At 29.9% G+C, this 115,343-nt stretch carries 100 protein-coding genes and 1 riboswitch (1 of these 101 running past the window's edge); of the genes, 71 read left to right on the top strand and 29 right to left on the bottom strand.

Annotated features, from left to right (window positions below; all coding sequences use genetic code 11):
• The 4 genes from hemW to ACWOBP_RS04895 all read left to right on the top strand — a co-directional run.
• A protein-coding gene (hemW, locus tag ACWOBP_RS04910; RefSeq protein ID WP_455337724.1) for a radical SAM family heme chaperone HemW crosses the window boundary here: on the top strand, window positions 1–713 show its 3' portion. It extends 421 nt beyond the left edge of the window; only the last 713 of its 1,134 coding nucleotides appear in the window; its start codon lies beyond the left edge, outside the window; it ends in the stop codon at window positions 711–713.
• A 97-nt stretch (window positions 714–810) separates the two neighbouring features.
• Entirely contained in the window at window positions 811–1,524 is a 714-nt protein-coding gene (gene rnc, locus ACWOBP_RS04905; RefSeq protein ID WP_455337723.1) for a ribonuclease III, read from the top strand.
• Between the two features lie 21 nt (window positions 1,525–1,545).
• The gene (gene smc, locus ACWOBP_RS04900) at window positions 1,546–5,100 is read left to right on the top strand and encodes a chromosome segregation protein SMC (protein WP_455337722.1); all 3,555 of its coding nucleotides are present in this window, start codon (window positions 1,546–1,548) and stop codon (window positions 5,098–5,100) included.
• A gap of 42 nt (window positions 5,101–5,142) precedes the next feature.
• Entirely contained in the window at window positions 5,143–5,634 is a 492-nt protein-coding gene (locus ACWOBP_RS04895; protein WP_455337721.1) for a hypothetical protein, read from the top strand.
• Window positions 5,635–5,689: 55 nt separating this feature from the next.
• Here the strand turns inward: ACWOBP_RS04895 and ACWOBP_RS04890 are convergent, their stop codons facing one another.
• The 12 genes from ACWOBP_RS04890 to mbhE all read right to left on the bottom strand — a co-directional run bounded on the left by ACWOBP_RS04890 (window position 5,690) and on the right by mbhE (window position 17,743).
• Entirely contained in the window at window positions 5,690–6,601 is a 912-nt protein-coding gene (locus ACWOBP_RS04890) for a TDT family transporter (RefSeq protein WP_455337720.1), read from the bottom strand.
• Window positions 6,602–6,708: 107 nt separating this feature from the next.
• Window positions 6,709–7,659: a metal ABC transporter substrate-binding lipoprotein gene (locus tag ACWOBP_RS04885; RefSeq protein ID WP_455337719.1), complete on the bottom strand. Its 951-nt coding sequence runs from the start codon at window positions 7,657–7,659 to the stop codon at window positions 6,709–6,711.
• Window positions 7,660–7,871: 212 nt separating this feature from the next.
• On the bottom strand, window positions 7,872–8,702 hold the full coding sequence (locus tag ACWOBP_RS04880; RefSeq protein ID WP_455337718.1) for a metal ABC transporter permease subunit: 831 nt from the start codon (window positions 8,700–8,702) through the stop codon (window positions 7,872–7,874).
• A complete protein-coding gene (locus ACWOBP_RS04875) occupies window positions 8,695–9,423 on the bottom strand; it encodes a metal ABC transporter ATP-binding protein (RefSeq protein ID WP_455337717.1) in 729 nt (242 codons plus the stop codon). The genes ACWOBP_RS04880 and ACWOBP_RS04875 overlap by 8 nt, the downstream gene beginning before the upstream one ends.
• A 1,015-nt stretch (window positions 9,424–10,438) precedes the next feature.
• Window positions 10,439–11,782 (bottom strand): phosphoglucosamine mutase, encoded by a 1,344-nt coding sequence (gene glmM, locus ACWOBP_RS04870; RefSeq protein WP_455337716.1) that lies wholly within the window; start codon window positions 11,780–11,782, stop codon window positions 10,439–10,441.
• Between the two features lie 208 nt (window positions 11,783–11,990).
• Entirely contained in the window at window positions 11,991–12,359 is a 369-nt protein-coding gene (locus tag ACWOBP_RS04865) for a cation:proton antiporter (RefSeq protein WP_455337715.1), read from the bottom strand.
• Complete coding sequence (locus ACWOBP_RS04860; RefSeq protein ID WP_448913008.1) at window positions 12,346–12,636, bottom strand: monovalent cation/H+ antiporter complex subunit F; 291 nt, start codon at window positions 12,634–12,636, stop codon at window positions 12,346–12,348. The genes ACWOBP_RS04865 and ACWOBP_RS04860 overlap by 14 nt, the downstream gene beginning before the upstream one ends.
• A complete protein-coding gene (locus ACWOBP_RS04855; RefSeq protein ID WP_455337714.1) occupies window positions 12,629–13,126 on the bottom strand; it encodes a Na+/H+ antiporter subunit E in 498 nt (165 codons plus the stop codon). Before ACWOBP_RS04855 ends, ACWOBP_RS04860 begins: the two co-directional genes overlap by 8 nt.
• 2 nt (window positions 13,127–13,128) lie before the next feature.
• Window positions 13,129–14,610, bottom strand: coding sequence for a proton-conducting transporter transmembrane domain-containing protein (locus ACWOBP_RS04850; protein WP_455337713.1), 1,482 nt, complete (start codon window positions 14,608–14,610; stop codon window positions 13,129–13,131).
• Window positions 14,603–14,962, bottom strand: coding sequence for a sodium:proton antiporter (locus tag ACWOBP_RS04845; protein WP_455337712.1), 360 nt, complete (start codon window positions 14,960–14,962; stop codon window positions 14,603–14,605). The genes ACWOBP_RS04850 and ACWOBP_RS04845 overlap by 8 nt, the downstream gene beginning before the upstream one ends.
• A complete protein-coding gene (locus tag ACWOBP_RS04840; RefSeq protein ID WP_304096307.1) occupies window positions 14,962–15,387 on the bottom strand; it encodes an MnhB domain-containing protein in 426 nt (141 codons plus the stop codon). Before ACWOBP_RS04840 ends, ACWOBP_RS04845 begins: the two co-directional genes overlap by 1 nt.
• Window positions 15,377–17,743 carry a hydrogen gas-evolving membrane-bound hydrogenase subunit E gene (gene mbhE, locus ACWOBP_RS04835; RefSeq protein ID WP_455337711.1) on the bottom strand — a complete coding sequence of 789 codons (2,367 nt, stop codon included), beginning with the start codon at window positions 17,741–17,743 and terminating at the stop codon, window positions 15,377–15,379. The genes ACWOBP_RS04840 and mbhE overlap by 11 nt, the downstream gene beginning before the upstream one ends.
• A 391-nt stretch (window positions 17,744–18,134) precedes the next feature.
• Between mbhE and deoD the strand changes: the two genes are divergently transcribed.
• Window positions 18,135–18,845 (top strand): purine-nucleoside phosphorylase, encoded by a 711-nt coding sequence (deoD, locus tag ACWOBP_RS04830; protein ID WP_314549170.1) that lies wholly within the window; start codon window positions 18,135–18,137, stop codon window positions 18,843–18,845.
• 26 nt (window positions 18,846–18,871) lie between these two features.
• Complete coding sequence (locus tag ACWOBP_RS04825) at window positions 18,872–20,593, top strand: phospho-sugar mutase (protein WP_455337710.1); 1,722 nt, start codon at window positions 18,872–18,874, stop codon at window positions 20,591–20,593.
• Window positions 20,594–20,634: 41 nt separating this feature from the next.
• Here ACWOBP_RS04825 and ACWOBP_RS04820 read toward each other — a convergent pair whose 3' ends face one another.
• Complete coding sequence (locus tag ACWOBP_RS04820; RefSeq protein ID WP_455337709.1) at window positions 20,635–21,135, bottom strand: acyl-CoA thioesterase; 501 nt, start codon at window positions 21,133–21,135, stop codon at window positions 20,635–20,637.
• A 216-nt stretch (window positions 21,136–21,351) separates the two neighbouring features.
• Between ACWOBP_RS04820 and pepT the strand changes: the two genes are divergently transcribed.
• Window positions 21,352–22,578, top strand: coding sequence for a peptidase T (gene pepT, locus ACWOBP_RS04815; protein ID WP_455337708.1), 1,227 nt, complete (start codon window positions 21,352–21,354; stop codon window positions 22,576–22,578).
• A 298-nt stretch (window positions 22,579–22,876) separates the two neighbouring features.
• The gene (gene metG / locus ACWOBP_RS04810; RefSeq protein WP_455337707.1) at window positions 22,877–24,877 is read left to right on the top strand and encodes a methionine--tRNA ligase; all 2,001 of its coding nucleotides are present in this window, start codon (window positions 22,877–22,879) and stop codon (window positions 24,875–24,877) included.
• A gap of 113 nt (window positions 24,878–24,990) precedes the next feature.
• On the opposite strand, the gene ACWOBP_RS04805 is transcribed toward metG, so the two are convergent.
• A complete protein-coding gene (locus tag ACWOBP_RS04805; protein WP_455337706.1) occupies window positions 24,991–26,850 on the bottom strand; it encodes a DUF5776 domain-containing protein in 1,860 nt (619 codons plus the stop codon).
• 177 nt (window positions 26,851–27,027) lie between these two features.
• Here ACWOBP_RS04805 and tpx point away from each other — a divergent pair, with 177 nt between their 5' ends.
• From tpx to ACWOBP_RS04760, 9 genes are all read left to right on the top strand, one after another.
• Window positions 27,028–27,525: a thiol peroxidase gene (gene tpx / locus ACWOBP_RS04800; protein ID WP_455337705.1), complete on the top strand. Its 498-nt coding sequence runs from the start codon at window positions 27,028–27,030 to the stop codon at window positions 27,523–27,525.
• 11 nt (window positions 27,526–27,536) lie between these two features.
• Window positions 27,537–28,157: an MptD family putative ECF transporter S component gene (locus ACWOBP_RS04795; RefSeq protein WP_455337704.1), complete on the top strand. Its 621-nt coding sequence runs from the start codon at window positions 27,537–27,539 to the stop codon at window positions 28,155–28,157.
• A 2-nt stretch (window positions 28,158–28,159) separates the two neighbouring features.
• Window positions 28,160–28,849 (top strand): energy-coupling factor transporter transmembrane component T, encoded by a 690-nt coding sequence (locus ACWOBP_RS04790; protein WP_455337703.1) that lies wholly within the window; start codon window positions 28,160–28,162, stop codon window positions 28,847–28,849.
• A 4-nt stretch (window positions 28,850–28,853) separates the two neighbouring features.
• Window positions 28,854–30,284 (top strand): ATP-binding cassette domain-containing protein, encoded by a 1,431-nt coding sequence (locus ACWOBP_RS04785; RefSeq protein ID WP_455337702.1) that lies wholly within the window; start codon window positions 28,854–28,856, stop codon window positions 30,282–30,284.
• A gap of 108 nt (window positions 30,285–30,392) precedes the next feature.
• Window positions 30,393–31,343: a DNA-binding protein WhiA gene (gene whiA, locus ACWOBP_RS04780; protein ID WP_455337701.1), complete on the top strand. Its 951-nt coding sequence runs from the start codon at window positions 30,393–30,395 to the stop codon at window positions 31,341–31,343.
• 18 nt (window positions 31,344–31,361) lie between these two features.
• The gene (locus ACWOBP_RS04775) at window positions 31,362–31,973 is read left to right on the top strand and encodes an NUDIX domain-containing protein (RefSeq protein ID WP_455337700.1); all 612 of its coding nucleotides are present in this window, start codon (window positions 31,362–31,364) and stop codon (window positions 31,971–31,973) included.
• A gap of 213 nt (window positions 31,974–32,186) precedes the next feature.
• A complete protein-coding gene (gene gltS / locus ACWOBP_RS04770; protein WP_455337699.1) occupies window positions 32,187–33,395 on the top strand; it encodes a sodium/glutamate symporter in 1,209 nt (402 codons plus the stop codon).
• A 130-nt stretch (window positions 33,396–33,525) separates the two neighbouring features.
• The gene (locus ACWOBP_RS04765; RefSeq protein ID WP_455337698.1) at window positions 33,526–34,581 is read left to right on the top strand and encodes a YSIRK-type signal peptide-containing protein; all 1,056 of its coding nucleotides are present in this window, start codon (window positions 33,526–33,528) and stop codon (window positions 34,579–34,581) included.
• A gap of 260 nt (window positions 34,582–34,841) precedes the next feature.
• Window positions 34,842–38,903, top strand: coding sequence for a pneumococcal-type histidine triad protein (locus ACWOBP_RS04760; protein ID WP_455337697.1), 4,062 nt, complete (start codon window positions 34,842–34,844; stop codon window positions 38,901–38,903).
• 175 nt (window positions 38,904–39,078) lie between these two features.
• On the opposite strand, the gene serS is transcribed toward ACWOBP_RS04760, so the two are convergent.
• The gene (gene serS / locus ACWOBP_RS04755) at window positions 39,079–40,359 is read right to left on the bottom strand and encodes a serine--tRNA ligase (RefSeq protein ID WP_455337696.1); all 1,281 of its coding nucleotides are present in this window, start codon (window positions 40,357–40,359) and stop codon (window positions 39,079–39,081) included.
• Between the two features lie 310 nt (window positions 40,360–40,669).
• Complete coding sequence (locus ACWOBP_RS04750; RefSeq protein ID WP_455337695.1) at window positions 40,670–44,113, bottom strand: pneumococcal-type histidine triad protein; 3,444 nt, start codon at window positions 44,111–44,113, stop codon at window positions 40,670–40,672.
• 236 nt (window positions 44,114–44,349) lie between these two features.
• Between ACWOBP_RS04750 and ACWOBP_RS04745 the strand changes: the two genes are divergently transcribed.
• The 5 genes from ACWOBP_RS04745 to pepF all read left to right on the top strand — a co-directional run bounded on the left by ACWOBP_RS04745 (window position 44,350) and on the right by pepF (window position 50,038).
• Complete coding sequence (locus tag ACWOBP_RS04745) at window positions 44,350–45,195, top strand: sulfurtransferase (protein WP_455337694.1); 846 nt, start codon at window positions 44,350–44,352, stop codon at window positions 45,193–45,195.
• 26 nt (window positions 45,196–45,221) lie between these two features.
• Window positions 45,222–46,592, top strand: coding sequence for a sodium:solute symporter family transporter (locus ACWOBP_RS04740; RefSeq protein ID WP_455337693.1), 1,371 nt, complete (start codon window positions 45,222–45,224; stop codon window positions 46,590–46,592).
• Window positions 46,593–46,656: 64 nt separating this feature from the next.
• Complete coding sequence (locus tag ACWOBP_RS04735) at window positions 46,657–47,562, top strand: metallophosphoesterase family protein (protein WP_455337692.1); 906 nt, start codon at window positions 46,657–46,659, stop codon at window positions 47,560–47,562.
• An 8-nt stretch (window positions 47,563–47,570) separates the two neighbouring features.
• Window positions 47,571–48,122 (top strand): GNAT family N-acetyltransferase, encoded by a 552-nt coding sequence (locus ACWOBP_RS04730; protein ID WP_455337691.1) that lies wholly within the window; start codon window positions 47,571–47,573, stop codon window positions 48,120–48,122.
• Between the two features lie 113 nt (window positions 48,123–48,235).
• Window positions 48,236–50,038, top strand: a complete 1,803-nt coding sequence (pepF, locus tag ACWOBP_RS04725) for an oligoendopeptidase F (RefSeq protein ID WP_455337690.1) — start codon at window positions 48,236–48,238, stop codon at window positions 50,036–50,038.
• A gap of 232 nt (window positions 50,039–50,270) precedes the next feature.
• On the opposite strand, the gene ACWOBP_RS04720 is transcribed toward pepF, so the two are convergent.
• Window positions 50,271–51,101, bottom strand: coding sequence for a metallophosphoesterase (locus ACWOBP_RS04720; RefSeq protein ID WP_455337689.1), 831 nt, complete (start codon window positions 51,099–51,101; stop codon window positions 50,271–50,273).
• A 122-nt stretch (window positions 51,102–51,223) separates the two neighbouring features.
• On the opposite strand from ACWOBP_RS04720, the gene ACWOBP_RS04715 reads away from it, so the two are divergent.
• The 14 genes from ACWOBP_RS04715 to ACWOBP_RS04650 all read left to right on the top strand — a co-directional run bounded on the left by ACWOBP_RS04715 (window position 51,224) and on the right by ACWOBP_RS04650 (window position 65,702).
• Complete coding sequence (locus tag ACWOBP_RS04715; RefSeq protein ID WP_455337688.1) at window positions 51,224–54,877, top strand: UvrD-helicase domain-containing protein; 3,654 nt, start codon at window positions 51,224–51,226, stop codon at window positions 54,875–54,877.
• Between the two features lie 99 nt (window positions 54,878–54,976).
• Window positions 54,977–55,792 (top strand): 6-phosphogluconolactonase, encoded by an 816-nt coding sequence (locus tag ACWOBP_RS04710; protein WP_455337687.1) that lies wholly within the window; start codon window positions 54,977–54,979, stop codon window positions 55,790–55,792.
• Window positions 55,793–55,797: 5 nt separating this feature from the next.
• Window positions 55,798–57,126: a hypothetical protein gene (locus tag ACWOBP_RS04705; RefSeq protein ID WP_455337686.1), complete on the top strand. Its 1,329-nt coding sequence runs from the start codon at window positions 55,798–55,800 to the stop codon at window positions 57,124–57,126.
• Window positions 57,127–57,136: 10 nt separating this feature from the next.
• Complete coding sequence (locus ACWOBP_RS04700) at window positions 57,137–58,024, top strand: DMT family transporter (RefSeq protein WP_455337685.1); 888 nt, start codon at window positions 57,137–57,139, stop codon at window positions 58,022–58,024.
• A 214-nt stretch (window positions 58,025–58,238) separates the two neighbouring features.
• A complete protein-coding gene (rho, locus tag ACWOBP_RS04695; protein WP_455337684.1) occupies window positions 58,239–59,507 on the top strand; it encodes a transcription termination factor Rho in 1,269 nt (422 codons plus the stop codon).
• A gap of 82 nt (window positions 59,508–59,589) precedes the next feature.
• On the top strand, window positions 59,590–60,234 hold the full coding sequence (locus tag ACWOBP_RS04690) for a VTT domain-containing protein (protein ID WP_455337683.1): 645 nt from the start codon (window positions 59,590–59,592) through the stop codon (window positions 60,232–60,234).
• A gap of 454 nt (window positions 60,235–60,688) precedes the next feature.
• Window positions 60,689–60,793 (top strand): 3'-5' exonuclease, encoded by a 105-nt coding sequence (locus tag ACWOBP_RS04685; protein WP_172497884.1) that lies wholly within the window; start codon window positions 60,689–60,691, stop codon window positions 60,791–60,793.
• Between the two features lie 253 nt (window positions 60,794–61,046).
• Window positions 61,047–61,169, top strand: coding sequence for a hypothetical protein (locus tag ACWOBP_RS04680; protein ID WP_314091376.1), 123 nt, complete (start codon window positions 61,047–61,049; stop codon window positions 61,167–61,169).
• 16 nt (window positions 61,170–61,185) lie between these two features.
• Window positions 61,186–61,476 (top strand): bacteriocin immunity protein, encoded by a 291-nt coding sequence (locus ACWOBP_RS04675; protein ID WP_455337682.1) that lies wholly within the window; start codon window positions 61,186–61,188, stop codon window positions 61,474–61,476.
• 239 nt (window positions 61,477–61,715) lie between these two features.
• Window positions 61,716–62,675 (top strand): Gfo/Idh/MocA family protein, encoded by a 960-nt coding sequence (locus tag ACWOBP_RS04670; RefSeq protein ID WP_455337681.1) that lies wholly within the window; start codon window positions 61,716–61,718, stop codon window positions 62,673–62,675.
• Window positions 62,676–62,690: 15 nt separating this feature from the next.
• Entirely contained in the window at window positions 62,691–63,560 is an 870-nt protein-coding gene (locus ACWOBP_RS04665; RefSeq protein ID WP_455337680.1) for a glutathione S-transferase C-terminal domain-containing protein, read from the top strand.
• Between the two features lie 5 nt (window positions 63,561–63,565).
• A complete protein-coding gene (locus tag ACWOBP_RS04660) occupies window positions 63,566–64,213 on the top strand; it encodes an MmcQ/YjbR family DNA-binding protein (RefSeq protein ID WP_455337679.1) in 648 nt (215 codons plus the stop codon).
• A gap of 80 nt (window positions 64,214–64,293) precedes the next feature.
• Complete coding sequence (locus tag ACWOBP_RS04655) at window positions 64,294–64,878, top strand: transposase (RefSeq protein ID WP_455337678.1); 585 nt, start codon at window positions 64,294–64,296, stop codon at window positions 64,876–64,878.
• Window positions 64,809–65,702, top strand: a complete 894-nt coding sequence (locus ACWOBP_RS04650; RefSeq protein WP_455337677.1) for an IS3 family transposase — start codon at window positions 64,809–64,811, stop codon at window positions 65,700–65,702. Before ACWOBP_RS04655 ends, ACWOBP_RS04650 begins: the two co-directional genes overlap by 70 nt.
• Window positions 65,703–65,892: 190 nt before the next feature.
• On the opposite strand, the gene ACWOBP_RS04645 is transcribed toward ACWOBP_RS04650, so the two are convergent.
• The 6 genes from ACWOBP_RS04645 to ACWOBP_RS04620 form a co-directional block, all read right to left on the bottom strand.
• A complete protein-coding gene (locus ACWOBP_RS04645) occupies window positions 65,893–66,246 on the bottom strand; it encodes a hypothetical protein (protein ID WP_455337676.1) in 354 nt (117 codons plus the stop codon).
• Entirely contained in the window at window positions 66,247–66,846 is a 600-nt protein-coding gene (locus ACWOBP_RS04640; RefSeq protein ID WP_455337675.1) for a response regulator, read from the bottom strand. It abuts the gene before it with no gap.
• A 15-nt stretch (window positions 66,847–66,861) separates the two neighbouring features.
• Complete coding sequence (locus tag ACWOBP_RS04635; protein WP_455337674.1) at window positions 66,862–67,950, bottom strand: sensor histidine kinase; 1,089 nt, start codon at window positions 67,948–67,950, stop codon at window positions 66,862–66,864.
• A gap of 73 nt (window positions 67,951–68,023) precedes the next feature.
• Window positions 68,024–68,764, bottom strand: coding sequence for an ABC transporter permease (locus ACWOBP_RS04630; protein ID WP_455337673.1), 741 nt, complete (start codon window positions 68,762–68,764; stop codon window positions 68,024–68,026).
• The gene (locus ACWOBP_RS04625; protein ID WP_455337672.1) at window positions 68,764–69,663 is read right to left on the bottom strand and encodes an ABC transporter ATP-binding protein; all 900 of its coding nucleotides are present in this window, start codon (window positions 69,661–69,663) and stop codon (window positions 68,764–68,766) included. Before ACWOBP_RS04625 ends, ACWOBP_RS04630 begins: the two co-directional genes overlap by 1 nt.
• Window positions 69,664–69,817: 154 nt before the next feature.
• Entirely contained in the window at window positions 69,818–70,417 is a 600-nt protein-coding gene (locus ACWOBP_RS04620; RefSeq protein ID WP_455337671.1) for an NAD(P)H-binding protein, read from the bottom strand.
• Between the two features lie 126 nt (window positions 70,418–70,543).
• Here ACWOBP_RS04620 and ACWOBP_RS04615 point away from each other — a divergent pair, with 126 nt between their 5' ends.
• The 4 genes from ACWOBP_RS04615 (at window position 70,544) to pflA (ending at window position 75,467) form a co-directional block, all read left to right on the top strand.
• A complete protein-coding gene (locus tag ACWOBP_RS04615; protein WP_455337670.1) occupies window positions 70,544–71,398 on the top strand; it encodes a patatin-like phospholipase family protein in 855 nt (284 codons plus the stop codon).
• 1 nt (window position 71,399) lies between these two features.
• Complete coding sequence (gene msrB / locus ACWOBP_RS04610; RefSeq protein ID WP_455337669.1) at window positions 71,400–71,873, top strand: peptide-methionine (R)-S-oxide reductase MsrB; 474 nt, start codon at window positions 71,400–71,402, stop codon at window positions 71,871–71,873.
• Window positions 71,874–72,291: 418 nt separating this feature from the next.
• Entirely contained in the window at window positions 72,292–74,532 is a 2,241-nt protein-coding gene (pflB, locus tag ACWOBP_RS04605) for a formate C-acetyltransferase (protein WP_455337668.1), read from the top strand.
• Between the two features lie 137 nt (window positions 74,533–74,669).
• Entirely contained in the window at window positions 74,670–75,467 is a 798-nt protein-coding gene (gene pflA, locus ACWOBP_RS04600) for a pyruvate formate-lyase-activating protein (protein WP_455337667.1), read from the top strand.
• Between the two features lie 110 nt (window positions 75,468–75,577).
• Here pflA and ACWOBP_RS04595 read toward each other — a convergent pair whose 3' ends face one another.
• Together ACWOBP_RS04595 and cls are read right to left on the bottom strand one after the other, a co-directional pair.
• Window positions 75,578–76,519, bottom strand: coding sequence for a foldase protein PrsA (locus ACWOBP_RS04595; RefSeq protein WP_455337666.1), 942 nt, complete (start codon window positions 76,517–76,519; stop codon window positions 75,578–75,580).
• Window positions 76,520–76,581: 62 nt separating this feature from the next.
• Window positions 76,582–78,099 (bottom strand): cardiolipin synthase, encoded by a 1,518-nt coding sequence (gene cls / locus ACWOBP_RS04590; RefSeq protein ID WP_455337665.1) that lies wholly within the window; start codon window positions 78,097–78,099, stop codon window positions 76,582–76,584.
• A 243-nt stretch (window positions 78,100–78,342) separates the two neighbouring features.
• Here cls and ACWOBP_RS04585 point away from each other — a divergent pair, with 243 nt between their 5' ends.
• The 3 genes from ACWOBP_RS04585 (at window position 78,343) to ACWOBP_RS04575 (ending at window position 80,526) form a co-directional block, all read left to right on the top strand.
• Window positions 78,343–78,498, top strand: coding sequence for an SE1561 family protein (locus ACWOBP_RS04585; RefSeq protein ID WP_003144715.1), 156 nt, complete (start codon window positions 78,343–78,345; stop codon window positions 78,496–78,498).
• Between the two features lie 71 nt (window positions 78,499–78,569).
• Complete coding sequence (rlmD, locus tag ACWOBP_RS04580; protein ID WP_455337664.1) at window positions 78,570–79,925, top strand: 23S rRNA (uracil(1939)-C(5))-methyltransferase RlmD; 1,356 nt, start codon at window positions 78,570–78,572, stop codon at window positions 79,923–79,925.
• Between the two features lie 16 nt (window positions 79,926–79,941).
• Window positions 79,942–80,526: a uracil-DNA glycosylase family protein gene (locus tag ACWOBP_RS04575; RefSeq protein ID WP_455337663.1), complete on the top strand. Its 585-nt coding sequence runs from the start codon at window positions 79,942–79,944 to the stop codon at window positions 80,524–80,526.
• A gap of 71 nt (window positions 80,527–80,597) precedes the next feature.
• Here ACWOBP_RS04575 and ACWOBP_RS04570 read toward each other — a convergent pair whose 3' ends face one another.
• Both ACWOBP_RS04570 and ACWOBP_RS04565 read right to left on the bottom strand, forming a co-directional pair.
• Window positions 80,598–80,879 (bottom strand): peptidase dimerization domain-containing protein, encoded by a 282-nt coding sequence (locus ACWOBP_RS04570; protein WP_455337662.1) that lies wholly within the window; start codon window positions 80,877–80,879, stop codon window positions 80,598–80,600.
• A 2-nt stretch (window positions 80,880–80,881) separates the two neighbouring features.
• Window positions 80,882–82,039, bottom strand: a complete 1,158-nt coding sequence (locus tag ACWOBP_RS04565) for a M20 metallopeptidase family protein (RefSeq protein WP_455337661.1) — start codon at window positions 82,037–82,039, stop codon at window positions 80,882–80,884.
• 207 nt (window positions 82,040–82,246) lie between these two features.
• Here ACWOBP_RS04565 and ACWOBP_RS04560 point away from each other — a divergent pair, with 207 nt between their 5' ends.
• The 12 genes from ACWOBP_RS04560 to ACWOBP_RS04505 all read left to right on the top strand — a co-directional run bounded on the left by ACWOBP_RS04560 (window position 82,247) and on the right by ACWOBP_RS04505 (window position 96,148).
• Window positions 82,247–83,602, top strand: coding sequence for an ATP-binding cassette domain-containing protein (locus ACWOBP_RS04560; RefSeq protein WP_455337660.1), 1,356 nt, complete (start codon window positions 82,247–82,249; stop codon window positions 83,600–83,602).
• 340 nt (window positions 83,603–83,942) lie between these two features.
• On the top strand, window positions 83,943–84,467 hold the full coding sequence (gene pyrR, locus ACWOBP_RS04555; protein WP_455337659.1) for a bifunctional pyr operon transcriptional regulator/uracil phosphoribosyltransferase PyrR: 525 nt from the start codon (window positions 83,943–83,945) through the stop codon (window positions 84,465–84,467).
• A gap of 194 nt (window positions 84,468–84,661) precedes the next feature.
• A complete protein-coding gene (locus ACWOBP_RS04550) occupies window positions 84,662–85,543 on the top strand; it encodes an aspartate carbamoyltransferase catalytic subunit (RefSeq protein ID WP_455337658.1) in 882 nt (293 codons plus the stop codon).
• A gap of 13 nt (window positions 85,544–85,556) precedes the next feature.
• Complete coding sequence (locus tag ACWOBP_RS04545; protein WP_455337657.1) at window positions 85,557–86,837, top strand: dihydroorotase; 1,281 nt, start codon at window positions 85,557–85,559, stop codon at window positions 86,835–86,837.
• Window positions 86,838–86,868: 31 nt separating this feature from the next.
• On the top strand, window positions 86,869–87,957 hold the full coding sequence (gene carA, locus ACWOBP_RS04540; protein ID WP_455337656.1) for a glutamine-hydrolyzing carbamoyl-phosphate synthase small subunit: 1,089 nt from the start codon (window positions 86,869–86,871) through the stop codon (window positions 87,955–87,957).
• A gap of 52 nt (window positions 87,958–88,009) precedes the next feature.
• Window positions 88,010–91,186 (top strand): carbamoyl-phosphate synthase large subunit, encoded by a 3,177-nt coding sequence (carB, locus tag ACWOBP_RS04535; RefSeq protein ID WP_455337655.1) that lies wholly within the window; start codon window positions 88,010–88,012, stop codon window positions 91,184–91,186.
• Between the two features lie 220 nt (window positions 91,187–91,406).
• The gene (locus ACWOBP_RS04530; protein WP_455337654.1) at window positions 91,407–92,171 is read left to right on the top strand and encodes a dihydroorotate dehydrogenase electron transfer subunit; all 765 of its coding nucleotides are present in this window, start codon (window positions 91,407–91,409) and stop codon (window positions 92,169–92,171) included.
• Window positions 92,172–92,180: 9 nt separating this feature from the next.
• The gene (locus ACWOBP_RS04525; RefSeq protein WP_455337653.1) at window positions 92,181–93,095 is read left to right on the top strand and encodes a dihydroorotate dehydrogenase; all 915 of its coding nucleotides are present in this window, start codon (window positions 92,181–92,183) and stop codon (window positions 93,093–93,095) included.
• A gap of 14 nt (window positions 93,096–93,109) precedes the next feature.
• Window positions 93,110–93,808 carry an orotidine-5'-phosphate decarboxylase gene (pyrF, locus tag ACWOBP_RS04520; protein WP_455337652.1) on the top strand — a complete coding sequence of 233 codons (699 nt, stop codon included), beginning with the start codon at window positions 93,110–93,112 and terminating at the stop codon, window positions 93,806–93,808.
• A gap of 30 nt (window positions 93,809–93,838) precedes the next feature.
• Window positions 93,839–94,453: an orotate phosphoribosyltransferase gene (gene pyrE, locus ACWOBP_RS04515; protein ID WP_455337651.1), complete on the top strand. Its 615-nt coding sequence runs from the start codon at window positions 93,839–93,841 to the stop codon at window positions 94,451–94,453.
• Between the two features lie 142 nt (window positions 94,454–94,595).
• A complete protein-coding gene (locus ACWOBP_RS04510; RefSeq protein ID WP_455337650.1) occupies window positions 94,596–94,829 on the top strand; it encodes a DUF1858 domain-containing protein in 234 nt (77 codons plus the stop codon).
• Complete coding sequence (locus ACWOBP_RS04505) at window positions 94,829–96,148, top strand: DUF438 domain-containing protein (protein WP_455337649.1); 1,320 nt, start codon at window positions 94,829–94,831, stop codon at window positions 96,146–96,148. Before ACWOBP_RS04510 ends, ACWOBP_RS04505 begins: the two co-directional genes overlap by 1 nt.
• 51 nt (window positions 96,149–96,199) lie before the next feature.
• On the opposite strand, the gene ACWOBP_RS04500 is transcribed toward ACWOBP_RS04505, so the two are convergent.
• On the bottom strand, window positions 96,200–97,498 hold the full coding sequence (locus ACWOBP_RS04500) for a hypothetical protein (RefSeq protein ID WP_455337648.1): 1,299 nt from the start codon (window positions 97,496–97,498) through the stop codon (window positions 96,200–96,202).
• Window positions 97,499–97,803: 305 nt separating this feature from the next.
• Window positions 97,804–98,547 carry an ABC transporter ATP-binding protein gene (locus ACWOBP_RS04495; RefSeq protein WP_455337647.1) on the bottom strand — a complete coding sequence of 248 codons (744 nt, stop codon included), beginning with the start codon at window positions 98,545–98,547 and terminating at the stop codon, window positions 97,804–97,806.
• A gap of 406 nt (window positions 98,548–98,953) precedes the next feature.
• Here ACWOBP_RS04495 and rpsL point away from each other — a divergent pair, with 406 nt between their 5' ends.
• From rpsL to ACWOBP_RS04415, 16 genes are all read left to right on the top strand, one after another.
• Complete coding sequence (rpsL, locus tag ACWOBP_RS04490) at window positions 98,954–99,373, top strand: 30S ribosomal protein S12 (protein ID WP_003146927.1); 420 nt, start codon at window positions 98,954–98,956, stop codon at window positions 99,371–99,373.
• A 47-nt stretch (window positions 99,374–99,420) separates the two neighbouring features.
• Window positions 99,421–99,891, top strand: coding sequence for a 30S ribosomal protein S7 (gene rpsG / locus ACWOBP_RS04485; RefSeq protein ID WP_455337646.1), 471 nt, complete (start codon window positions 99,421–99,423; stop codon window positions 99,889–99,891).
• A 101-nt stretch (window positions 99,892–99,992) separates the two neighbouring features.
• Window positions 99,993–102,068, top strand: coding sequence for an elongation factor G (fusA, locus tag ACWOBP_RS04480; protein ID WP_455337645.1), 2,076 nt, complete (start codon window positions 99,993–99,995; stop codon window positions 102,066–102,068).
• Window positions 102,069–102,192: 124 nt separating this feature from the next.
• Window positions 102,193–103,380 carry an elongation factor Tu gene (gene tuf, locus ACWOBP_RS04475; protein ID WP_003144664.1) on the top strand — a complete coding sequence of 396 codons (1,188 nt, stop codon included), beginning with the start codon at window positions 102,193–102,195 and terminating at the stop codon, window positions 103,378–103,380.
• Window positions 103,381–103,970: 590 nt separating this feature from the next.
• Entirely contained in the window at window positions 103,971–105,047 is a 1,077-nt protein-coding gene (locus ACWOBP_RS04470) for an ABC transporter permease (protein ID WP_455337644.1), read from the top strand.
• Between the two features lie 7 nt (window positions 105,048–105,054).
• Entirely contained in the window at window positions 105,055–105,729 is a 675-nt protein-coding gene (locus tag ACWOBP_RS04465; RefSeq protein WP_455337643.1) for an ABC transporter ATP-binding protein, read from the top strand.
• Between the two features lie 222 nt (window positions 105,730–105,951).
• The gene (locus tag ACWOBP_RS04460; RefSeq protein WP_455337642.1) at window positions 105,952–106,692 is read left to right on the top strand and encodes a TraX family protein; all 741 of its coding nucleotides are present in this window, start codon (window positions 105,952–105,954) and stop codon (window positions 106,690–106,692) included.
• Window positions 106,693–106,886: 194 nt separating this feature from the next.
• Window positions 106,887–107,291: a YbgA family protein gene (locus ACWOBP_RS04455; RefSeq protein WP_455337641.1), complete on the top strand. Its 405-nt coding sequence runs from the start codon at window positions 106,887–106,889 to the stop codon at window positions 107,289–107,291.
• Window positions 107,275–107,637: a TIGR02328 family protein gene (locus ACWOBP_RS04450; protein ID WP_455337640.1), complete on the top strand. Its 363-nt coding sequence runs from the start codon at window positions 107,275–107,277 to the stop codon at window positions 107,635–107,637. The genes ACWOBP_RS04455 and ACWOBP_RS04450 overlap by 17 nt, the downstream gene beginning before the upstream one ends.
• 50 nt (window positions 107,638–107,687) lie before the next feature.
• Window positions 107,688–108,737 carry an LLM class flavin-dependent oxidoreductase gene (locus tag ACWOBP_RS04445; protein ID WP_455337639.1) on the top strand — a complete coding sequence of 350 codons (1,050 nt, stop codon included), beginning with the start codon at window positions 107,688–107,690 and terminating at the stop codon, window positions 108,735–108,737.
• A 10-nt stretch (window positions 108,738–108,747) separates the two neighbouring features.
• Window positions 108,748–109,302, top strand: a complete 555-nt coding sequence (locus ACWOBP_RS04440; protein ID WP_455337638.1) for a GNAT family N-acetyltransferase — start codon at window positions 108,748–108,750, stop codon at window positions 109,300–109,302.
• 164 nt (window positions 109,303–109,466) lie between these two features.
• Window positions 109,467–111,215 carry an ABC transporter ATP-binding protein gene (locus ACWOBP_RS04435; RefSeq protein WP_455337637.1) on the top strand — a complete coding sequence of 583 codons (1,749 nt, stop codon included), beginning with the start codon at window positions 109,467–109,469 and terminating at the stop codon, window positions 111,213–111,215.
• The gene (locus ACWOBP_RS04430; RefSeq protein ID WP_455337636.1) at window positions 111,205–112,923 is read left to right on the top strand and encodes an ABC transporter ATP-binding protein; all 1,719 of its coding nucleotides are present in this window, start codon (window positions 111,205–111,207) and stop codon (window positions 112,921–112,923) included. The genes ACWOBP_RS04435 and ACWOBP_RS04430 overlap by 11 nt, the downstream gene beginning before the upstream one ends.
• A gap of 133 nt (window positions 112,924–113,056) precedes the next feature.
• Complete coding sequence (locus tag ACWOBP_RS04425; RefSeq protein WP_455337635.1) at window positions 113,057–113,245, top strand: LPXTG cell wall anchor domain-containing protein; 189 nt, start codon at window positions 113,057–113,059, stop codon at window positions 113,243–113,245.
• A 198-nt stretch (window positions 113,246–113,443) separates the two neighbouring features.
• Window positions 113,444–113,821: a DUF302 domain-containing protein gene (locus ACWOBP_RS04420; RefSeq protein WP_455337634.1), complete on the top strand. Its 378-nt coding sequence runs from the start codon at window positions 113,444–113,446 to the stop codon at window positions 113,819–113,821.
• Window positions 113,822–113,999: 178 nt separating this feature from the next.
• Complete coding sequence (locus ACWOBP_RS04415) at window positions 114,000–114,932, top strand: dihydroorotate oxidase (RefSeq protein ID WP_455337633.1); 933 nt, start codon at window positions 114,000–114,002, stop codon at window positions 114,930–114,932.
• Between the two features lie 100 nt (window positions 114,933–115,032).
• A riboswitch (purine riboswitch) is annotated at window positions 115,033–115,134 on the top strand.
• Window positions 115,135–115,343: the final 209 nt, after the last annotated feature.

Genomic DNA, 115,343 nt, shown 5'->3' with positions numbered 1-115,343 from the left:
TGGCGATTGCTAATTGTAAAAAACATGGGATTGAGGATATTAATGTAGATTTAATGTTTTCACTACCGAAGCAAACTATGGATGACCTATATGACAGTATGAAGAAGGTTGCAGAGTATAATATTAGTCATATTTCATGCTATTCATTGATTTTGGAACAAAAGACTAAGCTTTATAATCAGGTGAGAGATAAGAAAGTTACATTGCCTTCGAATGAAACAGAAGAGAAAATGTACAATGAGGTCATTAATTTCTTAACAGAAAATGGTTATGAACAGTATGAAATCAGTAATTTTGCTAGACCTGGTCATGAGAGTGTTCATAATAGCAGCTACTGGAAGAACATAGAGTATTATGGTCTTGGAGCAGGAGCGCATGGTTATATTGATGGAGTACGTTATGCTAATCAAGGAGCATTAAAATTCTATATAGACAGTATGTTAGAGAAGGGACATGCTAGACGTGAAGAAAATATAATAACACCTAAGGAGAGAATCGAAGAGGAAATGTTCTTAGGACTACGCCTTTTAAAAGGTGTGGATTTAGATATTTTTGAAGAAAAATATGGAAAAAGAGCTGAAGAAATCTTCAAAGGTGTGATTGATAAAAACATAAGAGAAGGGTACTTAGAGATTGAAGGTAATAAACTGCGTTTGACTAGAAAAGGACTATTCTATGGAAATGATGTATTCTCTGAGTTTTTATTGGATTAATAACGTATTTTAATAATGAGAATAATTTTATGGGGGAGACTTGAATAATTTAAGTAAAATTATTGAGTTTCTCCTAATAAAAGAAAGGAGAACTATTATGGAGCGAACATATATAGAAAGATTACTTAATAATTTGAATGAAGAGTATGGTTTTAATTTGAAATTCAGCGAAAATTTTAAAAATGCATTTTCTCATTCGTCTTATACAAATGAGAAAAGAATCGCGAAGCATTTGAATTATGAGCGTCTAGAATTTTTAGGAGATGCTGTTGTTGAACTTACAACAAGTGAATTTTTATTTAAGAAATTTTCTGAGCTTCCTGAAGGTGAGCTAACTAAATTACGTGCATCTATTGTTTGTGAAAAAACATTGGTTAAATATGCTTTGCAACTTGGTTTAGATAAATGTATCTATCTAGGAAAAGGGGAAGAAAAGATGGGTGGAAGAAGTCGATCAGCTTTACTTGCTGATATTTTTGAATCTTTCACAGGAGCGATGTACCTAGAGTCAAATCTTGAAGTTGTAAAAACTTTCTTAAATAATACATTATTTACAGAAGTTCAAGATCTTGAATATCATAGTTTTGTAGATTATAAAACTATATTACAAGAGTATATTTCGAAAATTAAATTTGGTGAAATCGAGTATATAATACTTGATTCTAGTGGACCATCACATTCAAAAACTTTTACAAGTGCTGTTATAATTGATGAAAAACAATATGGGAGTGGAACTGCGACGACGAAAAAGGAGTCAGAGCAGCTTTCAGCTAAACAGGCACTAGAAAAACTAGGTTATAATGATATTTAATAATAATGAAAGGATAAAAATATGAAATTAGCAAAGGTTGAAGTTACTGGTTTTAAGTCTTTTCAGAAAAAAACAACTTTTGAATTTAGAAACAATTTAATTGGGATTGTTGGGCCTAATGGTTCGGGAAAAAGTAATATAATTGATGCTATTCGTTGGGTTTTAGGGGAGCAGTCTGCTAAAAATTTACGTGGTAGTAGCATGAAAGATGTTATCTTTTCGGGGACTGAAGATGCGAAAAGAAAAAACTTTGCTGAAGTAGCGGTAATATTTTCTAACGGAGAAGATAGTTGTGAAATTAAAAGACGTTTGTATAGAAATGGAGATAGTGAGTATTACATTGATAACAAACGTGCTAAATTAAAAGATATTACAGATATGTATCTGGATCTTGGTATTAACAAAGAGAGCTATAGTATTATTACTCAAGGTAAGGTAGAAGATATTATTTCATCTAAGCCTGTTGATCGTAGAGCTATTATAGAAGAGGCATCAGGTGTATTAAAGTATAAAAACAAGAAAAAAGAAACTAATCTAAAATTAGAAAAAACAAATGACAATTTAATGAGATTAAACGATATTTTCTCAGAAATCTCAGGGCGTTATGAAATCTTAGAAGATCAAAAGAATAAAACACAAAAGTATCTAGATTATTCTAAAGAACTTGAAGAAAAAGATATATTATTAAATGTTTATAATATTGCTGAATATCAAAAAAAACTTGCAGATTTGCTACAAGTTAAACATGAGAAAGAATCTGAAAAACTTGGACTTGAAAGTAGACAAGAAGAACTTATTAAGGATTTAGAGACTATTAAGAATAGTTTAGTTTCTCTAGATAGAACTTACATGAAATATCATGATGAAGAGTTAGAATTAGTTCAGAAGAAAGAATCTCTTCAATCACAATTAAGTGTAATTCAGGAAAGAAAGAATAATAGAACACTTAGAAGTGAAAAAATTAATGATGATATTAAATATCTTGAGGAAAGAAAACAAAATCTTGAGAGTAAGTTAGCGGAAAGAGAAAATCTGAATGCAGAAACTAAAAGTAAAATTCAAAAGATTAATAAAGAAATCTCTTCGTTAGAATCAGGAGAAGAGAGTAAATTAGAATTAATTGAAAGAAATATAGAAGAGCTAAAAGATAACTACTATAGCTTAATTAACGAAGAAACCAAACTGGAAAATAGTATTGAATTCGCTAAGAAAAATCTAGAGAGTGCTGATGAGAGCAGTAAAGAAATTCTAGATAATATAGAAAGACAAAAACAAGTTTTAGCTATAAAAACAGAAGAGCTAACAGGTGCTACTGAAGAACAAAAAGTTCTAAATGAACAGCTAGCTAATCTTCAAAAAGAACTTGATATATTAGTTGAAAAAAATATTTTAATTAATTCAAACGGGAAAAATATCGAGGAACAAATTCGTACAGGATACAACTTCAAGAGTAATCTGGAAAATCGTAAGAAGTTCTTAGAAGATCAGATCAATAATTTAAGCTTTTATAATATTGGAGTAAAAGAAATTCTTGCTAATAAAGATTCTCTAGCGGGTGTACACAATAGTGTAGCGAATATTGTAAAATTTGAAAACGAGTATGCTGTTGCTATTGATATTGCTTTAGGGCAAGCACAACAAAATATTATTGTAGAAAATGAGAATGTTGCTAAACAATGTATTAATCATCTAAAGAAAACTAATAAAGGTAGAGTTACATTTTTACCATTAAATAATATTAAAGCAAAAGCTATAGCGAATGACGTTTATAGAACGGTTGTAAATGAAGAAGGATTCATCAATATAGCTGAGAATCTTATAACTGTTGATAGTGAGTATAAAAACATAATATCTCACTTATTGGGGCTTGTTATTATTGTAGATAATATGGATAATGCCAATAGAATAGCTCGTAAAATTAATTTTAGAAATAGAATTATTACACTAGATGGACAAATCATTAATAGTGGTGGATCTATCACTGGTGGTGCTATTAATAAAAATAATAACTCATCTATTAAACATAAGGCAGAACTTGCTGAACTTTCAAAAAATCTTGTTAAAGTAAATGAAAAAATCGAGAAGTTAGACAATGAGAAAAATTTATTAGAAAATCAACAACAAGAAGTAATAAATGAAGTTGAAAGTCTAAAATCAACTAAAGAAGAGGTAATTTTAAAACTTAAGCAATTAGAATTAAGCATAAATCATAAAAACTCTGAAATTATAGATATTAAAGAAAATATAGAATTAAATGAGAAAAAATTACTAGAATTCAAAGATACTGAAGATAATTCGAGTAATATTGTTGAATTAACTCAAAGTCTTGAGAAAATTAAAGCAGAGTTACTTAAACTTGATGAGAAAATTAAAGATGAAAGCAGCAAGAAACAAAATGCTCAAAGCGCTGAAGAATTGTTCTTAGAAAAAATTGCTGAACTTAAGATTGAAAAATCAAAATTAGAGGAAACAACCAAGCATGGTTTAGAGTTAATAGAATCATTATTAGTTGATATAGCAGATGTAAATGAGCAACTAGCAAGATTAGAAATGTCTAAAGATGCTGAGTCTTTAAGTGAGGAAGATGAACTTCAAATTTTAGAAAATAACTCTAAAGTAATTGCTGAGTGTAGTGAAAGATTAACGGCGCTTAAGACCCTATTATCAGATCTTGATATGGAAAAAACAGGATTATTCAAACGAGAAAAAGAAATCACTGTAGCTCAGCAAAGAAATAATGAAAGTCTACGTCAAAAAACTTCAGAATTTGAAAAATTAACTGTAGAACAGACGAAGATAGAAGTTAAAATTGATGAATATCTAGAAAACCTTGTTACTAATTATAATGTAACGTATGAAAGTGTATCTGATAGATTGACTGCTGAAAATATTGAAGAAGTACCTTCATATAAAGATGATGTAGTAAGACTTCGTAAAGAGATAGTGGATTTAGGTAATATTAACTTGAATGCTATTGCTGAATTTGAAGAGGTTAAAGAACGTTATGATTTCTATAATGAGCAAATTACCGATCTTGTAGAGGCGAAAGAAAAACTTGAAGAGACTATTGCAGAGATTGATAAAGAAGTAAAAGAACGCTTCTTAACGACATTTGTTCAAGTAGCAGAGAACTTTAATAAAATATTTAAAGAATTATTCAAAGGTGGTTATGCTGATATGACATTAGAATCACCGAATGATATATTAAATACTGGGATAGTAATCGAAGCTTCACCTCCTGGTAAAAAACTTCAAAACCTTTCATTATTATCAGGTGGAGAGAAATCTTTAACTGCAATAAGTTTATTATTTGCGATATTACAAGTTAAAAATCCTCCATTTGTAGTGCTTGATGAGGTTGAAGCGGCACTGGATGAGGAGAATGTTAATAGATTTGCTAAATTCTTAAAAGTTTATGCTGAACATAATCAATTCTTAGTTATTACGCACAGACGTGGAACGATGGAAGCTATGGATACTTTATATGGAGTAACAATGCAAGAAAAAGGTATTAGTTATATATTAGAATTAGAGTTGAAAGATGTTATTGAGAACTTTGAAGAGGTAATAGAGTAGATGGATTAAAGAATTTTAGAAATTTATAAATCACATGAAAACATGCCGTATGTCTCTCCAGAAAGAAATATTGATGAGTGGCTATTGGATGCAAAACCAGTGCCAAAAAGAAATATGTTAACTTTAAAGGATAATCTTCTTGCTGGTGATATTATATTACTTTGGAGAATAGGCTTTGGAACATTTACTACTGAAACATGGTTTCCTAAATACTTCGAATATACGTATGGTATAAATGCTCCTGAGAACTTGAAAAAATTAGAAGATGAAGGATATGTAGAAGTTGAAAGTGCATTTTCTTCGTTAGATCATATTAATTCAACTATTAAGAAAAATATTCTTAAAGATAAAGGAGTTAAAGGACTATCTAAATTAAAAGCAGCTGATTTAGATAAAGCACTTGAAGAAAATTTTAATGAAGAAGAGTTAGCTAAACTTTTCTCTATAAGAGGTTATAAACCAACTCCAAAAGGAGAAAAAGCTCTACTTGATAATCAAGATGTTATCGATAGGCATCCAAAGAAAAATATATAAAAATAAGGGCACAGTACAATTTTGAACTGTGTCCTTTGAATGTATACTAGATTATTTAATTTTTATAAGCTAAGTTTCTTATAAACCCATACCATACATAAATTACAATAATTATTGCTAGTAACTCAGTTAGATGAATTAAAATATTCAAAATAGAAAATTCAGCTATTTGATAATATATTCCAGTTTTTTGAAATGCTATAGCGCAAATCACTAATGGGAATGTGAAAGCAGAAAAGCTTGGATAGAATTTTCTTTTTAATAGATAAGGTAATTGAATTAAAACAAATATGAACAATAATATTGTAAGTGGTATTAATATTGCTAATATTATATTGCTTTTTTGTGTAATTCCAATCATATAACTAGCCAGTAATAGTCCGCCAGGTGCAGAAAATACAGTAATAGTAGGATAATCTCCATCATTATAATGTTTATACCTATAGACTCTATAAAGAACAAATGGTAATAATACTAAATAGTTAATATATGAAAAATAGAAATAAATTAAACCTAGTGTTTCTAAGTTATAATTTATTGCTGTTACAGTTACAACTGCCGGTCCAACGAAGGTGATAAACCAGGTTGGATAGATATTACTTATATGTCTTTCTTTTAGTATAAATTTATAAATAGCATAACATACAACAAAAAAATCTAGAAGAATTCCAACTATCCAAAAAGGTATACTGTAAGCACCTATAAATTTTTTTGAAAATGAACTTAAAAGCATAATACTCATTGGATATGTTGCTAGTACAGTTGCTATAACTGGATTTGCCAATTCTTTTTTTAATTTGTCAAATTCTAACACAAATTTGATAGTTAAAAGTACGATTATTATCAAAGATAATGTATTAAATAATAACTGTAGTGAAAGGGAATATGGTTGTAATAAATTTCCTAGTGCGACTGAACCTAATGCTAAACCTGCAATAGGGGTAGGTAAATTTTTAATTATATTCATAAGTAACTCCTAATGATTTTCTCACTTTTAATTGTAAATGATTTCATATGAAAAATCAATATAAAATCTCATATACATAAAAATGTACATGAGATTTTATAATATAGTTATTTAGCTAATCCTTCAGAAATTTTATCTAAGTTCCATTTCATCATGCTGTAGTAGCTATCTCCGTTTTGTCCTGGTTCAGCAATTGAATCAGTGAAGATTTTTTCGTAAATTGGAATGTTAGTATCTTTTGATACAGTTTGCATTGGACGTTCGTCAACGCTACTTTCTACGAATAGAGAAGGTACTTTAGTTTTACGTAATTTTTCAACTAAAGTTTTGATTTGATCTGGAGTTCCTTCTTCTTCAGTATTGATTTCCCAAATGTAAGCTGAAGGCACATTGTATGCTTTAGAGAAGTATTTAAAAGCTCCTTCACTAGTTACTATCACTTTTTTCTCTGCTGGAATATTGTTAAATTTATCTTTTGATTCTTTATCTAATTTAGATAGTTTTTCTAAATACGTTTTAAGATTTGCTTCATAGAAATCTTTATTTTTAGGATCTTTAGCTTCTAATTGTTTAGCAATATTTTTAGCGTAAATCATACCATTTTCAAGATTTAACCAAGCATGTGGATCTTCTTTACCTTTTTCATTTTGTCCTTCAAGATAAATTACATCAACACCTTCACTTACAGCGTAGTAATCTTTGTTTTCCTCTTTTTTAGCGTTTTGAACTAATTTTGTAAACCAAGCATTACCACCAGTTTCCAGGTTTATACCGTTGTATAAGATAAGGTTTGCCTCAGATGTTTTCTTAACATCATCAGGAAGCGGTTCGTATTCGTGTGGATCTTGACCAACTGGAACGATACTGTGTAAATCAATTTTATCACCGGCGATATTTTTTGTAATATCTGCGATAATAGAGTTAGTTGCTACTACTTTTAATTTAGTAGCTTCGTTAGAACTAGAACCTTGCTTAGCGCTAGAACAAGCAAATAGTCCAACAGCTAGTGTGAAAATAAGCGCTAGAAAACTTAATTTTTTAAAACCTAATTTTTTCATAGTATAGGCCTCCTTTATTTATTTTATAATTTTATTCAAAAATAAAATAGATTTACATAATTAATAATAATCATTATCAATTAAAACTTTCATAATAACACCTCTAAATAAACTTGTTCTGGAAGTATTTTATATATTAATAAGTTTATTTAAAGGGGTTATTATATTTAATATATGATATTCTACTTTATTCTTGAGTATTATTATCTAAGTTATTTATGTTTAACAAAGCGTTGTTTTGGAGCAATAAAGAAACTTATTGCGAAAACTACGGCAAGTGTTAAAACTATACTAGATCCTGCAGCGATATTGAATGAATAACCTATAAACAATCCTAATACAGAACAACTTGCTCCGATTGTAGATGATAAAAATATCATAGTTTTTAGGCTATTTGCATATAAATATGCAGTTGCTGCTGGCGTAATCAGCATTGCTACAATTAAAATTGTACCAACACTTTGCATTGCAGTAACAGACACTAAAGTTAATAATATCATTAGTAGATAGTGATAGAAATTAACTTTCATCCCCATTGCTTTTGCTAATAGTTCATCAAATGAAGTCAAGAGTAATTCTTTGAAAAATAGTTTAATAACTAAAAGAACAAAAACTCCAACTCCTATAGTAATATACATATCTAAATCTTGTACTGCTAGAATATTACCAAACAAGATGTGGAAAAGATCAGTGGAACTTTTCGCTACACTAATTAAGATAACTCCTAGAGCTAAGAATGAACTAAATGTTATTCCTATAGCTGTATCACTTTTAATTATAGAATTACCTTTGATGAATGTTATGATTATTGATGCTAATAGACCAAATACGATTGCACCAATAAAGAAATCTATACCTAATATAAAAGATAGAGCCACACCTGGAAGAACTGCATGAGAAATTGCGTCTCCCATTAATGACATTCCTCTTAGAACAATAAAACATCCAACTGCTCCAGCTACGATTCCAATAACAATAGCAGTGATTAAAGCATTTTGTAAAAAATGAAAACTATATAATCCGTCGATAAAATCTTTAATCATTAGTACCACCTCCCATAAAGAATAAGTCAGTACCATATGCTTTTGTTAAATTTTCTCTAGTGAAAGTTTGTTCAGTTTCACCATATGAGATAACTTCTTTATTTAGTAATAAGACATTATCAAAATAAGAATGAACTTTTCTTAAGTCGTGATGGACAATTAATATTGTATGACCTTTTTCTCGAAGATTTCTTAATGTATTCATTATTATTTCTTCACTAACTGAATCGATACCAACAAATGGTTCGTCTAGAAAGATATATTTTGCTTCTTGAACAAGACAACGAGCAATTAGTACACGTTGAAATTGTCCACCAGAGAGTTCACTAATTTGGCGATTAGAGAATTGTTCTAAACCGACAATTTTTAAAGCCTCGTCAACTTTTTGCCAATCAGATTTTTTTAATTTTCTTAGAATACCAAGTTTTGAATATAATCCTAATGAAACACATTCTCGCACTTTAATTGGAAAATTATAGTCAATATTTATTTTTTGTTCAACATATGCAATATGATCTAGATTATATTTTGAAATCTTATCATCTATTTGAGTACTACCTGTTGAGGGTATAATATTTAATATTGCTTTTATTAAAGTAGATTTACCTGCCCCATTAGGGCCTATTATCCCTATAATTCCAGGTCCATTTATTTCTAAATTAATATCAAAAAGGGCTGGTGTCTGGTTATAGGTGACATTTAATTTTTCTATTTTTATCATATTTTTCCCTTCTTTAATTATTCTCTATATACATTAAAGTTTACCTTAGGAAAGAAAATAAGTCAAGTGAATTTTGTTGTATTCAGAAAAAAATATGAATTCATCTAAAAAGAAAAAAAAAAAAACGAATTTTAACGAAAAAAAACCTACCTTACAAAAAATATTGTAAGGTAGAAATAAGGGAGTAAATATGAAAAGTCTTTATTATAAGCTAGGGAGACTTATAATAAAAGAACATATGAAGTAATATATTAATTACTTCACTTATAAGTATAACAGAAGTATATACAAAAAACAAGAGAAAAATAAAATTTTCTTTAAAAAATAGATGTTTTTTTTTTGTAAAATATTAATAAAAATCTAGTTATATAAAAAGATTAAATTTTAAACAATAGTATACTATGCTTCTTGTATTTAAACTATAAAAATACTATTATTTCAGTAAAAAATAGTGAGATTTTATTTACTGGAAAGGTGTAAATATACAGTATATATTTACGCGTTAAAGATCTATTAATATTTAATAAAGAAAAAATTAATGTAATATTAAGTATGTAATTATATATATATATAATATGAATATGAAAAAATGTTTAAGAATAGATGGTATATTTAAATTAAGATTATAATTTCAAAAATATATTTTGTTGATTTAATTGTTTATATTATAGAGAATTAAAAGGAGATAAAAAGAGATCGTATAATAAATGAAGGGAATAGAGGAAAATATTATGTGACTTCAAAATTTAGAACACATATAATATAATAAGTTTAGAAAATGGGACGTAATTTTATATTATGTAGAGGGTTTTATTTTTGAGTAATATAATAATATTAATCTACAGTATTATATATATTTCGAATGATAAGTAATTCTTTTAATCAGTGCGAATTGCATTGTCTAGTGGAACTGAAGAGTATGAATAATCTTCTGTAAATTTAAAACTATATAGTATATTGATACCCCTTTTACTGAACAAATCAGTAAAAGGGGTACATAAAATTCTATAGAAATTTATTTCACTTCAAATTTTTCTCGGACGATTTTAGCAACTTGTTCACAGTATTTATCTGTAAGTTCATCACTGCTTGCTTCTACCATAACACGAATAAGATTTTCTGTACCAGAAGCACGTAGTAAAATACGACCGTTACCTTCAAGTTCTTTTTCAACTTTTTCACATTCTGCCAAAATTTCAGAATCTTCCATAGCAGCTTTTTTATCTACTACTTTGATATTTACTAATTTTTGTGGATAGATACTAACTTCTGATGCTAATTCCTCAAGAGATTTTCCTGTAGATTTTATAATATTAGCAAGTTTAACAGCTGTTAGAATACCATCTCCAGTAGTGGCATAGTTCATTAATACTATATGTCCTGACTGTTCACCACCCAGTGAATAATCATTTTTTCTCATTTCTTCTACAACATACCTATCTCCAACAGCTGTTTTAACTGATTGAAGACCATTTTCCTCAATAGCTTTATAGAAACCAATATTACTCATAACTGTAGAAACTACCATGTTATCTTTTAATTCATCTTGTTCTTTAAGATGTTTAGCAAGAATGAACATGATTTTATCACCATCTACAATATTTCCTCTAGCATCCACGGCTAAAACTCTATCACCATCTCCATCAAAGGCAAATCCTACATCAACGTTATTTTCTTTTACAAATGCAGATATTGTATCAATTTTTGTAGATCCAACATTGTCGTTGATATTGATACCGTTTGGTTGACAACCGATAGTTTCAATATCAGCTTCTAAGTCACCGAAGATGTAAGGTGCAACACCAGTAGTAGCTCCATTTGCACAATCTAAAGCAATCTTTATACCAGATAAATCTCCAGAAATTGATTGTTTAATATGTTGAACATATTTTTGACTTAATTCGCTACCACTATATAATTTTCCAATTTTTTCAAAACTTGCTTTTTTAATTTGATCTGGGTTATCAATTAGCGATTCAATTTCTAATTCTTGTTCATCTGTAAGTTTGAAACCATCGGGACCAAAAATTTTAATTCCATTATCTTGATAAGGATTGTGCGAAGCAGAAATCATAATTCCGCTATCAGTTTCGATTGTTTTTGTTAGATAAGCAATTGCAGGAGTAGGTATAGTACCAACTGTCATTACGTTAACACCAGTACTAGTAAGACCTGCTGTTAGTGCGTGTTCAATCATGTCGCATGAAATTCTAGTATCTCTACCAATTACTACTTTTGGATGCTCTTTTTTTTCAGTTAGTAACTTACCAAGAGCTTTACCTACTTTAAAACTCAAATCGGCTGTTAGTGATTCTCCTGCAATACCACGAATACCGTCAGTTCCAAAATATTTTCTCATAAAAAAATGACTCCTTGTTTTATAATCTATATGAATATTACTATATAAAACAAAATAAGTCAAGGTCTAGGGGTATTAGTCAATTATGAAAGTGTTTTGTGGAAGTTAGCATCTTTATTTTAAATCTTCAAAAATTAAATGAGTGAGTATATTTAACTCTATAAAAACTAAAAGAGGAATGGTTTATAAAAAACATTCCTCTTTTAGTTTATTTATTTAGTTTTTTAATATCGTCTAGTACTTTTTTAGCTTCATCCTTATTATTTTTAGAATATACTTTTTTATTATATATAATAGCGCTTATAGAAATCATATGAGCAGAAACAGGAGCTGCTAGAAATAAGAATACTATTGCTAATAAGAATTTAAATTCAAAAACATTTAAGTATCTATAAAAATAGATAAGTCCAGCTATAAGAATTAACTCAACAGCGAAAGATCCTGTAACTCCAGCGGCATGTATTTTTGTCATTTCATCAGGTAATCTAATGAAGCCAATTACCGTTGATAGCATTGCTATTACTGCGATTAAAATTAGAAGTATAATAATAATGTCTAAAATACTATTTAGTATCATCACTAAAGACCTCCTTTTTAGCTAAGAATCTAGCGGTAACGACTGTACCCACTAAACATATAATAGCTATAATAAGTATAAGTGATATATAAGAGAAAGTTTTGTAGTACATACTAACTAAAACTATTAAGCACATTAGCGGCATAGCAAGAAGGTCACTTGCGATTAATTTATCGAATATGCTTGGTTTCTTAACGATATAAATTAATAAGAATAATATCATGGCAATACTAGCGAATATACCTAGTAAAATTGAATAGTCTAATACTTTATCCATTTAAATCAACCTCCAGTATTGCTTTTTCAAAACTATTTTTTATACCTTCAATCTCACCAGGAATATCATTAGTATCAAGGCAATGAATATGAAGTGTTTTATTATCATGACCAACATTGACTGTAAGTGTACCTGGTGTTAAAGTTATCATATTGGCAAGTAGTGTAATTTGCCAATTTTTTGTTACTTCTAAAGGATATTCAAAAATAACAGGGTTAACATCAAGATCTTTTTTGAACATTAATTTTAAAACATTTATATCTGCTTTTAATAATTCAAACAAGAACATTAAGATTAATTTTATCCATTTGTAAACATAAATGTAGTATAGTTGTTCTCCTAAAATATTTTTAATGAATGTTTTTCTGAAGATGAATAGAAGAACCATTCCCCAGAAAAAACCTACTGCAAAATATTCAGAATTATAACTTCCTGAAAAGAACATCCATATTACACCAACTAATATATTAATTAAAAATTGTAGTGCCATAATTATGCTCCTTTCTTAAGTACTAAGTCAATATAGTGTTGTGGATTAAGTACCATTTGTATCCCTTTATCGAAAAAACCATCTAATAGATTAGTGCTTACTCCGATAATAAGTGCTATTGCTATGATAGCGATAAGAGGGATTTGAACACCTTTTGGAAGAGGTTTTAAAATTAAACTCTTATTGATATTATCGTAGAATACATTTAAGAATATTCTAATTAAAGAGTAAAATACAACCAATCCAGATAATGCTACTAATATAGCAATAAATGTATTATTATTTGTAACTAAACCTTTAATTATTAGTGCTTTACCATAGAATCCACTGAATGGTGGAACCCCTGCTAATGAAAGAACTATAATGAAATATATCCAACCAAGAAGAGGGTATTTATTGATTAAACCACATTTTTGGATATATTTAACTCCACTAACGTAAATTATTAATCCAACAACTATGAATAATGCAGCTTTTAATAATATGTCGTTTACTGCATATAATAAAGCACCTTTAACACCGAAAGTATTCAGTGTTGCAGTTCCACATACCATAACTCCAAGAGAAATTACGATATTAAAAATTACTATTTGTTTTAAATCTTTTTGATTTATAGCTCCGATACAACCGGCTATAATTGAGACTGCTCCAAGTATTAATATATAAGACTTGATGAAGTTTGATTCGTAATAGAATAATCCATACGTTCTAATTATTGAGTAAAGACCAACTTTTGTTAGCAATGCTCCGAAGATAATAGAAATTGCAATTGGTGGTGCTGCGTATGATCTATTCATCCATGTGAATAATGGGAATAGAGCACCCTTCATACAGAATACAAATATCATTACAGCTCCAACAAGGTATAATCCACGACGATCAGCCATCGATGAGATTGTTTGAGATATGTATGCCATATTTAAGCTACCAACAATTGTGTAAAGATATCCAATACTAATAACAAATAAGCTACCAGCAAATACATTCATTAGTACATAACTAATAGAAGATTTAAGTTGTTCTTTATTAATACCTACTAATAGCAGTAAGTAAGATGACATAAGTAAGATTTCATAGAAAACGAAAAGGTTAAATATATCACCTGTAGTGAAAGCACCGTTTATTCCAACCATAATTAATAAAAATCCTGGATAGAAGAAACTAAGTTCTCTAACTTTATCAATAGTTTTAAATGAATATATTAATGTTGCAAGAAATACAACTGAAGATGTTGTAACTAGAACACTATTAAGTCCGTCTAATGTTAAAGTAATACCAAATGGACTAGCCCAGTTCCCCATTTCTAATATTAGTATTTGGTGTTTATTTACCATATAGATATTTAATATAGAAAATGCTAAGACTAGTAATGTAGCGAATGTTGTTAATAAACGTTGTAATGCTATTCTTTTTCTAAATAATACCGTTATTGCTGCGAATAGAAGGGGGATAAATATTGGTATAACAGGTAAATTACTATGCATTATTTCTTTCCTCCTTCATGTTTTTTACATCTTCAAGATCAATTACATTATCGCTTCCTTTTAATTTGTAGTTAGCAATGTAGATTGAAATTAAAAGACAAGTTACTGCGAACCCGATAACGATGGCAGTAAGAATAAGTGCTGCTGGAATAGGGTCTATATAATTCTTTCCTAATTCTGAAATAATAGGAATATCTCCATCATATAAACCACCTGCGATAAGAATAATTAGGTTAGCAGCGTGTCCAAAAAGACCAACTCCAATTATTATTCGCATCATACTCTTAGAAAGCATTAGGTAAACACCAAAACCAACAAGAATACCACATAAGATAATCATATAAAATTCCATTATTTACCATCCTTTCCGAAAGCTAAAATTACTGACATAAGAACTCCAACAACTACAAAATATACACCTAAGTCGAATATTGCAGCTGTGTGTAATTCCATTTCTCCCATTATTGGAACGTGAATGTGAGTGAAATGATGTTTGAAGAAATTCTTTCCGACTACAACACCACTAAATGCCGTACCAATGGAAAAAAGTAATCCAATAGCAGTTACATATACATAATTAATAGGAAGTAGTTTATTGACTCTATCTATTCCATATGTAAACATTGCCAGAGCTAATGCCATTGTACAAAGAAGTCCTCCAACGAAACCACCACCAGGAAGGAAGTGACCACCAAAGTACAAACTAAGAGAAAGTAAAAATATACATCCTGAAATAATAGCAGATAATGATTTTAAAATTACATCATTAGTTTTCATCTTTTGGTCCTCCTCGTTTAATTATTTTAAACATAGCATAGATGATTAATGCTACCATTGTCATAACGGTGATTTCAAATAGGGTATCAAATCCCCTAAAATCTACGATAATAACATTTACTATGTTTCCACCACCAGATGCGACAACATTATCAAAATAGAATTGACTAATTTCTGATGGATTTTTATATGCATATGCTACTAATCCTACGATTGTAAAACTAATACCAGTTAGTGTTGCAATTATTGCATTAGTAAATTTAAAACTTTGTTTTTCTACTTGTTTTGTTTTATCAGTTAATAGAATGAATGCTATTAAGAAAATAATAGTAGAAATTGATTCAATTACAAATTGTGTCATTGCTAAGTCTGGTGCTCTAAATGTAACATATAGAGCAGTCATCATAAATCCAATTCCAGAAGAAAGGATAATAAGCACTAGTCTATTATAGACTGTAGTTAGAGCGACACAGCACACGACTATACATAGTCCTATGAAAATATTCATGTAGTGAATTGTTGAGAAGTTATTAATCAACATAGGTCTACCAATTGCAAAGTAACCACCAATAATAGTTGCTGATAACACTACAAAGATATAACTCATATTTCTTCTAAGTTGGTTTGTAACAAATGTATCATGGAGTGTACCACTTACTTTGTGTAATAAGTTACCTAAGTTATTATATGCTCCGTGAATAGAAATAATAGCAGGGTTTATACTATAAATTCCATTTCCATTAGCATACAATTTGTAGATTGCAAAACTTGTAATAATAACAACAATAGAAGTAAGAAGTTCACTTGAGAAGAAACTATTATGATGAACATGAGATATTACTTCGTTATTAGTTATTTTTGTAGCAAGGGCAGCTTGTTGAGCTGGAATAACTATGTAATCTTTTATAAAAGTGTTAATAATCACAAAGACTACAAGTATTATTGGGGATATAAAGATACCATTACTTGGAAGATGTAATTTCTTAGTCCCCATTATAGAATTGTCGAATTTACCTAAGAATGGTTTGAATGCTAATATTAATGAATAAATAGCAGTTCCTAAAGCTCCAATAACTACAGCTATTACGATAACTATATATAGCATGCTTGATTGCGTTAATCCATAAACTACCGTTAAGAAATATTCTTTTGAGTAGAATCCACTTAAAGGCGGGATTCCTGCCATAGAGAACCCAGCGATAATACTTAATATAAAGCTAAGTGGCATATATCTTTTAATACCACGAAGTTTTTCAATATCACGTGAATGGAATGAATGATCGATAATACCAGTAATCATAAATAAACTTGCTTTAAATGCTGCATGGTTAATAATATGGAAACATACTGCATAGAATGCGAATGTATAAACGTAGTGATTATCGTTGTATAGGCCAAGGTTAGCTATACCTATCATAAGAGTCATCATACCAAGTTGACTAATAGTTGAATATGCAAGAATTCCTTTTAAATCTTTTAGAAATATTGCAGAAATAGAACCTATTAACATAGTAATAGTCCCAAAAATGATAAGAATATTACCAAATGAAGAAGTAAATGAGAATACAATTCCAATTCTTAGTAATAGATAGATTCCGGCTTTAACCATTGTAGCTGAGTGAAGGTAACTACTGATTGGTGTAGGTGCAGCCATCGCATCAGGTAACCAAATATGGAATGGAAACTGTGCTGATTTTGTAAAAGCACCGAATATTATAAGAATCATCGCTATTACATACTTATTGTTATATCCATGATTTTTAGTAAATTCTATAATTTCACTAACATTAAAACTTCCAGTAATATTATTTAAAACGAAAATTCCTGCTAGCATTAGGACTCCACCAAAGACAGTAATAATCAATGATTTTAGAGCACCTTTTCTAGATGCATCATTTTCGTGCCAATAACTAATTAATAGGAAAGAAGAAACAGATGTCATCTCCCAGAACATGTACATACTAAGCATGTTGTCAGATAAAACCACGCCTAACATGGCAGACATGAATATTAGTAAAAATATGTAAAATTTATGTAATTTTTCATCTGTAATACTCATATAGTAACATGAATATAGTATTACTAGAGTACCAATTCCTGTAATTAGTAATGAGAATAGAAGTGATAAACCATCAAGATTTAGGTTGATATCAAGTCCTACGTTAGGAACAAATGCTAGTTTCTTATAGATTGTTCCACCTGAATAGATATACTTAAGATTTGAAATAAAATACCCAAACAGTATTAATGGTACAACTATAATAAATTTTCCAGTATGGATGGTTTTGAAGTTTTTCCTTAAAAAAGGTACGAAAAACATCGCAATTACTGGTAAAAAGACAGCTAATTGTAACATAAAAAAACCTCTTTCTAATTTATTTTTTTTATAACACTAATTATATAACAAAATAGCTTAAAATACTATTAATATTCAATTTTTATATAATTATTTTTCAATAAAATATGGTTAATAAGATAAAGAAATATTATAAAAAGTTATGAAAACGATAAAATAAAGTATTAATTATTTTCTAAAAATAATTAATATAATTCTATTATTTTGGAGGTCAAAATATAGTGGAGATGAGTAATGTTGCTTAAAATGTGACTTGTAACGATAAAATAAACTTATTATTTTCAGAATATTTAATAGAAAATATAGATAATTATTTTTTTAATATCTCTTGTTTAAGGTGAGAAAAAAAGGTATAATAAAGTTATTAATATATTTACAGGGGGACTAACTGATGTCACATAAACAAACACCACATATTAAACCAAATGGAGTAGAAATCGCTGAAACGATTCTTTTACCAGGAGATCCTTTAAGAGCGAAATTTATTGCAGAAACATTTTTAGAAGATGCAGTTTGTTTTAATGAAGTGCGTGGTATGCTAGGATATACTGGAACATATAAAGGTAAAAAGATTTCTGTAATGGGAACAGGTATGGGACCAGCTAGTATCGGTATTTATTCTTACGAATTAATCCACACTTTTGGGGTTAAGAATTTAATTAGAATTGGAACATGTGGAGCGCTACAACCAGAAGTAAAATTATATGATGTAATTTTAGGGATGGGATCTTCTACAAACTCAAACTACATGCACCAATATAATATTCCAGGAAATTACAGCTTAACAGCTTCATTTGATTTATTATTAAAAGCTTACAACAGAGCTCAAGAAATGGGTCAAGCAGTACACGTTGGAAATATTTTATGTAGTGAAATTTTCTATAATGCTGATGAAAAAGCTATGGAAAACTGGATTAAAATGGGAGTATTAGCTGTTGAAATGGAAAGTACAGCACTTTATGCAAATGCAACTGCTGCAGGTGTTAATGCTTTAACAATTTTAACAGTAAGTGATTCATTAGTAACTGGAGAAGAAACTACTCCAGAAGAAAGACAAACAGCATTTACGAAAATGATGGAAATTGCTTTAGGTTTAGCATAAAATTAGGAATTTAGAGGTAATATAATATGAGTAACTATCAAGAATTATATGAAAAATGGTTAAATAGCTCAGCTTTAACAGAAGAAGAAAAACTTCAATTAAAAAATGTAGCTAATGATGAAGTTGAAAAAGAAGATAGATTTTATAAAGAATTAGAATTTGGAACTGCAGGATTACGTGGTAAAGTAGGAATGGGTTCTAATAGAATGAATAGATTCATTATTGCTCGTGCTACAAAAGCACTAGCACAAACTATTATCGACAATGGATTACAAGAAAAAGGTATTGCTATTGCTCACGACCCACGTCTTTTCTCAAAAGAATTTGCAAAATTAGCAGCATTAGTAATGGCTAGTAATGGAGTTAAGGCATATTTATTTGAGGACTTACGTCCAACTCCAGAATTATCATTTGCAGTTCGTTATTTAGGAACAGCTAGTGGTATTAACATTACAGCAAGTCACAATCCTAAAGAATACAATGGATATAAAGTTTATTGGCAAGAAGGATCTCAAATTAAATCTGATATAAGTGATAAAGTTTTAGAGTATATTAACTCAATGGATATCTTCGATAACTATGTTACTTTAACAGAAGAAGAAGCTAAAGAAAAAGGGTTATTAGTATATATTGGAGAAGAAATTGATGAAGAATTCTATAAAGAATCTTTAAATTGTGCTATTAACGATGAAAACATTGATAAAGATATTTCTGTAGTATATACACCACTTAACGGTGCGGGATATAAAGCTGTAACAACAGTTCTTGCACGTCGTGGATTCAAAAATGTTCATGTTGTTGAAGAACAAAAAGATCCTGATGGAACATTCCCAACAATTGAATATCCAAACCCAGAGGATACTGCAGCATTCGAATACGGTGAAAAATTAGCTAAAGAAGTTAATGCTGATGTAATCATTGCAACTGACCCTGACTGTGACCGTCTTGCTGTAGAAGTAATTCATAATGGAGAAGTAGTTTCTCTTAATGGTAACCAAGCTGGTGCAGTATTAGTTCAATATGTTATTGAAAATCTTGCTAAACAAAATAAACTACCAGAAAACCCAGTATTAGTTAAATCTATCGTAACATCTAAAATGGTAGAACCACTTTGTAAAGAATACGGAGTAGAAGTGATTGATGTTCTTACTGGATTCAAAAACATCTGTGCATTACCAAATGAATGGGATATTACAGGTGAGAAAAACTATGTAATGGGATATGAAGAAAGTATTGGATACAACGTTGGTACATTCCTACGTGATAAAGATGGTGTAACTATCGCTATGTTATTAGTAGAAGCTGCAGCATTCTACAAAACACAAGGTAAGACATTAGTAGATGTACTTGATGGGTTCTATGAAAAATATGGCTACTATCTAGATAAAACTATCTCTATCGTACTAGAAGGAGCAGCAGGTGCTCAAAGAATTAAACGTATGATGGAAAAATATCGTGAAATCTTTGCTCGTGAAATTGCAGGAAGTGAAGTAGTGGCAATTACTGACTACTTAGTTCAAAAAGAGAAAACAGTAGCTACAGGTGAAGAAAAAGCTATTGAAATTGAAAAAACTGATGCTGTAAAATTCAGTTATTCAGATGAATCTTGGTATACTTTACGTCCAAGTGGAACAGAACCAAAAGTAAAACTTTATATCTATGTTAAAGATGCAGATAAGAAAGTTGCAGAAGAAAAATTAGTTAAGTTTGAAGAAAAAGTATTAGAATTACTTTATTCAATCGACTAACAAAATAAAAAAAAGGAAGTGAGAAAGATCGCACTTCCTTTTTATTTTTTATAATATTTTAGATACTCTTTACAGAATTCACGAGCTGATAGTTTACCGCTTTGTCTGTCTGCATAAGAAGAGCTTACAAATTTTGAAATTTCATCTGTGTATTCAACTTTTGGTAAAGGCTTTTCAAGAACTGTATCTCTGTTTATTGCGAATGTTGAGAAACAAATCCCAACTAAACGAGTGTGTCTAGTTTCATGATTGAAGGCACTTAACTCAGCAAAAATTTCAACACTTCTAGTACCAACTCTTGAAATATAACTATCGATTATTAGTGCTTCATGTCTATGTACTACATCTAAAAATTGGTAAGTATCAATACTTGCAGTAAAGAATGGAAGGTGTGTATATCTACGAATTACTAAACCTTGAACATCGTCAAGCCAATATAGGGTTTGTCCACCGAATAATGTATCATGTCTGTTCATGTGGTTTGGATAAATAGTGTGGAAATTTTCAATTCTAGTATCTTTATAATTCATAACTTCTTGCATGAAAAAGTTCTCCTTAAAATTTATTTTACTAATATCTAATATGAAATTAGAATACATATGTAATTGTATCACAAATAGATGAATATATTAAGTATCATTTATTATTTTAAACAAAGTTATTTAAGAATGTTGTTTTTTAAATATGATTTTTATAACCTTTACATTTTGATGAAAATTATATTATAATAAAAGAAAATACAAATGAGGTGAAGAATAATGAAATATGAAACTATGTTAGAACGTTTCTTAGGATATGTAAACTTTAAAACTAGATCTGATGCTGCTAGTACGACGATTCCATCTACTGCAGAGCAAAAAGATTTTTTACGCATGCTAAAAGGGCAATTAGAGGAATTGAATCTTAGTGACATTGAATTAAATGAAGATAATTGGTTTTTAACAGCAACCTTGCCTGCAAATACGGATAAAGCGTATGATAAGATAGGGTTTATTTCTCATGTTGATACTGCAGATTTTAATGTTGAGGGTATTAATCCACAGGTAATTGAAAATTATGATGGTGAGGACATCGTTTTAAATAAAGAATTAGATATTGTAATGAGTAAAGCGGAGTTTCCTAATTTAAGCAACTATAAAGGTTTAACATTAATTACTACAGATGGTACAACTTTACTAGGTGCAGACGATAAAGCTGGAATTACTGAAATAGTGGAAGCTATTAAGTATTTAAGTGAACATCCAGAAATTGAACATGGTGATATTCGCATTGCATTTGGTCCTGATGAAGAAATAGGTCGTGGAGCTGATCATTTTGATGCTAAAGGATTTGCAGCAGATTATGCGTTCACTATGGATGGTGGAGTTCTTGGTGAACTAGAATATGAAAGCTTTAATGCTGCACAAATTATTTATAAAATTACAGGTATAAGTGTTCATCCTGGTACTGCAAAAGGTAAAATGAAAAATGCAAATACGATTGCAGCAGAATTAGCTTCGTTATTCCCAGAAAAAGAAGTTCCTGAGCATACAGAAGGATATGAAGGATTTTATTTATTACATAATATGCAAGCTAGAATTGAAGAAGCAGAGATGGTTTATATAATTCGAGATCATGATAAAGAAAAATTTGAAGCTCGTAAGAAATTTGCTGAAGAAGTAGCTGCTAAGATTAACGAAAAATATGGTAATGTTGTTGAGTATGATTTATTTGATCAATATTATAATATGGGAGATGTAATCAAAAAAGATAAGCGTTGTGTTGATGTAGCAGAGCAAGCTATTAAAAATGTGGGGGTAACACCTATTATTATTCCAATTCGAGGTGGGACAGATGGTTCTAAAATTTCATATATGGGAATTCCAACACCAAATATTTTTGTTGGTGGGGAGAATTTCCATGGACAATATGAGTTTAGCTGTTTAGAACACATGGAAAAAGCTGCTGATACTATAGTGGAAATTGCAAAACTAGCAAAAAAGTAGAGAAAATCACACCATGGTGTGAAAGATAGTACTCTATAAGAGGATAACTTAAAAAATCTAACTTTAATATTAAGCTATAATTTAAACTTAATATTGTTAGGAAAAAGATTAAATAAAAGATACGGCTATTGTTTTTCAAATATAGATTTTGAACTATAAAAGAGTTGTATCTTTTTTTATGAAAAAATTTTGAAATTAAAAAAAAATGATAAAAAATCATGCAAGAGCCTTAAATATATGATACAATAGTAATGTATATTAACTAAAAAATTGAAATGAAAGTGAGGATGGTTGTAAGATGACAAAAAAAACATTTTATGTTACAACTCCTATTTATTACCCAAGTGGTAACTTACACATAGGGCATGCGTATACAACAGTAGCGTGTGACGCTTTAACAAGATATAAAAAATTAAGTGGATATGATACATACTTTTTAACAGGTACAGATGAACATGGTCAAAAAATTCAACAAAAGGCTCAAGAAAGAGGTATTTCAGAACAAGCTTATGTTGATGAAATGATTAAGGACATTAAGAAATTATGGGAAGCTATGGATATTAACTATAGCAAATTTATTCGTACAACAGATGATTATCATGAAAAAGCAGTTGCTGAAATTTTTGATAAATTAGTTGAAAAAGGAGATATTTACCTTGGAGAATATAAGGGTTGGTATTCTATTAGTGATGAAGAATATTTTACAGAAACTCAACTTCAAGAAGTTTTCAGAGATGAAGAAGGAAATATGATTGGGGGAATTGCTCCAAGTGGAAATGAAGTTAAATTAGTTAGTGAAGAATGTTACTTCTTCAAAATGAGTAAATATGCTGACAGATTAGTTAAGTACTATGATGAACACCCAGAATTCATTTTACCTGAAAGCAGAAAAAATGAAATGCTTAATAACTTCATTAAGCCAGGATTAGAGGACTTAGCTGTTACTCGTACAACTTTCGATTGGGGAGTAAAAGTAAAATCTAATCCAAAACACGTTGTATATGTTTGGATTGATGCTTTAGTTAACTACATTACTGCGCTAGGGTATGCAACTGGTGAGAGTGAAGAGTTATTCAATAAATATTGGCCAGCTGATGTGCAAGTGGTAGGGAAAGAAATCGTACGTTTCCACGTTATTTATTGGCCAATACTTCTTATGGCATTAGATTTACCACTACCTAAGAAAATTTTCGCTCACGGTTGGTTATTAATGAAAGATGGTAAAATGAGTAAATCTAAAGGTAACGTAGTAGATCCTTATATGTTAATAGAGCGTTACGGATTAGATTCTGCACGTTATTACCTATTACGCGAAGTACCATTTGGACAAGACGGAATTTTCACACCAGAAAGTTTTATCGATAGAATCAATTCAGATTTATCAAATGACTTAGGAAACTTATTAAATAGAACTATTTCTATGATTAATAAGTACTGTGGTGGAGTAATTCCAAAATTTGTTGAACCAACTACAGAATTTGATAAAGAATTAATAGCTTTATCAAAAGAAGTTATTGCAGAATATGAAGAGTATATGGAAAATATGCAGTTTTCTAAAGCTTTAGAATCAGTGTGGAAATTTATTTCTAGAACTAACAAATATATTGATCAAACTACACCTTGGATTTTAGCAAAAGATGAAGCAAATCAACCTGAATTAGATAAGGTTATGAACTACTTAGCGGAAAGTCTTCGTATAGCTACAATTTTAATAGCACCAGCTTTAACAAAAGCACCAGTAGAAATTGCTAAACAATTAGGAATTAGAGAAGACTTGCTAGTGTTCGAATCTGCTAAAATATTTGGTGTATTTGACGGAACTGTAAAAGTTGTAGAAAAACCAACTCCAATTTTCCCAAGATTTGATAAAGAAGTAGAAGTAGAGTACATTAAAGAACAAATGTCACCTAAGGCACTTGAGAACTTAGAAACAGAATCAAAAGAAGAAAAAGAAGATACTTATGTAGAACTTGCAGAAGAAATCACGATAGATAAATTCTTTGAAACTTCGTTAAGAGTAGCAGAAGTATTAGAATGTGAAAAAGTTAAGAAAAGTTCAAAATTATTAAAATTTAAACTTGATTTAGGAAATCACCAAAGACAAATAGTTTCTGGTATTGCTAAATATTATGATCCAGCAGAATTAGTTGGTAAAAAAGTAGCTGTAGTAGCTAACTTAAAACCAGTTAAATTATGTGGTGAATTAAGTGAAGGGATGATTTTATCAGCAGAAAAAGATGGTATTTTACGAGTAGTAGAAATCAATGCTGAAATTCCTAATGGAGCAGAAATTAGATAATAAAAAAAGAGAATGTAGTGAAAACTGCATTCTTTTTTTGCGAAATTTGACAAAGAGCCATTTAAGTGTGTGAAATAATCCACCTGGGAATTTCCTCAGGTGGATTAAATTAATTATCTTGTTGTTTTTTGGTTGTTTTGAGAATTAGAGGCGTTTTTATTATCATTACTGTCTATGTTTTTAGTCTTAGGCGTTTCTCTATTGACTTCAATTACACGAACAGGATTAACAGGTACAAATGATCCATCAGATACATAATAAATTAATCTGTTGTTATTAATTCCGATACCATTAATATTAAGTTGTGCACCATTACCAAAGGTAACTCTAACTTTGCTAGTAGCTTCATCTGAATATACATTTTGTGTAGCTAAAAATTTAATTGCTACTGGACGAGAAATAAAGTTTTCGAGTTGATCATTTTTAGAATCAACTGATACAAATTTTTCATTAGCTGTAATAAATTGACCTTGTAGATTTCCTGATGAGATTTGGTACATTAAATATCCAGCGGGAGATACAATTTTATTTACAGTAAGTTTAGTTCCTGCTTCAATAACTTCACCTTGATCCGCCCAACTAGCAGATTTGAAAGCGTGAATTTTTTTATTTACTGTAACTTGACGATCTACATCAAATGAATATGATGTGAAAGTACCGGCAAGTTTCGCAGTGATTTCTTCATCTTGTGCATCAGAATCGATGCGAGCAGCTTCAGCTTTTTCTTGTGCTTCTAAAATTTTGGCTTTTTCTTCAGCTTCTTTTTGTTTCTTCATTTCTTCAGTAGTATCGACAGCAGTAGTATTGGTTTCTCCGAAACTTACATAATGCTCTTTAGCAGAAGAAATGAACTTAAGAGTAACTAGGAAACAAAGAGATAGTATTATTGCTAATATAACTGATGTAGCAATCCTTACTTTAATATTTTTAGATACTTTTTTAATTTGATCGTAATTTTCAATTTTACTTCTAAAAATTTTTTTAGAAATAAAGGTTTTAATATATATTAGAGATACTATGAAGATATTTTTTACATTATTATCGATGTATTTAACTTTAAATACAGTTTCATCTTCATTTATTACTTCTTTTTTTATACTGTGTATTTCTTTTTTTAGACCATCTAGTTTATATTCAATTTCAAGATTTTTTTGAATTTTTTCAATGATTTTTTTCTCAGAGGTTATATCTTTTTGTATAATTTGCTTTTGAGATACTAAACTATCTAGTCTTTTCTCTTCTAAAGTTATTTTTTCTTTATCTGCTTTTCTATTTTTAAGAGTTGTAATAGTTAATTTTTTTTCTTCGATTTTATCTTCTAAAGAAATTAATGTTGTTTGTAATGAAAGTAGAATATTTTCGTGTTCTCTCATTTCATTTTCTTTTTGTAATAACTCTATTTTCTTTTTATCTTCTAATATTTGGAATTCTTTTTCTTTTCTTCTATATTCTCTTTTTCTTCTTTCAGCTTGTTCTTTTTCGATTCGTTGACGTTCAAGTTCTTTCTCGCGAGCAATACGCTCTTTTTCTATGCGTTCTTTTTCACGTTGTTCGGCTTTTTCTCTTTCAATACGTTGGCGTTCTAACTCTTTTTCACGAGCAATACGTTCTTTTTCAATACGTTCTCTTTCAGCGCGTGCAAGCTCATTTTTTTTTCGTTCTTCTTCTATTTTACGTTGTTGTTCTTCAAATTTCTTTTTGGCATTTTCTAATTCAAGAGCTCGTTGTTTTAATTCTTTTTCTTTTAATTTTACTTCTTTTTCTTTTTCTCGAAGTTCTTTTTCTAAAGCGGATTCATCAAGATTATTATTATTATTATTATTATTATTAGAAGTTGTAGATTCATTATTTTTAAAATTAAAAGTTTTTACTTGTTTTTTTAGTCGACCCAAAAAAGATGATGTACTATCCTTTTTTTTAGTCGAATCTGTAGTATTATTTTCAACTACTTTTTCTTTTAGTTCTTTTGACATAAAAAAAATCCTTTCACACACTATTAATTCCTATTATATCATAAAATTATAATATGTTTATATAAAAAACACTTAAAATCCTCGTAATTTATATAAAAAACTTTTATCTCTAATTGAAATATGTTATCATTAATTGTAGATAGTTTTATCAATAAATTTAATAAAGAGGTTATAATTATGAAAAAAACAATTAGCTTTAAAGGAACTCCAGTTACAATTGAGGATAAGTTAAATGTTGGAGAGGTGTTTCCTAATTTTAGAGCAGTAACAAAAACATTATCAGAATTTGAATTAGAAGATTATAAAGGAAAAAAAATTATTGTTAATACTTTTCCTTCTGTAGATACAGGTGTTTGTGCTTTACAAACAATTAATTTTAATAGAGAAGTTCATGATTTGCCAGATACTGTAGTAATAACAGTTTCAAAAGATTTACCGTTTGCTTTAGGCAGATTCTGTGCTGATAAAGAAATAAACAATGCAATTACTGTATCGGACTATAAATATCGTGATTTTGAGAACAACAATGGTCTTTTAGTTGAAGAATTAGGATTATTAACACGTTCTGTGTTTGTTCTTGATGGAAACGGAGTTATCCGCTATAAAGAAGTATTAGAAGAAATCGGAGAAGAACCGAATTATACGGCTGCTCTAGATGCTCTTAAAAAACTATAGAGGGGTAATAGATGACAGAATTAAAATATATTAATAAAGAAGAAAATAAAAATTTACAGATTAAAGATTTAATTACATTAGGTTTATATACAATTTTATTAATTCTTGTAATGGCAGTTGGAATTGGAATTTCAACACTTTTGACATCTGTTATATTTGGAGGTAAAGTTTATTTTGCAACATACACTTCAATAACAGCTGCATTAGTGTGCGGTAGTGTATATAGTTTAATTTTTAACAAAATTAATAAAAATATGGCTATATTTATTATGATTGCGATAATTGGTATTTTTATGACTGTTTCTGGTCACTCGGTAGTGGGTGGAATAGTATTAATCTTTGCAGCAGTTTTAGCAGAAATTGCTTTTAGATATGGAAATGAATATTTATCATATTTATTCTTTAATCTAGGAAATATTGGTCTTATTTTACCAATGTTCTTTATGAAAGATTCATATGTTAAACATCTTCAAAATAGAAATTATTCAGAAGAAAAAATTAATCTAGTGATGAGTTCAACTGATATGAAGACTTTTGTCTTTATTGTTGTGTTCACTGTAATATTTTCAATAGTTGGTACATACTTAGGAAGAAAACTTTATTTCAAAAACTTTAATAAAGCAGGGCTGTAGTAATGTATAAATTAGATATCAGAACGAAAATCTTTATTTTAGTAATTGCCAACATATTAATGTTTAAAATGATGTCTGTAAGCATGCATCTGATAGTTGCACTTTGCTTTTCTATATACTTAGGAGTAAGTTCTAATTATATTAGAATGTCGAGATTTTTTGGGATATATCTTTTCTTTACTGCTTATGAGGTATTCTTTGCGCATACTGTTACTCTGCAAGTAATAGATAGTTTCTTATTGCTTACTGCTTTAATGTTCAAAACATTATATTTTCCTTTATGTGCCGGGATGGCCTTAGTGAGTAGTTCTAAGGTTTCCGAATTAATATGTTTTTTAAGGAACATAAAATTACCAAAGAAAATGATAATAGTGTTGGCAGTATTATACAGATTTTTCCCAGTATTACTGACAGACTATAAATTAATAAAAAATTCATTAAGAATGAAGGGGATTGGAGTAAGTAGAGGGTACTACTTACTTCATCCATTTAAATTTTTTGAGTATATTTTTGTTCCTTATGTAATAATTAGTACCAATATAGCAAATGAGCTTTCAGTCTCATGCTTATGTCGAGGTATTGATAATGAAGAAATACCGAGTAGTTATATTGAATTGAAATTTAGAAAGATTGATTATTTAGTAATGATAATTGTAGCAGTTGCTTTTTGTTATATTATGTATATGAGGTGATAAATTGATAACATTTAAAAATTTTAATTATAAATATATTGAATCACAAAAATTAAATATTGAAGATTTATCACTTAATATAAAAAAAGGTGAATGTGTTCTTTTTACTGGGGCAAGCGGTTGTGGAAAGACTACAATATTAAGGGTTTTAAATGGATTAGCTCCAGAATTTTTTGATGGTGGATACAGTGGTGAATTAAAAGTAGCTCACCTTAATATTGGAGACAAATTAAAAGATTTTTCAAAAGTAGTAGGAAGTGTTTTTCAAAACCCTAAAAATCAGTTTTTCAATCTTGATTCTACGAGTGAACTTGCCTTTAGTATGGAAAATTATGGTTATTCTAAATCAGAGATACAAAGTAGAATTGATGAAGTGATATCAGAATTTTCTGCAGAATATCTGTTGGAAAGAAATGTCTTAGAACTAAGTGGTGGAGAAAAACAAAAATTAGCTTTTATGGCTAGTATGATGTTAGATGCTGATGTATATGTTCTAGATGAGATAACTAGTAACCTAGATTTGAAGTCGATACAGCTTATTTCATCAATAATCGAAACATTGAAGAAAAAAGGTAAAACTATAGTTGTTGCTGAACATAGAATATATTATCTAAAAGATTTAATTGACAGAATGTATATTATTAAAGACGGCAAATTAATTCATGAAGTTACTAAAGAACAGCTATCAGATTTTGACAGTAGAGCTTGCCACACAAGACAAATTGATTTATCTAAAGTGGAGCTAGGTAATAAAGAGAATAGAAATTTTAAAGAAAACTTTTTAAATATCGAAAGACTTGAATATAAAGTTCACGATAGGAAAGTTGAACTCCAAAGTGAAAGTTTCTCAACTTCAAAAATCTATACTATTATTGGTGATAATGGTTGTGGGAAAACAACTTTTGCTAATGCTCTATGCGGTCTACATAAATCAAAACATAAAATTAAATTAGATGAAAAATATCTAAATAATAAAGGTTTAATAAAAAATGCATTTCAAGTAATGCAAGATGTTAACTATCAATTGTTTACTAATCAGGTAGAAAAAGAAATAAAACTTGGTAGTGATAATATATTGTTATTTGATGAAGTTGTCGATAGATTAAACATTAGAAAATTTCTAGATAGACATCCGAATACTCTTTCTGGTGGTGAAAAGCAGAGGGTAGCTATTGCATCAGCACTACTATCTAATAAAAAGATATTAATTTTTGATGAACCTACAAGTGGTTTAGATTATGTTAATATGATAGAGTTAAGTCGTTTAATAGAACAAATAGCTAAGAATGATGTTGTGATATTTATAATTACTCATGATTATGAATTTTTATGTCAGATTTCAGATGAAGTTCTTTATTTTGATAAAGAAGGTATAAAAGAGCGTATCGAAGTTAATGAAGAAAATAAAAATAGAATATTAGAATTAATGAGTTAATGTACATTGTATATTAACTCATTTCTTAACTCAAAAAAGTTGTTAAATTGTAGGTATCATGATAAAATATATAAGTTATAAAAAATAATTAGGATAAGGAGGGAACTTATGTCATACGCTTCAGATATGAAGAAAGAATTAACTTTAATAGAAATAACAAAAGATAGAGAATTTTTATCAGAGTTATCAGCTTTAATAAAGATGAATGGTGTATTAAATATATCAAACGGTAGGTTAAGTTTAAGTTTTCAAACAGAAAATGCCTCTATAGCGCGAAGAATGTTTTCATTAATAAAATTTTTCTATGATGTTCATGTAAATATTTCTGTTAGAAAAAAATTAAAGTTAAAGAAGAATAATGTATATATTTGTCGTTTAGATCAAAATGTCAAAGAAATTTTGACTGATTTGTATATATTAAATGATAACTATACTATGAGAATAGATATAGCAGATGAGTTAATAGATACAGATGAGAAAAAAAGAGCTTATCTTCGTGGTGCATTTTTAGCTGGAGGATCTATTAATAACCCTCGTACTTCTAGTTATCATATGGAAATATTCTCTTCTTACGAAGAACATAATAAGGAATTAAATGAGCTTTTAAATAGTTATAAATTGAATGCTAGAAGCCTTGAAAGAAAAAAAGGTTTCATAGTTTATATTAAGGAGTCTGAGAAAATAGCTGAGTTTATTAATCTTGTTGGAGCGTTTCAAGCGTTATTCCAATTTGAAGATGAAAGAATTGTTAGGGATATTAATAATTCTGTAAACAGAATGCAAAACTGTGATATGGCCAATATGAATAAAACTGTCAATGCTTCAGCAAAACAGGTTGAGGATATTAACATAATAGAGGAAAGAATCGGACTTGATAATATTGATGAGAAACTTAGAGTTGTTGCAGAAGCAAGACTTAAGTATCCAGAATATCCGTTAAAAGAAATAGCGGAAATGATTGAGGATGGGAAATTATCAAAATCTGGTTTAAATCACAGATTCAGAAAGATTGCTAAGATAGCTAAGGAATTAAAAGAAGGTACTTATCAAGTAAAATAAAAGAAGTGAGGAAGAACAATGAGTAAGTGGGATGAACAAATACTAGTAGTTAATAGAAAAGAATTATTTAATAATGAAGAAAATCATTTCTATGGATTTATAGAAAAAAATGATGAGAAAACTAAGAAAATTATTGATACATTTGAATCATATGAAGTAAAACGTCGTGGTGATATGGAAGAAGACCCTAATTATAAGCAATTGATTGGTTATGTTCTACTTAAAGATGAAGCCACAGGCGAGGTACTAGTTTACAAACGTTTAGTTGGTGGAGGAGAAGCGAGACTGCACGGGAAAGCATCTGTTGGTATTGGTGGACATATGAATGAAGTTGAAGGAAAAACAATTTTTGAAATGTTAAAAATTAATGCCGCACGTGAATTAAATGAGGAAGTTGGAGTTTCAGAAGAAGAAGCTTTAAATAACCTACATTTTATTGGTCTAATAAATGATGATAAGACAGAAGTTGGGCAAGTCCATGTAGGCGTTGTTTATGAGTGTAAAGTAGATAAACAACGTGTAGAAGTTAAGGAAGATGATACTCTTGTTATAAAATGGATGACAGGAGAAGAGGCCAAAGCAGAAGAAAATTATGAGACTTGGTCAGAATTTTTAAAACCAATTTTTTAATAAATAAAGATGAACTTTTATAGGTTCATCTTTATTCGTTAAATTAGTAATATTAATTATATGACGTTATAAAATCTTACATAATATTGAAAAAAATATTACTTAAATGTAATATTAAATTATGAAATTTAAAACATAGTAGTAATTAATAGTTAATACTAAACAGTATTATTCTGTTTAAAAAATTAATATAAAATAAGAAAGGATGATAATATGTTTAATATTAAAATGGATATGATTCAAACGGTCGGATTGGCTGTTATTATATTAATTCTAGGAAGATTATTAAGGAAAAAGATTAAGTTTTTTGAGACTTATTGTATTCCTTCTCCCGTTGTTGGAGGTTTCTTATTTGCTATAATTAATTTAATTTTAAGAAAAACTAATTTAGTTATCTTCGAATTTGATAATACGTTACAAAGTTTCTTTATGACATTATTCTTTACAAGTATTGGTTTCAATGCGAGTTGGAGATTATTAAAAGTTGGTGGGAAAAAGGTAGTTATGTTCCTTATTATGGCTGTAATGTTAGTGATACTACAGAATGTTGTAGCTGTAGGAGTTGGGTATTTAACAGGTGTAGATCCGCTAATCGCATTACTAACTGGTTCAACTGCTATGACAGGTGGACATGGTACTGCAGCAGCGATGGCACCTATAGTAGAAGAATTAGGGCACACAGGGGCTAAGAGTGTTGCCATTGCAGCAGCTACTTTTGGGCTTATTGCAGGCTCTAGTCTAGGTGGTCCATTAGCAAATAGACTAATTAAAGGAAAGAAACTAGAGGTTGTAGCAGAGAAAGTAGATAATGAAAAAGTAAAAAATGATGAGTTTCTTTTTAATAACGATGTAAGAAAACTTGATGGGGAGAATTTTGCTAAAGCATTCTTTTTAATTTTATTATCGATGTTTATTGGTAGTTATGTTTCTACATTTTTAAATCAGTTTCTAAATTTTCCAAATTACATAGGACCAATGATTGTTGCGGCTGTTTTAAGAAATATATCTGATAATACAACTAAGTTTGATTTGCACTATGAAGAAGTACATATTTTAGAAGATGTTTCGTTAAACCTGTTCTTAGGAATGGCAATGATTAGTTTAAGATTATGGGAATTAAGTAGTGTAGCAGGCCAATTGGCAGTATTATTACTTGTACAAGCGCTTTTAGCATGGGTATTTATCTACTTTGTAACATTTAGATTTATGGGTAGAAATTATGATGCGGCAGTATTATCTGCAGGGCATGTAGGTTTTGGGCTTGGAGCAACTCCGAATGGTATTGCAAACATGCAAAGTGTTTGTGATAAATATAAACACTCACATATAGCATTCTTTGTGATGCCTATAGTCGGTGCATTGTTTATAGATTTCTTTAATGTAGCGATAATAAGTGGATTCTTCTCGTTCTTGTCGAGATAGAAGATTTTTGCTTGATTAAGTATCTTAATCAAGCTTTTTTTGAAACTGCTTGATGAATATTTTAATGTATAATATAATAGTAAAGATAGTTTTAACCATGTAATAGATTATTTGAGATAAGGAGAAAAAAGTGAAGAATAGGAAGTATTCTATAAGAAAAGTTTCTGCTGGTATTGCTAGTATTATTATTAGTTTAAATGTTTGGAAAATTGGCACGGTAAACGCTGCAACAAATTCTAATATATCAACTAGTAGTAAAGTTATTATTGGTAAAAATGGAGTTATACCGGATGTTAAGCCAAATCTATCAGGAAATGTAATAGAAGAACCTATAGGAGAACAACCTGTAAAATCAGAAGATAAATCATCCTATAAATCAATAGAAAAAACATCAGAGAAGTTGTCAGAAAAGACAATAGAAAAAACAGAGACTAAATCAGCAGAAAAACCTTCTGATAGATTATTTGATAGACTAGCAGAAAAAACAACAGAAAAACCAACAGAACAGTCACTTGACAAATCAATAGAAAAGCCAATAAAAGAATCGGCTATTAATTCTTTAGAAACAGATTCTAAAGAGGAAATTAAAAATGATATATTAGTCGGAAATTTATCTGGTCGTGAAATCAAGGTTTCTTTTAAAAGAGGGAGTATCTCTGTTGAGAAGTTGTATATAGAACCAATAAATGATAATCATTTAAACGAGACAATTAAGCATAAACTAGGTAGTGATTATAATATAATTGAGATATTTGAGATTCATTTCGAGAAAGATTACAAAAAAGTTGATATTAATATAGAAAGAACTGTGGCAGTCGCAGTTGTAAAAAAAGATAATTCTGAACTAGAAGTTTATCATATAGCTGATGGAAATAATCTTGAAAAGGTAAATAGCAGATACAATGTAGGCGAGTTAAAATTTAATATAAATCATTTCAGTAAGTTTACTATAGTAGAACGAATAAAAATAGGAGCGAAAGATTTAGAAGAAAGAGCTCAAATAGTAATCCCAGAAAAAAAAGAAAATAAAGAAAAAGAAGATGATGAATTACCTAAGACTAATAGTATTAAACAGATAAAAATACTACCTAAGACTGGTATAGCCGTAAACTCATTTATCTTTATAGGATTCTTTTTATTAATCGAAGCCATTATTATACGAAAAAAGAAAAATTACTATAACTAATTGAATATAAATAACATATGGATATCATACTGGAGTATACAGATGGTATCCATTTTTATGTTTTAAGTTAAATTGATATGTTTATTATTAGTAAATATTATCAATGAAATTTCAGTGTATGAATAATAAAAATAGATGCGAATAGTGAAGTTTAATTAAATTCAACTACTTTAAATCGTAAAGATACCTATTTACAACCATCAATTAATGTGGTAGAATAAATCGTAACTATTACGAATAAGTGTTAAGGAGAAAATAGTATGAACAAGAAAAAAAAGATTATTACTGGTGCATGTGGTTCATTAGTAATTGGTTTATCTGCATTCGTAGGATATGAATATGGAAAACACCAAACATATGAGACAACTCCACTAGTACAAAATACAGCACAAGCAAAAAAAATTAATTATTCCGATAAAGTTAGCTCGATAGTGGTAAGCGAAATTACTGAAGATGGTTATGTTACACTCCACGGAGATCACAGCCATTACGAAAAAGGATTAGTACCATATAACGCTAAAATTCTTGATTCATTAGTTTATAAAAATAAATACTACAAACTAAAAAATGAAGATATTCAATATGAACTTGCAGAAGGATACGTTATAAAGGTTAATGGTAAATATTACTACTATCCAAAAGAAGGAATTTCTCAAAATAATGTTGTAGATGAAAATACTGCAAAAGAAATTTCAGCACACGCACATCATCATCACCATCATGGTGACTCTAGCGAAACTAAAGAAAATGAAGATAGCTACACATTTAATCCAAAAGATATTGTAAGTGAAACTCAAGATGGCTATGTAGTTCGCCATGGAGATCACTTCCACTATATTAGGAAAAATGAATTATCATCTTCACAATTATCACAAGCAAAGCAATCTGGAGTTAATTCTTCTTTAGCATCAACAACTGCAGGAGTGACAATTCCAACGAGTGATGGCTATATTTTTAAAGGCGAAAGTGATATTATAGGAAGAAACAGTTTTGGCTTTATAGTTCAACACGGAAGTCACCAACATATTATCCCATATTCACAGTTAAGAGGAACACAATGGGAGTATTTATTAAATAATCAAGGAACTACAACTAGTAGCACTAATACGACAGTAATAAACACTCAAAAAACTAATATAGAAAATGACAATCATCATGATCATCAGGAATATTCATCAGAACATGTAGACGATAATAAATTTGATCCAGAAGATATAGTAAGTGAGGATGAAAATGGATATACAGTACGTCACGGGGACCACTTCCACTATATTCAAAAGAGTAAAGTAAACAAACCTAAAGAAAGCGTCAAACCAGCACCAACTATTCCTACTTTACCTGAGGTGAAAAATGAAGAGAAACCAAAAGTAGAAGAAGTAGTTGTAAGACCTAGCATTTTATTATTTGCTGGAATTCAATTTGAGACTAGTGATGGATTTAAACTATCTGAAGATAGTATAAGAACACCAACTTCAACAGGATTTTTTGTAGTTCATGGTGAACACCAACACTTTGTATTTTACAAACAATTAGTTAATTCTAAGTGGGAAAAACTTATTCCATATCAACATCTGAATCAAGCTAAAGAAGAGTACGACAAGTTAGAAAAAGAAGTTAATAAGAAGATTGATTATCTTTCTAAGAAACATAATTTAGGTAAAGAAAAATTTAGTTATGTAAGTACTTCTAATGGAGATGCAATATCTTATGATGGAAAAATAGAATTGTTAAAAGATATTAGTGTTAATGAAAAAATAGAAAATAATAATAATTCAGAAAGTAATACTACTTCTAATGTTGAGGGAAATAATCAAGAAAACATTAGAGAAGAAAAAGAAATTGAAGAAAAAATCGATTATGTTGCTAAACAATTAAATATAGATAAAAGTTCTATAAAAGTAATTGAAACAGCAGAAGGTAAGGCACTGGTATATCCACATGGAGATCATAGCCATACTATATTGGTTAAAGATGTAAATACATCTAAACCTTTGGCAGATCCACATAGTAATTTGGGAGCTGAGACGCTGAAAAAATTAGGGTTTGATGATGACATTATCCATGATATTCAACATGCATCAGCTGATACTGACTTTCCTACACAAGAAACAAGTGTAGAGAAAATGAAAGAGTGGTTAAAAACTGTTAAGTATCTAAACATAGGTCAAAATAAAGATCCACTTAAAAGAAATGGATTGGATCTTATGCCAAATATTGAGGTTCTAGGTATTGGATATACTTCTATCAATGACATTACACCTGTTTATAAATTCAAGAAATTGAAACAATTATACGTATCAAGAACAGGTATTAAAGATTATTCATTTATAAAAAATATTCCTACATTAGAAGGAATAGATTTCTCTGAAAATGATATACAAGATATTTCATTCTTAAAAGATTATCCAAATTTAAAATTGGTATCTGCTGCAGGAAATAATATAGAAAATATTGAAGTACTAAAAAATCTTACTAACTTAGAGTCGTTGAATTTAGACAATAACAAGATTAAGGATATCTCACCTCTAAAAGATTTAAATCACTTAAAAGCAGTTAGTCTTGAAAATAATAATATTACAAAATTAGATGCATTGAGTAACAAAAATGAATTAGAACGTTTATTCTTATCTAACAACAGTGGGTTAGAATTGTCGACCTTGAAAAATGATAATTTAGAACAGCTGACGGTGAATAATACTAATATAAGGGACTTGAGTGTTGTTTCTAACTTACCTAAGTTGAAAAAAATAGTGGCAAATGATAATAAAATAACAACATTATCTCATTTGAAAAATGCTAAAGTTTTAGAAAGTGTAGAAGTTAATAATAATAAAATTGATAGTTTAGATTTTGAAAACAGTACAATTACAAGTATAGAAATTAAAAACAATAAATTAGAAGATATTAATAACATTAATAAACTACCTGCACTTGAAAATTTAGATGCCAGTGCCAATAAAATTAGTGAGTTCCCATCTAATAAACAAGATAAATTGATTAATCTAACAGTAAATAACAATGTTATTAAATTAATGGAAAATGTAAATAATCTTACAGCCCTAAAATACTTAACAATGTCAAATAACTATGTATCTACATTAGCATTAAAAGAAAAAAATAAAACTTTAGAATACCTAGATATAAGTCATAATACTCTTCCAAAAGAAGAGTTAGAAATTCCAAGTGATGGAAATATTCCAAAAGGAATAATGAGTAATTTTGAAAAAGTTGAAGGAGGAGATATAAAAGATAACTATACATTGTCTGCTGATTTTATTACAGAGCAAGCAGAAAAATTACAAGAAGAAATATTAAAACTTAAAGAAGAGAAAAAATTATCTTCAGAAGTCGCTGATGAATTAAAACAAAAAGCTCGTATTATTTATCTTGATATGTCTTACAGTGTAGATCAAAGTAGAAATAAACAAATTGATTTAGAAAAACAATTGAGTGAAATAAGAAAACAAGTTAAAGAAAATTTAGTTGAACCAACTAACGAGATAGCTAATAAAGAAAATTCAGCTACCGAGTCGCCTAATACAGAAGCTGAGCATGCTTCAGAAGTAGCAAATCATAATGAAGTAGAAGAACATGATTTTGTATTCGATGTGAATAATATTGTTAGTGAAGAAGCAGATGGCTATATTGTAAAACATGGTGATCATAATCACTTCGTTAAAAAATCTGATTTATCAGCTAAACAATTAGAAGAAGCAAAAGAATTTTTGGCTAAGAAAGGTGAAGCAACAACTGAAGATAAAGCAACATTAGACAGCAAGAAAAATTATATTTCTCTATTCTATGGAATAAATGTTAGTGATATTTCAGTTGAGAGTAACATGTTAGTATTTAACTATAACGGAGTAGTTAAACGTATTGCACTTAGAGATATAACTGTTCCAGCGATGAGTTCAGATTTAGAAGGAGATTTTGAAAAAGAAATAACAGCATTGGCAAGCAGTATGAATACAACAGTTGAACATATTCAGGTACAAGATGGACAAATGATAGTAAATCATGGTGATCACAACCATTATTATCCAATTAAGAGTCCTGGATGGAGATTATATAATCAAAACAAAATACCCTATATAGAGATTCCAAAAGTAAATGGGAATATTGATGAAGCTGTAGTTAATAGTAGATTAACAGAATTAGAAAATAAAGCTCAGACTATACTTGCTAATAATCCAGCGAAATTAAGAAAAGTACTAAATTGGTTGAATAACTTTAGAGACGTTAGTTTAGCCTGGCATGTTACAGCAACAGATGGTTATTTACAAGCATTAGATAAGTTTGAAAAAACTCAAATTAGTGCATAACTTTATATTATAAAAAATAAAAGATAGTGGAGTGGGAAGAGATAACCTAAAGCTATTATCTTTTTATAAAGGTTTTTTAGTTGATACGGACTGGGAAAAAGACTCAAGGAGTTTATGTAAACTCTTTGAGTCTTTCTTTATAGGTTCTTTATTTATTGTTTTAGAGAATAATTAACTAGTCTCTTTCAATTTTAGTGATTCCTCTCATGTATGGACGAAGAACCTCGGGTACCGTGATAGAACCATCTTCATTTTGATAGTTTTCGATAATAGCTGCTAGACAACGTCCTACCGCTAATCCAGAACCGTTTAATGTGTGAAGGAATTCAACTTTTCCAGTATCTTCACGTTTGAAACGCATGTTTGCACGACGCGCTTGGAAATCTGTACAGTTTGAACAAGAACTGATTTCTTTATATGCATTATAACTTGGTAACCAAACTTCGATATCGTAAGTTTTAGCACTAGAGAATCCTGTATCTCCAGAACATAGAGTAATTACACGATATGGTAAGTTTAATTTTTTAAGGATATTTTCAGCATGTCCTGTCATTATTTCTAATTGTTCGTATGAATTTTCAGGTTTAGCAAAGCGAACCATTTCTACTTTATTGAATTGGTGAAGACGGATTAATCCACGAGTATCACGACCTGCGCTTCCTGCTTCAGATCTGAAACAGATACTGAATGCTGTAACTCCTTTTGGTAACATATCTTCAGTTAAGATCTCTCCATTGTAGTAGTTTGTTAATGGAACTTCGGCCGTTGGGATAAGAGTTAAACCTTCTGATTCAACTGTATATACATCTTCAACGAATTTAGGAAATTGACCTGTACCAAATAGTGCAGTTCTATTAACTAATTGAGGTACCATGAATTCTTCATATCCATGTTCAACAACGTGAGTATCAATCATAAAGTTGATTAATGCACGTTCAAGAAGAGCTCCAGCTTTTTTGTAGTATACGAATCTACTTCCAGAGATTTTGGCTGCACGTTCGAAATCTGCAATGTCTAATTCTTCAACTAAATCCCAGTGGGCTTTTGGTTCAAAGTCAAATTCTCTTACTTGTCCAATACGACGAACTTCGATGTTTTCATCTTCATCTTCACCGATAGGAGTCTCATCAGAGATAAGGTTAGGGATTCTAATAATTTTTTCATTAATTTCTTCTGCGATTTGTTTAACTTCAATATCACGAGTTGTAATTTCATCAGAAACTTTTTTCATATCAGCTATTACATCTGAAGCATCTTCACGTTTTCTTTTTAAGATTGCAATCTCTTCACTTTTTTTGTTACGAAGTGCTTTTAGATCTTCCACTTGAACAAGTAGCTCACGACGTTTTTTATCTAAGTCGATAAGTAGATCAACTACATCTGTTTCTAAGTTTCTTGCTGCTAATTTTTCTTTTACCATTTCAGGATTTGCTCTGAATAATTTAATATCTAACATAATTATATGCTCCTTCTAAATAATTTATTTTGATTGAATTTTACAAGTAAAATAAAAAATCCCTTACGTCAAAGACGCAAGGGACGATTAATTTCTATACCGTGGTTCCACCCAAATTCAATCTAAAAGATTCTTGTAAATTAATTTGATATTATTTATAGTAGAATTTTAAAATAAACAATAAGCACTTTCAGCATCTGTGCCCTCTCTGGGAATGTTTTTAGATTAAAACATGTCTATAATCAAATTTTATATATCTATTTAACCTAATTTTACTCTATTTTTATCTTTTTTGTCAAGTCTTTTTAGATTATTTCTCTTCTGTTTGGTTGTTGGTTGTTTCTTCTTTTGATGTAGTACTGTTAGAAGTATCTTCTTTTTCTGTGTTGTTTTTTGGCTCTACTGTAGTTGTATTGTTGCTACTAGAAACTTTGTTTTCTGAGTTAAGAGTCGTACTATTTTCATTTTCTGTTGAAGGTTCTTTTGGTTTAGCACTTGCTAATAATGCAGCAAGTAATCTGTCGATATCATTAATTAGTATCGTTTCAGCTTTTCCACCAAGTGTGAAGTTTACCGCTTTTCCATATGGTGTTTCAATAATATTCAGCGAATCTGGAGAAAGTTTAAAGATTCCCGCAAGTAAGTTTACTTTTGCAGTTTCTGCTGGAGTAAGTTCTACTTTTTTATTATCTGTCGTATTATTTTCTTCTTTAGGAGTACTTACTTCATTGTTTGGTTGATTTCCAGTGTTACTTTCATTATTTGTGTTATTATCTTTTTCTTCTTCTGGTTTTACTTCAGTGGCTGGAGTAGTTAATTCAGTTTTCTCTGTTGTTTTATTTGCATATTTTTCAAAATCTGCTTTGTCATACTTGGCATTAGAGAATTCGATTGGGAATGAAGGATCGTTTGCTTCTTTAGCGAATTGTTCAGCTGAAGAGCGAAGTGTTGCACCATCACTGTCAGTCTCATTTAATTTATTATATTTTTCACCAAATTCTACTTTTGAACTTTCATTGTGTTCTAGTGCGTAGTGAAGAGCATTTTTCGCATTAATAAGTCTTGTAACAAGTGTTCTCATAGGGGTTCTAGTGATGAATGCTTGAGATTCATATGAATCTTTTACAAGAGAAGCAAGTTCTTCACGTAGTTGGTTATCAATCTTATCACTATCTATATTCTCCAAGAAGTATTTGATGTAACTTACAGTTGTAATACTTTCACGATCTTCAAATTTTTGAAGTTCATCTAGCATATGACTAACTTTATTTAGTGTATTAGCATCTTTATTTGAGCTAGCTTCATTTAACTCATTAGTTAAGTCAGTTTTTGAAAGACCATATTTTTCAATATCAGTATCTTTGATTCTATTTAGTAGAGTATTATATTTTTTAACTAATTCATCATTTTTAGAAGTATTCGCATTAGCTTCTTCTTGAATGTATTTTTTGTCAAAATTATTCAACATTTCAAGGTATCCGTCAGTAGAGTTGGTTGGTAATTCTTCTATTGTTGCGCGTAATTGATCTAGTGCACGATTTACACGGTTTGCTTGCTTTTTATCATTGCTGTGTTTAGCAAGGTTATTAGCTTTAAGTTCCTCGATACGTTTGAATACAGCTTCTTTATCAAAGTCTCCCGCAACATAGTTTCCTGTGATATTAGGAATTCTATTTTTGTAGTAGATGTCAGCTCCTTTAGATAAAATTTTAACAAAATGATCATGATCTCCATGAGGAATTACAAATTTATCCCCGTCACGTTTGATTTTATCTGCAGGAATACCTGTACGTTTTGATAAAGCAAGTAATTCATTTTCAAAATCCACTTCATCATCACCTGTAACTTCTGGAATATGGAATTTCTCGCGAGGAATTAGATATGGGTGAATGTGTGTTGGATCGTAAGCATGAGCTGGTTCATTAAATACGAAGAAATCTTTTGTTACTTTAACAGCTTCTTTTGGTACTCCGTAAACTTCAGCGATGTAATTAATTTGTTTTTGGATCTCTTCAGTTATTGTAACATCAGTTTCATCAATATGAATTGCATTTAATAATACAATGTGACTATGATCACCATGAGGGTAAGCTAATGCTTGACCATTTTCAGTTTCTACTAATTTAATAAGTTTAGGGTCAATTCCTAGTATTTTAGCTAGGTGATTAATTTTTTTAGTCACTTCTTCAGAATAATTTTCTTTAATTTCTTTTTCTGTATTATTTTCTTCTTTGTTGTTTTCTACTGGCTTTTCAGTAGGTGCTTCAGTTACATCGTTAACATTAATATCATCTAATAATGTTGTTTTACCGTCATATGAAAGGGCATCTCCTTTTTCCGTAGATACATATTTAATTGTATTTTTATTAATGTTATTTTTACTTGATAAATAGTTTATTTTTTCAGTTACTTTATCTTCTAATTCCTTATATTCTTTTTTAGCTTGTTCTAAATATTTTTCAGGAATTAATTTTTCAAATTTAGAATTTACTAATTGTTTGTAGTATACAAAGTGTTGGTGTCCATTATGATCAACCACTAATCCTAATGAATTCGGAGTGCCAACAGTATTTTCGTTTAAAACAAAACCATCGCTAGTCTCAAATTGAACTCCAGCAAATGATAAAATGCTAGGTCTTACAACTGTTTCTTCTACTTTTGGTTTCTCTTCATTTTTTACCTCAGGTAAAGTAGGAGTTGGAATAACTGGAGCTGGCTTAACAGTTTCAGCAGGTTTTTCTACCTTATTCTTTGGAATATAGTGGAAATGATCTCCATGACGTACTGTATATCCATTTTCATCTTCACTTACGATATCTTTTGGATCAAATTTATAATCATCTTCATGTTCTGATGAATGTTCATGATGATTGTCATTTACTATATTAGTTTTTGGAGTGTTTACTACTGTTGTATTAGTGTTGTTAGTTGTAGCTCCTTGATTATTTAATAAATACTCCCATTGTGTTCCTCTTAACTGTGAATATGGGATAATATGTTGGTGACTTCCGTGTTGAACTATAAAGCCAAAACTGTTTCTTCCTATAATATCACTTTCGCCTTTAAAGATATAGCCATCACTCGTTGGAGTTGTTACTCCTGCAGCTGATGATGCTAAAGAAGGATTAACTCCAGATTCTTTTGCTTGTGATAATTGAGAAGCTGATAACTCACTTTTCTTAATATAGTGGAAGTGATCGCCGTGACGAACAACGTAACCATCTTGAGTTTCACTTACTATGTCTTTTGGATTAAATGTGTAGTTATCTCCACTTCCTTTAGATTCACTATGGTGGTGATGGTGATGATGTGCGTGTGCTGAGATTTCTTTTCCAGTATTTTCGTCAACAACATTATTTTGAGTAATACCTTCTTTAGGATAGTAGTAATATTTACCGTTGACTTTTATAACATAACCTTCTGCAAGTTCATACTGAATATCTTCATTTTTTAGTTTATAATCTTTGTTTTTATAAACTAATGAATCAAGAATTTTAGCGTTATATGGTACTAATCCTTTTTCGTAATGGCTGTGATTTCCGTGGAGTGTAACATAACCATCTTCAGTAATTTCACTTACCACTACCGAGCTAACTTTGTCAGAGTAATTAATTTTTTTTGCTTGTGCTGTATTTTGTACTAGCGGTGCTGTTTCATATGCTTGATGTTTCCCGTATTCGTATCCTGCAAATGCAGATAGTCCGATTACTAACGAACCGCATGCACCAGTAATAATTATTTTTTTCTTGTTCATTCTCTTTTCTCCTTAATCATTCAATTCAAAACAATTCCGATTTATTATAACATGATTATTTACGATTGTAAATAGTTGTGTTTACGATTTGTGAAAAAATATTGCTGATATATTTGTATATACTTAATTATTTTAAAAATATAATAATTTTATGATATTTAGAAAGCGAAATTATATTTTTTAATTAAAAGCTATGTTATAATAAATAATAGTATAATCAGAAAGGAGGAACAGTTATGACACAATTTGATTTTAAAAAGTTGGTTGATGCTGAGTATTTATTAAATAATAGAACAAATAACAATGTAGTTGTCATAGATGCACGTGGAGGAATGCTTGAAGAAGGTTCTTTAATGTATGACAAAGCAATTGTTGTTGATTGGACTGATATAAGTTTGCTTGGAGAATTTGGTGGAGAAGAACTGGGAAAATTATTATCTAAAGAGAATTATCAACAAATTTTTTCTAAACTAGGAATTACCGATGAATCTGAAGTACTAGTATATGGTTTTACCATGCCTGAACAAGGATTTGGAGATGAAGCAAGAGTTCTGTATACATTTAGTTATGCAGGATTTGATAATGTTAAATTTATCGATGGTGGATATAAACAAGTTGAAAAATTAGGATTTAATAAAAATTATGAACCATCAATTGACAGAATTGATGTTAACGATGTAGTTCGTAGCGAAGCAACTCAAAATGATAAAGCTATTTATACAGACGAATTATTATTAAAAATAGGTAATACAGATGTTCAAATTATTGATACTAGATTAGAAGTTGAATATAATGGTCGTGTAATTTATGGAGAGAATAAAGCAGGTCATATTCCTGGTGCAATTTCACTTCCATTTAATACGTTAGTTGATAATAATGGATTCTTAAAATCTAGAGAAGAATTAGAAAAATATGTAACTGACAGAGGCTTAGATAAAAATAAACTACAGGTTACTTATTGTACTACTGGAGTTCGTGCTTCGTACGTTGCGGTAATATTAGAAGAGTTAGGTTTTAAAGTACGAAATTATGAACCTTCATTTGCAAGATATGCTAATGTTGGAGAAGTAGTATTAGATTAAAATAATAAGGAGAAATATTATAGAAAATGAATGATATGACAGGATATCTATTTTGGGGATTTTTAATTGTTTATGGAGTGGTAATGTTTTTATTATCACCTAAGAAAGTAACAGAAGCAGGATTCTTTAGAGGTGATGGTAACAGAGGTGAAAAACCTACTGAGATGATGCTTATGTTAAGTATTTTTATAAGTTGGATTTTTGCTAAATCTGTAACAAATGCTGCAAACTTAGGTGCTCAATATGGATTTGTAGGTGGATTAGCCTATGCAACATATTGGCTTTGTATTCCTATTTGTGGTTTAGCAATTTATAGATTAAGAACAAAGTACCAAGCAAAAGGATTAGTAAGTTTCTTAACTTCTAATTATGGAAAGGCAGCTTCTGTTGTATTTTCAGCAGCGATACTTATTCGTTTATTTAATGAAGTATGGAGTAATACTTCTGTTGTAGGTGGATATTATGGGAAAGCAGGTAGTAAAGAGTTTATTATCTCTGCAATTCTATTTACTGCTATTACTTTGGGGTATACTGTACTTGGTGGATTAAGAAGCTCAATCGTAACTGATGTTATTCAAGCCGTTATTTTTATATTCTTTGTTGGTTGGGTAGTTACTTTAATTTTACCGCAACACAACATTAGTGATTTTGTAACATCAGGTAATTGGGCGATGAACGCAGGTGTAGATATGTTACTAGTAACAATTCTACAATTATTTAGTTATCCATTCCATGATCCAGTACTTACAGATAGAGGATTCATAGCTAGTGAGAAGACTATGCTTCGTGCATTTTTCGTATCTGGTATACTAGGATTCTTCTCTATTCTAATCTTTAGTTTTATTGGAATTCATGCGAAATTAATTGGAATGGAAGTAAGTAGCAACGTTCCAGCAGCTTTAGGTAAAACTTTAGGTGTCGTAGGGTATTTTGCTATGATAGTAGTAATGATATCGGCAGCAGGTTCTACGCTTGACTCTACATTTGCAAGTTTAGGGAAGTTAACTGCTAAGGACTTACCAGAAATGTCTAATAGAGGATTAAAAAATCCTAAGAAAGTAGCTGTTTTATTTATGATTGCATTTGCGATTATAGGTAATCTTCCAATGATTATGGGAACAGATATTCTTAAAGCTACAACGATTAGTGGAACAATGGTAATTGGACTAGCACCGATTTTCTTACTATACGGTTTTGTTAAACCAACAAAACTAGGATTCCACTTAAGTTTTTGGATTGGAATTATTTTAGGAATACTATTAACTATTAATTTAATTCCTACAAGTTGGGCTATTGGTACAGGTAAGAATGCATTACTACTAGGAGTTAATTTATACGGATTAATTTTGTGTACTATTGGTTATGTAGTGCCAGGAATGTTCGCAAAAAATAAATAAATATAATATAATAAAAGTAAAGATGGTAAGTCTTTACTTTTATTTTTAATTTGGAGAGAGTTGTATGGAAAAAGGTAGAAATTGTTCATTAGAGTATATTCTTCAAAAGGATTGGACAAAGAAAAGTAAAAAATTAGAAGAGGAAGTAATCTATATAGTTGGAGGATTATATGGAAATAGATATGCTTTAGAAATTATCAATAAGATGGCACATGATGAAAATGCGAAGGTAGTTTTTAATGGTGATATGCATTGGTTTGATATCGAAAAGGAAGATTTTTTAAAGATTGAAGAATTATCTAAAGATAGTATAAAACTTTTAGGAAATGTTGAATTTGAACTATTAAATAATACATCATCTTTAGGATGTGGATGTAATTATCCTGAGGACGTTAGTGATGGAGTAGTAGAACGATCAAACATTATTCATAATATGATGAAAGAAAATATTAAAGGTAATCAAATTCTTAATGACATAAAAGAACGTTCTAAAACCTTAGTTTTAGATTTTTTTGGTAAAAGGGTTGCAATTACTCATGGTGACGAAAAAAGTATGTCAGGTTGGGAATGTTCAAATGGGAATTTAAAATTAGTATCTAGAAAGAAAGAATTAGACAATTGGTTTAAAGAGAATGATATAGACATATTAGCGACTACACACACATGTCTACCAGTTGTATATAATAATGGAAGAAATATTGTTATTAATAATGGTGCGGCTGGAATGGCGAATATACAGGGGCGAACATTTGGTCTATTTACTAGAATAGCTAGAAGTAAGCATGAAAAAGCAATTATTTCACAAGAAATAGGTGAATTATTTGTTGAGTTAGTTAAAGTTGATTTTGATATAGAAAAATTCAAGTTATGGTTTGGAAAAATTTGGAGTGAGGGCTCACCAGCGAGTATTTCTTATAAGAATCGTATAATTAATGGAACATCATTAGCAATAGAAGATATTATTGTTTAGGAGGTCGTATGATTAGAAAAGCAACGAAAGAGGACTTTAGAGTAGTAGAAGGACTATTTAAGTTTATTAAGTCATTAGAGATAGATATATTTAAAGATTATTCAGAAGAGAAAGTTTTAAAGATTTTAGAATATGTATTTTCATCTGAATATGATAGATTTAGTTATAAAAATTGTACGGTATATGAAACTGAAGGTGTGATTAAAGGATTCTCTTTTACATATCATTATGATGAAGTCAATAAAATGAAAGAGTTTTGGTATGGTGAAATCATTAGTTACTTTGGTTTGAAAGAAGATACAATAATTTTCGATTATGATGAAGTGTTACAAGGAGAATTCTATTTAGATACATTATTTGTTTTTTCTAATGCTAGAGGAGAAGGTATTGGTAATAAACTATTAACAGAATTTGTTAATAGTGGAGAATCTAAGTTAAGTTTAAATGTTGCACAATCAAATAATAGAGTGAGAAAGTTATACGAAAGTTATGGATTTAAAAAAGAATGTGAAATATTTATAGGTCATGAGGAATATGATCATTTAATAAAAAGAAAATAAGTTGCTCAAATCGTATTTTCAGAAAATTTATTTTAATTTTAAAAATATAAATTACCAAATTATTAAAATATATGATATAATTGAGAATATGTATAAACATAAGGAGAAAAAATATGGTTGAATTACTAAGAAAAGATCAAAAAGTTGAAAATACTTGGGACTTAGAATCAATGTTTAAAACAAATGAAGATTTTTGGAACCAATTTAAAGAAGTAGAAAAACTTATTCCAGAAATAAAAAACTATAGAGGAAAAGTTAAAGAAGGCGCAAAAGGACTATTAGAGGTTTTTAAAGCCGAAGAAGATATGTCTTTAAAAATGGAGCAATTAACTATTTATGCTTTTCTAAGAAAAGATCAGGATAGTACTGATGCTGAATACGGTGAATTATATGCTAAAACAATGAATTTAAGTTCTAAGTTTTATGCGGAATGGTCATTTTTAAAACCGGAACTACTTTCTATTGAAGAAGATGTATTATTGGGATATGTAGAAGAACTAGATGAACTGAAAGTTTATAAGTTTAAGTTAGAAAAACTAAATAAAAAACGTCCTCACACTTTAGATCCAGAACAAGAAAAAATCATTGCAATGGCCGGAGAAGCTTTAAATGCAAGTGATGAAACTTTTTCAGCGTTAAATAATGCTGATGTTGAATTTGAACAAGTAGAAGATAAAGATGGAAATAAATATACTTTAACTCATGGGACTTATGGAACTTATATGGAAAGTACGGATAGAGTACTTAGAAAAAATACATTCCATGCCTTGTATAATTATTTTAAAAAACATAATAATACATTAGCTTCTACATTAGGTGGAAACTTAAAAAGAAAAAAATATTATGCAGATGTTTATAAATATTCATCAACAAGAAATAATGCATTATCTAACAACTTAATTCCTGAGGAAGTTTATGATAATTTAGTATCGGTAGTAAATCAAAAAATCCCTGCTTTACAAAGATACTACAATTTACATAAACGAGCAAAAGGTTTTGAAGATTTTAGACTATATGATAGATCAGTATCGATGGTAAAAGGAGAGCCGTTAAAATTCACATTTGAAGAGGCTCGTGATATTGTACTTGAAGCGGTTAAACCAATGGGTGAAGAATATGTTAACGACATGAGAAAAGCATTCACAGAACGTTGGATTGATGTTTATCCAAATAAAGGTAAACGTTCTGGAGCTTATTCATGGGGAGGTTATACTACAAAACCATTTGTACTATTAAATTTTGATGGAACATTAAATGACGTATATACTTTAATTCACGAATTAGGTCACTCTATGCACTCATTCTATACTAGAAAAAATCAGCCATATGTATATGGAGATTATTCAATCTTTGTTGCAGAGGTTGCATCAACTTGTAATGAAGCATTATTAACGGAATACCTTTATAATAAATTTGAAAAAGAAGGCAACAAAAATGGTATGCTACGTGTACTTAACCAGGCATTAAGCGGCTTTACATCTACAGTATATAGACAAACTCAATTTGCTGAATTTGAGCATAAAATTAATCAACATCTTCAAAATGGGGGAGCTCTAACAGCTGAATATTTAAATACTGAATACTTCAATCTAATCAAGAAATACTATGGTGATGTATTTACTTATGATGAAGATATAAAATATGAATGGTCTAGAGTACCCCACTTCTATTACAATTACTATGTATACCAATATGCGACTGGATATTCTGCAGCACAAGCATTATCAAAATTAATCTTGGAAGATAGTAAAAACGCTAAAGTTTATATCGATGAGTTTCTTTCTAAAGGATGCTCTAATTATCCAATTGAGGTCCTAAAAAATGCAGGTGTAGATATGTCTAAACCTGAGCCAATAGAATTAGCCCTTCAAGACTTCGAAGAAAAAATAGAAAAATTTGAAAAATTATATTTTTAAAATATACAGAATCACTTGTATAGGTAGACAGGCTATACAAGTGATTTTTAAATTTATATATTTTGTTAGTAACTAAATTTCTTAGATAGATTCTATTGATACTCTAGATTTTTGATGGAAAATATACTAAAGATATATTGAAAAATGTTTTATTTAAAATGATTAAATTAAATGAAAACCTTAAAAGAAAGAATAGATTTCTAACTTTTTGAATCGATATATTATACTTATTTTATTTTTTTAATGTTGCTAAGATTAGCTCTATTCTATTATTAATTCTAATAGGGAATGAACTGTTTCCAAGACCTTGAGAAACTATCATAGTTGAATCTTCTAGAACATAGTTACCATTAGTATATTTTGGGAAGAAACCTTGACTAGGAGAGAAAATACCACCTACAAATGGGATTCTCCATTGACCGCCATGCGCATGACCTGAAAAGATAAGTTCATATTTTATATCTGCGTAAATTGGAAATTTCTCAGGTCTATGTGATAAAAGTATATTAAAGTGATTTGATGAGTAAAGTTCTTTTAGAGTTTTTATGAAGTTTGCTCTATGATTTAAATTATCTTCATTTTTAAAGAAATTATAATCCTCAACCCCAACTAAATTAATACTTTCATTATTTTTTGTGATAAATAGCTTACTGTTGTGTAAATGTGTAATATTAAGTTTTTTCATTCTATTTATAAGTTGCTCGTATTCTTCAGGAAGTCTTAGTTCATGATTTCCAGAGACGAAATAACATGGGGCTACTATTGCTAATTGACTTAAAATATTATAAGCAATATCCATATTGTTATTATAGCTATCTAAAATATCTCCGGTAATAACAATCATATCTGGATTAAAGTTTTTAATTTTATTTATAAAGGATAAATCGCTATGTCCGACTTTATCACAGTGAATATCGCTGACTTGAGCGATTTTAAAATTGTCAAAAGCTTGAGGCAGTTTATCAAACTTAAGAGTTGTTTTTCTTACTTTTAATTTTTTATTTTGTCTTATTATTGAACTAGCTACAATAATCGGAGCCAGTGCTAAAAGTTTTCGATTCATTACATTTCACCTTTAAAATAATTTAGTAATAAACATAATAGTATTTTAAAATATTATACCATAAAGCTTAAAGTATGTTAAAATATATAGTGATAATTAATGTAAAATTAGAGGATAATTATATGATAAAAATTGAGAAGATTGATAAAATAGCCGCTTCTAGAAAACACTCTTATTCAGCTCCGCAATGGCAAGCAATAGCTATTACTGGTGCTGATATTCTTGTTGCTGCAGCTGCAGGGAGTGGTAAAACTGAAGTGCTTTCTGAGAGAATTGCAAGAAAGGTAGCTTCTAATAGATGGGATATAGATCGACTGCTAGTACTGACGTTCACGACTGCTGCAGCGAAAAATATGATTGTAAGAATTGAGAATAAAATCAGTGAACGATTACTATCTACCAATAAGGAAGAAGATTTAATATATTTAAGAAAACAAAGAATGTTAATGAATGATGCTTATATAAGTACTATTGATAGTTTTTGTTTAAATGTATTAAAGAAATTTTATTACCTAGTTGAAGAAAAGATTGATGATGAAATTAAATATTTATCACCTAATTTTAGTATACTTGCGAATAGTAAAGGATTATTGAATGAAACAGTAGGAAATGTTCTTGAACAATTAGTACAGGAAGATTCTAATACGACTGACCTATTATTTACAGTATTTGGTTCTAAACAAAATATTAGCTCTTATATTATTGATTTATACTATAAATTATTAAATATTCCAAATTTTCAAAATTATCTAGATGAAGATTTTACAAAACTAAATGATTTAGTGACTAAAGATTTTGAAATTGAAGAAAATAGTGTAATAGATAAATTTTATAAAGTTAGTGAGCTAACTCAAAAGGAAAGTATAGCTATTGCGATAGATTTCAGTAAGTATGTACAACAGTATTTAATAAATAGTAAGAAGGAAAGTTCATTAGATATATTGTCTCTTGTAAATTTGGATGAAACAAAAAAAGTGAAGCTTGCAAAGTATATAGAAGAAGATGAAGTTTCTTTCAAGAGCAATCAAGAACAACTTGAAGAGATAGGAGAGCTTATTAGTAAACTTAATACACAGTTTGAGGTTGAAGATAATATTTATGATACGGGACTATTAAGTGAAGTTCACGAAATTCTTATTGATTATCTAAATTATTTTAAAGTTTTAGAAAAAATGAATTTATTGGCTAAGTCGATTACAAGTATATTGAAGAAATTGCACAATGATTTCGTAAAGAGAAAACGTGAGAATAATTTTTTAGATTTTTCTGATTTAAATCATCTTGCTATAAAGGCTTTAACTAGAGAAGAAAATGGAGAAATTGTTCCTAGTGAAGCGGCCCAGTTCTATAAAAATTATTTCTTGGAAATATATGTTGATGAGTATCAAGATAATAATAACCTTCAAGAGTATATTTTAAATCTAATTAGAGGAGAGGGAGTTTGCTTCTTTAGGGTAGGAGATGTAAAACAAGCAATCTATGGCTTTAGAGGATCAAATCCTGATTTATTCGAACAGAAATATAATAGTTATAAAAAACTAGAAATCGATGATTATTCTGAGAAACAAGAATATTCTTTTGAAGATGATTCTGAAGGAATCTGTATAGTTCTAAAAGAAAACTTTAGAAGTGATGTTAATATATTAAAATCTAGTAATTATATTTTTAATAGACTTATGGGGAATAAGAATGCTGGGGTAAGTTATGGAGAAGATAGCGCACTATATTATCCAAAAGAAAAAGAAAAGAATAACTCTGAAATTATTCCAACTAGGTTAATTAATGGTAAGACTAACTATTTTACAGGTGAGGATTTAGAAGATAAAAAATCTTTTAGAGAACAATCTATAGAAAATATTGCTTATGAAATATTATTAGGTATCAAAAATGGTAAAAAGTATAGTGATTATGTTATTTTAGTTAGAAATAGTACAAAAATGTCTAGTTTTAAAGAAGTTTTTTCTAAATACAATATACCGTTATTCTTTAAGGAAAAGGTAGGGTTTACTGAATCTAATTCATTTAACATTTTGTATAATATTCTTAGATTTTTAGATAATACGAATAGAGATGCTAGTTTACTTGCAGTTTTACATACTGAGATATTTGATTATAGTAATGATGAATTATTAAAGTTATCGATAACAAAAGGGAAAAATCTTTTTGAAAAATTACAATATAGTGAAAAGAAAAAAGATTATAATACTGTAAATTTATTAAAAAAATGGTTGAATTTTAGTTTAAACAATTCACTTCCAAGCCTATTGGAGTGTATAGCTACTGATATAGATTTCAAAAATTATTTAGTAACAATTGATGTAAATGATGAAGAATTAGATTATTATGAAAACTTTATAGATATTGTTAATGATTATCAAAATATAGATAATAAGTTGAGCGGCTTGGTGAATCAATTAAAAACTATTAAAAATGATGAGGTATTTGAAACGAAAAAACGTACTCCGAATGATAGTGTAACATTATCTACTATCCACATTTCTAAAGGTTTAGAATACAAGACAGTTTTCGTAGCTGATTTAGATACTTCATTTAGCAAAAGAGGATATACGGGTGAATTATTATTTACAGAAATCTTTGGTTTAAGTATCAATGTAGAAGAGTTAGGGCAAAATCTTGGATTAACTTCTGGTACTATAGAGAAATTAAATCAGTTGTATAAATATAATAGTATTTTAATAAAATTGCGTGAAAGAGAAGAAGAAGTGCGTAATTTATACGTTGCACTGACTCGTGCTGAAAATTCGCTACATCTCGTGAGTCCTAATGGAATAGAATTAAATAATGAGAAAGCAAAAGATAAACCATTATATCAAGCACTAATAGAGGATGATAATTTTGAGAAAATCTTAAATAATTTATTAAGTGATTATGGTGAAGAATTTATTTTTGAAAATGAAAGAGATGCATTATTTGAAATGTATGAGAGTAATCCTTCCTTAGAAGAGGAAGAAGAAGGTGCGAAATTTGATTTGCAAGAATTTTATGAACAATTCGAGAGTAAGAATCAGAAAGAAGCGATTCAAAGTAATAATGATGCAAGGGAAGAGTATAAGAATAAAGTATTCCCTGCAAAAACTTCATACAGTGCCTTGAAAAAAATTAATACTAAAGATAATGAGTGGAATCACAAAAAAGAAAAACGAGGCTACTTAGAATTAACTACATTAAAAAAATCAACGTCTACAAGTAAGGCGATTTTAAGAGGGAATATCATTCATAAACTTTTTGAAAAGATAGTTAATGATACGAGAGAAGGAGTGGAAATTTCGGATGTAGTTTATTACATCGATAGCTTAAAGAAAACAGATAATTTACTACAGAATATAAAAGAATATAGAATACTAACTCAAGAGGAATTTGATAATATAAATAATAAAGATGATATAGAAAAAATCACTAACTTTATTAATAGTGAGTTAATAAAATCAGTATCTAAAAGTAAGTTTTGCCAAACTGAGATAGCATTCACAACTACTAAAAAAGCAAAAGAATTATATGACGATAGTGAAAGTGAATTTGATGTTATTTTACAAGGGGTTGTCGATTTATTTATTAAAATTTCTGATAAGGAAGCAATTATCGTAGATTATAAAACGGATTATGTGACTAGTAAAAATGGAGAAGAAGTTTTACGAGATAGACATAAAGAGCAACTTAGAATTTATAAAGAAGCAGTAGAAGAGTATTATAAATTATATAACATAAAAACATATGTTTATTCGTATGTATTATCAAAGTTGATTGAGATTGAATAGAGTAAAATCACAAAGTATCATAAAAAAGTTAACACGTTGTTAGCAGAGTGTAATTGTGGTATAATAAAAATTGATTTATTATAATTTGGAGGTGAAATCGTGAAATATATAGTTTGTAATAGTGAAACAGCAGTTTTAAATAGAATGTATGATGAATTTGAAAAAAACTTGGAAGACGGAGCAGTAATCTGTTTACCAGAAAATATTATAAATACTCAATTTACGAATAGAATGATAGATGATAATCAAACAGGAAAATATCGTTATAAACATGTAATAATGTTAGGACAACGTGAATTTGCTGATATTGATATTGAAGAAAAATTTGGACTATATAGATATGCTAGACATGAGTTATTTAAGAAATTAGATGTTGAAGCTAAAAACATTTACTATCCTCAAATATTGAATAGCAATGATTATGAAGAAGATTTAAATACTTATAAAGGTGTATTATCTGATAATCCGATAGATGTTGCTGTGGTTTTCCTAGGAGCTGATGGTGGAATACTTGACTATCGTTTTGCAGACGAAGTAAATAGAAATCTTCACATTGTAGAATTTTCGGATGAGGAGAAATCGCAACTTCAAGAAGCTGGAATGGAAATTAATGGTAATAAACTAATAAGTATCGGGTATGAAAATCTAATGGCTGCTAGAAATTTATTTGTAGTTGTATTAGGTAGTGATAAGAGAAAATATATTGCAGAATTATTTGAAAATGAAGATTCTGACAACAAAACTATTTTATCAATATTAAATAATCATAAGAATTTATTTATTTTTACAGATAAAGAGGCAAGTTATAAATCTGAAGAAGAAGTAAATAGACTTATTAAACAAAGACAAAAAAAATTAGAAATTAAAGAGCGAGAAGAAAAACTACAAAATGAGGAGAAAAAAAAGGATAGGTAATATGTATGAATGATTATCAGAAAATTATAGATTATGATTTTAGTGATACAGTTCTAGATGATAAGCTTGTTGTGAAATTTAAATTGAAAAAAACTTTCTCTGAAGATCAATTTATCAGTCTTTTTACTCCTAAAAAAGGTGAGAGGTTTATTATAAGAACACCCGATACTAAGACGTCTATAATTGGAATAGGTTATGAAGCAACATGGTTATTAGATTCTAATGATTTTTTAACAAGTTTTGATAATAGTAGTGTACTATCTGGTTTTGAGGAATTAAAAGCACAGGTTAGTATTTTAGAAATAGATGAGCATGATTGTGAATACTTTGGTATTTATGGTGGAATCTCAGATGGAAATAATAAAAATGGTCAAGAGTGGGTAGACTTTAGTGATACTTCATTTGTTGTACCGGGAATACTAGCAGTTTTTAAAGGGAATGATGTTTATATTACATTGTTCTTTAATATGAAAGAAGAAAAAGAATTTTCTGAGTTATGGACAGAGAGAATCTCATTTTTAAAAAAACTAGAAGATGAGAATGAAATCTCAAATGATCCTAAGATTTCAGTTGTAAGGGAAATATATCCAGAGTTATGGCAGGAAAATATTAGAAAAGCTCTACTTCAGATTGAAAAAGAAGAACTAAAACGTATAGTTTTATCAAGAAAAAACTTGATATTGCTAGAGAGCAATACTTCTTTAGGAGCGATAACTAAGTATCTTTTGAGTAAAAATAGATATTTTATCGCATTCGAATCGAAGAAAAGTTTATTTATTACAACTAATCCGCTTATTTCTTTGGATTATACTGAAAATGATTTGAAAGCACATCTTTATTTAAAGAAAGAGAACTTATTCAATAATGATTATTCAATTATGTTTGATGAAAAAGAAATAATTCAAGAATATAAAGAGGATTTTGAATCTCATTATGGGACTGAGTTTAATGTATATGACGACAAAACTCTAATGGGGAAAAAACTTGATGTATATTCTGTTTTACACTCTAAAGTAGAGGAGTCTCAAAGGGCGATAAAAGCTCTTAGTCTTTTATATCCTATGCCTATAATAAAAGGATATCCAGAAAGTGTAGCGAAGAAGTTTTTTGATGAAAATTATAATGTGAGTTATGGTTTTTGGTATTCACCTTTTGGATATATAACTAATAAATTAGATGCTAAGTTCTATACATGTGGTAATATGATGGTAGCTCAAAATAATATGATTACATTATTTACAAGTATATTATTATCAAAAGATGAAAGATATGATGAGGTAATAGAAAAATCTAATAAAATAGTAAATTCTAGCCTAAAATTATTCGATCATTAGGAGAGAAATAATGAGACAAAGTATGATGAAAAAAGGTATAATTCTTACTTTACTAGGCGCAACTTGTTGGGGATTGTCGGGAGTATTGGGAGAATATTTACTAAATATATCAAAGATTGATCCTGTTTGGATTATAGCTAATAGGTTATTTTTTGCAGGAATTGCAATGGTAAGTATTCTATTTATAAGAGACAAAAATAATTTAGTAAGAGTATTTTTAGATAAGAAAGATATTCTAAAATTATTAAATTTTTCGTTTTTTGGACTATTAATCTGTCAAGGAACATTCTTCTTAACAATAAAATATACTAATGCTGGTATGGCAACGGTTATACAGTATATTGGTCCAGTAATAATAATGTTATATTATTGTGTTATAGGTAGAAGATGGCCTTTACCAAGGGAGGTTATTGCAATAGTGGTTTCGTTATTTGGAACTGTATTAATTGCAACCCATTTTGATTTTAGTAAACTGAATATTTCTACATTAGGTTTATTTTGGGGAATACTTTCTGCGTTGGGGCTTGCTAGCTATAATATTTTTTCAATTAGTTTAACTCAAAAATATGGAGTTATGCCTATAATGGCTTGGGGATTATTATTTTCTGGCATTGTGGTATACTTCTTAACAGGTAGTTATTATATTCCAGATAATTTTAAATTGATTGATTTAATATGTATGATAGGAGTAATTGTAGTTGGTACAATTTTATCATTTTCAACATATTTAGAAGGTGTTAGGTTAATTGGGGCAGTAACAGGAAGTATTATTGGTTGTTTCGAACCAATTGCGGCTATAATTTTTTCTTTTCTATTACTAGGAACAACATTTGGAACATTAGATTTAATAGGTGCAGGTTTTATACTGTCAGCAGTAGTTGTACTAAGTAAAAGATAAAAGGAAAATAAAAGTTTAATATATTTAATAAAGAGAACGGGGGTAACTTTAAAAAATTGATTTTGAAAACAGTGATTTTGAAAACAGTGATTTAAAGTTATTCCCATTTATAGTTAATATATATGGAAAAGTAAAATACAGAAAATTATTTTTAAGATATTTATAATTTAAATATTTTTGAAAATTTTATGTAATGCATAAAGAAAGGAGAATAATGAGTAACGTAAAATTTGATGAAATGTATAAAAGTATGAATACTAAAGAGCTTACTGCTTTAGCAAAAGAATTAAGTGTTCCAAGGTATTATACATTAAATAAGAAAGAATTGGTTTTAGCAATTCTAGAAAAACAATCTTTAAGCGAAGAGCATTACTATGCATCCGGTATTTTAGATGATATTCATTCAGAAAATGGTTTTGGTTTTTTAAGAACTGTTGATTATAAAAAAGGAGAGACAGATATTTATATTTCCGCTTCTCAAATTCGCCGCTTCGAACTTAAAAAAGGTGATGAAGTTTATGGTAAAGTTCGTAAGCCTCGTGAAGGTGAAAGATATGCAGGTATTTTACAAGTTGACACAGTTAATGATGTAGATGCAGAAGTTGCAAAAGGTAGAACACATTTCCAAGCTTTAACGCCGATTTATCCAAATAAAAAAATTGTTTTAGAGACTACCAAAGAGAAATTATCTACAAGATTTATTGATTTAGTAGCACCAATTGGATTTGGCCAACGTGGATTAATTGTTGCACCACCTAAAGTTGGAAAGACAACATTGCTAAAAGATATAGCGAATTCTATTAGAAAGAATTATCCTGATAAGAAGTTAATTATTCTTTTAATTGACGAAAGACCAGAAGAAGTAACAGATATGGAAAGATCAGTAAAAGGAGCAGATGTTGTAAGTTCAACATTTGATGAGACTTCTGAAAATCATATCAGAGTAGCTGAATTGGTAATTGAGCACGCTAAACGTCGTGTGGAACTTGGTCAAGATGTAATTATACTTATGGATAGTATAACGAGACTGGCACGTGCTTATAATATTGTAGAACCGAGTAGTGGTAAAGTCTTAAGTGGAGGTGTGGATCCATCGAGTCTTCACAAGCCAAAAGCATTTTTTGGTGCTGCAAGGAATGTAGAAGGTGGGGGAAGTTTAACTATAATCGCTACTGCCTTGATTAATACTGGTTCGAGAATGGATGATTTGATATTTGAAGAGTTTAAAGGTACTGGTAATATGGAGATAGTATTATCACCAGAACTAGCTTCAAGAAGAGTTTATCCAGCTATTGATTTCTTGAAGAGTTCTACAAGAAAAGAAGATTTATTATTAACAGAAGATGAAGTGAAAATCTTATGGCAAACACGTAGAAAACTTGAAGATGTTAGTGAACCAACTATCGGTGTATTGAATCATCTTAGAAAACATGAAAGTAATACGGACTACATTGCTGAAATGAAAAAATTTATAAGAGATTAATGTTTAAAACTATGAGATTATTAGACAGGCTATGGTGTCTATGATATAATCATTAGAACATATTAATTTTAGGAGGATTACATTGGAAACAATTAAATTTTTAATTGATTTTGTATTACATATTGATAAACATCTTGGTGAATTGATGATTCAACACGGTCCATGGTGGATGTATGGGATAATTTTCTTAATTATCTTTATCGAAACTGGTGTTGTATTCATGCCGTTTTTACCAGGTGACTCATTATTATTTGCTAGTGGAGCATTATGGGCAGCAACAGGGAATAATATCTTTTTATTATTATTCTTATGTGTAAGTGCTGCAGTAATCGGTGATAATTGTAACTATTTTATTGGAAGAAACTTCTCTGATTATTTAAAGAGTAAGGCGTGGTTTAAAAAATTTGTGTCTGATGAGAATATAAAAGACGCTGAAAACTTTGTAGCTAAACATGGAGGGAAATCTATTTTCTTAGCGAGATTTTTCCCGATTATCCGTACGATTGTTCCATTTATCGTAGGAGCTGGTAAAATGAAATACTCTAAATTTAGAGTGATAGACTTCTTTGGAGGACTTTGTTGGTGTACATTATTTATATCAGTAGGGTACTTCTTCGGAAATATTTCATTTGTTAAGAAAAACTTCTCAGTAGTTGTAATTGGTATTGTTTTAATTAGTTTAATTCCTTTAATTATTGGGGCAATTAAATCTAGAAAAAAAGCATAAAATAATAGGGTGTATAATAATTAGTGTGGATGAGAAAAATCCATACTAATTATTTTTTTATTAATTAAGAAAGTAGTTACAAAAGAAATATTTGTACATTTTGTTATACAAAAAAGTAAGGGAGTGACTCAAAAATCGTGATTTCGGAGAAATCGATTTTGTCGAGTCACCCCCGCACAGTTTATTAGATATCTAAAAAGCTTTTATAAAGCGAATTTAGATATCAATAAACCACTGCGTCTATGAATTATCATATACATTTTATTAAAATTTAGGACTTTTGAGTCAGCCCCTTGCCTGTATGAAGATAACTAAATATAAAAAATAAAACAATCTATCAAATTTGATAGGGAGATAAATTCAAAGTTAAATTAATTATATAAGGGACTTGAATTTAAAAATGTATTTATAATGAATATAGATGAGAATTATCCTTATTTGTATAAAGCAAATTATGAAAAAGTTAGATAAAAATGTATTGTTAGAAACAAATGTAGAAGAAGAAAGACGATTGCTTTATGTAGCAATGACAAGAGTAGAAGAAAGATTGTATATATAGGGCATAAAGATAGTAAGTTTATAAAAGAATTAAAAGAAATAGAAAGTATTTTGATAGAGTGCAAAGAGTGATGTTTTAACAAATATTTTAAAAAATTAAATAAAAGATTTGTATTTTTTATTTTTTTACCTTATAATAAATCTAATAATTTATTTCTAATATCAAAAAAAATGTTAAAATTTCTAAAAAATAACAGAAAGAAGGTTCTATTATTATGAAAAAGAAATTATTTTTTGTTTTATTATCAGGTAGTATGTTTTTAAATTTTAATATAGCTGATGCAAAAGGAAGTACAGAAGTTACTACTTTTTCCCAGTATACTACTATTGCGAATGATGGTGGTGGTTCACCATTGGAACCAACTATTAATTGGTAATTATTAGGAATTTTATATGTTTAATTATTTTCCTAAAGAAGAAGAAATTTTAACTGATTTATATAATTTGATATTAGATAAAGAGGTTGGAATAAAAGAGAGAGAATTGTATAAGAAAGCTATTTTGTTAATTGAAAAAGAAAATGAATATTATGAAGCAGTTTTATTTCAATTAGCACCTGCTTTAGCTTATTTAGCACGACAAGAAGGTATTTCTAGTAATGGTTGTATTTTTATGACTAAAATTAGTAGATTTACTAATAATTCTATAGGATTTTATTTATTTGATTCTATATTAAAAAAATAATTTTTAAAATCAAAGAAAACAGTGTAAAATATGTATATAAAGCAATTAGTTAGTATGTTGCATAGAGTAAAGACCTAAGGACTCCATTCCTTAGGTTTTTTAGAGTCTCCAAAATTTAGGACTGGTGAGAAGGGTCATGAGCTTAAAGCTCATGATTCCTTTTTTTATGCAAAAAATTTGCTAGCTAGATGTTAACAAGTTATAATTAAAGAACTATGTTGAGTAATTTGGAGGGAAACATGAAATTAGGAATTATTGGTTCTGGAATGATAGTTAAAGATTTCTTATCTTTTGCTCATGAACTTCCAGAAATAAAATTAGAAGCTATAACAGCTAGGAATATTGAAAATTTAAAAGAATTACAAAACAAATATAATATTAAGGAAATATATACTGATATTGATCTTTGTCTAGAAAATAAAGAGATTGATACGATTTATGTTGCAGTTCCAAATAATTTACATTATACAGTCGCTAAGAAGGCTCTAGAAGCTGGTAAAAATGTTATTTGCGAGAAACCTTTTACGTTAAAGTATGACGAGGCTGTAGAATTGTTTGAAATAGCTGAAGACAAAGGATTAATATTAATTGAAGCAATAACAAATCAATATCAAAAAAATTATCTTGATATAAAAGACAATATTGATAATATAGGAGAAATACGACTTGTTGAGTGTAATTTTTCTCAACTTTCTTCAAGATATGAAGCATTTAAAAATGGAGTAATAGCTCCAGTTTTTGATAAGAGTAAAGGTGGAGGAGTACTTGGTGATTTAAATATTTATAATATCCATTTTGTTGTTGGATTGTTTGGAAAACCTAATAAAGTACATTATTCACCTAATATAGTAAATGATGTGGATACTTCTGGTATTCTTCTATTAGAATATGATAACTTTAAAGTAGTGTGCATTGCAGCTAAAGATACTTTTAATAATAGTTATGTCAATATTCAAGGTGATCAAGGTATAATTAAAGTTATTGGTCCTACCAATGAAGTTCCTAATTACAGTATTCAAACAAAAGATAACTTTATAAATGAAAATAATAATATTCATTCACACAGAATGTTTGCTGAGTTTAAAAAATTCGTTGAAGTTATAAATAATAAAGATTTTAAATTCATGAATAATCAAAAAGAACATACTTTAAATGTAATGTATATTTATGAAAAAGCGAAAAAATTTATAGAAAATTAAAAAGGAGAAAAATACATGAAAAAATTTTTTAGTAAACCATTTGGAACAGAGGAACAACCTATAGAGGAAGGAAGATATAGATTGTTTTGGACTGCGGTATGTCCGTATGCACATAGAGCTGTTATAGCAAGAGAGATACTAGGATTAGATGATGCAATTAGTTTAGGAACATTGGATTATCGTCGTGGAGAAGAAGGATGGCAATTTAGCTTAGATAAAGATGGTCTAGATCCAGTTTTAAAACAATCAAAAATTAAAGATGTGTACTTAAATAGTGATTCAGATTATGAAGGACCATATTCAGTACCAGTGCTTGTTGATGTAACTACAGGAAAAGTAGTTAGAAAAGAATCTGCTGAGTTACTTCATGAATTTGCGACAGTATTTAGTAAACTACATAAGAAAGACGGAATAGATTTATATCCTGAACATCTTGCTGATCAAATTGATGAGTGGAATGAAAAATTAGCTGTAGCTTTAAATGATGGTGTATATGGAATGGGATTTGCTGAAAGTCAAGAAAAATATGATGAGGCATTCGAAAGATTCTTTAATATGATGGATGTAGTAGAGGATCGTTTATCAAATCAAAGATACTTCCATGGTAATACAATAACAGAAACAGATATTCGTTTCTATACTACTATGATTCGTTTTGATGTCGTTTATTATGGATTATATTCTGCGAATAAAAAGAGAATTGAGGAGTATTCTAACATTTTCAACTACTTAAAAGATTTATATCAAACACCAGGATTCGGATCTACAACAGACTTTGAAGCAATTAAGGTCGGATATTATGTATCAGCAGGTAAAACTATTGTACCAAAAGGCCCAGAAGTAGATAAGTGGAATCAAAGTCACGATAGAGACAGATTCGAATAATAAACATGAAGATTATAGATGTAGAGGAATATAACTTCTCAAAAGAAAAACTTTTACAGTACGGATTTAAGGAAGAAGCGGAAAAACTAATATATCGAAAAGAAATTTTAGACAGTAGTTTTTTAATAGAAATAGTATTTGTTAATAGTCAACTTTTGATAGAAGTTTATGATTTAGAATTTGATGAGATTTATTCATTATTTAGCGTAGATAGTGCCTTAGGAGAAACGGTTCAAAATGTTAGAGAACATGTAGAGACTCTACTAAGTTCTGTATTAGGATTGGTCGATGAATCAGGGAAAATAAGTTTAGAAGTTATCAACTATTGTAATAGTAAATACGGCGAGAACAGTGTTAATCCTTTTAAAAAACATCCGGATATATTAGCGTTTGTAAATGAAAAAAATAAATGGTATGCCTTGTTTCTGGATATAGAGTATAATAAATTGAATAAAAATACTGATATTACAACTAAAGTGAAAATATTAAATGTAAAACATCCTACGGATAATATCTTAGATATTATCGATAATAATATTTTTCCAGCATATCATATGAATAAAAAGCATTGGATTAGTATAGTTTTAGATAAAAATATCAAATTGGAAACTATTAAAGAATTAATCGACATAAGCTTTTCTTTAGTTAAATAAAATAATAGGGAGTGACTCAAAAATCGTGATTTTGATATGTACCCCTTTTACTGGACAATCCAGTGAAAGGGGTATTTTTTATGCGTTATAGTTATGAATTTAAAGTAAAATGTGTTGAGATGTATGAAAGAGGGGAATATCCAGAAACACCGAATGGAATAACTACTAGAAAATTTAAAGATACTATTAGGAAATGGAAAAGAATGGTCGATTCGTTAGGCGTAGGTGCCTTGCGACCTAAATCAAAAAATAAGAAGTGGAATCCAGAAGAAAAACTAGTATTAGTTTCCAAAATTTTAGCTGGTTATTCATATAATTCCGTTGCACTAGAGAATAGAATTAACTATAGGATATTACATAATTGGGTTCAAAAATATAGGGAAAAAGGTTATAATGGACTTGCAGATGAGAAGAAAGGAAGACCAAGAAAGGTACCTATCATGAAAGAAAATAGAAGTCCTAGACCATTAAAAGAGTCAGAAAGAGAAGAATTAATTAGATTACGTGAAGAAAATAAATTTATAAAAACGGAAATCAAAAATATTAAAGCAGAAACAGAAATAATAAAAAAATTAATAGCCTTGAGGCGAGAAAAATGGGCTGTGCAACTCAAGGCGAAAAAGCAGCGATTATCAAAGAACTTAGAGAAAAAGGATATCAATTAAAATATCTTTTACAAGCAATAGGAATGGCTAGATCAACATATTATTATTTAGTAAATAAGGAAAAAGTAGATGTTGTGGCTATTCGTAATGAACCAGTGTTAAAAGAAATTAAAATTATTTTTACCGAAAATAAAGGACTATATGGTGTCCGTAGAGTTCACAATGAACTAATTAATAGAGGTTTTAAAGTAAATCATAAACGAGTACAAAGTCTTATGCATAAAGAAGGATTGAAAGGGAAAACTCCTAAAGAAAGATACTATTCATATAAGGGAACAGTAGGAAAAGTCGCTAATAATATAATAAATCGAGATTTTAGTACAACTGCTCCTTTACAGAAATGGACTACAGATGTATCACAATTCAATTTTTCATGGGGAAAGTGCTATTTTTCAGCGATTCTAGATATGCATACAAATGAAATAATATCATATGATTTATCTTTACATCCAAATTTAGATCAGACAAAAAGAATGTTAGAAAAAGCATTTAATAAATTTCCAAAAATAGAAGAATTAATTATGCATTCGGATCAAGGGTGGCAGTATCAACATTCATACTATAGAAGTGAGTTAAAAAAACATGGAATCACTCAATCGATGTCTAGAAAGGGAAATTGTTATGATAACAGTATCATGGAATCATTTTTTGGAAGAATGAAGACGGAGATATATTATGGTTATGAAAAGGATTATATGTCATTTGAAGAGTTTAATAAAGCTGTATCTGAATATATAAATTATTACAACAACAAGAGAATTCAATCAAAAACAAAATGGATGCCTCCTGTACAATACAGGATAACATCCACTTGCCTAAATTAAATATATATGTGTCCAGAATTTTGGGTACATATCATTTCGAAGAAATCGATTTTGTCGAGTCACCCCCGCACAGTTTATTAGATTTCAAAAAAGCTTTTATAAAGCGATTTTTGAAATGAATAAACCACTGCGTCTATGAGTTATCATATACACTTTTTTAAAAATTTAGGACTTTAAGTTGTTCCTGTTTTTATATATTATACGCAATTATCAAGAATATTATTTGGAAAATAATAGAAATAATAAAGAAAAATCCAATATAAATTCCTAATGCGCCAGCTATGACATATAATATTATATTTATGATAATCAAATAATTTTTTGTGAATTTTATTAATGAGATAACAATATTAAAAATAACTGCTATTAAGAGCATAAAATAGTGTGGTATTAGGAATGCAAGTAGCAAACCTAAACCAGCGCCAGTACTAGGGCTGTCAGAATGATTAATTTTTGATATTGTATAAGCAAAGTAAATTACTGTTAGAGCTATATATAATATTGATGAAAGTAATGATAATCTTATAGCAAGTTTTCTTGTCATCTAAAGCCATCCTTCCTCAGTAGATTTTTTTACAGCTTCCGTTCTGTTTTTACAATTTAACTTTGTCAGGATGTTAGAAATGTAGTTTCTGATAGTTCCTTCTGATAAAAATAGTTCATTAGCAATTTCTTTATTTGATAATCCTTCTTTAATTTTTATAAGAATAATTTTTTCTTGATTTGATAGGGGATTATGATTATTAAAGATGTTGTCCATTAGTTCTGGTGAGTACTCTTTGTGTCCTGCTAAGACGTTGTTAATAGTTTTCATGAGTTCATCGATTGAACGATCTTTTAAGACGTAGGCATCTACGTTATTTTTTATAGCGCGTTCGAAATACCCCATTCGTTTAAATGTTGTCACTATAATAACTTTACAATCTATGGTATTGCTACGAATATATTCTAATACGTCTAATCCTGTTGCTTCAGGCATTTCTACATCAAGTATAGCTACATCGATATCATTAGTAGAAATTAAATCTATAGCTTCTTTTCCATTTTTAGCTTGAAGTATACTTTCAACACTATCTTGCATTGATAATAATGTTGCCATTGCATCTCGTAACATACTTTGATCTTCAGCGATAAGTAATTTCATATTATCCTCCTGTTTTTATTTCCTAATTGTTACTTTGATAGTTGTAGGTGATTTTTTTGATGTTATATCTATTACCCCATTAACTAGTTTAATTCTTTCTCTTATAGAAGCTAGTTCAGTTCCGTTGATACTTTCAAAACCTCTACCATTATCAGAGATAATAGCAGTGTAGTTATTACTAGATTCATTTATTTCAATATTGCATTTATTAGCATTACTATGTTTAATAACATTATTTGTTAATTCTTTTAGAACCATTGTAATAGTCCATTCAACTAGTTGAGATGGGGATGTAATCACATTATTCTTAATATCTAATGAAATATCAGCCATTGTCATAATATCCGAAATAACTTTTAATTCTTCAGTAATACTTCTATGTTTTAATTTATTAATTATAGATCGTGTTTCTGTCATAGAAGCACTACTGATTTCACCAATTTCTTTAAGTTCTTTTCTGGCTGCTTCAATATTATTTTTTTCTAAATATTTTTCAGCGAGTTCTGCTTTTAATTTTAGCATTACAAAAGTATGACCGATACTATCATGTAAATCGCGTCCGATTCTATTTCTTTCATTCTCAGCAAGAAGTAGATTAATGTGTTCATTATGTTTTAAACGTTCATTTTTTAATTTATATCTCTCGTAACTATATTTTTGTGAAAAATAGGTTATGATACACATAGAAGAAAAAATAAATAGGACAATTTTATCACCAATGTTTAAAGTCGGATTAGCAATTATATTTAATGTTAGACAATTTATAGTTATGAAAAAACTAATTGTCCTATAAGTAAAATACTTATCTTGAAAGTTCCAAACGAGTAGATTACTTAGATAAAAACTAAATAGAATATTCATTGGATATAAAACAATGGTCATGTAACTGATATAAGCAATTAAATAAAACCACTCTAAAAAAATAAGAATTCTATTTTTTGTATATAACATTCCTATATATGATATAATTGCTAAAATTGTCAGGAATAATACATATTTAGGATAACTTCCATCAAGTATATATGCAATAGGGAATATAAAGAATACTAGAGATAAATAAAACCCATATTTTCTTTTCAATAAATTCAATAATTTTTTATGCATGTTAGTCTCCTTATTCTTTAATGATACCATAATAATATAAGAGTGTGAATAATTTATCCGCACTCCTATGTTATTATTTTGATTCTCTTCTGTTTTTTATTACCAATGTAGCAATTATACATACAACTGAGTAGGCTATAAGAATTGTTAATGATCTATAAGAGAAAATATCTTCTTTAATATATTTATTAACGAATTCCAATAAATGATATGTGGGTGTAAGTTTAGAGATATTTTGTAACCATTCTGGGAAAAGATAAGTAGGCCACCAAAGGCCACCTAACATAGCAAGTCCTAGGTATAATATATTAGCAAGCAATGAGAGTTTTTCTTCTGATTTAATAAGACTTAAAAGTAATCCCATACCTAAAAATGTAATACTACCGATTAGCATTAGAACAGCCGACATAATCCATTCACGAGCTGTCATATTAACACCTCTAACAATATGTCCGATGACGAACACAGCAACTATTGAAATAATAAATGTAATTATTAGGCGAATGAAACGAGCAAAGTAGTATTCAGATATTTTTACTGGAGAATTATTCAATATATGAAGATAGTTATTTTTCTCATCTTCTTTTATAGAAATAGGAAGAGAAAAAAGTGCAAAACTGATACTACTGAATGCAGTCATAGAGATAAGCATATCTTTTATAACACGTACCTTTGTTTCAGGATCATCGAATTGCTGCATTCCTGAAAATAGTATAAAGAAAATTACTGGAAAGCCTAATCCCATAATAAAATTAGTTAGGTTTCTTTTTATGAATATAAATTCTATTTTTAATAAGTTGGTAAGATTTTTCATTATTTTTCTCCTTCATTATCTTTTGTAGTTATAAAAATACTATCTAATAAAGTTCTATTTTGAATTTCGATTTCTTTAAACGTACAACCAGCTTGTTGTAATATGTTCCATATTTCATCTGGTTTTTTTGTTAAGAAATTAATATTATCTGTTTTAATTTCTAAATTATTTATAATATTACTATCTTTTAATAAATCTAGATATTTTATAGGTAGTGTGAAGTACTTTTCGATTTCTTCAGCACGCATAGCATGTGGAGTAGTATCGCGAACTAGTTTTCCTTTATTTAGAACTAAGATTCTATCTGCAGTATGTTCTACTTCTTCAATGTAATGTGAAGAATAAATAATAGTTAGTCCTTTGTTCTTTAAGGTATTTACAATCTCCCAAAATCTAATACGTGTTGATGTGTCCATTCCAGCCGTTGGTTCATCTAAGAAAATTAATTTTGGTCTTCCTATTAATGTGATAATAAAAGATAATAATCTTTTTTGACCACCAGATAATTTAGAAGCAAAGTTATCTTTTTGAGAATCATCAAACCTTAGCAGTTCATCGATTTCTTCGTTTGTTAATGGATTTTTATATAATTTTTGAATAAAGCCAAGTAATTCTTTTACTTTTAGTTTTTCGGGAACAACATTTTCCTGAGGAAGTATGTTAAGATATTCTTTTAGCTTTTGGTTTCCCGGATTTAAAGAATTAATCTTTATTGAGCCTGAATTGATGAATTTATTTCCAAGTAGGCAATTCATTAGAGTAGTTTTACCAGCTCCATTTGGCCCAATTAAAGCAATACATTCACCAGAATTTACTTTAAAAGAAATATCGTCTAAGATATTTTTCTCTTTAATTGTTTTTGTTATGTTTTTTACTTCTATAATGTTATTTAATGACATTTTGTTCACCTCATCTTTGATAATTAAATTATACCAAAGTGCTAAGGTTACTTATAGTAGGTAATGTCACGAAGTAATATGACAAATGTCACAAAAAAATAGACTTAAAATATTGATTCATTTGAAATCGAAAATTTTAAGTCGGAGTATATAGTTATTTCATATCTTTTATGTCGATAATAGTTGAATCTTTATTGTCAATAATAGCTTTAACTACTGTCTCAGCTACTTTTTCAACTGGAAGTGGATAAACATTTTTAAAAAATGTTATACCAAATTTTGAAAAGAATTTAATCGGTAATATATTGAAATAAGAGGTAAGTCTGTCTTTACCGTACATAAGACCTGGGCGGACTATTAGATAATCTAGTTTTGAATCTTTTGCTAATCTTTCTCCAGCAAGCTTGCTTTCTAAATATCGTTTGAAGCCACCGTTTGCGGAAAAGTAGACAAGTTTATTGATATTATGTTTTTGACATAGTTTAATTGCCTGCGCCACACTTTTTGTATTTAGTTTTGAATATAGCTTCTTATCTTTAATTGTTCCTATTAAATGGATGGCGATATCGTATTTTTCGTTGATTGATATGTTTTCAATATCAAAAACATCGCCATGTACCCAAGTTATTTTTTCATTAGTGATAGAGTTATTTTGAGTTCTAGATAAATAGCTTACTTCTACTTTGTATTTCGTAAATTCTTTAATTAATGCTTGTCCAACAAATCCGTTGCCGCCGATTAATAATATGTTCATAGATACCTCTTGTTGAATATAATACTTGTTTAAAATATTAGCATAACTTCATTCTCAAGTAAATTTATTTAAACTAATGAAAAAAAGATGGTATAATAGTATCAATTTAAAAAGGAGTGTGATTGAATGAAAGTAGGTTTAGTATTAGAAGGCGGAGCTATGAGAGGATTATTTACAGCTGGTGTCCTTGATGTGTTCTTGGAAAATAATATTGAAGTTACAGATATTGTTGGAGTTTCTGCAGGAACATTATTTGGAGTGAATTACGTTTCTAAACAACCTAAGAGGGCACTTCGTTATAACGTTAATTATATTAATGATAAGAGATATATGAGTTTAAAGAGTTGGATTAGAACGGGAAATTTAATAAATAAAGATTTCACATATTATAAAGTTCCTTTTCAGCTTGATGTTTTTGATAATAAAACATTTAAAGAATCAAATATTAATTTTTATGCAACAGTAACTAATATTGAAAATGGAGAAGCAGAGTTTATAAAAATTCATGATCCTTATAAACAGATGGAAATTTTAAGAGCAACTTCCGCATTACCATTTATTTCGGAAATAATAAAAGTAGATGGGAAAAAGTATCTAGATGGAGGGATAGCCAATAGCATACCGATAGACTTCTTTGAAAAACAAAACTTTGATAAGATTATCGTTATACTTACAAGACCTATTACATATAGAAAGAAAAGATCAGCGAGTTTTCCATTTAAAATGTTCTATAAAAAATATCCTTATTTAATAGAAAAGTTAGAGAATAGATATAAGAATTATAATGAAACAGTAGAAAAAATACTTGAGTTAGAAAAGCAAGGGAAAGTATTTGTTATTAGACCTAGTGAAGATATTAATGTAAAGCGACTTGAGAAAGATATCGAAAAACTAAACCACGTGTATAATTTAGGGGTAAAAGACGGAAACCATATAATAGAAAATTTAAAAGAATATATAAGTTATAAAGGAGAGAAATAAAATGAGTGAAGAAATTAAAATTAATCCAGAAGAATTCGAAAGAAAATCAAAAAATGAATTAAAAAAAGAATTATCTGATTTAGAATATGCCGTTACAATGGAAAGTGCAACTGAGACGCCTTACACTGGACAATATTGGGATAGTTTTGAAGAAGGGATTTATGTTGATATAACAACAGGTGAGCCATTATTCTCTTCAAAAGACAAATTTAAGTCGCACTGTGGTTGGCCAAGTTTTTCAAAACCTATAGAAAAAGAAGTTACTAGATACTATAAAGATAATTCACATCTTGTAGAAAGAATTGAAGTTAGAAGTAGAGTTGGAGACGCTCATTTAGGTCATGTATTTCCAGATGGTCCAAGTGAATTAGGGGGGCTTAGATATTGTATAAATAGCGCTTCTATAAGGTTTATTAAGAAAGGAGACTTAGAAAGAGAAGGATATAAAGACCTTTTGAAGTTATTTAACGAATAATAGGTATAAAGGAGTAATTGATAGAACATATCAATCACTCCTTTTATTTAGTAAAAAAATATGATATTTTTAATTTATGTTTATTAAATAATTCTAAAGTAAAAAGTGACAGTATAATAACAGTTTTTTTAGAGATTTAGAATATCAATAAAGTTAAAAAACTTTTAGGTTAACGTTTTCGTTGTTTTTACAATAATGTTTTCAGAAAGATGTAATAATATATTACTATAAATTTAATGTTTCATGATATGTTTAATATTTCTGTATTAGTACTGCAGTTCACAAAATGTACACAATTTGAATAAGAAAAATATTGTCTTAGTAATATGTATGCGGTACACTAAGAGTGTAACAAATAGTTTAATTAATAAATTTATTTATCACATATATAATAAAAAATTTAAGGAGTGACATTAATATGACAACAGTTGCAGAAAAAAAAGCATTCGTTGGTGGTAAATGGCAAACAGAGGTAGATTTAGTAGATTTCATTAAATCTAATTATACTGAATATAGAGGAGATGCATCTTTCCTTGCAGGGCCAACAGAAGCAACTACTAAATTAGTAGAAAAATTCAATGATTTAATGCGTCAAGAACGTTTAGCTGGTGGAACATTAGATATGGATACTAGCATTCCTTCAACTATCCTTTCTCACGGACCTGGATATATTGAAAAAGATTTAGAACAAGTTGTTGGATTACAAACTGATAAACCACTTAAACGTGCGTTAATGACATTTGGTGGTATTAACATGGCTGTTAACAGCTGTAAAGCATACGGATATGAAGTAGATGAAGAAGTTATTAAAATCTTCACTGACTACCGTAAAACTCACAACCAAGGTGTGTTTGATGCATATACTCCAGAAATGCGTTTAGTAAGAAAATCTGGTGTAATTACTGGTCTTCCAGATGCATACGGACGTGGTCGTATTATCGGGGATTACCGTCGTGTAGCTTTATATGGTGTTGACCAACTTATCGCTTGGAAAAAAGAAGATTTAGCTCAAATCGGAGCTGATGGTGTTATGACTGAGCACGTTATTCGTGATCGTGAAGAAGTTAACGAACAAATTCGTGCTTTAGGTGAATTAAAAGAATTAGCTAAAATCTACGGATTCGATATTTCTGAACCAGCTACAAATGCTAAAGAAGCAGTTCAATGGTTATACTTCGGTTACTTAGCAGCTATCAAACAACAAAACGGTGCTGCAATGTCAATCGGTAACATTGCTACATTCTTAGATATTTATATCGAAAGAGATTTACAAGATGGAACAATTAACGAATCTCAAGCTCAAGAATTAATTGACCACTTAGTATTAAAATTACGTTGCGTTAAATTCGCTCGTACTCCAGAATATAATCAATTATTCTCAGGTGACCCAATTTGGGCTACACTAATCGTAGGTGAAATGTTAGACGCTGAAAGATCATTAGTAACTAAAACTGACTTCCGTTTCATCCACACATTAGATAACATGGGTAACTCTCCAGAACCAAACTTAACTATTCTTTGGTCTTCTAAATTACCAACTGGATTTAAAGAGTTCTGTTCTGAATCTTCAATTAACCACAGTGCTATCCAATATGAAAGTGATGAATTATTAGCAGACTTCTTAGGAACTTGTGATAAATCTATCGCATGTTGTGTAAGTGGTATGACTACTGGTAAAGATATGCAATTCTTTGGAGCTCGTGCTAACTTAGCTAAAGCTTTATTATACACAATCAATGGTGGACGTGATGAAAAATTAGGGATCCAAGTTGGACCAAAAACAGAACCTCTACGTGGTGTATTAAATTACGACGAAGTTTGGGCTAAATTCGATGTATTTATGGACTGGTTATGTAAATTATACATCAATACATTAAATGTAATTCACTACATGCATGATAAATATTCTTACGAAAGCTTAGAAATGGCATTACATGATACTAAAGTTAGAAGATTCATGGCAACTGGTATCGCTGGATTCTCAGTAGCAGTAGATAGTTTATCAGCTATTAAATATGCTAAAGTAACTCCAATTGAAGATGAAACTGGATTAGCTGTAGATTACAAAGTTGAAGGTGAATTCCCAACATTCGGTAACAACGATGATCGTGCAGATGAAATCGCTGTTGAATTACTAAAAACATTCATGACTAAACTTAAAAAACATCCAACTTACCGTGCAGATGAAACTACAACATCTATCTTAACTATTACTTCTAACGTAGTATACGGTAAAAAAACTGGTAACACTCCAGATGGACGTCGTGCAGGAGAACCATTCTCTCCAGGGGCTAACCCAATGAACGGACGTGACCAAAGTGGAGCTCTAGCTTGCTTAAGCTCAGTAGCTAAACTACCATATGAATACAGCCGTGATGGAATCAGCTTAACTGCTGCATTCACACCAAACTCATTAGGTAAAACTAAACAAGATCAAATTAAAAACTTAACAGCAATGATGGATGGATATTTCAGAAAAGGTGGTTACCACTTAAATACTAACGTATTTAATAAAGAAACATTACTTAAAGTAATTGAATCTCCAGAAGATTATCCAAACTTTACAATTCGTGTATCAGGATACGCTGTACGTCTAATCAGTTTAACTCCAGAACAACAACGTGACGTATTAAGCCGTACAATGCACCAATTCATGTAATTAAGTAAATAGTTGAAAGAAGGTGGAGGCTTATAGCCTCCACTTTTTTAGATTAAAAAGAATCATAAAAGTGTTTACAGAATAACAATGTATACGATATAATATAACTATAAACTGGCTAAAGGAGGAAATCGCATATGGAAATGGAAAAAGTAGAAGGAAGTCCTGTTGAAGAAAAAAAAGAATTAACAGCTAATATTCACTCGGTGGAATCATTTGGTAATGTTGATGGTCCTGGAATTAGATATGTAGTATTCTTTCAAGGATGTATGTTAAGATGTAAATATTGCCATAATCCAGATACATGGAAAATGCATAATCCTGATGCTAAAGTTATGACAGTAGATCAACTAACGAAAGAAATAGTGAAGTATCGAGAATTTTTTGAAGCGAGTGAAGGTGGAGGAGTCACAGTAAGTGGTGGAGAATCGCTTTTACAGATTGATTTTGTTTTAGAACTATTTAGAAAACTAAAAAAACTAGGTATTAATACATGTGTTGATACTTGTGGTGGATTTTATGTGAATACACCAAGTATGAATGAAAAAGTATTAGAGCTTATTTCTTTAACGGATTTATTCTTGGTAGACTTAAAACATATTGATGATGAACAACATTTACGTTTGACAAAACGTACGAATAAAAATATTATTCAATTTACTAATTTTTTAAGTAATCATGGTGCTAAAATGTGGATAAGACATGTCCTCGTACCAAAATGGACTGATGATGATTATTATTTAAAAAAATTACGTGAATATATAGATACATTACAAGGAGTCGAGCGTGTAGAAGTATTACCTTATCACGATATGGCTAAATTTAAATATAAAGAACTAGGAATAGAATATGAATTAAATGATATTAATCCACCGACAAAAGATAGAATTAAGAATGCTATTGATATCTTAGGGGCAAGGGATGATATAAGTTAATAAAAAATGAGTAGTTTAATAATCGTGATTTCTAGAAAACGATAATAAATTACTCATTTTTTAATTTAAAAATAACTATAAGGGAAGATTTCCTTATAGTTATTTTTAGATTATTGTTGTGTAGAAGTAGTCCCCTCTAGCATAGATTTAATGTATGATTCTACATCACTATTACTTGATTTTACGTTATATTCTTCAAATACTTTTTTAAGGGCTTTACTTACAATTGTTGAATCTTTCTTAACAGCTTCCTCAGCAGCTTTTTCAGCTAATGTTGGTTTTAACTCATCAAAAGATACATCTTTTTCATCTAAAACTTTAATAATATGGTATCCAAATGAAGTTTTTACAACATCAGAAGTTTTGTCTTTGCTTAATGAGTAAGCTGCATCTTTAAATTCTTTAACAAATGAGTTATCTTCTTTAGAAGACCAACCTAAGTCTCCACCGTTTGAAGCATTGGCAGTATCATTAGAATTTTCTTTTGCTAAAGTGGCGAAATCTCCTCCGTCTTTAAGTTTCTTAAGAACATCTTCAGCTTTTTTCTTAGCATCTTCGTCACTTAAACCATTTGGATTTGATTCACTCTTAACACTTACTAAAATGTGTGCTAGGTGATATTGGTGTTTGTTTTTTTCATAGTTTTCTTTAAGCTTATCGTCATTTGTTCCAGCGTAATCATTAATTAATAACGTTTGAGCAGCTTTAACTTTTAAACCATCTTTATATTTATCAAGAGTAAATCCTTGTTGTTTTAATAATTGTTCAAATTTTTCTTTTCCACCGTATTGTTCTTGAGCTTTTTGAAGTTGTTCATCTATAGTTTTTTGATCAATTTTATTTTTATATTTGTCTAAAAGAACTTTTTGAATCATCATACTCGTAGCTGTTTTAGATAATTGACTAGCTCCAATACTTTCTACTATATCTTTTTCTGTAACGTCACCTGCTTTACTAGAGATATATTTTGTTCCTCCAGTTGAGCATCCTGCTAAACCTATAACAGATATACTAAGCGCTATAGGTAAAATAGCTTTTTTAAACTTTTTCATTAAAATTTGTCCTCCTATGTGTACATATGTATTAATATATCATATTTTTTAATATAAAACAACTAAAGAATCGGTGATATCAGTCTTGCGAATGCTTCTTTAATTTTTATTAGTAAACTTCTTTGTTGATACTTAGAAAAAGAAATCAAAGTAGATTTTTCAATATCTTTAAGAAAAATATGTCTAAATTCTTTTGTAGTTTTGTAGTCATACATAAACGCATTTAATTCGAAGTTAAGTTTGAAACTTCTGTAGTCGAAATTTGCACTTCCTAAACTTGAAACTTCATCATCTATTATAATCATTTTAGTATGGATAAACCCGTTTTCATAGATATAAGTTTTAGCTCCTAATTCAGCAAGTTCACCGATAAATGAATAAGTAGCCCAATAAACAAAAATATGATCAGGTTTATTGGGAACCATAATCCTAACATCTATTCCAGATAATATTGCCATCTTTAAAGCATCCATAACACTTTCATCAGGGATGAAGTAGGGAGATTGAATATAGATATATTTTTTCGCTCTGGAAATCATGTATAGGTAACTATATTTAATTTTTTGTAGTTTATTATCAGGTCCACTAGAAACCAATTGAATAGGCAGATAATTATCGACTGCAGTAGCAACATGTTCAGCTGTTAGCTTAAGTTGATCAGTTTTCTTAGATGTCTGAGAGTTCCAGTCATCTATAAAACGATATTCTAAAGAACCTACCGCTTCTCCTTCGATTCTAAGGTGAGTATCTCGCCAATAACCAAATTTCTTATCTAATCCTAAGTATTCATCACCAACATTGAATCCACCTGTATAACCGATATTACCATCGATTGTAACTATTTTTCTGTGGTTTCTATAATTCATACGAAAATTAATTAGTGGGAATTTTGATTTGAAAAATCTTTTTATTTTAGCATTATTTTTTGTTAATTGTCTTAAAGAAGAAATGCTAAGTTTTCTCGATCCAATATCATCATATAGGATATATACATCTACACCTTCTAGAAGTTTTTGTTCTAAAAGTTGAAAGAGTTGTTTTCCAATACCATCCTTTTTTAAAATATAATACTGAATATGTATATAGTTTTTGGCGTTTTTTATGTCTTCAAAAAGTAATTTAAATTTTTCTTTTCCGTCTGTAATAATTTGAATTTTATTATTTTTTGATAAAAATGATTTGTCTGTTTCAAAATTTAATTCTATTAAGTTTCTATGTTTAGAAATTACTTCCTCATGTTTAGAGATTTCGTAAGGCATAGATCTTTTCAATAGACTTTGCTGATATTTAATTTTCTCTTCATCTGAGCAGGGAAATATTTTTTCTCTATATATAGGTCTACCGAATATTAAATATAGGATAAATCCTAGATATGGTATTAAAAACAATACTAATATCCATGACCATGATGATGTAGTAGTTTGATACTCTAAAAATACAATTGAAAATGCTAGTAGAGTATTAATTATTAAAAAAATTGTTAAAACTATATCAAAATTTATATCATTAAAAATAGAAGTTAAATAGTAAAAAATACTAGAAATATTAATATTGAATAATTGTAGATTTATATAATTCATAATATATCACTCCTAACTTAATGGTACCTTAAAATGAATTAAATGTCTATTGATAATATTTAAATAAATAGTAATATACTATATTTTAATTGACATTAAAATATCACTAAAATAAAAAAGTAGAATTGTATTGAATAATCAATTTTAATTGTTTGTCAAATAAATTTTATAATTTTTGTGTTATGAGTTGAATTTTTACGAATTTGTATTATAATGGAATAGAGAATAAAAAAGGAGAATGTTATGCCTAATAATATTTTAGAAGAATTAAAAACAAAATTTGAAGATTTTGCAAGTGAGTTAGAAAATATTGAACCTGAAAAAGTTGATTTAACTCAAATTGACAGATTAATTGCATTAGTAGAAGAATTAGATAACGAAATTAAAACTATAAAATAATAGTAGAATTTGATAAGCTGAAGTGGGAGTGTTTTGCTTTTACTCAGCTTATCTTTATGAATGAGGATACGATGAAAAATAAAAACGGAAAAAAATTAAATGTCTTACTTACAATTAAGAAAATAGGAATTAATGGTGAGGGGATAGGATATTATAAAAAGAAAATTACTTTCGTAAAAGGCGCTCTGCCTGACGAAGTTATTGTTTGTGAAATAGTTGAGGAAACACCAAAATACATTATTGGGAAACTTGTTAAAGTAAAAGAACCAAGCCCATATAGAGTTGAAATTAAACGCGAGTATGCAGAAAGTGGAGCATACGGTTTAGCTCATGTTAGCTATGAAAAACAATTAGAATACAAACGTACAATTTTATTAGATGCATTCGATAAGTATTATAGACTACCAAAACCTGATAAATTAGTTCTAAAAACATTAGCGAGTCCTGTAACAGAAGGGTATCGTAATAAAAACCAATTTCCACTAGCTGTTAGAAACGGACGAGTTATTGCTGGTTTATATAAAGAAGGTTCTAATGATTTAGTTGAAATCAATGAAGATTTAGCATTACATGAAAATGGTAATAAAATAACAAGCTTAGCTAAGAAATTACTTGGAAAATATAAAGTAGAGATTTCTACAAATAAAAAGAACTATGGTGTGAAATATATCGCCACAAGAACTTCATTTTACAATGGAGATGTTCAAGTAACTTTTGTAGCGAATACTGATAAAATAAAAAATATGGATAAGGTCGTTAATGAACTTAAACGTGAAAGAATCGTTAAAAGTATTATATTAAATATTACTAATGATAAAGATCATCTAGTAATGGGAACAGAAAGTGTAACTTTATATGGTTCAGATTATATCGTCGAAAAAATTGGAGATATTAAGTATGAACTTTCGGCTAAATCATTCTTCCAATTAAATCCGCCAGCAACTAAAAAACTTTATGATAAAGTAGTTGAGTTTGCCGCGTTAAAAGAAACAGATGTTGTATTAGATGCTTTCTGTGGGGTTGGAACAATTGGACAATATGTCAGTCGTAATTGTAAAGAGGTTTATGGTGTTGATATTATTCCTGCTGCAATTAAAGACGCGAATGATAATGTTAAATTAAATAATTTAACAAACTGTACTTATGTTGCAGGAGATGCTAATAAAATAGTTCCACGTTGGAAGAAAAAAGGAATAAACTTCGATGTAGCAATAGTAGATCCACCACGTGTAGGACTTGGACCATTAGCTAAAAACTTATTAGCGGTTGACGCTAAAAAGATTGTTTATGTGAGTTGTAATCCATCTACATTGGCACGTGACTTAAAAGTACTAACAAGAAAATATAAAATTAGACGTATTCAACCAGTAGACATGTTCCCAGGAACAGCAGCAGTTGAAGCGGTAGTTGAATTAATTAGAAAATAATTTCTAGAGGAAAAATATGGATAGTTTTGAACAATTAAAAAAAGAAATAATGGAAGATAGTGATAATAAAAAATACACGGATGAAGGAATAGAACCTTTATTTTCTACACCTAGTACAGCAAAAATATTAATCGTAGGTCAAGCGCCTGGTATTAAAGCTCAAGAAAGTAAAATCTTCTTCAATGACAAAAGTGGGGTTAAACTTCGCGAGTGGATGGGAATAGATGATGAAATATTTTATAAATCTGGTTTAATAGGTGTAGTTCCAATGGACTTCTATTATCCTGGTAAAGGTAAAAGTGGGGATTTGCCACCACGTAAAAATTTTGCAAAAAAATGGCATTCTAAAGTGTTAGAACTAATGCCTAATCTCGAACTTATTATTCTCGTAGGAAAATATGCACAAGATTATTACTTGGGAAATGATAAAAAACAGAATCTAACAGAAACTGTATTAAATTATAAACAATATTTACCGCGTTATTTCCCGATTGTTCATCCTTCTCCATTAAATTTTCGATGGCATAATAAAAATCCATGGTTTATCGAAGAAGTAGTACCTGAATTACAAAAAAGGGTGAAGGAAATACTAGGACAATAAATTATTAAAAAAAGGCTGAGGTAACTTGAAGATTTCTATGAAATCCTGATTTCAAGCTACGCTCAGTCTTTTTAATTTTCTATTATTTCAAACCTAGTCTGCTCACCGTAATATATAAGAAGTGAAGAGAGTATTGATTTCAATTGTTCTAAATTATCAGTTTTTAAAATTATTTCTGCCTTACCTGAGATTACGTTGAAAGCATCACCGCTTTTTACAGAGATTATTTCAATGTTTTTATATTTTGTAGTTTTTCTTATGAATTCACCAGCGATAACTGTTGTATCGATAGCTTCATGAGGTTCAGCACCGTGTCCGCCTTTACCGTAGATAGTAACTAAATATGTATTCATATCTATTGTTCCTCCTTAAGATTTTTTATTACATTAGCGGAATCGAATGCTATTGTTAAGAATATTGAAGCCGTTTGTTTCATAACATCTTCTTCAAAATCAAAATTTGGATGGTGATGTGGATACTTAGCGAATGTAGAATTACCGGCACCAATTAAGAAGAATGCACCAGGGACTTCTTCAACGTAATAAGCAAAATCTTCACCGATCATTAACGGTTCAATTTCCGCTTGTTTAATTTCTGGAAGAATCTTAGAAGTTGCTTTTTGTATTTCTACTGTTCCTTTTTCATGATTTATAAGAGGTGGATAACCACCATAATATATAAACTCTATATTAGTTCCAGAATATTCATTTTCTAGAGCTTTGCATAAGTTTTGAAGTTTAGTCAGCACCATTTTATGAAGTTCTTTATTAAAATGTCTAATAGTTCCCGTAATACTTGCTTCTTCAATAGAACTTTCTAATTTTCCTAAGGTGATAACAAGTGTTTCCCTCGGTTTAGAAAATCGTGAAACTATTTGTTGAGTCATACTAACAAATTCTGCAGCAATAATGTTTGCATTTTCCTTAGTGTTGATTTTTACTTCGAATCTATCAGCAGCGGCACATAGTTCTTTGTAACTATATCCTAAAGTTCCAAGTGGAAGTGGTGTCCAAAGATGTGCTCCAAATATTGCATCGACACCTTGTAAGCAACCAGCATCTATCATAGGTTTTGCTCCACCTGGAGCTTGTTCTTCTCCGTATTGGAAAACTGCGACAACATCATGCGGAAGATCTTCTTGATGCTCCATTAGAACTTTGCACGTTGCAAGTAAAGCTGAAGTATGACCATCATGTCCACAAGCATGCATTGCATTAGGAATTGTAGATTTGTAAGGAGTATCTTTTGCATCATTTATAGGTAGAGCATCAAAATCAGCTCGAAAAGCAATTGTTTTTGAAGAATCTAGTCCTTTTATTCTTGCAACTACACCATTTAAGCCGACTTTTGTTTTAATATTAGTAATACCAATTTTTTCTAAATATTCTTTAATGAATCTCGCTGTATTTTTTTCGTTAAATGAAACTTCAGGATGCATATGCATATAGCGACGAAGTTCAATTATTTCTGGATAAAATTTTTCAAGTTCATTTTGTATAATTTGTTCAATCATAAAAACCTCCAGATTACTTTTATTAATTATAAATACAATTATAGCACAAATATTTTATTAAATAGAGAATAGTTTGAGAAAATGTTTTCAATTATTTTTATTTTTGATATAATATGAGTTAAATAGAGACTAGTAAAACTCAATTCGGAGGTGGGAGCATGGATACATTAGATTAATAGAGAGATTTTATTAAAAAGGAGTTAATGTATGCAAATATTAAATATTAAAAACATAGAGTTTGAGAAACAAGGGAAGATATTATTTAAATTAGACAAATTGAGTATAAATACTGGTGATATTATTGGTTTAATAGGAAAAAATGGTTCAGGGAAGACAACTCTGTTAAAATATATAGATGACTTGCTTAAAGACGAAAATAACATTTCTTTGGAGTTTTTAGAATTTGGAGAAAATTCTTTTCTTAAAAAGAGTGGAGGGGAAGTTGTTGTAAGTAAGATTAGAGGTAGCTTATTATCGAATGTGGAGCTATATTTACTAGATGAACCATCAACTTACTTAGATTATAATAATACTAACAAAATAGCTAATCTTATAAAAAGAACTCCAGCGACTTTTTGTATTGCTAGTCACGATAGAAATTTTTTAAATAATGTTTGTACTAAGTTATGGATAATTGAAAATAATACTGTGAGAGAATTCAATGGGAATTATCACGAGTACAAGCTACAAGAAGAAATTGAGATTACTGAGTATGAAGCTGAACTACAAAAGTATAATAAAGAAGCTAAGAAGATAAAGAAAAGCATTCAGGAGATGAAAGAGGAACAAGGGAAAAAATCTGGAAAGCCAAAGAACATGAGTGGATCAGATTATAGAATTATAAGTGTAAAAAATAAAATTTCAAAAAATCAAAAGAAATTACAGAAAAAAATAGCAAAACAAGAAGATAAGTTACAGGCTAATATTAAACCTAAGCCGTTAAAAGATAAGTATGATATTGAATTTCTAGAAATATTTAAAGAAACCCATGAGAAGAGTTTTTGTATTGATGCGAAAAGCTGTGAAATAGATGGGAAGTTTCTCTGGGCAACACCTGGTTTTACTTTTACTAGTGGGGATAAGATTTTAATTAAAGGAAAAAATGGTTCAGGGAAAACTACTTTTCTAAATTATGTGAAGGAGTCCATTCCGAGTTCCTTACAATTAGCGTATTTTGAACAAAATAGATTTGATATTTTTAAGGAAGAAAAAACATTGTTTGAATTTGTAAAAGAATCAACTTCACTAGATGATATAGAACTTAGAAATATACTAGCGTTACTAAATTTTAGAGGCGATGATATTAATAAGAAGATAGAAGTCTTAAGCAAAGGGGAGAAAGTTAAACTTTATTTCGTAAGTTTACTTTTTAGAAAAACAGATATACTGTTGCTAGATGAGATAACTAACTTCTTAGATGTTGTTGCGATAGAAGCGGTAGAGAAGATATTAAATAAATATCCTGGTATACTAATTATGGTCAGTCACGATATGGAATTTATCGATAATGTTGCAACTAAGGTTATAAACATTACGAATAAAGAAGTACTGAAATTCGAATAAATTAGAAAATAATAAAACTATTTATGAGGACAATTATGATAAAAATTATTATAGCTGCATTCTTAATATTAGGTTTTGTCTCAGCGGCAGTTGCTAGTGCAAGATGGCAAGAAAAGGATGAGGATGAATAAAAAGAAAAGTGGATTATTGGAGACATTTAATTGCTCCAATAATCCATTATACATTTGACAAATCTCTTATTATGGTATATAATATTGATAATTTGAATAACACATCTTTAATGTGATCCAGAGAGGTCAGCAAAGATTTATTAATTGGAAAACCAAGTTTATTTATGCTGTCCTGCTCAATAGAGTAGGCTATTTTTTTGAGGTGAAGTATGAAAAAACGAATTCTTTTCGACGAAACAATGATTTCTAGAATGATTACTAGAATTGCGAATGAAATTATCGAACAAAATAAATTAGATGATATAGTTTTAGTAGGTATTCAAACTAGAGGGATTCATATCGCCAAAAGATTGAAACAAAAAATCAAAGAAATTGAAAATACTAATATTCCAGTAGAAACACTTGATATAAAATTTTATCGTGATGATTTAGAAAAAATAAGTGAAGAACCTGAAATAAAAGTTCCGCGTTTTAAACTTGATTTGACAAACAAAGTTGTAATTATTGTAGATGATGTTCTTTATACAGGAAGAACTGTAAGAGCAGCGATAGATGCTATTATGGATGTAAGTCGTCCAAAAGCAATTCGTCTTGCTATTCTTGTAGATAGAGGACATAGAGAACTGCCAATTAGAGCAGATCATATTGGAAAAAATATTCCTACTTCAAGAAAAGAAAATGTAAAAGTTCATTTAAATGAAGTAGATGATGTTGAAGAAATATTGTTAATTTAAATATAAAATCTTTTTAAGGTAGTCCAGAGAGGCTAACAAGGGATTGAATTTAAAGTTTATACTTTATTTGAGTATAGCTATATTTAGGTATAACTATACCCAGATAATAACTTGAATTTAATAGTTGATGAACAGTCATACCTTGTAGCCTGCTGGATACAAGGTATTTTTTTATACAAAATGGAGGAAGTACTATGAGAAATATAGTAAAAATGTCGGATTTAACAAATGAAGAAGTTTATCAGCTTATAGAAAGAGCTTTAGAGTTGAAAAATGGTAAACAAGTAGAGCCAAGAGAAGACTTATATGTAGCAAACTTATTCTTTGAAAATTCAACTAGAACTAAACATAGTTTTGAGGTGGCTGAGCACAAACATAGATTAAATGTTATAAACTTCGAGGCTGCAACATCATCAGTAAATAAAGGTGAAACACTATACGATACTTGCAAAACATTAGAAATGTTAGGTTGTAATATGTTGGTTATTAGACATGGTCAAGATGCTTACTACAATGAACTTACTAACTTGAATATTCCGATTTTAAGTGGTGGAGATGGTAGTGGAGAACACCCGAGTCAATGTTTACTTGACTTAATGACGATGTACGAGAAATTCGGAACGTTCGAAAATCTTAATGTAATTATCGCAGGGGATATTAAAAATTCTCGTGTGGCAAGAAGTAATTACAACATGCTTACAAGATTAGGAGCAAGAGTAAGATTTGTTTGTCCTGACATTTTCAAAGACGAGACGCTTGGAGAAGTAGTAGAGTTTGATAAAGTAGTTGGCGAAGTTGATGTTTGTATGCTACTTAGAGTTCAACATGAAAGACATGATTCTAAAATGGGACTAAGTAAAGATGAATACCATAATAACTTTGGATTAACTAAAGAACGTTATGAAAGATTAAAAGAATCTGCAATAGTGATGCATCCAGCACCTGTTAATAGAGATATGGAAATAGCTTCGGAACTAGTTGAAGCACCTAAATCAGTAATCTTTGAACAGATGAAAAATGGAATGTTCATGAGACAGGCAATGATAGAAAAAATAATTAAAGATAATAATTTATAAAGAGGAGAAGCATATGTTACTTTTAAAAAACGGTAAAATTTTAGAAAATGGTGTATTAGTAGAAAGAGATATTTTGATTAATGATAAGAAAATCGTAAAAATCTCTGAGAACATCGAAGAAAGTGGAGCTAAGGTACTAGACTTAGAAGGGAAATTTGTTTCACCAGGATTTATAGATGTTCACGTACACTGGAGAGAGCCAGGATTTGAATACAAAGAAAACATTTATCACGCTTCAAGAGCAGCAGCACGTGGTGGATTCACTACAGCAATGCCAATGCCGAACTTAAATCCAGTACCAGACTGCTATGAGAATTTAAAATTACAATTAGACATTATTGAACGTGATTCGGTAATCAGAGCGATTCCTTTTGGAGCTATAACAAAAGGAGAAGAAGGAAAAGAATATGCTGATTTCGAAGAATTAGCCGAGCATGTGTTTGCCTTTAGTGATGACGGTAGAGGAGTACAGGATGCTAATATGATGTATGAATCAATGATGGTTGCTGCTAAATTAAATAAAGCAATCGTAGCTCACTGTGAAGATAACTCATTAATCCGCGGTGGATGTATGCACTGTGGACGTAGAAGTCGTGAATTAGATTTACCAGGAATTCCTTCAGTATGTGAGAGTGTTCAGATTGCACGTGATGTTCTTTTAGCTGAAGCAGCAGGATGTCACTACCATGTTTGTCACGTATCTACTAAAGAATCAGTTAGGGTAGTAAGAGAAGCGAAGGCAGCAGGAATTAAAGTAACTTGTGAAGTATGTCCTCACCACCTAATAAGTGATGAAATGGATATTCCAGAAGATAACGGAATGTGGAAGATGAATCCGCCGCTAAGAGCACGTGAAGATAGAAATGCTCTTATCGCAGGTCTATTAGATGGGACAATCGATGTAATAGCGACAGACCACGCACCACATGCAACTCACGAAAAAGATTTATCAATGAGAAAAGCTGCATTTGGAATTGTAGGAAGTGAAACAGCATTCAGTCAACTTTATACGAAGTTTGTAAAAACTGGAGTATTCTCACTAGACTTACTAGTTAAACTAATGACTGAAAAAGTTGCAGATACTTTCGACCTACCATATGGACGTTTAGAAGAAGGTGGTTTTGCAGATTTAGTAGTAATCGACTTAGAAAAATCACTAAAAATTGATCCGGAAAAATTCTTATCAAAAGGTAGAAACACACCTTATGTTGGAGAAGAAATATACGGAATACCAGTATTAACATTATGTGAAGGTCAAGTTGCATACAAAGATAGTGAAGTATTTGAAGTTTAAAAAATAAAAAACTTAGAAAGAGAGAACAAAGATGTACAGTTACGATAGACAATTAATTTTAGAAGATGGAACAGTATATAAAGGATATGGATTTGGTGCTAACAGAGCATTAGCGGGAGAAGTAGTATTTAACACAGGTATGACAGGATACCAAGAAACACTTTCAGATCCATCATACAATGGACAAATAGTAACATTTACTTATCCATTAATCGGAAACTACGGAATCAATAGAGACGATTTTGAAACAATTAATCCTAGTATTAAAGGACTTATTGTTAGGGAAGTTTGTAAAAAACCTTCTAACTTCAGAACAGAATACAGTTTAGATGAAGTATTAAAAGAACTTAATATACCTGGAATTTCAGGGATTGATACACGTAGTTTAACAAGAAAAATAAGAGAACACGGTACAATTAAAGGGATAATTACTGACCTTTGCATGGATCCAGAAGAGCAATTAGAAAATCTTAGAAAAACTGATTTACCAACGAACCAAATTGAACAAGTTTCAACTCAGAAAGCTTTCTTATCTTCAGGAAATGGATATAGAGTAGTACTAGTAGACTTCGGTATGAAATCAGGAATCCTAAGAGAATTAAATGAACGTAATTGTGATATCGTTGTAGTTCCTCACAATGTAACTGCTGCGGAAATCTTCAGACTTAATCCGGATGGAATCATGTTAAGTAATGGGCCTGGGGATCCAGAAGATGTACCAGAAACAATCGAGATGCTTAAAGAAGTTATGCCAAAAATTCCAATTTTTGGAATTTGTATGGGACACCAACTTATTTCATTAGCATGTGGAGCGAAAACATACAAACTTAAATTCGGTCACCGTGGAGCTAACCACCCAGTAAAAAACTTGATTACTGGGAAAGTTGATATTACTTCACAAAACCATGGTTTCAGTGTAGATATTGACTCGCTAAAAGATACAGACTTAGAGCTTACACACCTATCAGTAAATGATAAAACATGTGAAGGGGTACGTCACAAAAAATACCCAGTATTTTCAGTACAATATCACCCAGAAGCATCACCAGGACCACACGATCCTAACTATTTATTCGATCAGTTTATAGATTATATGAGAGAATTTAAAGAAAACAAATAGGAAATAACCTGAAAAACAATAGAGTATCAATGCAAAATTAAGGAGAATAAAAATGCCAAAACGTAATGATATAAAAACAATACTAGTAATAGGATCTGGACCAATTACAATAGGTCAAGCAGCGGAGTTTGACTATGCTGGAACTCAAGCATGTCTATCTTTAAGAGAAGAAGGATATGAAGTTATCTTAGTTAACTCTAACCCAGCGACAATAATGACTGACAAAGAAATAGCTGATAAAGTGTATATGGAGCCATTAACACTTGAATTTGTAAGTAAAATCATTCGAAAAGAAAGACCTGATGCACTACTTCCAACATTAGGAGGACAAGTAGGTCTTAACCTTGCGGTTGAACTTCATAAAAGTGGGATTTTAGACAAGTACGGAGTTGAATTACTAGGAACAAAATTAAGTTCGATTGAACAAGCAGAGGACAGAGAATTATTCCGTGACCTTATGAATGAACTTAATGAACCAGTTCCAGAATCAGCAATTATTACAACTTTAGATGAAGCGAGAGAATTCGTTGCTGAAATAGGATATCCAGTAATTGTTCGTCCTGCCTTTACGATGGGGGGAACAGGTGGAGGTATCTGTTACGATGAGAAAGATTTAGAAGAAATCGTAAGTAGTGGATTACACTATTCACCAGTTACTCAGTGTTTATTAGAAAAATCTATCGCAGGATTTAAAGAGATTGAATACGAAGTAATGCGTGACTCTAACGATACAGCGATTGTTGTATGTAACATGGAAAACATTGACCCTGTAGGGATTCACACAGGGGACTCAGTAGTAGTAGCACCTTCTCAAACATTAACAGATAGAGAGTACCACATGCTACGTAATGTATCATTAAAAATTATTAGAGCTTTAAAAATTGAAGGAGGATGTAACGTACAACTTGCACTTGATCCAAATTCATTCAAATACTATATTATCGAAGTTAACCCAAGGGTATCACGTTCATCAGCCCTAGCTTCAAAAGCAACAGGATATCCAATCGCGAAAATTGCAGCGAAAATTGCAGTAGGATTAACTCTTGATGAAATAATAAATCCAGTTACACAAAACTCATATGCTTGTTTCGAACCAACGCTTGACTATGTAGTAAGTAAAATTCCACGTTTCCCATTTGATAAATTTGAAAACGCGGATAGAAAACTAGGAACACAAATGAAAGCCACTGGTGAAGTAATGGCGATGGGTAGAACTTATGAAGAAAGTTTACTAAAAGCTATCCGTTCATTAGAATATGGAGTGCACCACCTTGGATTACCTAATGGAGATGATTTCACATTAGAAGAAATTATTGACAAGATTAAACAAGCTGGAGATGAAAGATTATTCTTCATCGGAGAAGCGTTAAGACGTGGACAAAGTACAAAAGATATTCATGATATCACAAAAATTGACATGTTCTTCTTAGAAAAAATGCAAAATATCATCGATATCGAACATGAATTAAAAGACAATGTTGGAAATGTTGATTTACTAGAATATGTTAAAAAATATGGATTCTCTGATAAGGTAATTGCGCATAGATGGGGAATGACAGAAGATGATATTTACAACCTTCGTCAAGAAAACAAAATAACACCAGTATTTAAAATGGTAGATACATGTGCAGCTGAGTTCGTTTCAGAAACGCCTTATTTCTACTCAAGTTATGAACAAGAGCAAGAATCAATCGTTAGCGATAAGAAAAAAATTGTTGTACTAGGATCAGGTCCTATCCGAATCGGACAAGGGGTAGAGTTCGACTACGCAACAGTACATGCGGTAATGGCGATTAAAGATGCAGGTTATGAAGCAATCATCGTTAACAACAACCCAGAAACAGTTTCTACAGACTTTACAATCTCTGATAAACTGTACTTCGAGCCACTAACTGAAGAAGATGTAATGGCGATAATTAATCATGAAAATCCATTAGGAGTTGTAGTTCAATTCGGTGGGCAAACAGCGATTAATCTAGCGGCTAAATTAGAAAAACATGGCGTGAAAATTCTAGGTACTGCCTTAGAAGAAATTGATAACGCGGAAGATAGAGATAAATTTGAAGAATTATTACATAAACTGGATATTCCACAACCACTTGGAAAAACTGCATTTGATGTAGAAACAGCAGTTAAGAATGCTGAAGAAATCGGATATCCTGTATTAGTAAGACCATCATACGTACTTGGTGGACGAGCTATGGAAATAGTTTATGAAGAAGCGGAACTACGTCGTTACATGAAAACAGCGGTAAAACTTACGCCAGAACACCCAGTACTAACTGACAGATACTTAGTTGGACGTGAGATAGAAGTAGATGCTATTAGTGATGGTGAAACAGTAATTATTCCAGGTATTATGGAACACATTGAAAGAGCAGGGGTTCACTCAGGAGACTCTATAGCAGTGTATCCACCTCAAACACTAACAGAAGGTGAAAAAGCTAAGTTAATAGAATACACAATTAAACTAGCAAAAGGATTGAACATTGTTGGACTATTAAATATTCAATATGTAATCAGTAAAGGGGAAGTATTTGTACTAGAAGTTAACCCACGAAGCTCAAGAACTGTACCATTCTTAAGTAAAATAACAGGAGTGCCAATGGCAAAACTTGCTGCTGGAGCAATCATTGGAGAAACTTTAAAATCTAAAGGATATGAAACAGGATTATTACCAGAAGCAGAGAATGTGTACACTAAAGTACCGGTGTTTAGTTTCCAAAAATTAAAAGATGTAGATACTACTCTTGGACCTGAGATGAAATCAACTGGAGAAGTAATGGGAAGTGATAGAACTTTAGAAAAATCACTATACAAAGGACTTCTTGCAGCAGGAATCAAAGTAAGTGATCAAGGAAATATCTTATTTACAATTAGTGATGATGATAAAGAAGAAGCATTAAATATAGCAAAACGTTTCTTCGGCTTAGGATATAACCTATTAGCAACTGAAGGAACAGCTAAGTACTTAGACGAACATGGATTAAGAGTTACTCCAGTAGGAAAAATTAATCAAAGTGATTACAGTGTACTTGACGCTATATATAATGGAGATGTGGATGTAGTAGTAAATACTACTTCAAAAGATAAAGATGTAACAAAAGACGGATTCAAGATTCGCCGTGTAGCGAGTGAGCAAGAGGTTGTATGTTTAACATCATTAGATACAGCAGATGCGCTACTAAAAGTTTTAGAATCAATCTCATTTGATATATTACCACTATAAAATAAAAAATAATGAAGAAGGGTGCTGACTTAAAAGTCCTAAAATTTAACAAGGTTCATATGAGAACCCGTAGACGCAGTGGTTTATTGATATCTAAATTCGCTTTATAAAAGCTTTTTAGATATCTAATAAACTGTGCGGGGGTGACTCGACAAAATCGATTTCTCTGAAATCACGATTTTTGAGTCACTCCCTTCTTCTTACAAAAAGGAGCATTTGGATGGATACTTATTTAGCAACAGTAGTTAGTAATGAACAAGTAGCAGATAAAATATTTAGAATCGAATTGCAAGGTGATATAGTTAAAGAAATGAATACACCAGGACAATTCGTAAATATTAAAGTAAGTAACAGTTATGAGTTTTTATTAAGAAGACCTATTTCAATTTGTGAAATAAATAAAGAAAAAAATACATTTGTGATGGTCTACAGAGCAGATGGAGCAGGTACTAAAAAGATCTCAGAATTAGAATCAGGTAATTTAGTAGATGTATTAGGACCATTAGGAAAAGGATATGATGTTTATACGCTAGAAAAAGGACAAACTGCATTGTTAGTAGGTGGAGGAATAGGAGTTCCACCGTTATATGAATTAGCAAAGCAATTTAGAAAACAAGGGATAAACACAGTACATATTTTAGGTTTTAATAATGTGAAAGATGTGTTTTATGAAGAAAAATTTGCAGAGCTTGGAACAACTTATGTTGCTACGGCTGATGGAAGTTATGGAGAAAGAGGTTTTGTTACTGATGTTATAAAAAATTATGAAGTTGACTATGATAAGTATTATAGTTGTGGTCCATTTGCTATGTTAAAAGCATTGACTAAAATGGATGAAGAAAAAATGGGATATATTTCTCTAGAAGAGAGAATGGCTTGTGGAGTAGGTGCATGTTATGCATGTGTTTGTGAAAAAATTGACGGTTCTATCTCACGTGTATGTTACGATGGGCCTGTATATGATTCGAAAGAAATAGCATTATAGGAGGAATTTATGAGCGAAAGATTACGAGTAAAATTACCGGGGTTAGATTTAAAAAATCCTGTAATGCCAGCATCAGGATGCTTTGCATTTGGTTTAGAATATGCTAACTTTTATGACCTAGGTAGACTTGGAGCAATCATGATAAAAGCAGCCACTAAAGAACCGCGTTTTGGTAATCCTACACCACGAGTAGCTGAAACTTCTAGTGGTATGCTAAACGCAATAGGATTACAAAATCCTGGAGTTCATGAAATATTAGAAACTAAATTAAAAGAACTAGAAAAATATGATGTTCCTATTATTGCTAACGTTGCAGGAAGTGAAATAGATGACTATGTTTATGTAGCAGAGCATATAAGTAAAGCACCGAATGTTCATGCATTAGAATTAAATATATCTTGTCCTAATGTTAAACATGGAGGGATTCAGTTCGGAACAGATCCAGAAACAGCAAAAAACTTAACTAGAAAAGTTAAAGAAGTATCGAGTGTCCCTGTTTATGTGAAACTTTCACCTAATGTTACTGATATCGTAGCGATGGCAAAGGCTGTCGAAGAAGGTGGAGCAGATGGTATTACTATGATAAATACTTTAGTAGGTGTAAGGTTAGATAAAAAGACAGGAAAACCAATTATAGCCAATGTAACTGGGGGACTTTCTGGACCTGCGGTGAAACCTGTAGCTATAAGAATGGTTTATCAGGTGAGCCAAGCTGTTAACATTCCTATTATAGGTATGGGAGGTATAATGGATGAGTGGGACGTTATAGACTTTATCTCAGCTGGAGCGAGTGCGGTAGCAGTAGGTACAGCGAATTTTACAGATCCATATGCTTGCCCGAAAATTATTGATAAGTTAGAAGCGGCACTTGATGAATTAGGAGTTGAACATATATTAGAACTTCGTGGTCGTGCATATAAATAAAAAGGAGAAATATTATGAATAAAGATGTAATAATAGCGTTAGATTTTCCAACTTTGGAACATACTTTAAATTTTTTAGAAAAATTTGGTGAAGAAAAATTATTTGTAAAAATAGGAATGGAATTATACCTACAAAATGGACCTGTTGTTATTGAAAAAATTAAAGAATTAGGACACAAGATATTCTTAGATCTTAAATTACATGATATTCCCAATACAGTTTATGGTGCGACAAAAGGATTAGCGCAATTCAAAGTTGATATTCTTACTGTACATGCGGCAGGTGGCTATGAAATGCTAAAAGCAGCAAAACGAGGGATGATTGATGGTGGTAGTGTGGATACTAATGTAATAGCGATAACACAATTAACTTCAACATCAGAAGAAGCGATGAAAGAAGAGCAACTAATTGCTGTATCTCTAGAAGAGAGTGTAATAAATTATGCTAAACTAGCTAAAAGAGCAGGGCTTGATGGAGTAGTTTCATCAGTTTGGGAAGCAAGATTTATTCGAGAAAACTGTGGAGATGACTTCTTAAAAGTAACTCCAGGAATAAGATTAGAAACAGATGAAGTAGGAGATCAAAAACGTGTAGCAACTCCAACTGTTGCTAACGAAGAAGGAAGTACACACATCGTGGTTGGGCGTTCTATAACTAAATCAGAAAATCCACTTGAAGTTTATAAACTAATAAAAAGTCAATTCGTAAAATAAAAATATACAGATAACATAAAGGAGAAGAACATGGCATTAGAAAGAAAAATAGCAAAACACTTATTAGATATTGAAGCAGTGGCATTAAGACCAAATGATTATTTCACTTGGACATCTGGAATTAAATCACCAATTTACTGTGATAACAGAATTACAATGTCATACCCTGCGATTCGTCGTGAAATAGCAGCTGGTATGAGTGAAGTAATTAAAGCTAAATTCCCAGAAGTAGAAGTAGTTGCTGGTACAGCTACAGCAGGTATTCCACACGCTGCGTGGGTAAGTGAAGTACTGGATTTACCTATGATTTACGTGAGAGATTCAGCTAAAAAACATGGGAAAACAAATCAAATCGAAGGTAGATTACTAGAAGGACAAAAAGTTGTTATTATTGAAGACTTAATTTCAACTGGATTATCTTCATTAAAAGTAGCTAAAGCATTAGAAGAAGCTGGTGCAATAGTTCTAGGTGTTGTGGCGATATTTAGTTATGAACTTAAGAAAGCACAAGATGTCTTTTCAGCTGATAAAGTAGAGTATCATACTTTAACTAACTATAATTACTTAATCGAAGAAGCGGTAGCGAGTGATTATATCAAACAAGAAGATGTAGAAAAACTTCTTGAGTGGAGAAATAATTTATAAGAACTTACAAAATATTAAAGGTGTAACATAGGAAGAGATGTCTAAGTTACACCTTTTTATTTTATTATTTTAATTTGATAGCGATTATCAATGGCTTATGATATAATTATAGTATTAATATAAAGCAGTGAGGGAATGAGAAATGGATAATATTATTGATGTAAGTATACCAGTTGCACAAGTTGTTGATAAACATCCAGAAGTGTTGGATATTTTGGTTGATCTTGGATTTAAACCACTAGCTAACCCAATTATGAGAAATACTGTAGGGAGAAAGACTTCGCTAAAAATGGGTTCGAAGTTGGCAGGAATTAAACTTGAAACAATTGTTGCTATATTAGAAGCTAATGGGTATGAAGTAGTAGGGGTAGACTAATGGCTACAAAGAGAATTGAAGTTTTAAGAGATATACTATTACGACTTCATAATGGAGAATCTGCAGAGTCAGTACAAGCTGAATTTGATGAGCATTTTTTTGGAGTATCTGCTATTGAGATCTCTTTAATGGAGCATGAACTTATGAATTCAGATTCTGGTGTGACTTTTGAGGATGTTATGAAATTATGTAACGTACATGCTAATTTATTTAAAGGTGCGATAAAAAATGTAGAAGTCGAAGATAGTGAGCATCCAGGACATCCAGTTCAAGTGTTTAAACAAGAGAATTTAGCTTTAAGAGCAGCGATTATACGAGTTCGTCGAATTTTAGATAACTATACAAAGTTAGATGAAGGTGAAACAAAAGAAGTTGTTTTAAAAGGATTGCTTCGTCAGTTGCAATTATTAGGAAAATTTGATATTCATTATAAACGTAAAGAAGAATTGATGTTTCCTATAATGGAAAAATATGGTCACGATGCACCACCTAAGGTTATGTGGGGTGTTGACGATGAAATAAGAGATTTATTCAAACTTGCTAAAGAAGAAGCGGAAAAACTACCTAATGCAGAGATAGCTGTCGTTAAAGAAAAATTTGAAGTTTTTGTTAAAGAATTTGAGGAAATGATTTTTAAAGAAGAGTCGATTCTTCTAATGATTTTATTAGAAGCATTTACTCAAGACGATTGGTTGAGTATCGCTAAAGATAGCGATACTTACGGTTATGCAATAATTCGACCTCAAGAGGAGTGGATACCTCATAGAGAAAATTTCGAGAATACAACAACTATAGAAGCTACACAAAGTGAGATGACGAAAGTTATTCAAACTCCTGAAGGCGAGTTTACTATTACCTATAAACCAAAAGAAGTTAAAGAGAAAACTTTCAATAGGGATACACCTCAGAAAATCGGAAATGGTTATCTGTCATTAAATCAAATGGATTTAATATTAAATCATTTACCTATGGAAATTACCTTTGTGAATAAAGAGGAAATCTTTCAATATTATAATAACCATTGCTCAGAAGAAGAAATGATATTTAAACGTACGCCAGGTCAAGTAGGGAGAAATGTAGAACTATGTCATCCACCTAAGTACCTAGAAAAAGTTAAAACTATAATGAAGAACTTGCGAAGTAGAAAAAAAGATAAGTATGAAATGTGGTTTAAATCTGAATCTAGAGGAAAATTTGTGCATGTTACTTATGCAGGTGTTTATGACGAAAATGGTGAATTTCAAGGAGTATTAGAATACGTTCAGGATATAGCTCCTTATAGAGAAATAGACAGTGATTATTATAGAGGAATAGAATAAAATATAAAAACGTGAGTGACTCAAAATCGATTTTTGAGTCACTCACTCTATTTATGAATATAGTTTATCAAAAACATTTTTTCTCAATTTTATTGTTGCGAGAATCAATAGTATGATTAATATTAGAGAATATATTATTCCTACTATATTTGCTGATGACGGCAACATAGTAATTAAGAAAAATGTCGCTACATTAAGTAGTACCAATAGGAAAATAGCGCCGAAAGCTAAAAAAGTTAATAGTACTTGATTTATTGAACTACGATTAGCTAAATCTGTGATATTGTTCCAGTTGAGATATAATTTTTTATAGTCATTTGTATAACTATGGAATGAAAAGACAAGACTTGAAATAATATAGGACATAATAGTTGCAATCGCTAGTAAGATTGGAGTTTTAGTTATAAATAACATCATAATCAGAGCAAATAATCCAAAGCCAAGTTGTAAACAAGTGGCGATTGCTAATTTGATTTTTAGGTATTTTTTAAAATCTAATGGAAGAGATTTTAAAAAGTAGTAATCTTGCTTTTCTAGTGATATTGCTATACTTGTAAAGTTCATAGGATTAGAATTAATGTACAATGCTAAGGTAAATCCTATAGTCATAGCTACTGGATAGAATATAAATGGGAGAGTAATGCCTCCATGTTTTCTGATTTCTATAATCGGAATTACAAATATACCAAGCGTGATAAGAAGATTAGTAAATACAGTTGTTGAAATTGTACTATTTAACAATAGTTTTATATTTCTCTTAATTAGTTTAGAAAATAATGTAGTTGATGTACTATTAGTATTTTCTTTAATTTTTACAGTTTTTGAACTAGATGTGTATGTATTATCTGATATTCTATATAAGTCTTTCATATATTTTTTTACTACGAATATATAAGTAGTAAAGAAAGAGATAATTGCTAGGATTATAGTTATTATTAAATAAGTATAAGTCTTTGAAATATCTAACATGAGTATATTTAAAAATAAATCTCCTTTATATTCAGAACCAATATTTTTAAAAGTATGAGCAAAATCAAATATGTATCCTGTGAAGAATATCAACGCAATCAATATTGTAGCTGCATTAACTTTCCCTTTATTCTTCTTGAAATTTGGGATATAAGTAATAAATGAAAGTAGTGTCATTATAGAACATATTAAAGTAATAATAAATGCAAAACTATATATTAATACGAAGAAAAATTTTTGAATTGAAAACTCTGCATTTAATCCAATAATCAAGTTTATAACTATTACTGGAATAAAATTACTTATAACTAGTGAAAGTAGAGTGAACAATTTACTAAAGAATATCTCAGCCCCTGTAACTGGTAAATGAATAATTGCCAATGTATCATCACTTTCATAAAACATATTGGTAAAATTATTTAAAATTTGGATAAACACCATTAATAAAATAAAGAAAAGTATACTCCTATAACCCGATCCAGAAAAGTTAAAACCACGAGAAAACATTGAAAATACAAATAAAATATTTAAGAAATTGAAAAAATTCATCATTAATATATTTCTAAAAAGCTTATGTCTTATATCACTTTTTCCACTGAATTTTTTTCTATATTTATTTCTTTGTGGAGGAAAACTATAAAGAAGATTCGTTAAGAATAATTCCTTCATTACATTGAATCTCATATTTAATCACCACCTAAAATATTTGAATTTGAATTTTTTACTATATTAAGATAAATTTCTTCAAGATTATCTCCGTCAAATTTTTCTTTAAGTTCATTCAGAGTACCGATAAAAACTAGTTTACCTTTGCTGAGGATACCTATTCTGTCGCATAGGTGTTCAGCAACCTCCAAGACGTGAGTAGAGAATAGAACACTATTTCCTTTTAAGGCATGTTCTTTCATCAAATTTTTCAAGTCAAATGCAGCCTGTGGATCTAATCCAGTCATAGGCTCGTCCATAATCCAGAACTTAGGTTCTGATAATAGTGCACCAATTACGAATACTTTTTGTCGCATACCATGAGAAAAAGAACTAATTTCTTGATGCTCAACTCCTACCATATTAAATAATCTGCAGTATCTATTAAGAATGTCATCTCTTGTTTTATTATCAATTTCATATATGCTGGCGACTAAAGACCAATATTCAAAGGCTGATAATGTAAGAAACATATCAGGTGAATCAGGAACATATCCAATTTGCTTTTTACATTCTAATCTATTAGTTTTTAGAAGTAGGTTATTAAAATAAATCTCTCCTGAAGTAGGTTCTAATATACTAACTAGAGATTTGATTGTAGTAGACTTACCAGCTCCGTTATGTCCGATAAGACCAAATATTTCACCATCATTAATAGTGAAACTCAAATCATCAACTGCATACTTTGTATCAAATTTCACAGTAAGATTTTTAATTTTTATCATAAACTATCCCTCCAATCGGTGTCTATAGTTATATTATACTTGTAATCGATTTAATCAACAAGTGTAGAATTTAATTATTTCTATAAAAAATAATTTTAAAGTAGGGAATGAAACACCTGGAATAGTTTATTAAAAGTACTATTGTGACACACCTGGAAGTGTTTATTTATATTATAAAAATGAAACACCTGGTTAAGTGTGAAAATAGAATATGATAATAGCAAGTGAAAAAAGATATAAAAAATTTTTAAAAAAGTGTTGACAAGAAAAAATAAAAGTGGTATTATTTAGTACGTGAGTGTTACGGCACTCTGTGTAAAGCCACTAAGGCTTATAAAAAATTTAAAAATGTGATACACCTGGCTAGGTGATTCACAAATAAACAGGGAAGGAGGAAATCAGGAAAATGCCAACTATTAACCAATTAGTTCGTAAACCTCGTAAATCAAAAGTATCAAAATCAGATTCACCAGCACTTAACAAAGGTTACAACTCTCAAAGAAAGAAAGAAACTAACATTTCTTCACCACAAAAACGTGGAGTTTGTACTCGTGTTGGGACTATGACACCTAAAAAACCTAACTCAGCTTTACGTAAATATGCACGTGTTCGTTTATCAAACCAAATCGAAGTAACAGCATATATCCCAGGTATCGGACACAACCTACAAGAACACAGTGTTGTACTTATTCGTGGAGGACGTGTAAAAGACTTACCAGGGGTACGTTACCACATCATCCGTGGAGCTTTAGATACTGCAGGAGTTAACGACCGTAAACAAGGACGTTCACTATACGGTGCTAAAAAACCAAAAGAGAAAAAATAATATAAGATAAAAATTTGATAAAGAATTCGTGAAAGGAGGCAGACACTATGCCACGTAAAGGTCCAGTTGCAAAACGTGACGTTTTGCCAGATCCAATTTATAACTCAAAATTAGTTACAAAATTGATTAACAAATTAATGCTAGATGGGAAACGCGGTACAGCTCAAAGAATTTTATATTCTGCGTTTGATTTAATTAAAGAAAAATCAGGACGTGAAGCTATGGAAGTTTTCGAAGAAGCATTAAACAACATTATGCCAGTTCTTGAAGTTCGTGCTCGTCGTGTTGGTGGTTCTAACTACCAAGTACCAGTAGAAGTACGTGCTGAAAGAAGAACTACATTAGGTCTACGTTGGTTAGTTAACTATTCTCGTTTAAGAGGAGAAAAAACTATGGAACAACGTTTAGCTAATGAAATTTTAGACGCAGCAAATAATACTGGTTCAGCTGTTAAGAAACGTGAAGATACTCACAAAATGGCTGAAGCTAACAAAGCATTTGCTCACTATCGTTGGTAATTATAGGGTGAATATCAAGCTATTTTATAGCTTGAATTTTTCACTATAAAAGACAAATTACTCAAAACATTTAAAAATTTATGAAAGGAGAAAATTGACTCATGACTAGAGCATTTTCTTTAAAAGATACTCGTAACATCGGTATCATGGCTCACATCGACGCAGGTAAAACTACTGCAACAGAGCGTATTTTGTTCTACACTGGGAAAATCCACAAAATCGGAGATACTCACGATGGTAACTCACAAATGGACTGGATGGAACAAGAACAAGAACGTGGTATCACTATCACATCTGCTGCAACAACTGCTGAGTGGAAAAAACACCGTATCAACATCATCGATACACCGGGACACGTAGACTTCACAGTTGAGGTTGAGCGTTCACTTCGTGTACTTGATGGATCAGTAGCAGTATTAGATGCGCAATCAGGTGTTGAACCACAAACAGAAACAGTTTGGCGTCAAGCTACAACTTATGGGGTTCCTCGTATCGTATTCGTAAACAAAATGGATAAAACAGGAGCTGACTTCCTATACTCTGTAGGAACAATCCACGACAGATTACAAGCTAACGCACACCCAATTCAACTTCCAATCGGAGCTGAAGATTTATTCGAAGGTGTAATTGACCTTGTTGAAATGAAAGCTATTTACAACGAAGGTAGCGTTGGGGAAAATCTTGTTGTTAAAGAAATTCCAGCTGAATACCAAGATCAAGCTGAAGAATACCGTGAAAAACTTATCGAAGCTGTTGCAGAATTCGATGAAGACTTCATGGAAAAATACTTAGGTGGAGAAGAAATTTCAATTGACGAGCTTAAAGCTGCAATTCGTAAAGCTACTCTATCAGTAGAATTCTTCCCAGTAGTATGTGGATCAGCATTCAAATATAAAGGGGTACAACCAATGCTAGATGCAGTAGTAGAATACCTACCATCTCCATTAGATGTACCTGCTATTAAAGGTGTTAACCCAGATACTGATGAAGAAGTAGAAAGACACTCTTCTGATGAAGAGCCATTCTCAGCATTAGCTTTCAAAGTTATGACTGACCCATTCGTAGGGAAACTTACTTTCTTCCGTGTGTACTCAGGTATCTTATCATCTGGTTCATACGTTAAAAACTCAACTAAAGGTAAACGTGAACGTGTAGGACGTATCCTACAAATGCATGCTAACACTCGTAACGAAATCGCTGAAGTTTACGCTGGTGATATCGCTGCAGCTGTTGGTCTTAAAGATACTACTACTGGGGACACACTTTGTGACGAGAAAAACGAAGTTATTCTTGAATCAATGGAATTCCCAGAACCAGTTATCCAACTTTCAGTTGAACCAAAATCTAAAGCTGACCAAGATAAAATGTCTACAGCTTTACAAAAATTACAAGAAGAAGACCCAACATTCCGTGCTGGAACTGACGAAGAAACTGGACAAGTTATCATCGCAGGTATGGGTGAACTTCACTTAGACATCATCGTTGACCGTATGCGTCGTGAATTCAAAGTTGAATGTACAGTAGGTGCTCCAATGGTATCTTACCGTGAAACATTCAAACAATCTGCACAAGTACAAGGTAAATTTACTCGTCAATCTGGTGGACGTGGACAATACGGGGACGTATGGATTGAGTTCACTCCAAATGAGCCAGGTGCAGGATTTGAGTTCGAAAATGCTATCGTTGGTGGGGTAGTTCCTCGTGAATACATCCCAGCAGTAGAAGCAGGATTAAAAGACTCTATGGCAAACGGGGTATTAGCTGGATACGAATTAATCGACGTTAAAGCTAAATTATTCGATGGATCATACCACGATGTCGATTCATCTGAAATGGCGTTCAAAGTTGCTGCATCATTAGCTCTTAAAGAAGCTGCTAAAAAATGTAACCCAGTAATCTTAGAACCAATCATGAAAGTTGAAGTTGTAATGCCTGAAGAATACTTAGGAGATATCATGGGAGACATCACTTCACGTCGTGGACGTGTTGAAGGTATGGAAGCTCGTGGTAATGCACAAGTAGTAAGTGCTTCAGTACCATTATCTGAAATGTTCGGATATGCAACTTCTCTACGTTCTTCAACTCAAGGACGTGGTACTTACTCAATGGTATTCGACCACTACGAAGAAGTACCTAAATCAATTTCTGAAGAAATTATCAAAAAAAATAAAGGATAATAAAAATTATTCTTTATAGTTGCAATTTTCGTTGTAACATTATAAAATATAGTTATCATAGAAATGCTATGTGACTAATTATAAAAAAATAAAATTTTATTAACTTGAAGGAGACATTTTTAAAATGGCAAAAGAAAAATTTGACCGTAGTAAAACACATGCTAACATTGGAACAATTGGTCACGTTGACCACGGTAAAACTACTTTAACAGCAGCTATCGCTACTGTATTAGCAAAAACTTATGGTGGAGAAGCTAAAGACTACGCTTCAATCGATAACGCACCAGAAGAAAGAGAACGTGGTATCACAATCAACACTTCTCACATCGAGTACGAAACTCCAAACCGTCACTACGCACACGTAGACTGCCCAGGACACGCTGACTATGTTAAAAACATGATCACTGGTGCTGCTCAAATGGACGGAGCTATCTTAGTAATCGCTGCTACAGATGGACCAATGGCTCAAACTCGTGAGCACATCCTATTATCTCGTAACGTTGGAGTACCAAAAATCGTTGTATTCTTAAACAAATGTGATATGGTTGATGACGAAGAGTTATTAGAATTAGTTGAAATGGAAGTTCGTGAACTATTATCTGAATACGGATTCGACGGAGATGAACTACCAGTAATCAAAGGTTCTGCTCTTAAAGCTCTTGAAGGAGATGCTGATGCAGAAAAAGCTATCATCGAATTAATGGAAACAGTTGACGAGTACATCCCAACTCCAGAACGTGATAACGCTAAACCATTCATGATGCCAGTTGAGGACGTATTCTCAATCACAGGTCGTGGTACAGTTGCTACTGGACGTGTTGAACGTGGACAAGTTAAAGTTGGAGACGTAGTAGAAATCGTTGGATTAACTGAAGAACCAGCTTCAACTACTGTAACAGGTGTTGAAATGTTCCGTAAATTATTAGATTACGCTGAAGCAGGAGATAACATCGGTGCATTATTACGTGGTGTTGCTCGTGAAGATATCGAACGTGGACAAGTTTTAGCAGCTCCTAAAACAATCACTCCTCACACTCAATTCGTAGCTGACGTGTACGTATTATCTAAAGAAGAAGGTGGACGTCACACTCCATTCTTCACAAACTACCGTCCTCAATTCTACTTCCGTACTACTGACGTAACTGGTGTAGTTACTTTACCAGAAGGTACTGAAATGGTAATGCCTGGGGATAACGTATCAATCAACGTAGAACTTATTTCTCCAATCGCGATCGAAGAAGGAACTCGTTTCTCAATTCGTGAAGGTGGACGTACTGTAGGTTCAGGTGTTGTAACTTCAATCGTTAAATAATAATTGAATTGAAACACAAAAAGCAAGGTGAATTTCACCTTGCTTTTTTTTTATACTTAATACAGATTTACATAATGTTCATATTTAATTAGAGATATTTGATAGTTTTAATATATTATATGTATTAATATTGAATTTTAAGTGTGAAAATATTATTTTTTGTAATTTTATTCGAAAATACGTACTATTTTTAATAAATCCTTGCAGAAAATCTGTAAGAGGTGTATAATATGTTTAAAGGTAGTATAGGGGAAATAATATAGTAAATTTAAATATTTATGTATATTATTAGATAAAATCAAAATTACTCTAGGGATATTGAGTAATATTTTGGAATCGAAGTTAAGAAATTAACTTCGATTTTTTCTTTTAAATTTATGAAGATTTTGCATTTGTCAACAGTTTGAAGACTTTTAAATAGTTCTAAAAGACTATTTTAGTTATCGTAATTGCTAGTATAAAAATCTATTTGAGGAGTTAATAGATAACTAGTCTAGTTTAATAATTTGACTTTATAAGTTTTATTCTATATGCTTAGTATAATGCAATTTGTTATTATGAATAAAAATTTTATATTTTAAGGAGAAAAAATGTTTTTAGCTATTAATGAAATAAAGGATGCTAAGTTAAGGTATAGTCTGATAGTAGGACTTCTTACATTGGTTTCTTATTTAATGTATTTCTTATCAGGATTAGCTTTTGGATTGATAGACCAGAATAGATCTTCAATTGATCATTGGAAGGCGGATACGGTATTGCTTTCGTCTGAAGCAAATAAAACTATCGGTTTATCTAATTTAAAATTATCAGATAAAGAATCTTTATCTGCAGATAATGTTGAATCTTTTAGTCAAATGGTTACAGTTTCTAAAACTGAGAAGAGTTCAAATGAGGATGTTAAACAAAAAATCAGTATTTTTGGAGTAAATAATGGAAGCTTTTTAATTCCTCCAATAATACAAGGTAGAACTTTTGAATCTAAAAATGAAGTTGTTATTGAAAAAAGTTTGTCTGAAAAAGAAGGATATTCTATAGGGGATACTATTAAAACTGCTAACTCAGATATTGAATTAAAAATAGTAGGTTACACGGAAAAATCAAGGTTTAATGTTGCGCCTGTAGTATATATGAATATTAATGATTTTCAAGTATTGAAATATGGTAATAATAAATCAGCTGATAATCCTATGATTAATGCTTTCGTAGTAAAAGGTGACTTAAAGGATTACGACAGTTCTATCTTCCAAAAAGTTAGTATAGCTGATTTTATTAATGAATTACCTGGTTATAGTGCTCAAATTTTAACATTTGGACTAATGATAGGATTCCTAATAGTGATTTCTGCTATTATTATTGGTATTTTTATGTATGTACTTACTATTCAGAAAACTCCAATCTTTGGTGTAATGAAAGCCCAAGGAATCTCGAATAGAATTATTGGAACTTCTGTTTTATCGCAAACATTCTTACTTTCATTAGTTGGAAGTATACTAGGTTTGGTTGGAACGTGGGCAACATCACTTGTATTACCATCAGCAGTACCATTTTTAGGGAATGGACTTTATTACAGTATAATCTTCGTTAGTTTGATTATTTTTTCTTTAGTTGGAACATTATTCTCTGTTTTAGCTATTAGAAAAATTGATCCATTAAAAGCAATAGGATAGGTGTCATATGAATGTATTAGAATTTAAAAATGTTACTAAATCATATCAAGATGGAAATAAAGAGATAGAAGCTCTGAAAGAAACAAATTTTAAAATAGAAGAAGGTCAATTTATTGCGATTATTGGTCCATCAGGTTCAGGAAAATCAACTTTTTTAACGTTAGCTGGTGGGTTACAAACTCCATCTAAAGGTCAAATAATTATTAATGGAAAAAATTATACTAATTTGTCTGAGAAAGAAAGGTCAAAGTTACGATTTAACGATATTGGATTTGTTCTACAGGAATCTAATTTAGTTCCATTTTTAACTGCAAAACAACAGTTAGAATTAGTGGATAGAATAAATAAGAAAAGAAAACAAACACTTCAAGATCAAAAATCCCTATTTAAAGAATTAGGAATAGATCATTTAGAAAATAAATTACCAAAAGACTTATCAGGTGGAGAAAGGCAACGATTAGCTATTGCTAGAGCTCTTTATAATAATCCTGCAATTATCTTAGCTGATGAACCTACAGCAAGTCTAGATTCGGATAGAGCGTTTGAAGTTGTAGATTTACTTTCAAAAGAGTGTAAAGAAAAAAATAAATCAATTATTATGGTAACACATGATAATAGAATGATTGAAAAATGTGATTATGTTTATCGAATGAAAGATGGTATTTTGACAAAAGAAAGATAAAATATAAAGTGTCTAAGTGAAATAACTTAGGCATTTTTTTGTTAATAAAATAATATTAAAAGGGAGTAGGAAAATCTTAATAAGTTTAGATAAATAATTGTATAAAGCATTTTAATATGATAATATATCTTAGTATAGAGTATTCTCATCCTCCCAAATTCATGAGTAATATATTAACTATTAATTTTTAAATAAAGGAAAAATAGTATAGAAAGGAAGAACATGAAGAATTTAAAGTTTGATGGAACTCAGTTAAAATATATAGCTATAATTGCTATGACAATTGATCATTTAGCATGGCTATTATATCCAGGTTTAGTTAAAGAACCAATACCAGTATTTATGCACATAGTAGGACGTTTAACAGCACCAATTATGTGGTATTTTATCGCAGAAGGATGTTATTATACAAAAGATATTAAAAAATATTTCTTTAGAATTATGAGCTTTGCTGTTATCAGTCATTTTGCTTTTTGCTTCGGTTTAGGAATACCATTTGATATAACTACAGGAAGTATATTTAATAAAACAAGTGTCTTATTCCCACTGGCGATGGCAGTTTTATTAATCGCTATCTTTAGAAGTGAAAAAATAAGTAATACACTAAAGATTTCAGCAATTATTGTGTTCTGTTTATTAACGTTTGTAGCGGATTGGTCTTCAATAGCGCTAATGATGCCATTCTTTTTATATAATCATAGAGATAATAAAAAACAACAAATACTTGATTATGTTATTTGGATAAGTGTTTATGCAGCTATTTATATTATCTTTATAGATGTATTTTATGGAGTATTACAGTTTGCAACTTTATTCTCTTTACCGTTATTAATGAGATATGATGGTACTAGAGGAAAACATATTGGTTCTAAATGGTTCTTTTACTACTATTATCCAATACATTTAGCTATTATAGGTATTTTTAGAATTATATTATATGGAAATATTCCACTTGTATTTTAGAATTAGTATTGATGTAGGAAATCAAAAGAACATTGTTAAATTTAATACAACAAAAATCTAATGTAGAGGTTCCTTATTAAGACAAAACATAATAAGGAACTTATTTATATACTTAGCGATACCAATTTGTAGTAAAAAAGTGAAGGATATAATATAATTAAAATACTATAAATAATTAGTTTTGAAAGGACAAAATGAATAATAAAGAAGAAATAGTTCGATGCCAAAAGTTATGGGCAAAAAATAAATATCTTGTTTTAAGTCACTCAAGTAAAATATACCTAGAAATTAGAACGTATTTAAAACAGGAAGAAGTATCCCTAAGTAAATTGAATGAGCTAATAAAACAAGCTGTAAGTTTACCTGAAGATAAAGGACAAGTAACTAATGCGTTACATCATGTCTGGGGATACTTTAAAAAACATGCAACAAAGGAAGAAAAAGATAATTTTTTTGAAATGATTGAAGAATATCATACTAATAAATATAAAAAAGAAAATTTGATAAAAGAAGTAAAATATCTTTTAAATAAATATCCAAATAAATATTTAGAAGAATCTACTTTTATTAATGGAGGACAAGATGAGACTTTGGCATGAAGAACTAATATCAAAACTACCAAGGCAACAACTTTTAGGTCAACATAGAGAATGTTGTGCATTAAGAGGAAATGGTTGGGGTAAGAAACATGCAACGGTAGATTATGTATTTGAACACAAACCATTTTTACTTTTTAAGTATCATGAATTAATCATGAAGGAAATGAAGAATAGAGGATATAATGTTAGTGAGGAATGGCTAGATAAAAATTATAGAGGAAAAATTTGTACTCCTCACAACAATCTAAAAGAATGTAAAATCAATAAGCCAATTTATAAAGAACACGATGAGGCGTATTATGATGAGTGTATTGAGAATTTAGCTCAGAAGGATATTTTTATATAGTTATAATAAGAATATTAAAATATTGTGAGAAAATAAGTTAGGAGAAGAGTATGAAAATTTCAATTTTAAATTTAGCTCCATTAAGACAGGGGCAGAATTTTAAAGATGCTATTGACGCGATGGTTAAATTGGCTAAAAAGGCTGATGAACTAGGATATGAAAGATATTGGATTGCAGAACACCATAATACAAAAAGTGTGGCCAGTAGTGCAACGCAGTTATTAATCCAGCGTACACTAGATAACACAAATAATATTAGAGTAGGTTCAGGTGGAGTAATGTTGCCTAATCATAGCCCTTATATAGTCGCTGAACAATATGGAACTTTGGAGACTCTTTATCCAGGTAGAGTTGATTTAGGTTTAGGGCGTGCACCGGGTACTGATTATAATACTGCACGAGCTATTAGAAGAAGTACTAATAGAGAGATGGATTTTAAAAAAGAAGTCGTGGAGCTATCTGGGTATTTTAAAGATACAAGACCTGTTCATGCATACCCAGCTGCCGGGCTAGATGTTCCGCTTTACATACTAGGCTCGAGTACTGATAGTGCATATGTAGCTGCTGAGTTAGGATTACCTTATGCATTTGCATCGCATTTTGCTCCAGCTATGATGGAAAATGCAGTAGCAATTTATAGACATTATTTTAAACCATCAGAAGTTTTAAGTGAGCCGTATGTAATTTTAGGTGCCAATGCTGTTGTTGCAGACACCGATGAAGAAGCAAAAAGATTATCAACAACTCAGATTCAATCATTTTTAAATATAATAACTAGTAATCCACAAGGAATGGTTCCACCAGTTCAATCAGAAGAAGCTGTTTGGAAAAACTATATCGCGACTACGAAGGTTCCACATTTTGGACCAATAGCTTTTGAACACGATGAAATAGTAGATCATGAGAAATCTGTAGTTAAACAAATGACTAAAATTTCGTTTATTGGTAGTAAAGAAACAGTAAAAAAACAAATTGCTGATTTAAAACGTAGAGTAGGATTTGATGAGCTTATGATTAATTCATATATTTATGATGAAGAAGCTCAACATCATTCATATGAATTATTAAAAGAAGTTGTAGATGAATTAGAAAATGAATAGGGAGTGTATAATGTTTATTTATAAAATAAAGAAGTTTATTTTAAACAATGGTAGTGAATGTAAACTAGTATTACCTGATAAAAAATATGCTGAAGATATCTATAAAGTAATAGTAGATGAAAGATTAAGACTAGCAAAGTACTTACCTTGGGTAATGGATATGAAATCAGTTCAGGATGAAGAACAATTCCTTGAGTATAGTATAGAAAAGATTCATAAAGAAGAAATGATGATGTTTATTATCCTAGTAGATGAAAATATGGCAGGAATGATTGACCTTCATAATATAAATAGAAGTTCAAAAAGGGCTGAAGTCGGCTATTGGCTAAGTGAAAAATTCGAAGGTTATGGCATAATGACACAAGCTGTTGATATGATAGAAAAGTATTCTTTTAACGAATTAAAACTACATAAATTGCAAATTAGGGTACATCCTGAAAATTATAAGAGTGCAAGTGTTCCTCAACGTTTAGGTTATTTTAAAGAAGCTACACTAGTAGAACACGAAGTAATGAATGGTGAATATATAGACTTAGATATATTCGCAAAACTAAATAAGTATTAAAAGAAAAGAATTGAATTTTAACAATTCTTTTCTTTTTTATATATAATTGATAATAGTTATTATTTACAATTACAGATAAGAGTGATAAAATTAATGTAAGAGTTTTAAATTATTGTTAAAGTATTAATTTAAATGGGAATTTATAAAAAAATAAGGAGGAAATTATGTTAACAGTATATAAAAAAATTTTATCTTATGTTCCTAAAGAACGATATTTGGCATATATAGGGATTTTATTATCTATGTTGTCAGTAGTATTCAAAGTATGGGGATATTATTATTTAAGTAAGTTTTTAATTGAAATAATTGTTTATAATAATATAGAAAATGCTAAGTATTATGGATTTTGTATAGTTGGTTTACTAATTATTGGTATTACATTATATGGAATTGCTGGATTAGTAACACATGTATTAGGATTTAGATTGGAAACAAATCTTAGAAAATATGGAATCGAGGGATTATCAAAAGCGAGCTTTAGTTTTTTTGACACTCATCCTTCAGGAAAAACAAGAAAAATAATAGATGATAATGCGACGGATACACATATGATTGTAGCTCATCTAATACCTGATAATGCTGGAGCTATATTAATGCCAATTCTATTATTAGTACTTGGATTTTTTGTCAGTTTGAAAGTAGGTATTATATTAGTAATACTTAGCATTGTTGGGGGAATATCACTTTCAATGATGACTGGTGAAAAAGAATTTATGAAGATTTATCAGGAGTCTTTAGAAACTTTAAGTAGTGAAACAGTAGAGTATGTTAGAGGAATTCAAGTTATTAAAATTTTTGGTATTAGCGTTGAATCATTTAAAGCCTTAAATACAGCTATAAAAAATTATTCTAAATATTCTTTAGAATATGCTATGTCGTGTAAAAGAGGTTTTGTTGGATTTCAATGGTTCTTTTTTAGCTTTATAGCTATGGTAATTCCAATTCTTTTACTATTTTTTAATATTGAAGATCCAAAAATGTTGGCTGTTGAATTGATTATGGTACTATTTTTAAGCGGAGCACTGTTTGTTTCATTAATGGCAATAATGTACGTATCGATGTATGCATTTATGGGACAGTCTGTTGTTGAAAAACTAGAGAGTATTTTTGAAGAAATGAATAGTAATAAATTAACATTTGGTTCTAATAATGAGTTTGAAAATTATAATATTACATTTGAAAATGTTAGCTTTGGTTATGCTGATAAAAAAATTATAAATGATTTAAGTTTTAGTTTAGAAGAAAACAAGAGCTATGCTTTAGTAGGGGCTTCTGGTAGTGGTAAATCTACTATTGCAAAACTAATCTCTGGTTTTTATAAGGTAGATAGTGGAGTTATTAAAATTGGAAATAGAAGTATAAGTTCATACAGTGAAGAGGCTCTGATTAATAATATTGCGTTTGTTTTTCAAAATGTGAAACTATTTAAAACCTCAATCTATGATAATGTTAAAATCGGTAAAGCTGATGCATCGTATGAAGAGGTTATGACTGCTATGAATTTAGCAGGATGTAATAGTATTCTTGATAAATTTAGTGAAAGGGAACAAACTCAAATAGGAACTAAAGGAGTATATCTATCTGGTGGAGAAAAACAACGAATTGCAATTGCTCGTGCAATATTAAAAGATGCAAAAATTATTATTATGGATGAAGCTAGTGCAGCAGTTGATCCAGAAAATGAATATGAATTGCAACGTGCATTTTCAAATTTAATAAAAGATAAAACAGTTATTATGATTGCTCATAGATTACCTAGTATTAGAAATGTAGATGAGATATTAGTAATGGACAATGGGGAAATTATAGAACGTGGAACTGATAGGGAGTTGATGGCTTTGGATGGTGAGTATAAAAAACTCCAAAGTTTATACAATAAAGCAAATGAGTGGAGGGTTAATTATGAAAAATAAAATTAAAAGTTGGTTTGCCTTAACAAATCAAGGAGCGAGTGATTTAATAAGAGCCAGTATTTTATCATTTCTAGTATATTTTTCAAATATGTTTCCTGCTATGTTACTTATGATATTAGTAGATGAACTTTTATTAGGTAATGTTAAAAGTAAATATCTATATATAGTAATATCAATAGTAGTACTGATTGTTATATATGTACTTTTGGCTAAAGAATATGATGCACTATATAGTGCAACCTATAAAGAAAGTGCTAATTTAAGAATAGATATAGCTACAATATTAAGTAAACTTCCTCTTGCATATTTTTCAAAACACAACTTATCAGATATAAGTCAAACCGTTATGAAAGATGTTGAAGCAATAGAACATGCAATGAGTCATGCAATGGCAAAAATTATAGGATTCATACTTTTCTTCCCTATTATGTCTATACTTATGCTAGTTGGGAATATATATTTAGGTTTATCAATAATAATACCTGTAGTCCTAAGTTATTCTCTAATACTAGTTTCTAAAAGAATTCAATTAAAAAAACAATATGAAAATTTTGAGCAACTTCGTCATAATTCTGAAAGCTTCCAAGAAGCGATTGAACTTCAACAAGATATTAAAAGTTTTGGTTTAGGTAACATGATAAGAGAAAAATTGAATAAAGATATGGATAAAAGTGAAAAATTAAAACTTAAAGTGGAAATGGTACTATTTATACCTTTATTTTTATCATGGGTTGTTGCTCAAGGAACTTTAGTAGTCGTAATAATAGTTGGAACAACACTTTATGCAAGTGGAAGTATTAATCTGCTATACTTAATTGGTTATATATTTGTTGCGATGAAAATGAAAGATATAGTTGATGGATTAGCTGCAAATACTTCAGAATTATTTTACCTAGATGCTCGTATTAAACGAATCAAAGAATTGAGGGAAACTAAAATTCAAAAAGGTAAAGAAATTAAATTGGATAATTTTGGTATTGAATTAAAAAATGTAAAATTTGGTTATGATAAAGATAGTCCAGTATTGAAAGATGTCAGTTTTATAGCTAATCAAAATGAAGTTACAGCACTAGTGGGTGTATCAGGATGTGGTAAAACTAGTATTTTAAAATTAATATCTAGATTATATGATTATGATGATGGACAGATAATTATAGATGGACATAATATAAAAGAAATTTCTACAGACACACTATATAAATATGTTTCAATTGTCTTCCAAGATGTAGTATTATTCAATACATCTATTATGGAAAATATAAGAATAGGACATAGTAGTGCTACTGATGAAGAAGTTATGGCAGCTGCTAAGATGGCTTGTTGTGACTTTATAGATGATTTAGAGAATGGGTACAATACAATAGTTGGTGAAAATGGAGCAACATTATCTGGTGGAGAAAGACAAAGATTATCAATAGCCAGAGCATTTTTGAAAGATTCTCCTATAGTTATTTTAGATGAAATTTCAGCAGCTCTAGATGTAGAAAATGAGAAAAAAATTCAAGATAGTTTAAATAATCTTATAAAAAATAAAACAGTAATTGTTATTTCTCATAGACTTAAATCAATTGAGAATGTGGATAAAATTATTGTCTTAGATAATGGAATAGTTGAGTGCCAAGGAACACATAGTTACTTGTTAGAACATTCTAAGGTGTATGGAAAACTAATTGAGAGATCAAAAGCAGTAGAGAGTTTTAAGTATTAAATAAGATAAAATATAATTTACTGAAAAATATTGATATGGTATTTCTTTTAACATAGGAGGTGAACTAAAAGAAGTTACTGATGCTACTGGTAAAGTCATAAATATTGTAGATGCGAAGGAAACAAAAAAAGAAATGGTTGGGAATGAAGAAATTAAAGATGATAAAATATCTCAAGAATCTGTAAAGATTACTAACTCAAAGGGAAAATCTAAGAAGCAACTTCCAAATACAGGAATGAAAGATTCTATGTTAGGATTATTAGGTTTTGCTCTGCTAGCAAGCTTAGGGTTGGGCTATACGAGAAAATATCTAAGAAAATAAAAAGAGGTTTTATCAAGTAAGAAAAATTTTATTAGAAATCTAGGTGTACTTTGTTGCTTAGATTTCTACTTTTTTCAATAAAAAATTGTATTAAAACATTTTAAAATTTAGAAGAAAAGTACAAATTATTTGTGTAAATCTCTTTTTTATACTAAGATATGGTTAAGAAAGTATATTAGTATTTATATGAGGTAAATTATGGAAAAATATCTAATTAATGATGAATTTAAAAATGTAAAATCAAAAGTGGACGAATATTTAGAAAAAAATAACATCCATCAATTTTTAAATATAAACCAAGGTGAATATGCTAGAAATGTTGATTTAGAACTAGAGGATATTCAATATGTAGTATTTGGTAATCCAAAAGTAGGAACATTATTAATGCAAGATGATTTATATCTAAGTTTTAACTTACCACTTAAATTATTACTTATTAAGCAAGAAGATAAGACAGAAGTATTATATGAAAAACCTACTTCATGGTTAAAAGAAGAACATTCTGATAGAATAAAAGATATATTACCAAAAATGGATAATTTATATTTAGATATCATTAAGCATCTAGAAGTATAATAAGAATCGTTTATTTTAGATAAGGAAAATTACTAACTTTTAATGAAGAATTGTAGAAAAATTGATTTTCTATAATTCTTCTTTTTTATTTAAATACAAATCTAAAACCAGTTTTATCAATGGTTATTGAGAGTATTTTGTGATAAACTGTTACTAGTATAAATAGGAGGTATGAAGAATGTTAAAAACAAATTTTTTAGATGTAGAATTGTCAAACCCATTAATGAATGCATCAGGGGTACACTGTATGACTATTGAGGAATTAGATGAATTAGTAGCTAGTGAAGCGGGTGCTTTTGTTACAAAAACTGCAACTCATGATTATAGAGAAGGTAATCCGGAGCCTAGATATTATGATACTAGCTTAGGAAGTATAAATTCTATGGGGTTACCGAATAATGGTTTAGATTATTATTTAGATTATGTTATTGAACGTCGAAGAGCAGGTGCAAAGTTACAGTTTTTATCGGTAACCGGTATGAGTTATGATGAAAATATTGCTCTATTAAAGAAAATTCAAGAAAGTCAATATGAAGGTGTGACTGAATTTAATCTATCATGCCCAAATGTGCCAGGAAAGCCTCAGATTGCCTATGATTTTGAACTTACAGACAAATTATTAGCTGAGGTATTCACATTCTTTACAAAACCTATTGGAGTAAAACTACCTCCGTATTTCGATATTGCTCATTTTGATGAAATGGCTAAAATTCTTAATAAATATCCGCTTACATATGTAAATAGCGTAAATAGTGTAGGGAATGGTTTATATATTGATTTAGATAAAGAACAAGTAGTTATTAAGCCAAAAGGTGGATTTGGTGGACTAGGTGGAGAATATATTAAGCCAACAGCCTTAGCAAATGTTCGTGCATTTAGGGAACGCTTGAATTCTAGTATAAAGATTATTGGAACTGGTGGTGTTATAAATGGTAAAGATGTATTTGAACATATCCTATGTGGTGCTGATTTAGTGCAAGTAGGAACAACTCTTCACAAAGAAGGCGTTTCAGTTTTTGCTAGACTAACTAAAGAACTTCAAGAAGTAATGAAAGAAAAAGGATACTCAAGTTTAGATGACTTTAGAGGAAAATTGAAAGTAATAGATTAATCTAAAGCTGTTATCACTTTAAATTCTTAATTAAAGAATGAAAATATAATATAAATTTTAGATAACACTTGAAAATCATTTTGAAAATTGTTATTATATATTGTACAGACAAAATATAGCACATATAAAGGCAAGAATATGGCTTGCAAGTTTCTACCATCAGACCGTAAATTTGATGACTATGGGCATTCTTATTATAATGTTATTGCTTTGAATTAATTTTTAAAGTATTTATTTGTGATAGAATTTTAAATCGCCTATAAGTAATTATAGGTGATTTTTTGTATTTAATGGCTTTAGCCAGTTGAGGAGGCGAAGTCTCCGAAACAAAAAACCACCCGCTATGCGGGTGCGAGATAAAAGTTAAACAATTGAAAAATCATCCTTTCTTGATAAAATAAGAGTAGTTCA

The organism is Gemella parahaemolysans (genome assembly GCF_053758945.1).
Note: the sequence above shows the minus strand (reverse complement) of the source record. Positions and strands in the feature narration are given on the sequence as shown.

Excerpts from the sequence above, each read along its gene's own strand:
- rnc (WP_455337723.1), top strand. The coding sequence starts at position 811 with ATGGAGCGAACATATATAGAAAGATTACTTAATAATTTGAATGAAGAG.
- smc (WP_455337722.1), top strand. The coding sequence starts at position 1,546 with ATGAAATTAGCAAAGGTTGAAGTTACTGGTTTTAAGTCTTTTCAGAAA.
- ACWOBP_RS04895 (WP_455337721.1), top strand. The coding sequence starts at position 5,143 with ATGCCGTATGTCTCTCCAGAAAGAAATATTGATGAGTGGCTATTGGAT.
- ACWOBP_RS04890 (WP_455337720.1), bottom strand. The coding sequence starts at position 6,601 with ATGAATATAATTAAAAATTTACCTACCCCTATTGCAGGTTTAGCATTA.
- ACWOBP_RS04885 (WP_455337719.1), bottom strand. The coding sequence starts at position 7,659 with ATGAAAAAATTAGGTTTTAAAAAATTAAGTTTTCTAGCGCTTATTTTC.
- ACWOBP_RS04880 (WP_455337718.1), bottom strand. The coding sequence starts at position 8,702 with ATGATTAAAGATTTTATCGACGGATTATATAGTTTTCATTTTTTACAA.
- ACWOBP_RS04875 (WP_455337717.1), bottom strand. The coding sequence starts at position 9,423 with ATGATAAAAATAGAAAAATTAAATGTCACCTATAACCAGACACCAGCC.
- glmM (WP_455337716.1), bottom strand. The coding sequence starts at position 11,782 with ATGAGAAAATATTTTGGAACTGACGGTATTCGTGGTATTGCAGGAGAA.
- ACWOBP_RS04865 (WP_455337715.1), bottom strand. The coding sequence starts at position 12,359 with ATGATACTAAATAGTATTTTAGACATTATTATTATACTTCTAATTTTA.
- ACWOBP_RS04860 (WP_448913008.1), bottom strand. The coding sequence starts at position 12,636 with ATGGATAAAGTATTAGACTATTCAATTTTACTAGGTATATTCGCTAGT.
- ACWOBP_RS04855 (WP_455337714.1), bottom strand. The coding sequence starts at position 13,126 with ATGGCACTACAATTTTTAATTAATATATTAGTTGGTGTAATATGGATG.
- ACWOBP_RS04850 (WP_455337713.1), bottom strand. The coding sequence starts at position 14,610 with ATGCATAGTAATTTACCTGTTATACCAATATTTATCCCCCTTCTATTC.
- ACWOBP_RS04845 (WP_455337712.1), bottom strand. The coding sequence starts at position 14,962 with ATGGAATTTTATATGATTATCTTATGTGGTATTCTTGTTGGTTTTGGT.
- ACWOBP_RS04840 (WP_304096307.1), bottom strand. The coding sequence starts at position 15,387 with ATGAAAACTAATGATGTAATTTTAAAATCATTATCTGCTATTATTTCA.
- mbhE (WP_455337711.1), bottom strand. The coding sequence starts at position 17,743 with ATGTTACAATTAGCTGTCTTTTTACCAGTAATTGCGATGTTTTTCGTA.
- deoD (WP_314549170.1), top strand. The coding sequence starts at position 18,135 with ATGTCACATAAACAAACACCACATATTAAACCAAATGGAGTAGAAATC.
- ACWOBP_RS04825 (WP_455337710.1), top strand. The coding sequence starts at position 18,872 with ATGAGTAACTATCAAGAATTATATGAAAAATGGTTAAATAGCTCAGCT.
- ACWOBP_RS04820 (WP_455337709.1), bottom strand. The coding sequence starts at position 21,135 with ATGCAAGAAGTTATGAATTATAAAGATACTAGAATTGAAAATTTCCAC.
- pepT (WP_455337708.1), top strand. The coding sequence starts at position 21,352 with ATGAAATATGAAACTATGTTAGAACGTTTCTTAGGATATGTAAACTTT.
- metG (WP_455337707.1), top strand. The coding sequence starts at position 22,877 with ATGACAAAAAAAACATTTTATGTTACAACTCCTATTTATTACCCAAGT.
- ACWOBP_RS04805 (WP_455337706.1), bottom strand. The coding sequence starts at position 26,850 with ATGTCAAAAGAACTAAAAGAAAAAGTAGTTGAAAATAATACTACAGAT.
- tpx (WP_455337705.1), top strand. The coding sequence starts at position 27,028 with ATGAAAAAAACAATTAGCTTTAAAGGAACTCCAGTTACAATTGAGGAT.
- ACWOBP_RS04795 (WP_455337704.1), top strand. The coding sequence starts at position 27,537 with ATGACAGAATTAAAATATATTAATAAAGAAGAAAATAAAAATTTACAG.
- ACWOBP_RS04790 (WP_455337703.1), top strand. The coding sequence starts at position 28,160 with ATGTATAAATTAGATATCAGAACGAAAATCTTTATTTTAGTAATTGCC.
- whiA (WP_455337701.1), top strand. The coding sequence starts at position 30,393 with ATGTCATACGCTTCAGATATGAAGAAAGAATTAACTTTAATAGAAATA.
- ACWOBP_RS04775 (WP_455337700.1), top strand. The coding sequence starts at position 31,362 with ATGAGTAAGTGGGATGAACAAATACTAGTAGTTAATAGAAAAGAATTA.
- gltS (WP_455337699.1), top strand. The coding sequence starts at position 32,187 with ATGTTTAATATTAAAATGGATATGATTCAAACGGTCGGATTGGCTGTT.
- ACWOBP_RS04760 (WP_455337697.1), top strand. The coding sequence starts at position 34,842 with ATGAACAAGAAAAAAAAGATTATTACTGGTGCATGTGGTTCATTAGTA.
- serS (WP_455337696.1), bottom strand. The coding sequence starts at position 40,359 with ATGTTAGATATTAAATTATTCAGAGCAAATCCTGAAATGGTAAAAGAA.
- ACWOBP_RS04750 (WP_455337695.1), bottom strand. The coding sequence starts at position 44,113 with ATGAACAAGAAAAAAATAATTATTACTGGTGCATGCGGTTCGTTAGTA.
- ACWOBP_RS04745 (WP_455337694.1), top strand. The coding sequence starts at position 44,350 with ATGACACAATTTGATTTTAAAAAGTTGGTTGATGCTGAGTATTTATTA.
- ACWOBP_RS04740 (WP_455337693.1), top strand. The coding sequence starts at position 45,222 with ATGAATGATATGACAGGATATCTATTTTGGGGATTTTTAATTGTTTAT.
- ACWOBP_RS04735 (WP_455337692.1), top strand. The coding sequence starts at position 46,657 with ATGGAAAAAGGTAGAAATTGTTCATTAGAGTATATTCTTCAAAAGGAT.
- ACWOBP_RS04730 (WP_455337691.1), top strand. The coding sequence starts at position 47,571 with ATGATTAGAAAAGCAACGAAAGAGGACTTTAGAGTAGTAGAAGGACTA.
- pepF (WP_455337690.1), top strand. The coding sequence starts at position 48,236 with ATGGTTGAATTACTAAGAAAAGATCAAAAAGTTGAAAATACTTGGGAC.
- ACWOBP_RS04720 (WP_455337689.1), bottom strand. The coding sequence starts at position 51,101 with ATGAATCGAAAACTTTTAGCACTGGCTCCGATTATTGTAGCTAGTTCA.
- ACWOBP_RS04715 (WP_455337688.1), top strand. The coding sequence starts at position 51,224 with ATGATAAAAATTGAGAAGATTGATAAAATAGCCGCTTCTAGAAAACAC.
- ACWOBP_RS04705 (WP_455337686.1), top strand. The coding sequence starts at position 55,798 with ATGAATGATTATCAGAAAATTATAGATTATGATTTTAGTGATACAGTT.
- ACWOBP_RS04700 (WP_455337685.1), top strand. The coding sequence starts at position 57,137 with ATGAGACAAAGTATGATGAAAAAAGGTATAATTCTTACTTTACTAGGC.
- rho (WP_455337684.1), top strand. The coding sequence starts at position 58,239 with ATGAGTAACGTAAAATTTGATGAAATGTATAAAAGTATGAATACTAAA.
- ACWOBP_RS04685 (WP_172497884.1), top strand. The coding sequence starts at position 60,689 with ATGAAAAAGTTAGATAAAAATGTATTGTTAGAAACAAATGTAGAAGAA.
- ACWOBP_RS04680 (WP_314091376.1), top strand. The coding sequence starts at position 61,047 with ATGTTTTTAAATTTTAATATAGCTGATGCAAAAGGAAGTACAGAAGTT.
- ACWOBP_RS04675 (WP_455337682.1), top strand. The coding sequence starts at position 61,186 with ATGTTTAATTATTTTCCTAAAGAAGAAGAAATTTTAACTGATTTATAT.
- ACWOBP_RS04670 (WP_455337681.1), top strand. The coding sequence starts at position 61,716 with ATGAAATTAGGAATTATTGGTTCTGGAATGATAGTTAAAGATTTCTTA.
- ACWOBP_RS04665 (WP_455337680.1), top strand. The coding sequence starts at position 62,691 with ATGAAAAAATTTTTTAGTAAACCATTTGGAACAGAGGAACAACCTATA.
- ACWOBP_RS04660 (WP_455337679.1), top strand. The coding sequence starts at position 63,566 with ATGAAGATTATAGATGTAGAGGAATATAACTTCTCAAAAGAAAAACTT.
- ACWOBP_RS04655 (WP_455337678.1), top strand. The coding sequence starts at position 64,294 with ATGCGTTATAGTTATGAATTTAAAGTAAAATGTGTTGAGATGTATGAA.
- ACWOBP_RS04650 (WP_455337677.1), top strand. The coding sequence starts at position 64,809 with ATGGGCTGTGCAACTCAAGGCGAAAAAGCAGCGATTATCAAAGAACTT.
- ACWOBP_RS04645 (WP_455337676.1), bottom strand. The coding sequence starts at position 66,246 with ATGACAAGAAAACTTGCTATAAGATTATCATTACTTTCATCAATATTA.
- ACWOBP_RS04640 (WP_455337675.1), bottom strand. The coding sequence starts at position 66,846 with ATGAAATTACTTATCGCTGAAGATCAAAGTATGTTACGAGATGCAATG.
- ACWOBP_RS04635 (WP_455337674.1), bottom strand. The coding sequence starts at position 67,950 with ATGCATAAAAAATTATTGAATTTATTGAAAAGAAAATATGGGTTTTAT.
- ACWOBP_RS04630 (WP_455337673.1), bottom strand. The coding sequence starts at position 68,764 with ATGAAAAATCTTACCAACTTATTAAAAATAGAATTTATATTCATAAAA.
- ACWOBP_RS04625 (WP_455337672.1), bottom strand. The coding sequence starts at position 69,663 with ATGTCATTAAATAACATTATAGAAGTAAAAAACATAACAAAAACAATT.
- ACWOBP_RS04620 (WP_455337671.1), bottom strand. The coding sequence starts at position 70,417 with ATGAACATATTATTAATCGGCGGCAACGGATTTGTTGGACAAGCATTA.
- ACWOBP_RS04615 (WP_455337670.1), top strand. The coding sequence starts at position 70,544 with ATGAAAGTAGGTTTAGTATTAGAAGGCGGAGCTATGAGAGGATTATTT.
- msrB (WP_455337669.1), top strand. The coding sequence starts at position 71,400 with ATGAGTGAAGAAATTAAAATTAATCCAGAAGAATTCGAAAGAAAATCA.
- pflB (WP_455337668.1), top strand. The coding sequence starts at position 72,292 with ATGACAACAGTTGCAGAAAAAAAAGCATTCGTTGGTGGTAAATGGCAA.
- pflA (WP_455337667.1), top strand. The coding sequence starts at position 74,670 with ATGGAAATGGAAAAAGTAGAAGGAAGTCCTGTTGAAGAAAAAAAAGAA.
- ACWOBP_RS04595 (WP_455337666.1), bottom strand. The coding sequence starts at position 76,519 with ATGAAAAAGTTTAAAAAAGCTATTTTACCTATAGCGCTTAGTATATCT.
- cls (WP_455337665.1), bottom strand. The coding sequence starts at position 78,099 with ATGAATTATATAAATCTACAATTATTCAATATTAATATTTCTAGTATT.
- ACWOBP_RS04585 (WP_003144715.1), top strand. The coding sequence starts at position 78,343 with ATGCCTAATAATATTTTAGAAGAATTAAAAACAAAATTTGAAGATTTT.
- rlmD (WP_455337664.1), top strand. The coding sequence starts at position 78,570 with ATGAAAAATAAAAACGGAAAAAAATTAAATGTCTTACTTACAATTAAG.
- ACWOBP_RS04575 (WP_455337663.1), top strand. The coding sequence starts at position 79,942 with ATGGATAGTTTTGAACAATTAAAAAAAGAAATAATGGAAGATAGTGAT.
- ACWOBP_RS04570 (WP_455337662.1), bottom strand. The coding sequence starts at position 80,879 with ATGAATACATATTTAGTTACTATCTACGGTAAAGGCGGACACGGTGCT.
- ACWOBP_RS04565 (WP_455337661.1), bottom strand. The coding sequence starts at position 82,039 with ATGATTGAACAAATTATACAAAATGAACTTGAAAAATTTTATCCAGAA.
- ACWOBP_RS04560 (WP_455337660.1), top strand. The coding sequence starts at position 82,247 with ATGCAAATATTAAATATTAAAAACATAGAGTTTGAGAAACAAGGGAAG.
- pyrR (WP_455337659.1), top strand. The coding sequence starts at position 83,943 with ATGAAAAAACGAATTCTTTTCGACGAAACAATGATTTCTAGAATGATT.
- ACWOBP_RS04550 (WP_455337658.1), top strand. The coding sequence starts at position 84,662 with ATGAGAAATATAGTAAAAATGTCGGATTTAACAAATGAAGAAGTTTAT.
- ACWOBP_RS04545 (WP_455337657.1), top strand. The coding sequence starts at position 85,557 with ATGTTACTTTTAAAAAACGGTAAAATTTTAGAAAATGGTGTATTAGTA.
- carA (WP_455337656.1), top strand. The coding sequence starts at position 86,869 with ATGTACAGTTACGATAGACAATTAATTTTAGAAGATGGAACAGTATAT.
- carB (WP_455337655.1), top strand. The coding sequence starts at position 88,010 with ATGCCAAAACGTAATGATATAAAAACAATACTAGTAATAGGATCTGGA.
- ACWOBP_RS04530 (WP_455337654.1), top strand. The coding sequence starts at position 91,407 with ATGGATACTTATTTAGCAACAGTAGTTAGTAATGAACAAGTAGCAGAT.
- ACWOBP_RS04525 (WP_455337653.1), top strand. The coding sequence starts at position 92,181 with ATGAGCGAAAGATTACGAGTAAAATTACCGGGGTTAGATTTAAAAAAT.
- pyrF (WP_455337652.1), top strand. The coding sequence starts at position 93,110 with ATGAATAAAGATGTAATAATAGCGTTAGATTTTCCAACTTTGGAACAT.
- pyrE (WP_455337651.1), top strand. The coding sequence starts at position 93,839 with ATGGCATTAGAAAGAAAAATAGCAAAACACTTATTAGATATTGAAGCA.
- ACWOBP_RS04510 (WP_455337650.1), top strand. The coding sequence starts at position 94,596 with ATGGATAATATTATTGATGTAAGTATACCAGTTGCACAAGTTGTTGAT.
- ACWOBP_RS04505 (WP_455337649.1), top strand. The coding sequence starts at position 94,829 with ATGGCTACAAAGAGAATTGAAGTTTTAAGAGATATACTATTACGACTT.
- ACWOBP_RS04495 (WP_455337647.1), bottom strand. The coding sequence starts at position 98,547 with ATGATAAAAATTAAAAATCTTACTGTGAAATTTGATACAAAGTATGCA.
- rpsL (WP_003146927.1), top strand. The coding sequence starts at position 98,954 with ATGCCAACTATTAACCAATTAGTTCGTAAACCTCGTAAATCAAAAGTA.
- rpsG (WP_455337646.1), top strand. The coding sequence starts at position 99,421 with ATGCCACGTAAAGGTCCAGTTGCAAAACGTGACGTTTTGCCAGATCCA.
- fusA (WP_455337645.1), top strand. The coding sequence starts at position 99,993 with ATGACTAGAGCATTTTCTTTAAAAGATACTCGTAACATCGGTATCATG.
- tuf (WP_003144664.1), top strand. The coding sequence starts at position 102,193 with ATGGCAAAAGAAAAATTTGACCGTAGTAAAACACATGCTAACATTGGA.
- ACWOBP_RS04470 (WP_455337644.1), top strand. The coding sequence starts at position 103,971 with ATGTTTTTAGCTATTAATGAAATAAAGGATGCTAAGTTAAGGTATAGT.
- ACWOBP_RS04465 (WP_455337643.1), top strand. The coding sequence starts at position 105,055 with ATGAATGTATTAGAATTTAAAAATGTTACTAAATCATATCAAGATGGA.
- ACWOBP_RS04460 (WP_455337642.1), top strand. The coding sequence starts at position 105,952 with ATGAAGAATTTAAAGTTTGATGGAACTCAGTTAAAATATATAGCTATA.
- ACWOBP_RS04455 (WP_455337641.1), top strand. The coding sequence starts at position 106,887 with ATGAATAATAAAGAAGAAATAGTTCGATGCCAAAAGTTATGGGCAAAA.
- ACWOBP_RS04450 (WP_455337640.1), top strand. The coding sequence starts at position 107,275 with ATGAGACTTTGGCATGAAGAACTAATATCAAAACTACCAAGGCAACAA.
- ACWOBP_RS04445 (WP_455337639.1), top strand. The coding sequence starts at position 107,688 with ATGAAAATTTCAATTTTAAATTTAGCTCCATTAAGACAGGGGCAGAAT.
- ACWOBP_RS04440 (WP_455337638.1), top strand. The coding sequence starts at position 108,748 with ATGTTTATTTATAAAATAAAGAAGTTTATTTTAAACAATGGTAGTGAA.
- ACWOBP_RS04435 (WP_455337637.1), top strand. The coding sequence starts at position 109,467 with ATGTTAACAGTATATAAAAAAATTTTATCTTATGTTCCTAAAGAACGA.
- ACWOBP_RS04430 (WP_455337636.1), top strand. The coding sequence starts at position 111,205 with ATGAAAAATAAAATTAAAAGTTGGTTTGCCTTAACAAATCAAGGAGCG.
- ACWOBP_RS04425 (WP_455337635.1), top strand. The coding sequence starts at position 113,057 with ATGGTTGGGAATGAAGAAATTAAAGATGATAAAATATCTCAAGAATCT.
- ACWOBP_RS04420 (WP_455337634.1), top strand. The coding sequence starts at position 113,444 with ATGGAAAAATATCTAATTAATGATGAATTTAAAAATGTAAAATCAAAA.
- ACWOBP_RS04415 (WP_455337633.1), top strand. The coding sequence starts at position 114,000 with ATGTTAAAAACAAATTTTTTAGATGTAGAATTGTCAAACCCATTAATG.